Raw genomic sequence first — 111764 nt, 5'->3', positions numbered from 1 at the left:
GCCCGCGTTGACGCCGAGGGCCCAGCCCTGCAGGTGCCGCGGGAAGAGGACGGCGATGTTCGTCATGGAGGAGGCGAAGTTGCCGCCTCCCACCCCTCCGGCCGCGCCGATCAGCAGGAACACCCACAGCGGGGTGCCCGGGCGTTGGACGAACCAGAGCGCGGCGAGCGTCGGGACGAGCAGCACCGCGGTGGCGAACACGGTCCAGTTGCGGCCGCCGAAGCGGGTCACCGCGTAGCTGTAGGGGAGGCGCAGGAGCGCGCCCACCAGGGTGGGGACGATGACGAGCAGGAACTTCTCGGACGGAGTGAAGCCGAGGCCTATCTCGGGGGACATGAAGAGCACCAGGACCGACCACATGCTCCATACGGAGAAGCCGATGTGCTCGGAGAGGACCGAGAGGATCAGGTTGCGGCGGGCGGTCTTGCGGCCGGACCGCTGCCAGAACTCCTCGTCCTCGGGGTCCCAGTCCTCGATCCAGCGTCCGGTCTCGGTCCGTGCGGGCTTCATGGCTCCTCGGCTTCCTGATGGGGGACTTCTCTCCACTGATTGAACCGTACAGTTCAGTTCAGTTGAATTCAATGGTGAATGCGGAGCAGAAGCAGGAGCAGAGCCAGGAGCAGAGCCAGGAGCAGAGCCAGGGGCCGGGTCCGGGAGCGGTTTCAGTTCCGCCGAGCCAGCGCCCGGTCGACCAGGGGACCCGCGCCTCCGGTGTAGGTACCGGGATCACACAGCCGCGCGCGTTCGTCCGCGGTCCAGCGGCCGTCCAGTACGGGCTCCTCGGCGAGCAGTTCGTGCAGGGGCCGGCCGCTCTCCTCGGCCGCGGCGGAGACCCGGGTCAGCAGCTGCTTCGCCGCCGCCTTGCCCAGCAGCGGAGCCAGTACGGCCGCGATCCGCTCGGACACCACCTGACTGCCGGTGAGCAGCAGGTTGGCCCGCATCCGCTCCGGCCTGGCGGTGAGGCCCTCGGCGAGCTCGGCGGCCGTCGCGGCCGCGCCGCCGACCAGCCGCAGGCATTCGCGCAGCAGCTGCCACTCGGCGTGCCATGCGCCGCCCGATCGCTCGTCCTCCGACACCAGGCACTGCACCAGCGCGCCGGAGAGGGCGGGGACTTGGAGGGACGCGCTGCGCATCAGCGTGCTCAGGACGGGATTGCGCTTGTGGGGCATGGCCGAGGAGCTGCCGCGGCCGGCCACGGCGGGCTCGGCGACCTCGGCGATCTCGGTCCGGGCCAGGGTCTGCACGTCCACGGCGATCTTGCCGAGGGCGCCCGAGGCGAAGGCGAGCGCGGCGGCGAGATCGGCGATCGGGGTGCGCAGGGAGTGCCAGGGCAGTACGGGCCGGGCGAGGCCGGTCTGCGCGGCGTAGGCATCGACCAGCCGGTCCAGGTACGCGCCGGGCTCGGGCCAGCGGCCCGCGCCGTCGATCCGGGCGTACTCCAGGTATCCGGCGAGCGTTCCGGCGGCTCCGCCGAGCGACACCGGCAGCCCGCCCTTCTGGACCCGGGCCAGCCGTTCGTCGGCGTCCAGGACCAGGGCCCGCCAGCCGGCCGCCTTCAGCCCGAAGGTGGTGGGTACGGCCTGCAGGGCCAGGGTGCGCCCGGCCATCGCGGTGTCCCGGTGCTCCCCGGCGAGTCCGCCCAGGGCGGCGGCGGTACGGGCCAGGTCGGCCCGGATCAGGGCCAGGGTCCGGGAGGCCACCAGCATGGCGCCGGTGTCGAAGATGTCCTGGCTGGTGGAGCCCCGGTGGACGTACTCGGCGGCTTCGGCGTCCCCGGCGGCGACCACCCGGGTCAGCGCCTGCACCATGCCGACCACGGGGTTGGCGGTCTCCCGGGCGGCGAGGGCGAGGGCCCGCAGGTCGAGGTTCTCGGCCCGGGCGGCCGCGGTGATGGTGTCGGCGGCGGACTGGGGGAGGGTGCCGAGCTCCGCCTGGGCGCGGGCCAGGGCGGCCTCCGCGTCGAGCATGGCCTGCAGCCAGGCCAGATCGCAGACGGCTTCCTCGGCCGGGGTTCCGGCGCGTACCGGCGACAGCAGCCCCGCGTCGGTGAGCGCGTCCTGCCGGCCGGGCGCGGCGGCCGGGGTGGCCGGGGCGGCCGGGGTGGCCGGGGTGGCAGGGGTCTCCTGGGCTTCCGGGGTGCTCATACCAGGACTCCGGTCAGGTCGGTCTCGGCCGGCAGCGGTGCGACGCCGGCCGGAACCGAGGCGGAGGCCGTCAGGGCGAGCACGGAGCGGGCGATCGCGTCGGAGTCGCCGAGGGTGACCGAGTCGACGCCCGGCCGGATGCCGGCCGCCGTCACCCAGTGCACGGACTCGGTGGGCACCCCGTACGCGAACCGGCGGGGGTGGGCACGGCCGCGCGCGTCGAGCAGCCGGTAGGGACGCTCGGTGACGGCCAGGCCGCCGGACTCGTAGCCGGAGCCGTCGCCGCCGGAGATCCGGTACGTGGTGCACTGCTCGGTGTCGAGCAGGTGGCGCAGCAGCGGGTCGTCGGTGCGCCGCAGGTCGGGCTCGGGCAGCCGGGCCTCGATGAGGACGGTGGAGCGGACCGCGGGGCCGGGCACCAGCCGGGACTGGAGGATGAAGGTCGCCCGGTCGCCGGCGGCGGTGTCGACGCGGATCTCCGTGCCGGGACCGGTCAGTTCGAGCACTCCGGCGTCGATGAGGGCGATCATCTCCTCGATGCGGGAGGCCGGCGGGCCGATGGAGAGGAAGGCGTTGAGCGGGGTGTACCAGCCCTCCAGGTCGTCGCGGTGCGAGTCGGCGGTCAGGCCGCCGTGGTCGACGGCGAGGCGGATCTCGTTGCGCAGGTCCCGCATGGTGTCCAGGGCCGCCTTGAGCGGGCCGCTGAGGTTGCCGGCTTTGGCCTCCTTGACGTCCTGCGCCAGGTACTCGACGAGCCAGGTCTTGAAGTCCTCGCGGCTGGTGAACTCCCGGTCGCCGTAGGGGCGGGAGAGCCGGTCCCAGCTCCAGCGCTCCGCCGCCTCGATGCCGTAGGCGTCCAGCAGCGCTTCGCGGTCCTGCTCCTGCTCCAGCGACAGGAACCGCGCGGTGAACCCTTCGCTTTCGCCGCCGCGGCCCTTGTTCTTCAGCAGGGCGCCGTAGTAGACGCTCTCCGTCTCCCGGGAGATGAGCGGCCACAGGTCCTCGGAGAAGCTGATGCCGTCCCCGTCCGCGGAGCGGCGGCGCATGTCGGCGATCACCTCGGGGGTGAGCAGGCGCGGCAGGTAGCGGCCGTAGGCGCCCTTCTCGTTCTCACCGCGGGCGTGGTACGGGATGCCGCGCCGGGAGAAGGCGTACAGCTTGGGCTCGTCGCCCGAGGGCAGATAGGCCAGCCGGCCGTCCTCGCCGCGGACGTAGCTGCCGCCGCGGCCGGCGGTGAAGAGCGCCATGTGGTCGAAGAAGTTCAGGCCCAGACCGCGCAGCAGCACCTTCTCGCCGGGCTTGACCACGTGCAGGTTCAGGTCCGCGGGGTTGGCGGGCGTCACGTAGGTGAGGTGGTGGATCCGGGCGAGGCTCGCGGTCTTCGCCTCGCGGGGGGTGAGCCGGGCCGGTACGTGGCCCTGCGCCATCACGATGGCGTCCAGGTCGTTGAGGCGGACGCCGTTCTCCAGCCGTACGCCCTGCGGGCCGCCCGGTACGCCGTGCGTGTCGGCCATGGCCACGGCGCGGGAGGCGTGCACCTCGACGGTGACGTGGGCGGGGGCGCCCGACACGACGCGCTCGAAGGTGGCGCGCAGGTAGCTGCCGTAGAAGGCGCGGGTGGGGTAGGTGTTCGGGCCCAGCCGGCCGGCCTCGGCGACGGTGGACTCGGGGAGGCCCGCGGCGGCGGCGCCGCCCCCGGCGACGCTCCGCGCCCACTCGAAGAGGGTCGGGCCCGGCTCGATCGGACCCTCCGTCCGCACGCTGTCGTCGGTGTAGATGGTGATCTGGGAGGCCACCGTGTTCATCAGCAGGAGCTGGGACTGGTCCGGGCGCCACACCTGTCCGGCGCCGGGCGCCGACGGGTCGACGACGTGGACGGTGACCGCGGCGTGCGAGGGGTTGGCGCGCTCGTTGGCGCACAGCCGCTCCAGTACGGAGAGTCCGCGCGGGCCGGCTCCGATGATCGCGACCTGGCTCTGTCCCTTGGTGCTCATCGGTGGTCTCCGTTCTGGGGGGCGGCCTGCGCGGTCGTCCGGAAGGCGGTGCCGGCGGCGGGGGTGTCGGTGGTGCGGGCGCCGTGCATCCAGGCCACGTGGTCGTGGAGCTGGTCGGCGGAGTACGAGGAGAGCTGGGCGTTCCTGGCCGAGGCGGCCGGTCCCTGGGTGTGCCAGAGCTTGATGCTCTCCCGGGCGAGGAGCTGGATCTTCCCGGTGCGCTCACGCCGCTCGGAGTTGAACTTCTCGAAGCGCAGCGGGAGTTCGGAGGTGTCGCAGTCGAGCAGGTCGCCCAGGATCACGGCGTCCTCGAGGCCCTGGCAGGCGCCCTGCGCCACGTAGTGGAGCATCGGGTGGGCGGCGTCGCCGAGCAGGACGACCCGTCCGTCGGTCCAGTTCTCGACCGGGTCCCGGTCCACGAGGACCCAGGACTTCCACCCCTCGCCGAGGGCGAGCAGCCGCTGCGCGTCCTCGCCCAGCGAGGCGAACTCGCGGCGGACGTCGCCCTTGGAGGCGGGCACTCCGGCCACCGTCTCGGTGGCCTTGTTGTCGCTGCTCGCCGCGAGGTTGAGGTACTTGCCGCCGGCGATCGGGTAGTGCACGAAGTGGCAGCCGGGCCCGGTCCACCAGGTCACGGAGGTGAGGTGGCGCAGGTCCTCGGGGATCTGCTCCATCGGGATGATCGCCCGGTAGACGGTGATCCCGGTGTTGCGGGGCGCGCCGTCCCCGACGAGCTGGCCGCGGATCGCGGAGTGGATGCCGTCGGCGCCGATGACGGCGTCGCCGGTGACGTGCTCACCGTTCTCCAGGACGACCGAGGCGCCGTTCGCGTCCTGGTCGTACCCGGCGGCCGGCGCGCCGCTGCGCAGCTGGATGGCCTCCGAGGCCCGGCAGGCCTCCAGCAGCTTGGTGTGCAGTTCGGCGCGGTGGACGACCGCGTACGGGTTCCCGAAGCGCTCCCGGTAGGTGTCGGTCAGGTCCATGCTCACGACGTGTTCGCCGGTGACGCCGTCCATGAAGCGCAGCTCGTCCATGAGGACGGCGGTGGAGCGGACGGTCTCGCCGAGGTCGAGCCGGTCCAGGGCGTGGATCCCGTTGGGGGCGAGCTGGATGCCCGCTCCGATCTCGGCGAACTCGGGGGCGCGTTCCAGTACGAGTGCGGTGTGTCCCTGCCGGGTGACGGCGAGGGCCGTGGCCAGCCCGCCGATGCCGCCACCGACGATGATCAGCTTCGACATCAGACCTGCTCCTGGAGGGATCGGGCGGCGGGGGCGCCGGAGGTGAGCAGCCGGGCGAGTTCCAGGCGCTTGATCTTGGTGGTGGCCGTCTGCGGCAGGTCGGACTGGCGCCACTGGACGGGCTCGCCCATCGGCGGGAGTCCCGCGACGGCCAGCTGCCAGGCCGTCGTGTCCAGCGGCTTGTCGTCCTTGGTGCATACGACGGGCACGGCGCGGCCGTTCTCGTCGGGGATGATGATGACCTCGGCGAGCTCGTCCAGCCGGGTGAAGAGGGTGTCCTCGGCGGCGAGGGTCGAGCCGAAGCCCTCGATCAGGTCGACCTCGCGGTCGAGCAGGTGCACGCAGCCCCACTTGGTGCGGTAGCCGACGTCGCCCATGCGCCACCAGCCGTCGTTGACCTGCTTGTCGTAGCGCTCCTGCTCGCCGAGGTAGGTGACGATCCGGCCGTCGCTCTTGACCTCGATGAAGCCGGGGTTGGTCTCCGACGGGGGCAGGCCGTTGCGGCTGACGACACGGACGTCGGTCATGCCCGGGAAGGGCATCCCCACGCAGCGGCCGTCCGCGTCGAGTCCCCGGCGCTTGGAGAAGGAGCGCGCCACGGCGGGGCCGATCTCGCTCTGCCCGTACAGCTGGCCGAAGACCGGGGCCTTGCGGCGGGTGGCGGCCAGGAGCCGCTGAACGGTCCGCGGGTGGATGGCGTCGAAGGTGCTGCTGAAGAGCTTCACGTTCGCCAGGGGGCCGCGCGGGTCGTCGGCGAGCTCCTCCCACTCCATGAAGGAGTTGGGGTGTGCCTCCAGGATGCCGGGGCGGAGCTGGGAGAAGAGGTCGGCGGCCCGCTTGGGGTCGCCGTCGGCGAGTACGACGATGGGGAAGCCGCGGAAGAGGGAGATGGCCAGCGCGGTGATGAGCCGCGAGTGGACGAAGGAGACGTGCATCGCGATGGTCTCGCGGCCCCGGATGAGCGGCTTGGTGATCATCGCCTGCGGCAGGTAGCGCGCCTGCAGGGTGTGACCGGTGTGGACGGCCAGCTTCGGGGTGCCCGTGGTGCCCGAGGTGTGGGTGATCAGCGTCGGGTAGTCCGGCGGCATGGTCACGGAGGGGACGCGCTCGACCCCGGCGAGGGAGGCCAGTTCGGTCGCCTGCTGGTAGCTGCCGGAGGTGAGCAGGACCTGCTCGGCCTCCTCGAACACCGAGTCGGGCAGTTCGGTCTCCAGCTTGTTCTGGTCGGTGAGGAGGTACGGCTGCTCGGTGCGGCGCACGAGTTCGGCGACGGTCTCGCCGTCGAGCTTCGGCGACAGCAGCACCGGTACGGCGCCGATGCGGGCCACGGCGCAGGCCAGCAGGGTGATGTCGAAGCCGTCGGACTTGTAGACGACCACGCGCCGGCCGGGGCGGACCTTCGCGGCCCAGAGCCGGGACGCGAAGTCGTCGATCAGGTCGGCGACTTCGGCCACGGTCGCCCGGCGCCCCAGTGCCGGCGCGATGTCCAGGTCGTGGTCCAGGATCACCACGTTCGTCGGGTGCTTCTTGGCGGCCCGCTCGAAGAGCGTCCCGAGCCGGATGCCTTTGTTGCCTATGCGCTGCAGAATCATCGTCTCGCCGTTCTCAAGTCACTTACAGACAAGGTCAGTTGATGGTCTCGGGGTGATCTCCGGCCGATGCCCGGCCGAGTCCCTGCCGCTTCCCGGCCGCTCTCGGGCCGCTTCGGGCCGCTTCCCGGCCGGGCTCCGGCCGCTCTCGGGCCGCTCGTCGCTCGCCGCTCGTCGCCCGATGGGCTCAGGCGGTCTTCTCGATCACGGGCTTGACGCGCTCGAGGGTCTCGGCGAGGTCGCCGGCCACCTTCTCGCCCCACTCGGCGAAGAACTTCTGCTTGGCGTCGGCGTCCATCTCGGCGGTGATGCCGACGATCCCCTCCGTGGCGGTGCCCATCCGGAAGTGGTGCGTCAGGAGGCTGCCCGCGCCCTCGGCCTCGATGGAGAAGCCCCAGAGGCTGTCCTGCTTCACGCCGGAGCTGTTGTGCATGGCCCACTGGAAGGTGCGGCCGGCTTCGGCCTCGACGACCTCGGCGTACGTGGTCCACTTGCCGCGGACCACCGGGGCCCAGGAGACGACGTCCTCGCTGCGCTGGTTCTCGCCTCGGAAGACCGAGCCGACCGCGCCGGGGGCGCCGGAGGCCCATTCGCCACCGAGGCATTCGGGGCTCCACTCGCCGCTGCGGGCCAGGTCGCTGACGACCGCGTACACCTCGGCCGGGGTGGCCCGGACGTGGATCTGGGCTCGCGACCCGAAGAGGGGCGTCTGGGTCTCGCTCATGGAAGTGGCCTCCTGGAAAGTCCGGTCGAATGCTGTGGCTGCTTCGACTGCCGCGGTCGGCGCCCGGTCCGGCGCCTTCCGATGAATGAACCATACAGTTCAGTTCAGTTGAACGCAACGGTTCAGTTCACTTGGACCTAGACTGGGATCCCACCGCCGAGGAGTAGGGGATCGACATGAAGGCGCGCACCACGGCAGAGCAGCCCGCCGTCCCCACCGGGGCCCGCGCCGCGCGCAAGCGCCAGGCCATCCTGGACGCGGCGCGCACGGTGTTCCTGCGCGACGGCTTCGGGGCCGGCATAGACCTGCTGGCCGCGGAGGCGGGGGTCTCCAAGGTGACCGTCTACAACCACTTCGGCAGCAAGGAGAACCTGTTCAACGCCGTGATCGGGCAGACGCTCGACGAGGCGCTGGAGGTGGCCCAGTCGGTGATCCAGGCCAAGCTCGCCGAGTCCGACGACATCCGCACGGACCTGGTGGAGGCGTGCCGCACCTGGGTCGCGGGCCTGACCGCCCCCGACGTACTGGCGCTGCGCAACGTGATCGCGGGGGAGCGCCACCGGTTCCCCGAGCTGGGGAGCACCTGGCAGGAGGAGGGTCCGGGCCGCCAGCACGCCACTTTGGCCACGGCCCTCGGCCGCCTCAACGACCGCGGACTGCTCCGGATCCCGGACATGGAGCTGGCGGTCCTGCAGCTCTCGGGCCTGGTGCTGTCCCCGCACCTGGTCTACGGCGTATACGGCACCGCCCTGGACGAGGGCCTCGCGGAGCGTCTCGTGCAGGGCGGTGTGGAGATGTTCCTGAACCAGTACGGGACCGACCGGTAGGACCGGCCGCCCGGCGCCGGTCGGTCCTCGTGGCGCCGGTCAGGCCTCGTAGCGGCCGAGGCGGTCGTTCGCGTAGTCGTCGAAGGCCCGGTCGATCTCCTGCGGGGTGTTCATGACGAACGGGCCGCTGCGGACCACGGGTTCGCCGATCGGTTCGCCGGACAGGAAGAGCAGGTCGGTGCCGACCGGTCCGCCCTCGACCCGGACGCTGTCCGCGTCGTGCGCGAGGACGGCCAGGTCCCCGTCGGCGAGTTCGCGCGAGGCGACCTTCCCGCTGCCGGACAGGACGTACACGGCGGCGTTGCGGCCCGCCGGCGCGGGGAGCGCGGCGCTGCTGCCCGGGGCCACCGACGCGTGGACGACGGTGACCGGTACCGGGGTCCGGAAGGGTCCGGTCGCGCCGAACGCCGTGCCCGCGATGACCTTGAACCACGAGCCGTCGAGCCTGCGGACCACCGGGATCTTCTCGGCGCCGTGGTTACGGGTGCGGGGGCGGAGTCCTCTGAGGCCGGCGGGCAGGTTGATCCAGATCTGCAGGTGGTGCTGGAGGCCGCCGGCGGAGCGGAAGGGCGCGGTCGGCCGCGCCGTGTCCAGTACGCCCGCGCCGGCCGTGAGCCACCGCACGCCACCGGCACGCACGACGCCGCGGCCGCCGGTCGAGTCCGCGTACTCGATGTCTCCGTCCAGGACGTAGGTGATGCTCTCGAAGCCGCGGTGCGGGTGCTCGGGGTCGCCGCCCCTGGGCTCGCCCGGTCCGAGGGCCACCGGGCCGACCTGGTCGACCGTCAGGAAGGGGTCCAGCTGCGGGATGCGCGGTGTGGGGATGGCGCGGCGAACCGGAAAGCCCTCGCCCTCCAGGGCGCGGACCGGCTGGAGCACGTCGACCACCGAACGGCTCGCGGTGTCGGTGTTGGCGTCGGTGTCGGTGTCGGTTGCGGAACCGGGCGTGGTCATGGTGCCTTCTCTCTTGGTGGTCGGACGTCGCTGGGCCGTCCCTCCCGAGTTTCCTGAACTATACAGTTCAGTTCAGTTCTCTCGCAAGGTCCTCCGGTCCCGCATCCCGGACAGCTGACAGATCCGCAGGCGCGTGGTTGAAGCCCACCCGCGCGTGCGGCCAGACTCCCGCTCATCCCCCCGACCTCTGCGCACGGGCCTGCCGGGCACGGCGTTCACCGCACATGTCACCTTCACGGAAGAGAAGTTCATGCCCGATCTCAAGATTCTGGCCATTTCCGGCAGCCTGCGTGCCGCCTCGCTCAACAGCGCCCTGGTGCGCGCCGCGCAGAAGTTCGCCCCCAGTGGCCTGTCCATCGAGATCTACGAGGGCCTGCGCGACATCCCTCCGTACGATACGGACCTCGACAACGACACCCCGCCGGCCCCGGCGACCGACCTGCGCCGCCGCATCACCGAGGCGGACGGCCTGTTCATCGCCACCCCCGAGTACAACTACGGCGTCCCCGGCGTCCTGAAGAACGCGCTGGACTGGGCGAGCCGCCCGACGGCCACCTCGCCGGTCTCCTCGCTGGCCGCCAAGCCGATCGCGATCGCGGGCGCCGCGCCGACCAACTTCGGCACGGTCCGCGCCCAGCTCGCGCTGCGCCAGTCGTTCCTGTGGACGGACTCCAAGGTCGTCGGCAAGCCGGAGCTCCAGATCTTCAGGGCCCACGAGCGCTTCGACGCGTCCGGCAACCTCACCGACGAGACCACCATCGACCTGCTCCGCCAGCTGCTCGACGCGCTCGCCGCGAAGATCCGCGAGACGCGGGTCTCCGCGTCCGTCTGATCCGCTGATCCCCTGATCCCCTGATCCCCCGATCTCCCCCCACCCCCGAAGGGCCGCTCGTTCCCCCGCGCGGCCCTTCGGTCTTTTCGTGTCCGGCCCTCTCCCCGGTGGGAGTTGACGAAGCCTCCTCCGGGCCCTGCGCGCAGGGCGGGGCCGCTTGGGAGGATCGGGTCATGCGTGCAGCCTTCATCGAAGAACTCGGTCCCGCCGAGAACATCCGCTACGGCGAGATCGCCCCTCCCGCCCCGGGCCCGACGGATGTTCTGGTCGAGGTCGAAGCGGTATCCGTCAACCCGGTCGACACCTTCGTGCGGTCGGGCCTCTTCCGCACCCCGGTCGAGTTCCCGTTCGTCATCGGCCGCGACCTCGTCGGGACGGTCGTATCGGCCGGTCCCGGAGCCCCGGGCTTCGCAGTCGGCGACCGGGTCTGGTCCAACAGCCTCGGCCACGGCGGCCGCCAGGGCGCCGCCGCCGAACGGGCCGCGGTTCCGGCCGACCGCCTCTACCACCTGCCCGCCGGCGTGGACCCGGCGGAAGCGGTCGCGCTGGTGCACCCCGCCGGTACCGCCTACCTCGCCTTGTTCACGCACGGCCGGGTCCGGGCCGGCGAGACCGTACTGATCGCCGGAGCCGCCGGGAACGTGGGCAGCGCCCTCATCGTCATGGCCGTCGAGGCGGGCGCCCGGGTCATCGCCACCGCCTCCGCACGCGACGCCGAACACTGCCGCCTCCTCGGCGCGACGGCGGTCCTCGACTACCGGGACCCCGAACTGGCGCACCGCATCCGCGAGATCAGCCCTCGGGGGGTCGACGTCCATGTGGACACCTCCGGCACGAACGACCTGACCGGCGCCGTCGACGTACTCGCCCACCGGGGCCGCATCGTGCTCCTCGCCGGCGCCCGCTCCCAGCCGGTCCTGCCCGCCGGAGCGCTCTACATGAAGGACGGCTCGGTCGTCGGCTTCGTCATCTCCCACGCCACCACGGCGGAACTCGCCGAAGCCGCCGGGTCGATCAACCGGCTGCTGGCGAGCGGCCGGCTGCGCGCCCGCTCCGTCGAGCGGGCCTCCCTGGCGGAGGGGGCCCGCACCCACCGGCGCATCGAGGACGGAGAACTGCACGGCAGCCGAGTGGTGCTCCTGCCGTAGGCGCCGTGTGCCCCGCAGGCCCCGCAGGCCCCGCAGGCTCCGTAGCCCCGCAGGCGCCGTGGGCGGGCCGTCCGGGGACCTGACGGACTGCCGCCCGGCCCCCGGCGGCACACGGGGGCCGCTGCCAGACTGCGCGGCATGGACGACTCGCATCAGGGGCCACCCGGCACGCCCGGCGCGCCTGGCAGGCCCGGCACGCGGGTGCCCTTCGCGACCCTCGCCGCGGTGCAGCTCCTGCTCAACGCGTCGGTCTCGGTCGCCTTCGCCTCCGGACCGGCCATGCAGCGCGAACTCGTCCTGAGCCGTGGCGACCTCATCCTCGTCAGCGCCTTCTACGGTCTGGCCTTCAGCGGGCTGCTGCTGCTCGGCGGAAGGCTCACCGACCGGATCGGACGGCGCCGCCTGTTCACCCTGGGCACCGCCCTGTTCGGCGCGGCGTCCCTCGCCGCGGCGCTGGCCCCCGCCCCCTGGGTGCTGCTCGCCGCCCGCTTCGTACAGGGCTGCGGGGCCGCGCTCGCCGCGCCCCCCGCCATGGCGCTGCTGCGCGGAGTCTTCCCCGAGGGCAGGGCCCGGGCCGCGGCGCTGGCCGTCTGGGGCCTGCTGTCCAGCCTGGGCGCCGCCCTCGGCATCATCCTCAGCGGGGCGCTCGTGACCTGGCTGTCGTGGCGGTGGACCTTCGGACTGTTCGCGGCGGCGGCCGTGGCCGTGCTCGCGCTCACCCCCCGGGTGCTGCCGGCCGGTCCCGCGCCCGTACGGGTGCCCGTGGACTTCCTCGGCGCCGTACTCGCCACCCTCGGCCTCTCCACGTTCGGCTACGGCCTCGTCATGGTCGGGCCGCGGGGCTGGGCCTCGGCGCAGGTCCTCGCGCCCCTGGCCCTGGGCGCCGTACTCCTCACCGCCTTCGTGATCGCCCAGCAGCGCGTCCGTGCCCCCCTGCTGCCGCTGTCCTTCCTCGCCTCGCGGTACCGCGTGACCGCGCTTCTCTGCGCGCTGCTCGGCCCGGCCATCGGCGCGAGCACCGCCTTCCTGCTGGCCCTCTACTTCCAGCAGGTACGCGGATACTCGGCGCTGCAGAACGCGCTGGCCTTCGTCCCGTACAGCGCGACGCTCCTCGGCGTCGCCTTCTTCGCGGGCCGGGTCGTCGCCCGCCACGGCGTCCGGACGGTGGCGGTGGCGGGACTGGCCGTCATCGCCTCCGGCCTCTTCCTCATCGGGAGCGCGGGACTGCGCACGGGGTCGACGCCGACGGTGCTGCTGGGTCTGGTCGTCCTGTCGGGGGGCATCGGCACCGTCATGTCCGCCGCGGTCGTGGGGACCGTCGCCGGGGTCCCGGAGGAGCGGTCCGCGCTCGCCGGAGCCGTCGTGAACACGGCCATCCTGGCCGGGCCCACCGTCAGCCTCGCCCTGCTCACCTCCGCGGCCGACGCCCGTACCGCCTCGCTGCTGGCCCTCGGTGATCCGGCGGCCGTGACGGGCGGCTACGCCTTCGGCTTCGAGCTGGCCGGCGCGGTCTTCCTGCCGGCCATCGGCCTGGCCCTGTACGGACTCCGGGCCGCTCCCGGCCGGCCCGGGACGCGCCGGCCCGCCGCCCCGGCCGCCGGGGGCGAACACCGGGTGAACCGGGCTTCGGCCCGGTAGCCTCCCGGCCCAGGGAGGGGGGTGGGGCAGCGTGTCCATCGCGGAGTTGCAGGTGTGCGCCGTCGAGGCCGCCGATGTCACGGGCGGCGTGTGCGTGGTGCGGTGCATCGGCGGGGTGGCGCGGTCCGGGCAGGTGTTCGCGGCCGGCGGGCTGCGGACCAGGCTGCGGGGGATCGAGCGGTACGGGCGCACGGTCGGGTCCTTCGACGCGGGGCACGTGGCGAGGGTGCACCTCACCGGGCCCGTGGTCGCGCTGCTCGCCCGCGGGCAGGTGCTGACGTACGTACCGCCGGACGGGCACGCGCTGGCCGAGCTGGAGGACTGGCTGGCCACCGGTCCGCCGCTGCTGGAGGAGCCGCATCCGGAGCACCTGCGGTGGCAGGCCACGTTCTCGATGCAGGACGAGCGGCTGCCCGAAGAGGTCCGGCTGCGCTGGGCCCGGGTCGCGCTCACCGCGCTCGACCGGCTGGGCCGCCCGGAGGAACAGCCGTACGTACGACGCTACTTGCTCCAGCGCTTCGGCCCCGGCGGGGACGGGGACCCGGACCGTGACCCCGTCGCCCTGTGCCGGGACGTGCTGGCCCGCTTCGAGCTGACCCCGGACCAGGCGGCGGCGCAGGCCCGGGTCTGGCGGGACCTGCCGCGCCCCGACATCGTCCGGCTGCGCCGCATCAAGAACCTGATCCCCTGCACGGAGCCGGCCCGGCCGTACCTCGCGGAGACCGACCCCCTGGCGGCGGCGGTCGACGCCTGGACGGCCGTGCGGCCGGGGCTCCCGTAGGAAGGGGTCAGTGGGCCGCGTTGCCGAGCACCTTGGCCGGGGTGAGGCGTACGACGACCCGTACGTTCTCGGCCGGGGCGTTCGCGTACTCCGCGCCCGCGCCCGGACCCTGGTACTCCTCCGCGATGCGGACGGCGACGGCCCGGCCGGTGTCCTCGGTGACGGTGGCGGTGCCGCGGATCTCGGCGTAGAGGAACGGGTTGGCCAGGTCGAAGACGGTGAGGCCGATCCGGGCGTCCCGGACGATGTTGCGCTCCTTGCGGCGGCCGCGTTCGGTGGAGATCAGGATCTCGTCCCCGTCGCGCGTCACCCACACCACCGAACTCTGCGGGCTGCCATCGGGGTTGAGGGTGGTGAGCACCGCCGGGTGGGGGGCGTCGAGGAGCTCGCGCACGGTGTCGTTCAGCACAGGAGTCATGAACGGAACGGTAGTTGGGCCGGGCATGGGCCCGTGGCCGGTTTCCCGCGGACCGGGCCGATCTCCCTGCGGCCCCCGCACGGTGCAAGACTGCGCACCTGTTCGATGGAGGCAAGAGGCCTTCGTGTGTGACGTTTGGGGGGACTGTGCGCAAGGTCAAGTGGGTGGCCATGGCCGCCGGTGTCGTGCTGCTTGGGGCGGGGTGCGCCGGTGAGGACGGTGTGAAGGTGGAAGCGGCCACGGTCGCGAAGGAGATCGACGCGGCCGCGACCGCGGCCGGGTTCACCAAGGACCTGTCGATCGACATGGTGGGGCCCGAGGTCAAGGAGTGCAAGGTCGACTGGGTGGTGAACGACCCCGGCAAGTCCGCCGATCCGAAGAAGTCGTTCGCGGACACGATCGCCGGCCTGGTCGAGGCCGGCTGGACCGAGGGCAAGAGTTCCCGCAAGGGCTACGTGGACACGAAGATCGTGACCAAGGGTGACTGGGAGGTGCGGGGGGCAGCAGACCTGGGTGAGGGGATCAAGGCCGTGGTGTTCGCCGGCACCAATACGTCCTCGGAGTGCCTGCCGCTCCTCATCGCCGACCTGGAGAACGGCAAGTAGCACTGACGGTTCGGGTCACCAGCCCCGTCTCACGCCCTTCCGGTGGGCGAGGCCTGGCCGTAGGCGCCCGCGGCCGAAGGGGGCCCGCGGCCGTAGGCGCCCGCGGCCGAAGGGGCCTCAGGCCGAAGCCGCCCCCGTCGGCGCCGCGCCCTGCCGGAGCGCTTCCAGCAGGGCGCGTACGGGCGGCCGGCCCAGGGACACCTTGCGGACCGCCGCGTAGACCGCCCGGACCGGGCGCGGATCGCGGACCGGGCGTACGACGACCCCCGGATGGCGAGCGCCCGTCACGGCCGCCGTCCCGGGTCCGGACCTGGGGCCCAGGCCCATGCGCGGCATCAGGCCGATGCCGAGGCCGGCCGCGACGAATCCCTGTGCCGTCGGGTAGTCCTCGCTCTGCACCACGAAGTCCGGGCTGAAGCCCGCCGCCGCACAGGCTTCGAGGACCGGCTCCAGGCAGGGGCCGGGCGGCTCGCTGCCGACCCACTGCTCGTCCGCGAGTTCCACGAGGGCGATCGTCTCCCGGGACGCGAGCCGGTGCCCGGCCGGGAGCACAGCGTCGTACGCGTCGTCGAGCAGGTGGACCAGCTCCACGTCCTCGCGCGGCCGCGTCCGGGGCGCGATGACCAGGGCGAGGTCCGCGCGGCCCTGCTCCACCTCCAGCAGCGGGTCCTCGGGGTCGGTCATCCGCAGGTCGATCCGCACGCCCGGGTGGGCGCGGCGCAGTCCCGCCAGGGCGGGGGCCACCAGGGCCGCGCCCGCCGTGGCGAAGTAGCGGACGGCGAGTCGTCCGGTGCGGCCGGCCCTGAGGTCGGCCAGCGCGGTCTCCGCCTCGGCGACGTTGCGGCTGATGACGGCCGCGTGCTCGGCGAGCAGCCGGCCGGCCGCCGTCGGCCGGACGCCCCGCCCGACCCGTTCGAGCAGGGGGATGCCGGCCTGCCGTTCCAGGGCCGCCACCTGCTGGCTGACCGCGGAGGGGGTGTACCCCAGGTGGGCCGCCGCGGCGGTCACCGAGCCGCTGGTGACGACCGCCCGCAGGACCTGCATCCTTCGCACATCGAGCATGTAGTACACGTTAACGGTTGGTGCGCAGTCCTTTGCTTGTCCTGTCGTATCGGGTCCCGCACCGTGGGAGGAGGAGACCGCGACCCCGCGCACCGCGGCCCGCGGCCCGATACCCGAGGAGAAGAACCGTGATCGGTGCCGTACGCGTCGGTGTGCTCGCCCTCCTGTGGGGCTCGACGTTCTTGTGGATCGACCTGGCCCTGGAGGGGCTCACCCCGGTCCAGGTCACACTGATCCGGTGCGCGCTCGGCGCCCTCGTCCTCGGGGCGGCGTGCCGCGTCGCGCGTCAACGGCTGCCCGGGGGCCGGGCGATGTGGGGCCACGTCCTCGTGGCGGCGTTCTTCTGCAACGCGCTGCCGTTCGCCCTCTTCGGCATCGGCCAGCAGAGCGTGGACTCGGGCCTCGCGGGCGTGCTGAACGCGACGACCCCGCTGTGGTCGCTCCTGATCGGGCTCGCCACCCGCGCCGAGGGCCGCCCGCACGCGATCCGGGTGGCCGGTCTGCTGGTCGGGCTCGCCGGAACCGCGCTGATCTTCGCCCCGTGGCAGCGGTCGGGGCACGTGGGCTGGGGAGCCCTCGCCATCCTGGGGGCCGCCGCGAGCTACGCCTTCGCTTTCACCTACATGGGCCGCCACCTCGTCGGCAAGGGCGTGCCCACCCTGTCGCTCGCCACCGCCCAACTCCTGGCGGCCACCGGGCTCACGACCCTGGCCCTGCCCGTCGGGGGCCTGACCGCGGTCCGGTTCCAGGCGGTGCCCCTGCTGGCCGTCGTGGTCCTCGGCGTCTTCGTCACCGGCGTCACCTTCTACCTCACCTACCGGATCATCGCCGACGAGGGCGCGACGAACGCCGCCACCGTCGGCTACCTCCTGCCGGTGGTATCGGTGGCACTGGGATCGCTCGTACTCGGTGAGGAGATCGGCCCGCGCGTGCTCGCCGGCATGGCCGTCGTCCTCCTGGGCGTGGCCCTGACCCGCCACCGGGCTACGGTCGTCACGGAAGCGAAGAGCTCCACGCCCCGCCCGGACCACCCGGACGACCGAACGACCCCGGCCAAGACCAAGGCGGCGGCCGCCGTCCGGCAGCCGGGGCAGGGGGCCTGACACACCCACGACCACTTGGGGGAAGCGGTGCCCGCTACGGCTGCTGCTACGCACGAACGAACGGACCGGCCCGCACGCATACCGGAGGTCGACGCCCTGCGCGGTTTCGCGCTCCTGGGCATCCTGCTGGTCAACGCGACGATGATGGCGAGCCCGTACGTCCTCGCCGGCGCCCTCGACCCGGATGCGACGACGCTCGACAAGGCCGTCGAGGGGGGCGTGCAGACCCTGCTGGTCGGCAAGTTCTACCTGATGTTCTCGTTCCTCTTCGGCTACAGCTTCACCCTCCAGCAGGACTCCGCCGCACGCGACGGCGCGAGCCCCGTCCCCCGGATGCTGCGCCGCTCGCTCGGCCTGCTCGTCCTGGGCCTCCTGCACGCCGTACTGCTGTACAGCGGCGACATCCTCATGACCTACGCCCTGTTCGGCCTGGTCCTGATCGCCGCACGGAACTGCTCGCCCGGGACGGCCCTGCGCGCGGCCTGGATCGTCTACGGCTGCGCGAGCACCCTCCTGCTCCTCCTGGGCCTGGGATCCCTCTTCCTGTCGGACACCGAGGCGGCCGAACTGAACTCCCTCCCCGAGGAGTCCGCCGCACTGATCGCCGGCTACCGCGGTGATCCGGCGTCCGTCGTACGGGCCAACCTCGGCCAGCTGCCCGACTGGCTCCCCGCCCTGCTGCTGATGGGCGGCTTCATCCTGGCCGCCTTCCTGACCGGCCTGTACTGCGGCAAGCGCCGCCTCCTCGCCGACACGGGACGGTACGCGGCCCGGATGCGCCGCATCTGCGTGCTCGGCGTCGCCGTGGGCCTGCCCGGCAGCCTCTTCATGGCCCTGGCCGCCGGCGGCGCATTCGGTTCCCGGTGGAGCCTCCTCGGTTCGGTCGTGGGCACGGTCACGGCTCCCGCGCTCACCGCCGCGTACGTCTGCGGGATGCTCCTCTTCATGAAGACGGCCCGGGGCGGGCGCACGGCACGGCTCCTCGCCCCCGCCGGCCGGATGGCCCTGACGAACTACCTGAGCCAGTCCCTCGCCATGGCCCTCGTCTTCACCGCCTACGGCCTCGCCCTCTACGACCGCGTCGGCACGGCCGCTGTCGTACTCGGCGCGCTCGTCCTGTACGGGGCCCAACTGGCCCTCAGCAAGCACCTGATGACCCGGCACCGGTACGGCCCGGTGGAGTGGCTGCTGCGCGTGGTCACCCTCGCCCGCCTCCCGCGACGCTGAGGACCGTCCCGCCTTCAGCGCCGCAGATCGAGCAGCATCACGTCACGGAGGTACGCGTTCCCGCCCGCGCCCGCGTTCCCGCCCGCGCCCGCGCCTGCCCCCGCGCCTGCGCCCGCGGCCTCGCCCGGGGGCCGGGCCTCGCCGATCTTGCGGTACCCCCACGCCCGGTAGGCGGCCGAGGCCGCCGCGGCCTCTTGGTGGACCTTCAGCAGCACCCGCTCGGCCGGGATGCCTTCGAGCAGTGCCGCGTGCAGCCGCCGCGCGACACCCTGTCCGCGCCACGGCCCGCGCACGGCGAGTTCGATGAGCCCGAAGGTGCGGCGGCCGTCCTCCCGCCGCATGGCGGCGGACACGGGCTCGGTGAGTTCGTCCCACCACACGGCGTCGGGCGCGAGCATCCAGCCGTAGGCCATGCCGGCCGGCTCGCCATGCGGGGTACGGGCCAGGGCCGCGCGGAAGGCGGGCCTGCGCGTCTGGTCGGGGAAGCGGCGGAAGGCCGCGGAGATCTCCTCGTCGGTCTCGTGGTACGGAGCCTCCGCGAACGCCTCGGCGTAGACCAGCCGGAACTCGTCTCCGGCCTTCACCGCGGCCGTGCCGTCCATGAGCTCTGTCGCGATGGTCCCTTGCCGCGTCATGTGGTCCCCCTTCGAACGGTTGGCTCTGAGTATGGGTACTCATGTATGCGCGTACGAGGCGGGGGAGGGTGGCAGGAACCCATGCAGACGGGCTCCGCGCACCAGGTGTCGCATCCGTAGCGAATCCAGCCCGGCTGCACGGTGTGTTGACGTACGTCATGACCGCCTCAGAAGGGGAACGCCTTGCGCACCACAGGACCAAGCCCGTCCCGCCGCACCGCACTCGGTCTCGGCGCCGGCGCGGCACTCTCCGCCGCCCTGCCCCTCGGTGGAACGGCACATGCCTTACCCGCCGGGGGCGCCATCACCGCTCGGCTGAGGGAGCTCGAGCAGCAGCACTCCGCCCGCCTGGGCGTGTTCGCCCGCAACATGGCCACGGGCAGGATGGTGGCGTACCGCGCAGACGAACGCTTCCCGATGTGCTCACTGTTCAAGACCGTCGCGGCCGCGGCCGTGCTGCGCGACCTCGACCACGACGGCGAGTTCCTGGCCAAGCGCATCCGGTACAGCGCGGAGTACGTAGAGAAGTCGGGCTACTCCCCCCGCACTGACACGGCCGAGAACCTCGAAAACGGCATGACCGTAGCCCAATTGTGCGACGCGGCCATCTGCTACAGCGACAACACCGCGGGAAACCTGCTGCTCCGCGAGCTGGGGGGACCGACCGCCATCACCCAATTCTGCCGCTCGATCGGGGACGGCAGCACCCGACTCGATCGATGGGAGCCCGAACTCAACTCGGCAGAACCCTGGCGCGTGACCGACACCACCACTCCCCGCGCCATCGGCCGGACCTACGCGCGCCTCACGCTCGGTGACGCGCTTACACCCCAGGACCGGGAACGGCTCACCGGCTGGATGCTTGCCAACACGACCAGCGGCGACAGATTCCGCGCCGGCCTCCCCGCCGGCTGGATCCTCGCCGACAAGACCGGCGGCGGGAAGTACGGGGGCAACAACGACGCGGGCATCACCTGGCCGCCGGATGGCCCACCGATCGTGATGGCCGTCCTGACGACCAAGCACGAGGAAGACGCACCGGCCGATCACCCGCTGGTGGCCAAGACCGCCGCATTGCTGGCGGCGGAACTGGTCTGAGGTCGGTTCGCGCGTGCTGGTCGCAGCCACTTGTCGAGCGCTGCGGCCGGCACGCGGGCCCATCCATTCGGGCCGGCCTAACGGGGGCCGTTCCGGGGGAGCTCGGCCCACACGGTCTTGCCGACGAGCCGGTCGGAGGCGCCCCAGCGCTGTGCGAGCGCGTCCACGATGTGCAGCCCACGCCCGAACTGGTCGTCATCGGCCGCCGCTCGCGGTTCGGGGCGGCGCTCTCCTTTCGGATCGGTGACCTCGATGCGGAGCGCTGCTCCGGTGAGGCGGACCTCGACCCGGAAGTACCGGTCCCGGACGGAGCCGTGCAGCAGCGCGTTCGTGGCCAGCTCGCTGGTCAGCAGCGCCGCGTCCGCCGCGAGCTCGGGCCGCCCCCACGCCACGGCGAGCCACGCGGTGTGCCGGCGGGCGGTGGGTACGGAGTCCTGGCGGGGCGGGTAGTTCCGTACGTCGTGACGCGTGAGTCCGTTCATGGCCGTGCACCTCCGGTACGGGCGGTGGCATGCCGGTGCCGTCTCGTGGACAGCCCGGTGCGCTTCCGCCAACTGACTCTGTGCGGTGAGTAGTTCGTTACTGACCGTAGGGCGGGTCATGCCAGGGGTGCAAGCTAAAACGGGGAAATCTATCCCCAAGGAGTAGTTGTGCGGTTCGGGCCGGGCGGGGAAGACTGCCCCAGGTACGAGGAGGTGGATCAAGTGCCCATGGACAACCGGGTATCCACGGTGCTGGCGCGTCGTTTGGGTGGGGAACTGCTGCGCTTGCGTGATGCTGCCGGCCTGACCCAGCCGCAGGCGGCGCAGGTGCTGAGTGCCACGGCGGCCAAGGTCGCCAAGATGGAGCGGGGCTGGGTTCCGTTCCGGGACCCGGACATCGTCGCCCTGTGCAAGCTCTACGGAGTGACGGACGAGGCCATAGTTCGCAGCCTGCTGTCACTGGCCAAGCTGGACCGTGAGCGGCGCAAGGCCAAGGGCTGGTGGCAGCACATGCCCATCGTGGGCGGCCTGGGCGAGTACATCGCCATGGAGGAGATCGCCACGCGTATCCGCACCTGGCATCCTGCCCTGGTCCCCGGGCTGCTTCAGACCCCCGAATACGTACGGGCGTTGGGGGTTACGTCCAACTGGTCGCACCCTGACGAGATCGAGGCCCTGGTGACCTCACGGATCAAGCGGCAGGCGCGGTTGCGGGGCGAATCGCCACTGGAGTTCCACGCGGTGCTGTGGGAAGCCGCTCTGCGCCACCAGGTCGGCAGCATCGAAGTGATGCGCGCTCAGCTCGACCATCTGGTGCAGATGGCGAAGCTGCCCCATGTCCACGTGCAGGTGCTGCCCTTCCGGGCAGGGAGACACCACGGCGTCGACGGCTCATTCAACATCGTTTCGTTCGCGGATCCAGGGGCGCTGGACGTCGGCTACGCCGAGACCATCGGCTCTACCCTGTGGGCAGAAGGGGCGGAGGCCAACGAGGCGTACGGCCGGGCGTTCGCGCGGGTGTCACAGCTGAGTCTTGCGCCGCACGACTCCACGAGCCTGATCGATGCCATCAGCAAAGGTATGTAAGCCGTGAACGAGTACGAGTTCGTGAAGTCCAGTTACAGCAGCGACCAAGCCAACACGGAGTGCGTGGAGGTGGCCACCAACATCGTCGGCACAGTCGCCGTCCGGGACAGCAAGCAGGGGGACGGGCCGGTCATCCGGGTCGGTGCAACCGCGTGGGCTGACTTCGCGGCGGCGCAGGCGGGGTGACCATCCGGGCCGGGCGGCTGACCCTGCTGCCCCTGGAGGTCTCGCACGCCGAGGAGATGGCCGTCGTACTGGGCGACCCGGAGCTGCACGCCTTCATCGGCGGCGAGCCGCTTACCGAGACGGCCCTGCGTGCGCGCTACGCGCGACTGGTCGCCGGTTCGCCGGACCCCGCCGTCACCTGGTGCAACTGGGTGGTCCGGCTCGACGCCGAGGACCGCCTGACCGGCACGGTCCAGGCGACCGTGTCCGGGGAGGGTGCCGAGATCGCCTGGGTCGTGGGTACGGCCTGGCAGCGCCGCGGCATCGCCGTCGAGGCGACCCGGGCGATGGTCGAGTGGCTCGGGACGCAGGCCGGCGTGCGCACCGTCATCGCGCACGTCCACCCCGACCACACCGCGTCCGCGGCCGTCGCCGCGCGGGTCGGGCTCGCCGCCACGGACCGGGTTCAGGACGGCGAGATCCGGTGGGAGGGACCCGCCTGACGGGGCATCGCCCGAGGGTGACGGCGTAGACGCAGGTCAAGGGCGTACGTAGGCCGGTTGCGCGGCGTGTCCGCGTGGGCGGTGCGGGGGCTCGGGTTGCGGGGGCTGACGGGGTGTCGGTGAGTGGGCTGGGACACGTCCCATGTCGCGTCCCACGTCACGTCACGCCCCGGCACGTCCCATGTCGGGGCTCCTCGACAGGAGAGATACGTTGCACCGCATCACGCGTTACACCGTCCCCGCCGCCCTCTGCCTGACCCTCCTGACCGCGTCCCCCGGTCTGGCGTCGGCGGCGGCGGAGTCGTCCGCGAAGCCGCAGGCCGCCGCCGCGTTCGTGGCGGCCGCGCCGGCCGGGAAGGCCGTCCCCGGTACGGAGGCCCTGCTCGCGCAGGTGCAGTCGCTGGGTGGGGTCGGCGGGCTGCTCAAGCCCATCACCGATCTGCTGGCGGCCGTCCTGAAGTCCCCCGACGGCAAGATCCCGGAGGCGGACCTGGCCGCCTTCAAGGAGAAGATCGCCGCCGCGATCGAGGACCTGAAGAAGAGCCTGCCCGCCGCCCCGGCCCTACCGGTACCGCTCCCGCCGGTGGACGCCCCGAACCTCCCGGTGGACCCGCCGAAGCTCCCGGTCGAGGCCCCGAAGCTCCCGGTGGACCCGCCGAAGCTCCCGGTCGAGGCCCCGAAGCTCCCGGTGGACCCGCCGAAGCTCCCGGTCGAGGCCCCGAAGCTCCCGGTGGCGGCCCCCGCCGTCCCCGTGGAGGCTCCGAAGCTGCCCGTGGCGCTCCCCGTCTCCGCCCACAAGGCCAAGCCCGCCGCCGGCCCGCTCGACCTGGCCACCGGTGCCATCGACAAGCTCAAGGGCTCCGTCGACGGCCTCACCAAGGCCGCCGGCCCCTGCGGCTGCTCCACCGACGCCAAGGCCAAGGCCACGGACGTGGTGACCGACCTGGTCGCAGCCCTCGTCGCCCTGCTCACAGGACTCGGCCTCCCGGGCCTGCCCCCGCTCCCGGTCCCGGCCCCGCCGCTCCCGGTCCCGCTGCCCGTCCAGTAGCGACCGCCGCACCCCCGGCCCCGGCGCTGCCCGCCCCAGAGCGGCAGCGCCCCGCCGGGCGCTGACGCAGCCGCTTGATGCCGTAGCTCAGGGGTACGACCCTGCGATGTGGCCACCCGGTCAGCAGGTGCGCAGTGCCTGAAGCAGTTGCCCCAGTGCGGCTTTGGTGTGGTCCAGGTCTTCGGGGTCGGAGGAGGATGCCAGCCAGAGGGCCGCCTCGTTCATCGCCCCCGACAGTAGGTGGACCAGCGGTGCGACCGGCTGCGAGGCGATGATCCCTGCGTCGATGAGGAAGGACAACGCGTCGGCGAGGTGGCGGGCCGAGGCGGCCTCGTCCATCGCCCGCCATTGACTCCATCCCAGCACGGCAGGCCCGTCGACAAGCATGACCCGTTGGATATCCGGATCGGTGGTCGCGGCGAGAAACTCCTGGCATCCGGCGGTCAGTTGAGCCCAGGGATCGTCGTGGGCGTCGGCGGCCGCGGCCACACGCCGGCCCACTTCCTGCTGCAACTCCTCCAGGACGGCGCGGAAGAGGTCCGCCTTGCCTGTGAAGTGGTGATAGAGCGCACCCTTGGTCACCCCGGCCGCCTGGACGATCTCCGCCAGGCCCACAGCGCCGTAGCCGCTGCCTGAGAACAGACGCCTGCCCTCTCGCAGCAGCGCCTGCCTGGTCTGCTCCCGCTGCTGCGCCCGGATGCCGTGCTGCTGCATCGCACTCCTCATTGACATACCGATGGTATGCGAATAACGTCACTCGCATACTGATGGTATGTGAAAGGGGTTCAGGTATGAAGCTGACCGGCTTCTATCCCGTGATCGGCACCGCGAAGCTGCGGGAGTCCCGCGACTTCTACACCCGGCTGCTGGAATTCGAGACGACGTTCGAGGCCGACTGGTACGTCAGCCTGCGCCGGCCGGGAGATCCCGCGTACGAGCTCGCTCTCCTCGACCACACCCACCCGACGATTCCGAAGGGCCACCGGGTCCCCGCACAGGGCCTGCTGCTCAACTTCGAAGTGGAGGACGTGGACGCGGAATGGGAACGGCTCGTCACCATCGAAGGGCTGCACCCCGTCCTTGAACTGCGCAGCGAGGACTTCGGGCAAAGGCACTTCATCGTGGCTGATCCCAACGGTGTCCTGATCGACGTCATCACGCCCATCGCCCCCACCGCGGAATACTCCGAGCAGTACGTCACCGGCTGACCGCTGCGCCTCCGCCCTGGCACTCGCGGGCGAGTGGCGGCCGCGTCCCCGGCCCGGCGCTCCCCGAGCAGCGGAACGCCTCCGCCCGCGGGGCCCGTTCGCCGAGCGGCCAGCGCCCCCGCGTGCCGCCGCGCGACCGTACGGACCCCCTTGACGCGCCCTCCGCACAGGTGGACGCTCCCGGGGCTCGGATCCGTAGGTGCGTTGGGGGGCCGGAATGCCGGAGCAGTCGGAGGGGCATGTCCAGACGGCGGGGGAGCTGCGGGCCGTGCTCGCGGTGCGCGGGGCGCGGTGGTCCGTGAGCGAGCACCTCGCCGACGGGGATCCCGTACCGAGGGCAGCCCTGGGACTGGGTGCGGCCACCGCGGTGGCTGCCGGGCTCACCCCCGCCGGGGCGGCGCCGCCGGTGGATCTGCGCGGCCTCGTAGGCCACGACAGCGGCAATCCGCACCTCAACCGGCGCAGGGCGGCGCACGGGCTGCTCCCGGGGACGGGCACGGGGGCGGTGACGGGTATGGGGATGGGGATGGACACGGTCACGCGGACGGGCACGGGCACGGGCACCGGCATCGCCACCGCCACCGCGGCCCCCGCCCGGCCGTCCGCCCTGGACTGGCGCAGCCGGTGGGGCTGGCCCTGGCTGACCAAGGTGAAGGACCAGAACCCGTGCAGCTCCTGCTGGGCGTTCGGGGCGGCCGGCCTGGTGGAGTCGATGGCCCGCATCGAGCACCACGTATGGGCCGAGCGCTCCGAGGGGGACGTGCACGACGGGCTGAAGGCGACCTGCGGACAGACGGGCAGCCCCGAGGACGCCCTCGACTGGATCCGGACCAACGGCGGACTCGCGGACCCGGGCTGCTGGCCGTACTCGCCGCCGCCGCCCGGTACCCCCGTCGACCGCCGGGAGGCCTGGCGGTCGGAGTACACCCCGAGCTGGGACCGCTCCGGGCGGACCGTCCGCATCACCGGGCACGTCCGCCTCGGCGACGTGGAGCAGCAGAAGGTGTGGCTGGACACGGTGGGCCCGCTGACCGCCTGCTTCGACGTGTACGAGGACTTCTTCGGCCTGGGCTCCGGCGTCTACCACCGCACCAGCGACCGCCTGGCGGGCGGTCACTGCGTCCTGATCACCGGCTACGACGACGCGGCCGGCTGCTGGCTGTTCAAGAACTCCTGGGGGACCGGCTACCACGTGGGCGGCCACGGCCGGATCGCGTACGGCGAGGTGCGGATCGACGACTGGGCGAAGTGCGGGCTGCAGGGCACCAACATCGACCCGTGGAGCAAGCGCCGCCTGCACACCGGCAACGTCTACGAGAGCGGCAACGGCCGTGCCCACCGCAACTTCGAGTTGGCGGCGCTCAGCGGGGACGGCGCGGACGGCGCGGGCGGCGGGCGCTCGCTGCGGCACTGGTGGCGCGCGGGCGACGCCCCCTTCGCGTGGACCCGCGCCCAGGACTTCGCCTCCGACGCCTCGGGCCAGCCCGCCTTCACGGGGACCACGTACAACCGGAACATGGAGTCGCTGCACGTCACCACCGGCGGCCGGCTGCGGCACTGGTACTACGAGCACTTCGGCGGCGCCTGGCGCGACGGCGGCGCCTTCGGCCCCGGCGACGCGGCGGTCGGGTCGACCCCGGCCTTCATCCAGAGCGACTACGGTGCGCCCGGCAACTTCGAGGTGGTCGTCCGCACCGCCGACGGCCGCCTCAACCACTGGTGGCGGATCAACGGCGCGCCCTGGACCTGGAACGACGGCGGCCGCTTCGGCTCCGGCATCGCCCACTTCGGCCCGGCCCTGGTCCAGACCCGCGCCCGCCACCTCGACCTGGTCGCCACCCGCGCCGACGGCCGGATGCAGCTGTGGTGGCGCGACGATCCGAACGGGTTCGTCTGGCGCCCCGGCGAGGTCTTCGGCTCCGGCATCACCTCAGCGCCCTGCCTGATCGAGGCGCAGCACGGGGCGGCCGACGAGGACACCGCCGGGAACTACGAGCTGTGCGTGACGGGCGGGGGCGGCCGCGTCGAGCACTGGTGGCGCGGCAACGCGGGCGGCGCCGCCTGGCAGCGCTCCGCCGTCTTCGGCCACGACGTGCTGGCGGTCACCGGGATGCTCCAGGGCAGCTTCGGGTTCAACCTGGAGGTGATCGTCCTGCGCACGGACCGCCGGCTCCAGCACTACTGGCGCGACGGCGACGGCTGGCAGGAGGGGCCGGTGATCGGCCCGGCGTAGGCCGTCTCCACAGGAGAGGAGTCCGCGTGGAGGTGCGTGAGGTGGTGCTCGCGCCCGGTGGGGCGTACGAGCTGCGGCTCACCGGTCGCGGTGCGCGCGGCTACGTCTGGACCTGGCGGGTGACCGGCGACGCGGACGCCGTCTCGGTGGCGGAGGGTCCGTCGGGGCCGCCGGTCCCCGCCGCCGCGGCGCCGCTGCCCGGGGCCGCGGTGGAGCGGCTGTACGTCGTGCGGGGGCTGGTGGCGGGCCGGGCCAGGATCCGCTTCGCGCAGGTTCGGCCGCCGTATCCGGACGAGGCCGCGTACGACGAGTTCGTGCTGGACGTCACGGTGCGCTGAGGCGCACGTCGCGCCCGGCCACGGGTCCACATCGTGACCCGCCGCGGGTCCACATCGTGACCTGCGGCCGGTCCACGTCATGACCCGCGGCCGGTCCGCATCGTGACCCCGCCACGCCCCGCTACCGGTCCGCATAATGGACACCCCCCGACTTGCACCCCTGTTGTATCTATGCTGTGCGCATGCCGCCCGCCCGTACCGCCGGTACCACCGTGACCGCTGCCGAACGCGTCTACCAACACGTCAAGCAGGCCGTGCTCGACCGCCGCTACGAGGGCGGCGTGCTGCTGACCGAAGGCGAGCTCGCGGTCGCCGTCGGGGTCTCGCGCACACCGGTGCGCGAGGCGCTGCTGCGGCTGGAGACCGAGGGGCTGCTGAAGCTGTACCCGAAGAAGGGCGCCCTCGTCCTCGCCGTCTCCGCCCAGGAGATCGCCGACGTGATCGAAACCCGGCTGCTGGTCGAGGAGTTCACCGTCCGGCGGGCCGTGCCCGCCCCGGCCGGACTGCTGGAACGGCTCGCGGAACTGGTCGAGGAGCAGCGCCGGCTCGGCGACGCGGGCGAGCTCGGGGCGATGATGGCCGCCGACCGCGCCTTCCACGCGGAGATCGTGCGCAGCGCCGGCAACCAGATCCTCTGCCGCCTGTACGACCAACTGCGCGACCGCCAGCTCCGGATGGGCGTGGCCCTGCTGCACGCGCACCCCGAGCGGGTGGAGCGGACGCTGGCCGAGCACCGGGAGATCCTCGACGCCCTGCGCGCGGGTGACGCCGACACGGCCGCCGCGGCGGTACGGGCCCACGTGAGCCGGGTCGGGGAACTGGTGCGGGGGTCCGGCCGATGAGCTCCGCGTCCGCCGCCCCGGCCGGCAACGCCCCCGCGGCCTCCCACGCCGTCTTCAAGGACCCGCCGGGCGGCCGCAAGGCGGTGCTCGTCTGGTCGATCGGCGTCGCCGTCTATTTCGTGGCGGTCATCTTCCGCACCAGCCTCGGCGTCGCCGGACTGGAGGCCGCCGACCGCTTCCACGTGAACGCCTCGGCGCTGTCCACGTTCTCCCTGCTCCAGCTCCTGGTCTACGCGGGCATGCAGATACCCGTCGGCCTGATGGTGGACAGGCTCGGCACCAAGAAGGTGCTCACCCTCGGCGCCGTGCTCTTCACCGCCGGCCAGATCGGCTTCGCGCTCTCCCCCTCCTACGGGATGGCCCTGGCGGCCCGCGCCCTGCTGGGTTGCGGGGACGCCATGACCTTCATCTCCGTCCTGCGGCTCGGCACCCGCTGGTTCCCGGCCCGCCGGGGCCCGCTGATGGCGCAGCTGGCCGGCCTGGTCGGGATGGCCGGCAACCTGATCTCCACGCTGGTGCTGGCCCCCGTGCTGCACGGCGTCGGCTGGGTGCCCGCGTTCGCGGGCAGCGCGGTGGCGGGGCTGGTCGTCCTGGTCCCGCTCGTACTGTTCCTGCGCGACCACCCGGAGGGGCACGAGCCCGCGCCGCGGGCGGCCGCCGGTGCGGGAAGCTCGGGTGCGGGAAGCTCCGGCGCGGGGGGCTTCGTACGGCGCCAGATCGCCGACTCCTGGAAGGAGCCCGGCACCAGGCTCGGCCTGTGGGTGCACTTCACGACGCAGTTCCCGGCGATGGTGTTCCTGCTGCTGTGGGGCATGCCCTTCCTCGTCGAGGCCCAGGGTCTCTCGCGCACCACCGCGGGCGGACTGCTGACGCTGGTGGTCGCCTCGAACATGGCGCTCGGGCTGGTCTACGGCCAGGTCGTCGGCCGCCGGCAGTCCTCCCGGATCCCGCTGGCCCTGGGCACGGTCGGCCTGACCGCCCTCCTGTGGGGTGCGGTCCTGGTCTACCCCGGGGACCACGCGCCGATGTGGCTGCTGATCGCGCTCTGCCTGGTGCTGGGCACGTGCGGGCCGGCCTCGATGATCGGCTTCGACTTCGCCCGCCCCGCCAACCCGGCGGACCGTCAGGGCACCGCCTCCGGAATCACCAACATGGGCGGTTTCATCGCCTCGATGACGACCCTGCTGGTGGTGGGCCTGCTGCTCGACGCCACCGGGGACAACTACCGCATCGCGTTCTCCTCGGTCTTCGTCCTGGAACTCCTGGGCATCGCCCAGATCCTGCGCCTGCGCGGCCGCGCCCTGGCCCGCGAACGCGAGCGGGCGGCTCCGGCCGCAGCGGCCGTACTTTCCTCACCGGCGCCGCCTCCGCCGGCCCCGGTGCCGGTGGCCACCGCCGTGGCCACCGCCGTGGCCGGCACCCCCGTCGGCACCCCTGCCGACCCTGGGCCGGCCCGGTGAGGTCCGGTGCCGGCCCGGCATCCGCGTAGGCCCCCGTACGGCGGGGGACGGGACCGGCGGGACAGACCCCCGTCCTTTCCCACCCGTCCGTCCGTCCGCTCCGCGAAGTCGGGTTCCGGCCAACGCGTGCCGAGCCTACGAGGGCCCCGCGCGGCCGCGTGTGCCCTGGGCGCAGGGACTGTTGACAATGCGCGCAGCGGGTTTTGCGGCCGGTGGGGCGGATTGCACCGCCGCGCGGCGGAACGCGCGGGGACCGGCTCCGTACGTTGCGCGGAACAGGCGGCTGAACACCGAGGCGTTGGTGAATCCCCAGCGCAGGGCCACGGTGTGGACGGGGACGGCGAGCCGTCCGGGGTCGGAGAGGTCCTCGCGGCAGCGCTCCAGCCGGCGCCGGCGGATCGCGGCCGCCACGCTCTCCCCGCGCTCCCGGAAGAGGAGCTGGAGCCTGCGCAGCGAGAGGCCGTGCCGGGCGGCGACCACGGAAGGGCTCAGCTCGGGATCGCCGAGGTTGTGCCCGATGAAGGTGTCGATCCGGGTCAGCAGCGCCCGGGTGCGGCTCTCCTCGGACAGCTCGCCCGCGCCCTGGCCCTCGCCGTCGCCCGCGCCCCCGATGCCGGGTCGCCCGGCGAGGCAGGCGCCGGCCAGATCGAGCGCGATGGAGCGCAGCTGCTCCAGCTCGGCCGGCGCGCACTCCTCCCCGTGCACGGCCAGGGAGTGCAGGTACCGCGCGAGGATCGCCCCCACGCCCCGGTCGGCGGGGATCCGCGCCGGGTCCCCCGGGAGGGACCCGGCCTCAGGGGACCCGGGCTCAGAGGCCCCGGGCTCAGAGGCCCCGGGCTCAGAGGCCCCGGGCTCAAAGGACCCGGACTCAAAGGACCCGGACTCAGAGGCCCCGGACTCAGAGGCCCCGGGCTCAAAGGCCCCGGCCTCAGGGGACCCCGACTCGGGGGACGACATCACCGGCCGCACCATGGCCACACCAAGGGTTCCCGAACCGGCCCCGGACCTACGGGGTCACGGAGAAGTGGGTCAGGATCGCCTCGGCCAGCGCCGGGTCGCCCTCCACCTTCACCCGGTCGGCGACGGTGTGCGCCCGCACCCGGCCGCCCGCGAGGCGTACGTACGTCTCCCAGTCCAGGGTCAGCGTCACCGCGGGCCCCAGCGAGGGGGCCTTGTCGATGGTGCCGCGGCCGTCCGCGTCGACCCGTACGGTCCGCATGAACTCCAGCGCCCCGTGCACGTCGATGACGACGGCCGAGTTCGCGGGCGCGCCCGCCTTCTTCGCGACCACCTTCGGCAGCCCGGACAGCAGGACGTCCCTGGCCACGTAGGCACCCGGCGAGTCCCAGTTCCCCGGTACCCCCAGGGCCGCCCGCAGGTCCTGCTCGTGCATCCACACGTCGAAGGCGCGCAGCCGCAGCGAGTGCTCCAGGGTGGCCGGCTCGCCCAGCGGGCCGCGGATCATCGTGTCCGGATCCCGCTTCTCGTTCCGCAGCTGCCGGGAGCGGCGGATGATCGTGTACTCCAGCTCGGAGGTCATCTCGGGCGCGGTGTGGTGGCGCCGCACGTCGACCTGCACCTCCATGTACCGGGAGAACTCGTCGACCACGTGCCGCAGGTCCCGCGGCAGGGTGTGGATCGGCCGCGGGTCGCCCAGCTGCTCGCACTCGATGCCGATGACGTGGGACACGACATCGCGCACGGACCAGTTCGGGCAGGGCGTCGCCCGGCTCCACTCGCCTTCCGTCAACGGAAGGACCAGCTCGGATATCGCCTCGATGGAGTGGGTCCACGCGTCGGCATAGGGCTGAAGGCTGGGATGCGGATGGACGGTCAACGGGACCCCTCGCGTGCTGTTCGTTGGCCTGTTGGCGCGTTCGCGCGTTGGCGGCGTTCTGGAAGCTTGTGCAATGGCTTCAAAACTACGCTGCCGGTGAGCACCCCGGCAGTGCTTTCGTGTGACGATCGTAGGCCCGAGTTGACGGCTTGAAAGCCAGGACGGTGGTACTGTGCGCGCTTCCCTGATCCAAATCGCGGTGAATGAGGGGGAGTCGGTGGTTTCCCGCCGCTCCCGGGTCGCCGACCTCGTACGCGAACAGTCCGGTTCGGACCTCGTCGTCCTGCCCGAACTGTGGACCGTGGGCGCCTTCGCCTACGAACAGTTCGAGACAGAGGCCGAGCCGCTGGACGGTCCGACCTACGGGGCCATGGCCGCGGCCGCCCGCGACGCCGGGGTCTGGCTGCACGCCGGCTCCTTCGTGGAGCGCGCGGGTGACGGTTCGCTCTACAACACCGCGCTCGTCCTCTCTCCCACGGGCGAGCTCGCCGCCACGTACCGCAAGATCCACCGCTTCGGCTTCGACCAGGGCGAGGCCGTCCTGATGTCCGCCGGCGAGTCCCTGACCACGGTCGCCCTGCCGGAGCAGACCCTGGGCCTCGCCACCTGCTACGACCTCCGCTTCCCGGAACTGTTCCGCGGCCTGGTCGACGCCGGGGCGACGACACTGGTCGTCTCGGCGGGCTGGCCGGCCCGCCGCCGGGGCCACTGGACCCTGCTGAACCGGGCGCGCGCCGTCGAGGACCAGTCGTACGTCCTCGCCTGCGGCACGGCCGGGACCAACGGGGGCGTGGAGCAGGCCGGCCACAGCCTGGCCGTGGACCCGTGGGGCGAGGTCCTCGCGGAGGCGGGCCCGGGGGAGGAGGTCCTGACGGTGGACCTCGACCCGAAGAAGGTCGCCGAGACCCGCGAGCAGTTCCCGGCCCTGAAGGACCGCCGCCTGGGCCGCTGAGCCCGCAGGGGGCCCGGCGGCGGCTGCGACCGCTGCTGCGACCGACCGGTGCTGCGACCGACCGTGCTAATCGTCGTCGCCCGGGCCCTCCCGCTCCTTCTCCGCCATCCGGATCACGCACACCGCGACGGCGATCAGCAGCGAGGCGTCGGCGTCCTCGCGGACCACGTCGACGGCGTACGTATCGCGGACCCGGTACCACTGGCGGGAGATCAGCGCGAGCAGCTCCCCCTCGTACTCGACCTTGAACTCCCGGTCCAGGATCCGCCCGCTGACATCGAGCTCGGTGCCCTCGCTGAGCGTGACCCGGTAGTGGTTGCGCAGCAGCGAGAACCGCTTCTTCCGGATCACCGCGAGCCGCCGCTCGTCGCGCTCCAGCGTCATCGCGTCGCGCAGGGCGAAGAGCTTTTCCCGCAGCGTGATGAGGATCCGCCCGTCGGGGTCCTTCAGCTCCAGGGTGTCCCGGAACCGCAGGGCCTTCCCGTCGACGAGGAAGGCGTGCCGCCCGTCCTCGTCCTCGATCCAGTAGTCGTCCCCGATGGCCAGCATCTTGTCCCGTACCAGGTATTTCACGCCCTCATCGCTGCCCGCGATAGGTTCCGGTCATGCCCCTCCTCTACGTGACCGACCTGGCCTACCCGGCGCGCGGCCGCCGCTACGGCGACGAGGACGTCTTCCTCACCGCACGCCTGCGCGAGCACTTCCCCCTGGCCCTGTGCCACCCGCTGGACGCGGAGGCCCTCCTCCCGGCCTTCGACACCGTGGTCGTCCGCAACAGCGGCCCGGTCCTCCACCACCAGCGGGCCTACGACTCCTTCCGCGCGGCCGCCCTCGCCGCCGGCACCCGGGTCTACAACCCGCTGACGGGCCGGGGCGACATGGCGGGCAAGCAGTACCTGGTGGACCTGACCGCCTCGGGCCACCCGGTCATCCCCACGATCGACGACCCGGCGGACCTGTCGGTGCTGCCGTCCGTGCCCTCGTACGCGGTGAAGCCGAAGCAGGGCGCGGACTCGATAGGCCTGACCTTCACCCCGCACCCGGACTGCGCCCCGGGGGAGTTCCTGATCCAGCCGCGCATCGACTTCGCGTACGAGGTCTCCTTCTACTTCGTGGACGACGCCTTCCAGTACGCCCTCTACGCCCCCGACCCGGCCCGCCGCTGGGAACTGATCCCCTACGACCCCACCCCGGCGGACCTGGCCTTCGCCCGCACCTTCATCGCGTGGAACACCCTCACGCACGGCATCCAGCGCGTGGACGCCTGCCGCGCCCCCTCGGGCGACCTCCTCCTGGTGGAGCTGGAGGACCTCAACCCGTACCTCTCCCTGGACCTCCTCCCGCCCGAGGTCCAGGACACCTTCGTCACCGCCCTGGTCGACTCCCTCCACAGCTTTGGAGCGTGATCCGAAGGGCGTGCCCTAGACCCGCGCGGTCCTGACACCGCGCTGCCGCGCGACGTAGCGGAGCAGGGCCCAGATCGCCGTGGCGTTGACGAGGGCGCTGAACAGGATCGCGCCGTAGAAGCCGAACTGGGACGCCATGTCGAACTTGCCGTCGAAGGACGTGTCCGTTGCCACCCAGTCCGCGGGGCGCGAGGCGGACTCCGGTACGAACTCCGTCGGCACCGGCTCGGGAGGCGGCGTAGAGCCTTCGTAGACGGGCCCGTCGACCGGGGGCGTCTCGTCCAGGGCCGCTGCCGCGGGTCCGAAGGACATCAGCAGCACGATGCTGACCGGCGCGGTGGCCAGGATCGGCCAGACTCCGAAGAACCCGACGTCCCCGGTCCGGCTGCCGACCGCGAGGTAGGCCAGCATCGCGACCACCACCGCCAGGTACGCACCGGGCACCCACATCTCAGCCTTCGACCAGCGCCGCACCATGACGTTCCCCGTTCCCGTTCCCGTTCCGCTTCGTTCGCTCTGTTGCCAGTCTCGAAGCTGCCGGCTTCCGCCACCTGAGTACGCCTACTCATCCTGCTCGGCCCTGCGTACCTGGTCAGAGCCGTGCATGGTCATCACGTCGGGGACACCGCGCGACGTATCGCCTCATGTCCGGCACACGGCGGCGGAGGCTTCCGGGACTAGAGCCCGGCCGTGTCGAGCACGATCCCGAACGGCTCCGGGATGCGGACCGGGGCCCCGAAGGGATGGGGGCCGTCGACCTCGGTGTAGCCGAGCCGGCCGGGCCCGGAGAACAGGGTGACGGTCTTGTCCATCCGGTCCACCAGCAGGTACAGCGGGGCCCCGTACTCGGCGTAGAGCTTGCGCTTGACGACGCGGTCGGTTTCCGCGTTGGACTCGGAGGTGATCTCTACGACGAGCAGCGTCTGATCGGGGAGAAGGGCCCCGCCGCCTCTCGCCAGATCTTTCGGCGCCACCGCGAGGTCGGGTACGTACCAGTTCGCCGATCCTGGGAGATCGAGGTTGCCGGAACCCGTGACGCAGCCCAGTTCCCTCACCCGCGGCTTGAGCTGATCGCGGATCTCCTCGGCCGCGTTCTCGTGGTCCCAGCTCGGTGTCACGTGCGTGAGGATCCCTTCGACGATCTCGGAGCGGTCCCCGCTCCAGTGCTGGATGGCGTACTTCAGCGCGTGCTCGGGGTCGATGCCCTCGCTGTAGTCGTGCGCGGTGGTCATGCGGGACGCCTCCTTCGCTGCCTGCCCGCCCAGCGTCCCACGGGCTCCCGCCCGGCGTCGTCACCCCGAGGAGTGCACGGGGGCGGGGTGGCCGAGTTTCTTGATGTCGACGTGGACGAGCTCGCCGGCTTCTCGCGTTCGTAGCGTCGTATGACACGGCCGGTGGCCGTTCAAGACGCTTCAGCCGAGACCTCCATCCCCCGTCCACAACCTCCCGCGGCAAATCCACCTGGACCTGCGCGGTCCTGACACCGCGCTGCCGCGCCACGTAGCGGAGCAGGGCCCAGATCGCCGTGGCGTTGACGAGGGCACTGAACAGGGGCCGGCGAGATAACGCTTGGGTCACGGTCGCGGCTCGCGTGCAGCAGCCGGGCAGCGGGCTCCGTCAGGTAGGCCGGGGGAGCCAAAGGGGCTTCGGGGGGAGGGGCGCGGATGATCAAGAGGCACGGGCCGGGTGGCCATGAGAACCGCTGACGTTCCGGCCTTCACGGCCTTCGTGCAGGCACGGTCCTCGGCACTGTTCAGGACCGCCCTGCTGATCACCGGTGAGCGGCACGTGGCCGACGACCTGGTGCAGTCCACGCTGGAGCAGGTGTGCCGCCACTGGCGCAAGGTCCGCTCCGCCGACGCGCCGGAGGCCTACGCGCGCCGGATCCTGGTGAACCTCGCGAACGACCGCTGGCGCAAGCTGCGCGGCCGCGCGGAAGTCCCCCTGGACGACGGCATCGGGGGCGTCGGAGGCATCGGGGGCGTCGGAGGCGGGCCCGCCGTCGACCCGTACAAAGGGCTGGTGGCCCGCGACGAGTTGATGCGCGGACTGCAGTCCCTGCCGGTCGGCATGCGCACCGTACTGGTGCTGCGCTACTTCGAGGACCTCGACGACGCGGAGATCGGCCGCTTGATGAACATCTCGGCCGGCTCGGTCCGGTCCCAGGTGGCCCGGGGCCTGTCGAAGCTCCGGTCGACCGTCGGTACACAGGCACTGCGAGCGGGTTCGGAAGGGGCGGCATGAAGGACTTCGACCTGGAGGAGGAGCTGGCCGCGGCCATGCTCGACCGCGCGGCCCAGGAACCGCCGCGCAGCTACGACGTGGACGGCGTGATCGGGCGGGTACGCCACCGCAGGCGCCGCCTGCAGACGGGTGCGGCGGCCGCCGCGGTGATCGTGGCCCTGGGCGCCGGCTTCGCTGTCCAGGAGGGCCGGGACCACACCCCGACACCCGCACCGGCCGCGACCGCCCCAGGTCCCGACATGCCGCCCGCCCCCTCCCCTCCCGTCCCCTCCCCACCCGCCAAACTGCCCCCGATCGACCCGGCCCGGACGACGAACACCCTGTTCCTCTCCGCCCTGCGCTACCAGAACCCGGCCACCCGCTCCCAGGTGGACCAGGCCGAGGTGGCGGCCCTGTTCGCCAACGAGCCCACGTACCACCGCATTTGGGGCACCGACTCGCTCGGCGTGACCTGCGGCGAGGCGGTCGACGGCGTCCTGCTGCCGGGTCAGGCCCTGCTGTACCGGGGGACCGAACCGCTCGACCGAAGCCCTTCCCTCACCTTCGACGGGACCACGGGGAAGGTGGTCGACCTGACCTGCACGGCGAACTCCGGAGGCGGCAAGGGCGGCGACCCGACGGTCTCCGGCTTCTACGGAGGACTGGTGGCGGCCGCCAAGTCCGGTAGCTCCACGGCACCGGCGACGCTCGCGAAGCGGTTCGTGACCGCGCACCTGCGCTCCACCCAGGGCCCCGCCGCCGCGACCTGCTCGCCCGCCACGCCCCCCTTCTGGCTCGCCGACAATCCCTCGTCCGGAACCCTCACCCACGGATGGACCATGAACCTCGGCGGCGCCTCCGCCTTCCCGATCGAGATCGACGAGACCGAGAAGATCACCCGCTCCTGCGGCGGCTGACCCGCACCGCCGACCGCCGCTGACCCGCCCGCGCAGGCAGGAGCATGCGCCGCGGGGCGATGTCCGCGTGCCCGGACATCCGAAAGCGAGTGCCCGTATGAAGCACCCGAAGGTCTCAGGCTCAACGGTGACGAACACGTTGCCGGATCGTCCGGGCGAGGCGACCCGAGATGAGCCAGGGCCCCCGTCGTACGTGCGTGATCCGACGTTCATGCGCGGATGGCAAGCTTGAAGCATGAACGATGCTGCCCCGGCGCCCACCCCCGCGCCCGCGCCCCGCCGTGCCCGTGTCCGCGCCCCCGAGCTGATCGGCACAGGGGGGTGGATCAACACCGGTGGCAAGGATCTCAAGCTCGCCGACTTTCGAGGTCGCACGTTGATCTTGGACTTTTGGACCTTCTGCTGTGTGAACTGCCTCCACGTGCTCGACGAGTTGCGCGAGCTGGAGGAGAAGCACCGCGACACCGTCGTGATCGTCGGCGTGCACTCGCCGAAGTTCGTGCACGAGGCCGAGCACTCCGCCGTCGTCGACGCCGTCGAGCGGTACGGGGTGCACCACCCCGTGCTCGACGATCCCGAGCTCGCGACCTGGAAGCAGTACGCCGTCCGCGCCTGGCCCACGCTCGTGGTGATCGACCCCGAGGGGTACGTCGTCGCGCAGCACGCCGGCGAGGGGCACGCGCACGCCATCGCGAAGCTCGTGGAGGAGCTGGAGGCCGAGCACGAGGCCAAGGGGACGCTGCGGCGCGGGGACGGTCCGTACGTCGCGCCCGAGCCGGTGGCGGGGGACCTGCGGTTCCCCGGGAAGGCGCTCGTGCTGCCGTCCGGGAACCTGCTCGTCTCCGACACGACCCGGCACCAGCTGGTGGAGCTGGCTCCCGACGCGGAGAGCGTCGTACGGCGCATCGGCGGCGGGGAGCGCGGCTTCGGGCCGGATGCCTTCAGCGAACCGCAAGGGCTCGCCCTCCTCCCCGGCGGGTCGGTGGTCGTCGCCGACACCGTCAATCACGCGCTGCGCCGCTTCGACCCCGAGACCGGGGCCGTGGAGACCGTCGCCGGGACCGGGCGGCAGTGGTGGCAGGGCTCCCCGACCTCCGGGCCGGCCCTCGAAGTCGACCTGTCCTCGCCGTGGGACGTGGCCTGGTGGCAGGGCAAGGTGTGGATCGCCATGGCGGGCGTGCACCAGCTGTGGACCTGGGACCCCGAGAGCGACACCGTGGCCGTCGCCGCGGGGACGACCAACGAGGGGCTGCACGACGGTCCGGCCGCCGAAGCCTGGTTCGCGCAGCCGTCCGGGCTCGCGGCCACGGAGGACCGGCTGTGGATCGCCGACTCCGAGACCAGCTCACTGAGGTACGTCGAGGCGGGCGAGGGCGGCTACGCCATCCGCACGGCCGTCGGGTCCGGCCTCTTCGACTTCGGCCACCGCGACGGCGACGCAGCCCAGGCGCTGCTCCAGCACCCGCTCGGCGTCACCGCACTGCCCGACGGCTCGGTCGCGGTGTGCGACACGTACAACCACGCCCTGCGCCGCTACGACCCCGCCACCGGCCAGGTCACCACCCTCGCCACCGACCTGCGCGAGCCCAGCGACGCCGTGCTGGCCGGGGACGACATCGTGGTCGTGGAGTCCGCCCGGCACCGCCTGACCCGCCTGCGCCTTCCGGAGGAGGCCGTACGGGTCGACGCGGTCGCCCACCGCACCCAGCGGGCCGCCACCGAGGTGGCCCCCGGCACGCTCCGCCTCGACATCGTCTTCCAGGCACCGTCGGGCCAGAAGCTCGACACCCGCTACGGCCCCTCCACCCGCCTGCTGGTCTCCGCGACCCCGCCCGAACTCCTGACGGCGGGCTCCGGACCCGGCACGGACCTCTTCCGGGACCTCGCCCTGAACCCGGCCCTGACCGAGGGCGTCCTCCACGTCTCCGCGATGGCCGCCTCCTGCGACGACGACCCCGACAACGAATACCCGGCCTGCCACGTCCACCAGCAGGACTGGGGCGTCCCGCTCCACATCACCGCCGACGGTACGACCCGCCTGCCGCTGGTACTGGCGGGGATGGACGCCTGAGCCCGGAAGTGACCGTGCCCGCCGGGGAGATCCCCGGCGGGCACGGTCAGGCTCATGGTCACGCCCGAACGATGACGAGGGCTCAGTTCTCCAGGAACGCCAGCATCACGTTGGCCAGGAGGTACGGGTCGTCCGCGCCGCAGAGTTCGCGGGCGCTGTGCATCGAAAGGATGGCCACGCCGATGTCGACCGTCTGGATGCCGTGGCGGGCCGCGGTGATGGGGCCGATCGTCGTGCCGCACGGCATCGAGTTGTTGGAGACGAAGGTCTGCCACGGGACGCCGGCGCGTTCGCAGGCGCTCACGAAGACCGCGCGGCCGCTGCCGTCGGTGGCGTAGCGCTGGTTGACGTTGACCTTCAGGATCGGGCCGCCGTTGGCGCGCGGGTGGTGGGTGGGGTCGTGCCGCTCCGCGTAGTTGGGGTGCACGGCGTGGCCGGTGTCCGAGGAGAGGCAGATGGCGCCGGCGAAGGCCCGCGCGCGGTCCTCGTAGGAGCCGCCGCGCGAGAAGACTGAACGTTCCAGCACGTTGCCCAGCAGGGGCCCGTCCGCGCCGGTGTCCGACTGCGAGCCGTTCTCCTCGTGGTCGAAGGCGGCCAGGACGGGGATGTGCGTGAGGGTGTCGGCCGTGGAGGCGGCGACGAGGGCGGCGACGGCCGCGTGGACCGACAGGAGGTTGTCCATGCGGGGGCCCGCGAGGAGCTCGCGGTCGCGGCCCAGGTAGGCCGGGGGCTCGATCGAATGGACCATCAGGTCCCAGCCGGCGACGGAGCCGCGGTCCAGCTCCTCCTCGTCCTCCAGGAAGGCGATCAGGTCGCCCTCGTGGACGTCGCCGAGGCCCCAGATCGGCTGCATGTGCCGCTGCTTGTCCAGCTTGAGCCCGTCGGAGTTCACCGACCGGTCCAGGTGCACGGCGAGTTGGGGTACGCGCATCAGCGCACGGTCGATGTTGACGAGCCGTTCGGTGCCGTCGAGCAGGGTGAGGCGTCCGGCCAGGCCCAGGTCGCGGTCGAGCCAGGTGTTGAGCAGGGTGCCGCCGTAGATCTCCACGGCGATCTGCCGCCAGCCCTGGGCGCCGGTGTCGGGCAGCGGCTTGACCCGGAGGTTGGGGGAGTCGGTGTGCGCGCCGATGATCCGGAACGGGGTGTGCGCGGCCGCGCCTTCGGGCACGTACCAGGCGATGATCGCGCCCCCGCGGAGTACGAACTTGCCTCCCGTGCTCGCGTCCCACGCGTCGGTCTCGGCCAACTGCCTGAATCCGGCCTTCTCCAGCCGCTCGGCCGCGTTGGCCACGGCGTGGTACTGCGACGGACTCGCCGCCAGGAAGGTCATCAGGTCGTCGGTGTGGCCGCGGTCGAAGCGGGCGGCGGCGGGAGAGCTCATGTGGGTCACCTTAACGACGGTCGTGTTCGTCATGGCCGGACTGCGGCGGATGGCCGGAGGAAGGAGCCGCGGGGGTGTTGCCCGGACCCCGGAGCTGGGTCAGCCCGGCGGACGGTCGAAGCGGCGCTGCAACTGTCTGCGCTCGCCCCGGCGGATGCGCGGGAGCATCTCCGGGGTCTGCGCGGAGCGCTGCGCGCGTCTCTTGCGTCCGGCGCAGAAGATACAGGCCTCACCGGGAGGGGCGTCGGGATCGATGGGTGCGCCGGGGTGCTCGGAGCATCCGGAGGCGTTGCGCGGGCGCGACAGCTCGCGCGCCACGATGAAGGCGCGGTGCAGGTCGTCGGCCATCGCGACGAAGTCCTCGGGGGGCGAGGACAGGCTCAGGTGGAAGCGCCGCTCCTCGACCGTGCGCAGCCGGGTCTGGAGCGCCTGGAGCGTGTACGGGGGCTCGGGTACGGGATAGCCGAGCCGCCGCTGCTCCCCGGCGGGCGGGGTGGCGGCGGCCGCGGCCCGGGCGCCCTGGGCGCGCAGTCCGAGGCGGCGCCGGTCGTTGCAGATCAGGCAGCGCCCCCAGCCCTCGGGCGCCTCGGGGTCCAGCGCGCCGTTGGGGTGCTCCGGGCAGCCGGTGTAGCTCTTGGCGGGGGCGAGCCCGGCGGCGGTCTGGAAGGCGGTGTAGAGGGCGTCGGCCACCGATTCGTACTCGGTGGGGTGGGCGCCCTCGTAGAGCTCCTTCAGGTGGTCCCCGAGGCTGCCCACGGCGGACTGCAGCTCCTTGAGGGCATAGGGGCGCCCGGTCGGGACCGAGTACCCCCTGCTGCCGCGCTGCTGCTCCTGTCGACTCATACCCACGAGCGTCCCACGAACCACGGACATCCCGGGAACCCCGCAGCCCACAGGCGGTACGGGGCCCCTGACGGGGTCGTACGGGAGGGCCGGCTCCGCGCGCACGCCGACGGCCGGGCCCCCGTGCGGAGGACCCGGCCGTCTGCGCGTACGTACACCGCGTACAGCTGTGGGATGGAGGGCTACGGGCCTAGAAGGCGGCCTCGTCGAGCTCCATCAGGGTGTTGTCGACGGCCTCGGCGAGCGCGCGGGCCACCGCGACGCCCGGGAGGACCTCGCCGGCGAAGAACTTCGCCGCCGCGATCTTGCCGGTGTAGAACGGCACGTCCTTGGCGGAGGCGGTCGGCAGCTTCCCGGCGGCCACGGCCGCGCCCTTGAGGAGCAGGTAACCGACGACCACGTCACCGGAGGCCATCAGCAGCCGGGTGGTGTTCTGGCCGACCTTGTAGATGTTCTTGACGTCCTCGCCGGTGGCGGTGAGGTCGACGACCATCTGGCCGACGATGGCCTCCAGGTCAACGGCCGCCTTGGCGAGCGCGTCGCGGGCCGGGGCCAGCTCCTCGCCGCCGTCGCCCTCGGCCAGGAACTTCTTGATCGTCTCGGTGAGGACGTTCAGCGCGGCGCCCTGGTCGCGGACGATCTTCCGGAAGAAGAAGTCCTGGCCCTGGATCGCCGTGGTGCCCTCGTAGAGGGTGTCGATCTTGGCGTCGCGGATGTACTGCTCGATCGGGTATTCCTGCAGGTAGCCCGAGCCGCCGAAGGTCTGGAGCGACTGCGCGAGCTGCTCGTAGGACTTCTCGGAGCCGTAGCCCTTCACGATCGGCAGCAGCAGGTCGTTGAGGCCCACCAGGGACGCGGTGTCCTCGCCGGCGGCCTGCTTGACCTGGATCTCGTCCTGGACGGAGGCGGTGTACAGGACCAGGGCGCGCATGCCCTCGGCGTACGCCTTCTGCGTCATGAGCGAGCGGCGCACGTCGGGGTGGTGCGTGATGGTGACCTTGGGGGCCGTCTTGTCCATGAAGTTGGCCAGGTCGGGACCCTGCACGCGCTCCTTGGCGTACTCCAGGGCGTTCAGGTAGCCCGTCGACAGGGTGGCGATGGCCTTCGTGCCGACCATCATCCGGGCGAATTCGATGATCATGAACATCTGGCGGATGCCGTCGTGCTTGTCACCGATCAGCCAGCCCTTGGCGGGGTGCTGGTCGCCGAAGGTCATCTCGCACGTGTTGGAGGCCTTGAGGCCCATCTTGTGCTCGACGTTCGTCGCGTAGACGCCGTTGCGCTCGCCCAGCTCGCCGGTCTCCCAGTCGAAGTGGAACTTCGGGACGAGGAAAAGGGACAGGCCCTTGGTGCCCGCGCCGTGGCCCTCGGGGCGCGCGAGGACGTAGTGGAGGATGTTCTCCTCCATGTCGTGCTCGCCCGAGGTGATGAAGCGCTTGACGCCCTCGATGTGCCAGGAGCCGTCGTCCTGCTGGACCGCCTTCGTGCGGCCCGCGCCGACGTCCGAGCCGGCGTCCGGCTCGGTGAGGACCATGGTGGAGCCCCAGCGCTTCTCGACCGCGAGCGCGGCGATCTTCTTCTGGACCTCGTTGCCCTCTTCGAAGAGGACGCCGGCGAACGCCGGGCCGGAGGAGTACATCCACACGGCCGGGTTCGCACCCAGGATCGTCTCGGCGAAGGCCCAGATCAGGGAGCGGGGCGAGGTGGTGCCGCCGATCTCCTCGGGCAGGCCCAGGCGCCAGTACTCGGAGTCCATGAAGGCCTTGTAGCTCTTCTTGAAGGACGCCGGGACGGGCGCGGTGTTCGTCGCCGGGTCGAAGACCGGAGGGTTGCGGTCGGCGTCCTCGAAGGAGGCGGCCAGCTCGTTCTCGGAGAGCTTGGCGATCTCGCTGAGGATCGTCTTGGCGGTCTCGGTGTCCATCTCACCGAACGGGCCGGTGCCGTACACGTTGTCGCGGCCGAGCACCTCGAAGAGGTTGAACTCGATGTCGCGGAGATTCGACTTGTAGTGCCCCATGGCGACGGCTCCGTTAAGGCTCGGTGAGAGTGGTTCCTCGTGCATACCAATCGGTAACGTAATGATGCTACCCACCGGTAATAAGAGCAACCCTTCCGTGGCGACTGTGACCAGGGTCAAGTTCGAGCTCGCACCAGACGGTCTTGCTCCCGGGCCCCTGGATGACACTCCATTGCAGCGCTAGCGCATCGAGCAGGGCTAGGCCCCGGCCGGATTCCGCGTCGTCGGCGGCCTGCCGCAGTACGGGCCATGCGTGCGGGTGGGCGTCGGTGAGCTCGCCCCGCGTACGGGCTGCCCTTCCGATGACCCGCAGCGTGACGGGCGTGCCGTTGCCCAGGTGGGTGAGGGCGTTGGTCAGCAGCTCGCTGACACAGAGCTCCAGCTCGTGGCTCCCCAGGTGCTCCCGCACCGCGTGGCGGGCCAGGGGGACGGCACCGGGGGTCGCGATCAGCCGGAGCGTGAGGTCGCTGCTCATGGCGTGCCCGCCAGGGCTTCCGCGAGGCGCTGGGCCGTGGCCGGGTTGCAGTTGCCGAGGGCGATGAGGGGGGCGGAGTCGTATCGCCCGGCGTAGGAGAGGAGGTGGAGGTCGAGGGAGGGGAGGACGATGCCGTGTCCGGCGAGGGCGGCGCGGAGGTTGTCCAGAGCCTGGGTCGCCTCGTGGTCGTGGGGGTGGTCGCTCATGGCGGGATTCCTTCGCAGCGGGGAGTGACGAACTGCTCACAGGCTGGCGCGGTCCGGCGTAGCTTGGGAAGCGTTTCGAGTCCACAGCGCGATGTGTGGAAAGCAGGGGTCGTGGCCGCACGTAAGGACATTGACGGGTCGGCGAGCGTGCCGGCCTTTTATGGCAAGGAGCTGCGCTGGAAGCGGGAGGCGGCGGGGTGCACGCTCCAGCAGGTGGTTGAGGGCTCGTTCTACGGCGTCAGCTACCTGAGCGAGATCGAGCGGGGGCAGCGGCGCATGCCGGAGGACCTGGCACGGCACGTGGACCAGTTCCTGAAGACCGACGGCTTCTTCTCGCGGAGTTGCGAGGACGTCCGCAAGTCCCGCCTGGACGGGCATGCCGAGTACTTCGCGCCGGTCGCCGAAGCCGAGAAACGGGCGCGGTCCATCGAGGACTGGGCCAATGCGATCCTCCCCGGACTGCTGCACACAGGGCCCTACACCCGCGCGATCGCGAACACCACGCACCCGCTGGACCTGCCGGAGGCGGTGGACACGAAGGTGCGGGACCGGCTGCGCCGAGGTCGGCTCTTCGAGGATCCCCAGCGGCCGGAGTATTGGGTGATCCTGCACGAGTCTTTGCTGCGCAGCCCGTTGCTTCCGCCCCGGGAGATGGCGGAACAGCTGGACCACGTGGCGGCACTGGCCCGGCGTCGCCGGGTCGTTCCACAGATCCTTCCGTGGAACGCGCCCGTGAGCCCGTTCATGGCACAGTCGATCAAGCTCATGGAGTTCGACGACGAGCCGCCGATCATGTACACCGAAGGCCCGTACTCCGGGCAAGTCATCGATGATCCGGCCATCGTGAAGCGATATCGGAAGGCATACGATCGGCTCAGGGCCGCCGCACTGCCGTCCGAGGCGTCCCTCGACCTGATCGAATCGACAGCCGAGGACCTCCGAAATGGCACACATCGGGACCGACTTGAGTAACGCCGTCTGGAGGACGAGTACCTATTCCAACGCCGACGGGGGTGACTGTGTCGAGGTCGCGGACGGCGTGGTCGGGCTGGTCTCCGTCCGGGACTCCAAAGTCCAGGGCGGGCCCGTCCTCATGATCGGGGCCACCGCCTGGGCGGGCTTCGTTACGGGGCTGAAGTCCCACTGACCGGAACTCGTCGTCCCGGCGGGCCACCGCCTCGGTAGGCTTCGGGCCATGTACGGCTATGACCAGAACGTGAGCGCGGGGCAGCAGGGCGGCTACGCCCAGCCCCAGCAGGGCTACGCGCAGCAGCAGCAGCCGCCGCTGTACCCCGAGCCCTCGCCGCCCTCCCTCGCGGACGCGGTACGCGCCTTCACGACCGGGTCGCTGTCCGCCGAGGACTTCCAGCAGATCTTCGCCTCCTCGAAGGTCTACTGCCCGCGCGGCGACACCCCGGGCTTCCTCGCGCTGCACAACACCCAGCAGCCGGTCATCCCGATGTTCACCACGCTCAAGGAGCTCCGCCGCTACGCCGGCAAGGAGTCCAAGTACTTCGTGATCACCGGCGCCGAGGTGATCGACCTGCTGCCCACCGGCTACGGCTTCGTCCTCGACATGGAGGGCGACCACCGGATGGTCTTCGACGCGAAGGCGGTCGAGCAGATGGTCGACTTCGCCATGCGCCGCATGTACGGCTAAGCAGGCGGCACACAGGGCCCGGGGGGCGACATGCTGCGCGTGCACTTCGAGGCCGAGGACCTGCTCAACGTCACCTTCGCGAGCGAGCCCCTGCCCTTGGTGGAGCTGGCCCTCGCGCTCGTCGCGGCGCAGCGCACGGACCAGCAGGCGGTTTTCGGCCGTTGGCGCGGCCTCGCCGCGCGGGAGCTGCCCGGGCGGGTGCGGCCGCTCTTCGATCTCCTGCGCCCCGACGGCGACAACCCCCACTTCGTGGAGCCGTACGCGCGCAGCCTGGAGGAGGGCATCGGCGTCATCCGGGACCGGGTCCCCTTCCTCACGCCGGAGGGGCTGGCCCGCGCGGCCACCCGCGCGCCCGGGTCCCCGTCCTGGCTGCGGGCCCTGTGGGGGCAGGACCGGGAGGCCTGGGAGCAGCTCGACTCCGCGATCCGGTCCGCGTACGAGGTGCTCATCGCCCCGCAGTGGCCCCGGATCCGGCAGTCCTTCCAGGCGGACGTGGCCTGGCGGACCCGGCTGCTGGCCGCCCACGGGATCAAGGCCTGCCTGGCGAGCACGCACCCGGCGGCCGACTGGTCGGGCCTGGTCTTCGAGGTGGGCCGGCCGCCGGACTACGAGGTCCGGCTCGGCGGGCGCGGGCTGGTCCTGATGCCCTCGCCGTTCTGGACGGGGCGTCCACTGCTGGACGACACCCCGGACGGGACGTACGTACTCCTCTACCCGGCGCTGACCCCCCTGCCGCTGGTGTCCCCGGACCGGGCGGACGGCGCGCTGGACGCGCTGCTGGGGCGGACCCGGGCGGCGGTGCTCCAGCTGCTGATCCAGCAGCGGACCACCTCCGAGCTGGCCCGGGACCTCGACATCAGCCTCCCGTCGGTCTCGGAGCACACCCGCACCCTGCGCGCGGCGGGCCTGATCACCACGGCCCGCGACGGCAAGGCGGTCCTGCACTCGGCGACGGCGCTGGGCGTGGACCTCCTGCACAGCGGCGGCTGAGCGCAGGTTTCGGCGGTACCCGAAAGGATCGCGGCGGCGGCTGCGACTCCCGAATATCAGTGCTGCGGGGAGGCCGCAGGGCCCCGCTCCTACCGACCAAGGGAGACGGCAATGTCACGTACGTCGTTACGGATGAAGTTCGCGACGATGGCGGCCGCGGGGGTGATGGCGCTGGGTACGGGGGTCCTGGCGGCGTCGCCGGCATCCGCGTCGGACCAGACCTTCTACGGCTGCTATTCCGGCAACGCGTGCATCTGGGGGGCGGGCGCCGCCCTCGGCACCGGCCCGACCCACCAGTACCGGAACGCCGGGACCTACAACCTGAGCGGCCAGGAGAACTACCACTACGTGGCGAACAACCAGACCAAGGGCTGGAAGTTCAAGCTGTGCACCGGATACAACGGCTCGGGGACCTGCTACACGATGTACCAGGACGATCTGTGGTGGACGAACCTCACGCCGATCAACTCGGTCATCGTCACTCCGTAACCGCGCGGGTCGGGTCCTTCCGGGACCGGCCGAAGGCAATCGCGGCGGCGGCCGTGAATCCGAACGAGGAGGCAGCAGTGACCCGTACGACTTCCACCACCCGCAAGGCGCTCCGCGCGAAGGCGGGCGCGGTGCTGGCCACGGTGGCCCTGGCGGTGGGCGTGGGCGTCCTCGCCGCGGCCCCGGCCCAGGCGGCCACGGCCCACCTGTGCCGCTACCCCGCTCCGTCCTGCAGCGGCTGAGCGACCGGCGCACATTGAGCAACGGACCCCGGGGGAATTCCCCCGGGGTCTTCTCTGTTCTGTCGGGTGGCAGAAAGTTCGGGTTTCAACTAAACTCGACGCCAGAAGGAGGTTCCGACCATGCCTGCAGTGACTGTGGAGAACCCGTTGACGCTCCCGCGCGTCGGGGAGCCGGCCCAGGAGACGACCGCCCGCAAGGTGCTGGCCGTCACGACCGCCCCGGGTGGCTTCGAGGGCGAGGGATTCCCGGTGCGCCGTGCGTTCGCCGGGATCAATTACCAGTACCTCGACCCGTTCATCATGATGGACCAGATGGGCGAGGTGGAGTACGCCCCGGGCGAGCCCAAGGGCACCCCCTGGCACCCTCACCGCGGCTTCGAGACCGTCACCTACCTGATCGACGGAACCTTCGTCCACCAGGACAGCAACGGCGGCGGCGGCGTCATCAACGGCGGCGACACCCAGTGGATGACGGCCGGCAGCGGCCTGCTCCACATCGAGGCTCCGCCGGAGTCGCTCGTGGTGTCCGGCGGGCTCTTCCACGGCCTCCAGCTGTGGGTGAACCTCCCCGCCTCCGACAAGATGATGCCCCCGCGCTACCAGGACATCGGCGGCGGCCAGGTCCAGCTGCTCTCCACCCCGGACGGCGGCGCCCTGCTCCGCGTCATCGCCGGCGAGCTGGACGGCCACCAGGGACCCGGCATCACCCACACCCCGATCACGATGATCCACGCGACGGTCGCACCCGGCGCGCAGATCACTCTCCCGTGGCGCGAGGACTTCAACGCCCTGGCGTACGTCATGGCCGGGCGCGGCACGGTCGGCGAGGACCGGCGGCCGGTGCACACCGGGCAGACCGTGGTCTTCGGCGAGGGCGGCTCACTGACCCTGCGCGCGGACGAGGGCCAGGACGCCAACGCCCCCGCGCTGGAGATCGTCCTGCTCGGCGGACAGCCGATCCGGGAGCCGATGGCGCACTACGGGCCGTTCGTGATGAACAGCAAGCACGAGCTGCAGCAGGCGTTCGACGACTTCCAGGCGGGCCGGCTGGGCCGCATCCCCACCACGGAGCGGACCGGCCTCGGCCACCGCGGTACGGGCGCGGCCGACACCGAGTCGTAGGCCGCGGGCCCGAACCCCGTACGGCGAAGCCCCTGGCCATTGGCCGGGGGCTTCGCCGTGTCGCGTCAGCGGGTCAGGGAGGCGGCCAGTTGCAGCCGGGACTCCAGCTGCTCCTTGGCCAGTGCCAGGGTTTCCCCGTGCTTCTCGGTCTGCTGCCGCTGGTAGGCCGTCGTCACCGCGTAGTACACGCCGATGAGGTTGACCTCCTGCTTGCACCGCACGTCCGCCCTGGCGGCGGTGACCGCGGCGGGGCTGGAGAGGGCGTCGCCGCTGAAACCCAGCTCCTTGGTCGCCTGCAGGGGGGACGTGACCTTGTACCCGGCCTTCGCCATGCACTGAGACCAGCGTTCGTTGACCGCGCGGACACGGGAGTCCTCACGTGTCTTCGACTCGGCCTCGCCCTTGAGGTTGAAGACGAAGAGGATGTCCACCTCGTTCGCCTTGCGCGCGTAGAGCTTGAGGAAGGACTCCCGGACGCAGCCGCCCACGGGAACGGCCTTCCCGTTGAGCTTCACGCTGCTGCCGCCGGACTTCTCGGCCTCGTCCTGGTTCTGGGGCATGGTGCCCGGCTTGATCTCGTTCTCGCCGGACAGGGCCAGGTTCTCCGCGGCGGTCGGCTCGTGCTGCGGGTTCGTCCTCACCGGGGCGTCGGTCATCCCGGGAGTCCGGTACCCGAACTGCGCTGCGGTGTCCGGGTCGGACAGGCCGAACACGCGGGCGTTCGACTTGCTCGCGGAGGGAACCTGCTGCTCGACGGCCTGGTGGGCGAAGCCGAACCGCTGCATGCACTGGGTGATGAGGATGCCCTGTGCCCGATTGAGCGTGTTGGTCTGCTCGGGGGTGGCCTCGTAGGCATCCAGCGGGAAGGTGACGCCAACGGTCTTGAGCATGGCGGGAGTTGCGGTCACACGCGGCTCGGCGTTCCCGGCGGAGCCGCCCCCGCCCGTGACGGAGCAGCCCGCAAGGGCGAGGACGAGGGGGAGGGCGACGCCGGCCGTGGCCACGTGGCGGCGGATCGGTCCCGCCGCCTGATTTATATTCAAGTACCGTCCCGTTGAATTGAATTGATCATCAAGATCACCGCAAAGCAGGCGAAGTGGATCACGGCCGGAACTCGGCTGTCTACTCCCGGTGGGGCGGTGGACGTACCCGCGCCTACGACCTATTCTTTGGGCGCTCGGCCCGGAACGGCGCCGGCAGACTCATGCCCGGGTCCGCCTCTGGTGGAGTCGCCGGGCGAGGCCGGAGCGACGTCCGTGACAGCTCGTCCCGCTCATGCTCACGCTCGTGCTCATCGGAGTCTCCATGCTCGTTCGCCCGGCCGTGCCCGGATTCGCGGCGGTGGCGCTGCTCGCCTCCGTCCTGGTCTCCGGCTGCTCGGGAGGCTCCGCCGAGCCGAAGGACAGGAAGTCACCGCCACCGGCCGCCGCGGAGCTGGCGTACTACCGCTGCCTCGAAAGCAACGGTGTCCTTCTGGAGAAGCGCGACGACGACCAGCTCCGCGTGGACAAGGACAAGTTCGACGAGGCCGTGAACGCCGCGGCCTCGGAGAAGTGCGCACCTCTGCTTCCCGGCAAGGAGTCGGTCCCGCCGCCCACCGCCGAGCAACTGGCGAAGGTGAAGAAATTCAGTGCCTGCATCCGCGGCAAGGGCTTCCCCGACTACCCGGACCCGAATCCGGCCACAGGTCAGGTCGAGCTGACCCAGGACCAGCATTCGAAGTTCGGGACGATGACGTTCAAGGTCACCGCGGAGAACTGCTCCTCGGATGCGAGCGGTGGCATTGCCGGCGGCTGATCCCGGCGGCTGATCCGCGTAAACCCGCGATGCGAAGAGGACTCGGATGGCGCAGGACATGGGCACGACGGTCGACGTGGCTCAGCTGAGCCTCCCGGAGTCGGACATACCCGAAACGGGGGATACGGCCGAGGCTGCCGAGACGGCGCGCGGTCTGTCCGGCCGGCGCCGGTGGGTGGCCGCCGTGGCCGTGGGGGCCGTGATCGCCACGCTCGGCGGGCTGGGGGCGGCGCTGCTCGTGAAATCACCCGCGCAGGTCGCCGCGGACGCCGCCGCGCCCCGGGCCGACGTGCTGACCGCGACGGTGGAGCACCGGGTGCTCACCTCGTCCGTCATCACCCGTGGCCAGGTCGTCGCGGGTCAGACGGTCGAGGTGATCCCCCAGGTGACCGCCGGGGTAGGGGCCGCGCGTCCCGTCATCACCAAGCTGCGGGTGCGGCCCGGAGACACGGTGAAGGCCGGGCAGGTCCTGATGGAAGTCTCCGGGCGGCCCGTGTTCGTCCTGGAGGGCAGCCTGCCCGTCTACCGAGACCTGAGTCCGGGCGCCACGGGCGACGACATCGCGCAGTTGCAGAGGGCGCTGAAGGCGCTGGGTCACTCCTCGGCGCCCGACGCCGCGGGCAGGTTCGGCGCCGGTACGAAGGCCGCGCTCAACTTCTTCTACAAGGCCGTGGGTTACAGCCCCGTATCCGCGAACGGCACCGAGGGCGACCCGGTCGCGGAGGCCCGGAGCCAGGTCACGGCCGCCCAGCGGGCACTGGAGGACGCCCGGAGCGCGCAGGCGCAGGCGTCCAAGCCGGGTGCCAAGCCGGGTGCCAAGCCCAGTGTCAGGCCGGGCGAGGAGGCGGCGGCCACCGGTGGCGGCGACGGCGGGAAGGCCGTGCGCAGGGCGCAGGAGGACCTGGCCGAGGCGAAGAAGAAGCTCACCGCCGCCGAAGCGGCCGCCGGGCCGAAGCTGCCCGCGGCCGAGGTGGTGTTCCTGCAGAGCTTCCCGGCCCGGGTGGACTCGGTGGTCGCGAAGGTGGGCGCCGAGGCGACCGGTACCGCCATGACGCTCTCCGCCGGCAAGCTGGTGGTGCAGGCGTACGTCCCCGAGTACCAGAAGGACCTCATACAGCCGGGGCGCGCGGCCGAGATCTACTCCGAGGTGACCGGCCTGTCCGCGAAGGGCGAGGTCACGCTCGTCTCCGACAAGCGCTCCGAGGCCGGCTCCGCGTCCGGACAGGCGAAGCCCGGCGCGGACGCGCCCGCCCCCGGTGGCCAGGGAGCGACCGGGTGGCTCGTGGAGATCACCCCCGGTGCGCCCCTGAAGGCGGAACTGACCGGCCAGGACGTACGCGTCACCGTCACCGCGGCGTCCACGGACGGCAAGTCCCTCGTCGTGCCGATCACCGCGATCAGCTCCGGGGCCGACGGCCGGACCACCGTGACCGTGCTCGACGAGAGCGGGGAGCGGCGCCGGGTGGAGATACGGACGGGCACGGCCGGGGACGGTTTCGTGGCCGTCGTACCCGTGGCGGACGGCTCGCTGGCGGGCGGCGACCGGGTGGTCACCGGGGTCGCGCGCGAGAAGGCTTCCCGCGAGAAGGCTTCCCCGTGACGGTGAGCGCGAGCGTTGCCGAGCCGGTCATCGAGTTCCGCGGGATCGGGCTGACCTATCCCGGGCCGCCTCCCGTGGCGGCCCTCAGGGCCTGCGATCTGACCGTCGGGCGGGGCGAGTTCGTCGCCGTCGTCGGCCCCTCGGGTTCGGGGAAGTCCACGTTCCTCAACATCGTCGGCCTGCTGGACGCGCCCACCGGCGGAACGTACCTCCTGGACGGCATCGACACCGGCACCCTCCGGGACGCCGACCGCACCGCGCTGCGCGGGCTGCGCATCGGCTTCGTGTTCCAGTCCTTCCATCTGCTGCCCCAGCGCAGCGCGTTGGAGAACGTCACGCTCGCCCTGGTCTACGACGGCACCCCGCGCCGGGAGCGGCGTGCCCGGGCCCTGCACGCGCTGGAGCAGGTGGGCCTCGGCCACCGGGTCGACTCGCTGCCCACGCGGCTGTCCGGCGGGGAGCGGCAGCGGGTGGCCATCGCACGCGCGCTGGTGACCCGGCCCTCCCTGCTGCTGTGCGACGAACCGACCGGCAACCTCGACACGGCGAACGCCGATGCGGTGCTCGCCCTGTTGGAGCGGTTGCACGGGGACGGCATGACGGTCCTGGTGATCACCCACGATCCGCTCGTCGCCGCCCGCGCCAAGCGCACGGTGACGATCCGGGACGGGGTGCTGAGCGTCTCGGACCCGGTGGCGTCCGACCTGGTGGCGTCCGACCCGGTGGCGTCCGAGGTGGCGCCGTCCGACGCGGCGCCGTCCGAGGTGGCCACGTGAGGCGCGCGTGGCGCGCGCGGCGCGGGAGCGGCATCCGGCCCTCCGTGTTCGGCTGGCGCGACGTGCTCTCCGAGTCCCTCGCCGGAATGCTCCAGCGGCCCGGCCGCTCGGCGCTGACCGCCCTCGGTACGGTGCTCGGCGTGGGCACGTTCGTGGCGATCCTCGGGCTGACCGCCACCACCTCCTCCCAGATCGACACCCGGTTCAACGCCCTCAGCGCGACCGAGGTGAACGTGGAAGACATCGCCCACGAGCAGAACGAGTTCGCGGGCCCCGCCTTCCCGAAGGACGCCGACGCGCGGATCGAGCGCCTCAACGGGGTCGAGCACGCAGGGGTGTTCTGGCCGGTGAGGCTGACGGCGGAGGAGGCCGTACGGTCCTCCGCGGTGGTCGGGGACCGCCTCGCCCAGGGCAGTACCGACGTCGTGGCCGCCTCACCCGGGGTGCTCGCCGCGGCGGGTGCGCGCCTGGCCGAGGGAAGGCTCTACGACGCCTACGCCTCGGAGCGCGAGGCGCCGGTGGCCGTCATCGGCACGGGGGTCGCCGACCGGCTCGGCATCACCACGCTGGAGACCAACCCGGCGATCTTCATCGGCGGCCGGCCGTTCACCGTCGTCGGCATCATCGCCGACACGGACCGCAAGGCCGACCTCCTGCTGTCGGTCGTCGTACCCCACACCACCGCGGAGCGGATCTGGGGCGCGCCCGACTCCGGCGGGGCGAAGATGCTGATCACGACCAGGATCGGCGCGGCCGCGCAGATCGCGCACGAGGCCCCCACGGCGCTGCGCCCCGACCATCCCGAGTACTTCAAGGCCGTTCCGCCGCCGGACCCCAAGATGCTGCGGGGCCAGGTCGGCGACGACCTGAACCGGCTGTTCCTGCTGCTGGCCTCCATCTGCCTGGTGATCGGCGCCGTCGGCATCGCCAACACCACCCTGGTCGCCGTACTGGAGCGCACGGGGGAGATCGGCCTGCGCCGGGCCCTGGGCGCACGCGGACGCCACATCACCGTGCAGTTCCTCGCGGAGTCCGGTGCGCTCGGCGCGCTGGGCGGCCTCGTGGGGACCTCGCTGGGCGTCCTGACCGTGGTGACGGTCGCCGTGTTCCGCGACTGGACCCCGGTGGTCCACCCGGCCACGGCGGCGGCGGCGCCGGCCATCGGACTGCTGACGGGCCTCGTCGCGGGCCTCTACCCCGCATGGCGCGCCGCCCGCATCCAGCCGGCGGAGGCCCTGCGCCGCTGAGGGCCGCGCCAGGCCCTTGCGGGCCGTACGCCCGTCGCCGATCGTCGGCTCCATGGGGTTGCTGACGACCTGTCTGGTCTCGCTGGTGGCGGTGAACATCGCGCTCGGGCTGCTCCGGCTGTGGCGGCGGTCGGTGGAGGCCCGGATGATCCGCCAGGTGGGGGCCCTGCCGGGACTCGACGCCTACCACGCGGAACTGCTCGGCGCTGCGGAGCCGTTGTGCGCGAGGGACTTCCAGCCCGACAGGCTGACGCGCAACTCCTACCGGGCGGCCGCCGTGGCCCTGCGTCTGATGCGTGAGGACGGTCTGCTCCGTGACGGCGACGGTGTCGGTGTCGGTGTCGGTGTCGGCCCGGAGGTGGCGGAGGTGGTGGAGGGTGCGGCCGAGCCGGCCCACCCCGTCACCGCGGCGGCGTTCCGCGCGCTGCGCCGGTACTCGTCGGACGAGGGCGGGTCGCGCCTATACGTCGACGGCGGCGATCCGGCATTCCAGGCCGCCGTCCGAGCCCACCTGGACGCACTCTTCGCCCTCGCCCCGGCGACCCGCCTGCACATGAGCCCCTTCGGTCATGAAGCGGCCCTGTGGTCCTACGGCATCGGCGCGGCGGCCCCCGCCGTCCACACCTTCTTCCTCCTGCGCGCCATCGCCCCCGGGGACCCCGACACGGCCGGGGGCTCCTTCGTACTGGCCTCCCTCGTCTTCCTGGCGGCCCTGATCGTGCTCACGGCCCAGGCCGGCAACACCTGGCACCCCCTCGCGGACCTGGAAGTCCCCGCCGCCTTCAGGCCGCCGGTGCCGCCCCCCGCAGCAGATTGATCAGCCGCGAGCTGCTGTCGGCGCCGAAGCCCGCGGCGACTCCGCGCCGGTACAGGTCGGCGTGCGCGCTCAGGATCCCGGTGTCCACCCCGGAGTCGGCCGCGGTGTGCAGGATGTGCTCCACGCTCGCCGCGCACATCGCGAGGCGCTCGTACGTGCCCTCGTGCGCGTCCGCGTCGATCAGCGGGGCGCCGCCCTCGTAGAAGCCGCGCAGGCTGTCGGCCGTGGCGCCGGCGTACGGCACGAGGTCCGCGGCCGTCAGGCCGTTGGCCCGCGCCACGGCGAGCGCCTGGTACCAGCCGGTGTACGCGGTCCAGAACATGATCATGTTGAGCTGGTAGTAGAGCTGCGCGTGACCGGCGTCGGCGCCCCGGTAGTCGGTGGCGGCCAGCACGTCGAGCGCCGCGCGGTGGGCCGCGTAGACCTCACCGGGGCCGCTGACGAACATCGACGAGCCCTCCCGGCCGATGCCGGTGGGCGGCACGTTGACCCCGCCCGTGAGGTACGAGGCCCCGCGCTCCCGCGCCCAGCGGGCGGCCGCCCGGGCCTTGTCGGGTACGTCGGACGACAGGTTGGCCAGGACCCGGCCGTGGAGGTCGGCGTCGGCGAGGGCCGTGTACGCGGCGTCCACGTCGATGAGGCTGAGCACGGTCAGCCCGCTCGCCGCGACCGCCTCGGCGGCGCTGCCGGCCCGGCGCGCACCGCGTGCCACGAGCTCGGTGTCCTTGCCGGGGCTGCGGTTCCAGACGGTGACCTCGTACCCGGCGTCCAGGTAGGCGCCGGCCATGGCCAGGCCCATGGGGCCGAGTCCGATGACGGTGACCTGGTTCGGGGCCTGGTTCGGGACCTGGTTCATGGCAGAGCTCTCCTCGGGTCGATGCCTGCGGCGGTTCTCTGGAACGAACGCTCTATTGAGCCGCTCGGAACGAACCTAGCACGCACTAGAACGAACGCTCTATCTAGATCCCGGGGTATCGTTCCGTCCATGGCAGCAGCAGAGGTGAAGGCGAAGGCGACGGCGAAGGCGACGGCGAAGGCGACGGCGGACGGACTCGGGACGCGGGAGCGGCTGGTCCGCACGGCCTCGCGACTCCTCCAGCACGGCGGGTACGAGAACACGCCGATCAAGCAGCTGGTCCGCGAGGCGGAGGCCACCCTCGGCTCGCTCTACCACTTCTTCCCCGGAGGCAAGCAGGAGCTCGCGGTCGCCGCGATCCACTTCGGCGACGAGGAGTTCGCCGAGGTCCTGCGCTTCGGGCTGTCCGCCCACGCGGACCCGGCGCGCGCCATCGAAGCCGTCGCCGAGCTGCTCGCCGAGGCGCTCGAAGCGTCCGACTGGCGCGACGGCTGCCCGGTGACGCCCACGGCGCTGGAATCGATCGGCCGCCTGCCCGAGCTCCAGGCGGCCTGCGCGCGGGCCTTCGCGAACTGGCAGCGGCTGGTCGCCGCGAAGCTCCTGGCCTGCGGCCACCCGGAGGCGGAGGCGCGCGAGCTGGCGGTCACTGTGATCAACACCCTGGAGGGCGCCGAGATGACCTCCCAGGTCACCCGGGACCGTGCCCCCCTCCTCCTGGCCGGCCGGCACCTCGCGCGCCTGGTCTCCTCGTACGCCTAAGGAGAGCGCGGCCTGGTTCCGGCGGCCCAGGCCGTAACAGGCCCCGGCGTGGTGCGCGCCCGGCCCGCGCGCCCGGCCCGTCCGCCCGCCCGCCCGGCCCGCCCGCCCGGCCCGCCCGCCCGTACGGAGCCGGCGGCCGACCGGGGCCACGTACGCGAGGTCCCGCGGCGCGGCAACGAGCGCGCGAACGCGGTCGAGGATGCTGCTGGTCGCGATCACCATCGCGTTCTTCGTCTCCGTGGTGATCGTGGTGGGCCTCCTCCTGCCCGGCGGCCTGTTCTCCCTCGGCATGCTGGTGTTCGACCGCCGGGCCCTGGAGACCGAGCCGGGCGGGGCGGGGCGGACTCCTCCACCGGCTGATCGGAGATCAGGCCTCCGGCGCGTAGCGGGACTTCAGCTCCGAGACCACGCCGAAGAAGGCCGCGGTCAGCGGTACGGCCAGCAGCATTCCGAGGATGCCGGCGACGCTGGCGCCGGCCGTGATCGAGAGCATCACCACCGCCGGGTGCATCTGTACGGTGCGGCTCTGCACCATGGGCTGGAGGATGTACCCCTCGATCATCTGGACCGCCAGCACCACGCCCAGCGCCCACAGCCCGATCACCCAGCCGCGGTCCGCGAGGGCGACGAGGACGGCCACGGCGCCGGACAGGAAGGCGCCGAGGTAGGGGATGTAGGCCGTCACGAACACCAGGGCGGCCAGCCCCACGGCCCCGGGGACCTGGAGGATCAGCAGGCCCGCGCCGATCAGTACGGCGTCGACCAGGGCCACGAAGGTGGTCCCGCGCATGAAGCCCTCGACGGCCTCGTACGCGCGCCTGCCCATCGCCTCCATCAGGTCGCCCGAGCGGTGGGGGACCATCGAGCGCAGGGTGCTCACGGCGCGGTCGGAGTCGCGGAGGAAGAAGAAGATCAGCACCATGGCCAGCAGGGCCGTCGCGAGCATCGTCGCGACCACGCTGAGCCCGGTGACCACGCCCGAGGCGGCCGTGCCGCCGAACTTGGTGAGCAGGCCCTTGGAGTTCTTCGCCACGTCCTCCAGGGAGGTGCCGAGCGCCCCGAAGTGCTTCGCGAGGTCCGTGCCGGCCTTCCGCAGGGAATCGATGATCTGGTCGCCGGTCTCGATGAGCGCGAGGACGACGATGTAGCCGGCCCCGCCGACCACGGCGGCCACGGTCAGGCAGGTGAGGGCCGCGGCGAGCGAGCGGTTGACCTTCATGTGGACGAGGCGCCGGTGCATCGGCCCGAGCAGGGCCGTGCCGAGCACGGCGAGCAGCACGGGCGTGACCACCGTCCGGAAGACGGCGCACAGCCACACGACGAGCGCGAGGACGGCGGTGGCGAGGAGGACGACGACGCACCAGGCGGCGAGTCGGCGTACGGGCTCGGGCAGCAGGGGAGTTGTCGGAGTTGTCGGCACGGCTCATACAAACACGGACAAAAACCGCCCCCGGCCGCGCCCCGCCGGGGGTGCGACCGGGGGCGCGGGTGCTACGGGTTGACGATGACCTCGTCGACGCGGCTCTCGGCGAAGAAGTGGGTCGCGGCGGTCTCTTCGTAGCGGGCCGTCCAGGAGCCGGTCACGTCGGCGGTGTAGGTCTGGGTGAACGTGCCGTCGGCGGTGGTCGTGGCGCCGTGCTCGCGCTTGCGCCACGTGGTGCTTCCGGCGGGGAGGAAGTAGATGGCGACCTTCTGCCCGGCGAAGGGCTTCCACGTCGGGTCGGCGTGGGTGAGCTTGCCGGTGACCGTGATCGTCCGGTTGTGCCGGACCGGCTCGGGCGAGACGTTGAAGTCGGGGATGGCCGTCATCGTCCGGGCGGTCTTCACGGCGGGGGTGACCGAGCCGTGGATGCCTGCCGTGCCGGCGTGCCGCAGGCGGACGTACCCGGCACCCGGGTAGGGCAGCGTCGTCTCGATGAGCGCCACGGTGTTGGCGCCGGGCTTGGTGGTGACGTTCATGCTCTTGCGGGTGGTCCAGCCGGTCTTGCCGTCCGCCGAGTGCTGCACCTCCACCTTCAGGGAGGTGGTCCCGGCCGGGATCTGGGCGCGCTCGAAGCGGGCGTTCACGCTCACGGTCTTGTTCTGGTCCACCGAGGCCTTGAAGTCGGAGAACCGGGACCCGCCGGTGGTGTTCACCGTGACCTGGGGGCCGCTTCCGTACAGCCAGGGGGAGCTTTCGACGACCTTCCACGGGGCGTCGTCGACGAACAGCGGGGAGGAGGCGAAGCGTCCCGAGGCGTCCGTGACGGCGCTCGTCGGGCCGGTCGAGATCTTCATGCCCGCGGGTGCCGGCTTGTACGTGCCGTCCGGAGTCCTCCAGGTGACGGCGCCGCTGATCTTGCCCCGGGTTCCGTAGGCACCGGTCTGCGTCGTGGAGTCCAGGGTGATGCGGGCCCTCATCGTGTCCACACCGGGTTCCGCGGCCGCCACCGCCTTGACGCCGTTCAGCTCGGCCGCGAGGTCCACGTGCACGTGGTACCACCCGTAGTCGATGTGGTCCTCGTGAATGGGCTCGGAACCGGTCAGCGTGACCTTGGACTCGAAGTGCCCCTGCGCGTCCGCGACGACGGGCGTGGCGACGGTGCCGATCACGCGGGTGACCGTGGCGCCCGCGAACGGCTTCAGCGAGCCGTCGCGCGGGTCGCGGAGCTTGAGGTCGCCGGACACCACCGTGTCCCGCTTCGCCAGCGACACCTGGTTCGAGCTCTTCACGTTCTCGAACACCGGCCGCAGCCGGTAGTTCAGGACCGCCTTGTCCTCGTGGAGGACGGTCTCGCCCTCGGTGCCGTCGTACTCCACGTCGATGGCGTACTCCGCGAGGTCGGCGAGCTTCAGCGGGCCGGTCACGAACGAGCGCGACAGGACGGGGGATTCCGGATCCTCGCAGCCGTCCGCGCAGTTGTCCCTCGGGGTGAGGTCCGTGACGGTCGCGACCCGGGTGGTCGTGCCCTTCTTGCGGACGTGCACCTTGAGGTCCGCCGGCGGCGTCATGGTGTTGAAGAAGACGTCGGCGCCCCCGCTCGACACGTTGACGACGACCTTCGGATAGGGGTCGGCCGCCTGAGCGGCGGTGGGTACGGCCAGCACCGCCCCCGCGGCCGTCATCGTGCAGAGCACGGCAAGAATGCGCTTCTTCATGTGTCCCCCCGGGGAATCCGTTCATCGGCCGGTCACCGGACCGGCCGATGAAAGGACTTCCCGGTCCACCGGATGGTTGTACGGGGGTTTGACGACAGGCCCTGGCTAGGGCCCGTCGGGCTTCGACTGTTCCAGCAGCACGAACCACGTGGACTTGCCCTCGCCGCGCGGGTCGACGCCCCAGTCGTCCGCCAGCATCTCCAGCAGCAGGACGCCCCGCCCGCTCGACGCCATCTCGCCCGGGTGCCGTTTGTGCGGCAGCTCGTCGGAGGCGTCCGCCACCTCCACCCGCAGCCGGCGCGAGCCGAGCTCGCCCGCCGCCTCGGCGATCAGCAGCGCGTCCCCGTCCGTGTGGACCAGTACGTTCGTCAGCATCTCGGAGACCATCAGCACCGCCGAGTCGACCTGCTCCGGGTCCGCCCAGTCGTGCAGCAGCTCCCGGATCTGCTGGCGGACCCCCGCGACCCGCTCCGGCTCGGCCTGCGCGACGGTCGTCATGGTGCGCCGGGCCGGCCGCGACGGGTGCAGCAGCGGGGTCTCGCAGCCGCAGCCCGCGCCCTCGCGGCAGAGCAGGACGACGGCGATGTCGTCCTCCCGCCGGTCGGCCAGCGGGCCGGTGGTGTGGTGCGAGGACGGGCCGTGCACCGCCTGGACCAGCAGGTCGGCCAGCCGTTCCAGGTGGCGGGGCTCCGGGTCCGCGTCCTGCGCGGCGTAGGGGGTCTGCGACTCCAGGATGGCCCGCAGCCGGGCCCAGCCCGTGTCGAGGTCGTGCCCGCCCGTCTCGATGAGCCCGTCGGTGCAGAGCATCATCGTCTCGCCGGGTTCCAGGGTGAACCGCGTCGTCGGGTAGTCGGTGTCCGGCACGATGCCGAGCGGCAGCCCGCCCGCCGTGGGCCGCATCAGGACGGTGCCGTCGGCCATCCGCACCGCCGGGTCGGGGTGCCCGGCGCGGGCCACCTCCAGCAGTCCGGTCGCCGGATCGCACTCCACGTACAGGCAGGTCGCGAAGCGCGGGCTCTGGAAGTCGGAGTCCCCGGCGCCGCCGCCCGAGCCCGGGCGGCCCGGGTCCGGCCCGGTGTCCTCCTGCTCCGAGCACAGGCCCGCCAGGAACCGGGAGGCGCGCGAGAGCACCGCGTCGGGCCGGTGCCCCTCGGAGGCGTACGCGCGCACCGCGATCCGGAGCTGGCCCATCAGGCCGGCCGCGCGGACGTCGTGGCCCTGGACATCGCCGATGACCAGCGCGAACCGTCCCGAGGGCAGCGGGATCATGTCGTACCAGTCGCCGCCGACCTGGAGCCCGCCGCCGGTCGGCACGTAGCGCGCGGCGAGGGTCATCCCGGGGATCTCGGGGCCGAGCTGCGGCATCATCGACCGCTGGAGGCCCGTGGTGAGCTCCCGCTCGGATTCGGCCACCCCGGCGCGCTGGAGTGCCTGTGCGAGCATCCGGGCCACCGTCGTCAGGACGGAGCGCTCGTCGGGGGAGAAGGACACCGGGTGCTTGAAGGCGGCCATCCAGGCGCCCATGGTGCGTCCCGCGACGATCAGCGGCAGGAAGGCCCAGGAGATCCTGCCGAAGTGCTGGGCGAGCGGCCAGGTGGCCGGAAAGCGCCGCTTGTAGTCCTCGGGGCTGGGGAGGTAGATCGCCCGGCCGGTGCGGACGACCTCCGCGGCCGGGTAGTCGGTCAGCAGCGGCATGTCCGCGAAGGGGCCCTCGTCCCCGGGATCGTGCCCGTGGTGCCCGATGATCGACAGCCGGTCGCCGGACACGCCGAAGACCGCCAGCCCGTCGGGGATGAACCCGGGCATGGACAGCGAGGCCGCCACCCGCAGCACCTCGGCGGTGGAACGGGCCTCGGCCAGCGCCCGCCCGGCGTCCAGCAGGAACGCCTCGCGCGAGCGGCGCCAGTCGCCGGTGATGGGGGTGTGCACGGCCGTGGTGCCGGGCTGGGCCTCGGCTATTTCCTGGATCGTGCCGATCAGCTCGTAGTCGAGGCGGCCGTCCGCGCCCCGGTTCTCCAGCGGCTTCGAGCGGCTGCGTACGGTGCGCAGCACGCGCCCGTCCTCGTCCATGATCCGCAGCCGGGCCTCGGCGAGGGTGCCCTCGGCGACCGCGAGGTTCACGATGCCGTTGATCTCGTTCCAGTCCACCGGATGGAAGCGCGAACGCACGGCGACCTCGGGCAGCGCGACGGGTTCGGCGGGCAGCCCGAGCAGCCGGGCGGCCTCGCTGTCGAGGGTGACCGTCCCGGAGGCGTTGTCCCATCGCCACAAACCGGTCGCGATGGCGGCCAGGACGTCCTCTGTGCGCACTCGGTCATCTTTACAGGTCATCCGCCTGACGTGCCTGTTCACCACCCCGGTCACCGCCCCGGTAACGACCCCGATCACGACCCCGATCACGACCCCGATCACGACCCCGGCGGGCGGCCCCGCACGGGCTCGCGCCCCGGACGGTAACCTTGGGACGGTTGAATCCACCCTGGTATCACGTAGAACTGGATGACTGATGCATCGGTACAGGTCCCACACGTGCGGCGAGCTTCGTGCCTCCGACGTCGCCTCCGACGTCCGGCTGAGCGGCTGGCTGCACAATCGTCGAGACCTGGGCGGCATCCTCTTCATCGATCTGCGTGACCACTACGGCATCACGCAGCTCGTCGCCCGTCCCGGCACGGCCGCGAACGAGGCGCTCAGCAGCGTCACCAAGGAGACCGTCGTCCGCATCGACGGCAAGGTCGTCTCCCGCGGCGCGGACAACGTCAACCCCGAGCTCGCCACCGGCGACATCGAGGTCGAGGTCACCGCGGTCGAGGTGCTCGGCGCCGCCGCCCCGCTGCCCTTCACCATCAACACCGATGACGGGGTGAACGAGGAGCGCCGTCTGGAGTACCGCTTCCTCGACCTGCGCCGCGAGCGCATGCACCGCAACATCATGCTGCGCTCGGCCGTCATCGCCTCCATCCGCTCCAAGATGGTGGCCCTCGGCTTCAACGAGATGGCGACCCCGATCCTCACCGCGACCTCCCCCGAGGGCGCCCGTGACTTCGTCGTCCCGTCCCGCCTGAACCCGGGCAAGTTCTACGCGCTCCCGCAGGCGCCGCAGCAGTTCAAGCAGCTGCTGATGATCTCCGGCTTCGACCGGTACTTCCAGATCGCGCCCTGCTTCCGCGACGAGGACGCCCGCGCCGACCGCTCGCCGGGCGAGTTCTACCAGCTCGACGTCGAGATGTCCTTCGTCGAGCAGGAGGACGTCTTCCAGCCGATCGAGCGGCTCATGACGGAGATCTTCACCGAGTTCGGCAAGGGCCGCGCGGTCACCTCGCCGTTCCCGCGGATCCCGTTCCGCGAGTCGATGATGAAGTACGGCAACGACAAGCCCGACCTGCGTTCCAAGCTGGAGCTCGTCGACATCACCGACGTGTTCGAGGGCTCGGAGTTCAAGGCGTTCGCCGGCAAGCACGTGCGCGCCCTGGCCGTCCCGGACACCGCCGCCCAGCCGCGCAAGTTCTTCGACGGCCTCGGCGAGTACGCGATCTCGCTGGGCGCCAAGGGCCTGGCCTGGGTCCGCGTGGGCGAGGACGGCGCGCTGACCGGCCCGATCGCCAAGTTCCTCACGGAGGAGAACGTCAAGGTCCTCACCGAGCGCCTCGGTCTGGCCGCCGGTCACGCCGTGTTCTTCGGCGCGGGCGAGTTCGACGAGGTCTCCAAGATCATGGCGGGCGTCCGCGTCGAGGCCTCCAAGCGGGCCGGGCAGTTCGAGGAGAACGTCTTCCGCTTCTGCTGGATCGTCGACTTCCCGATGTTCGAGGCGGACGAGGAGACCGGCAAGATCGACTTCTCCCACAACCCGTTCTCCATGCCGCAGGGCGGCATGAAGGACCTGGAGGAGAAGGACCCGCTCGACATCCTGGCGTGGCAGTACGACATCGTCTGCAACGGCATCGAGCTGTCCTCCGGCGCCATCCGCAACCACGAGCCCGAGGTCATGCTGAAGGCCTTCGAGATCGCCGGTTACGAGGCCGAGACCGTCGAGCGCGAGTTCGCGGGCATGCTGCGCGCCTTCCGCCTCGGCGCCCCGCCGCACGGTGGCATCGCCCCGGGCGTGGACCGCATCGTCATGCTGCTCGCCGACGAGCCGAACATCCGCGAGACCATCGCCTTCCCGCTCAACGGCAACGCGCAGGACCTGATGATGGGCGCGCCCACCATCCTGGAGGAGTCCCGCCTGCGCGAGCTGAACATCGCGCTGCGCAAGCCGGTGGAGACCAAGACGAGCGAGCCGGTCGACAAGGCCGTCAAGCCCCACCAGTAAGCCGTCACATGAAGAAGGGCCCGGCATCCGTACGGATGCCGGGCCCTTCTCCTGTTGCTACTAGAACTTCTCCAGGAGGCCCTTCAGGAGGGCTGCCGAGGTCAGTTCGGCCGGGGCGGGGCCGGCGTGGAAGAAGCCGGCGTTGTCGGCGTCCAGCTTGCGCAGGAAGTCGAAGGCCTTGGCGTCGTGCTCGCCGAACGCGACGAACTGCCAGTGGATGCCGGGGGCGGTGGTGGCGGCGTCGGCGATCGCCTGGCGGGCGGGGCGGACGTTGTCGGGCGCGCCGTCCGTCTGGAACACGACCAGGGCCGGGCCCTCGCCGCCGTCCTTCTGGTAGCGCTCGAGGACGGCCTCCACGGCCACGTGGTAGCTCGTGCGGCCCATGCGGCCGAGCTCCGTGTGGCGGGTCTCGACCCAGGCCCCGTCGTACGCGTCGAGGGCCAGGTCGGCCGCGCCGTCCAGCTCGGTGGAGAAGAACACCGTACGGACGGTGGCCTCTTCGTCGAGGTGCGCGGCGAGGGCGAGGGCGTGGTCGGCGAGGTGCTGGACGCTGCCGTCCTTGTAGAACGGGCGCATCGAGCCCGACCGGTCGAGCACCAGGAACACGGTGGCGCGGGCGCCGGCCTTGCCCTTGGTGCGCAGGGCCTGCCCGGCGGCCTTGTACGCGGCCACCAGCGGGGGCGCCTGCCGCTTGAGGGCGGCGAGGCCGTGCGCGGGGCCGCCTGCGGCGGCATCGGCGGGGAGGAGGTCGGCCTCGGCCTGGGTGGGCTCCGCTTCGGCCGCGGCCGCGATGGGCTCCGCCTCGGCGAGAGCCTCGGGCTCGGCCGGGGCCGGCTGCGCCTCGGCGGTCTCCGCGTCCTGCGCCTGCGGCGCGGCGGCATCAGCCGCCACGGGCTCGGCCTCGGCGGCTGCCTGCGGCTCCGCCTTGGTCTCGGCATCCGCTTCCGGGGCCGCTACGTCGGCCTGCGGCTCGGTGTCCGCCTCGGCGGCGGGCTCGTCCTCGGGCGCCGCGGTCAGGGCCGGCTCGGCCTCTGCCTCGGCGGCGACCGGCTCGACCTCGGGGGCGGTTGCGTCGGCCTCGGCTTCGGCTTCGGCCGCCGGAGCGTCGAGCGGCTCGGCTTCCGCCTCCGCCACCTCGGCTACGGCTTCGGCCTCGGCCGCGAGGGGCTCCGGCTCGGTGGCGGCGGGCTCCGGCGTTGCCTCGGCGGCCGGTTCGACCCCGGCTGCGGTCACAGCCTCGGCTTCGGCTACTGCCTCGGCCTCGGCCTCGGTCACAGCCTCGGCCCCGGTCACAGCCTCAGCTGCGGCCTCGGTCACAGCCTCGGCCTCGGTCACAGCCTCAGCTGCGGCCTCGGTCACGGCCTCGGCTTCGGTCACAGCCTCAGCTGCGGCCTCGGTCACGGCCTCGGCTTCGGTCACAGCCTCGGCAGCGACCTCAGCTTCGGCTACAGCCTCGGCCTCGGCTGCGGTGGCCGGGGCCGCCTCGGCGGCCGGTTCCGCTTCGGCGGTGACGGGCTCCGCTTCGGGGGTGGCCGGGGGCGTCGTGGTGGGCGGTGCCGCCGGGGTCGCCGACGGGCCCCCGGTGGGGGAGCGGCGGGCCTCCGGGACCGTGGGGTCCGGGTTGGGGGCCGGGGCCGGGGCGGTGAGGACGGTGCCCGGTTCGCGGTCCCTGGGGGTGGACTGCGGGGGAACCGTGGGGTTGTCGAAGGAGGCGGCGACCAGTTCGGCCGCGGCGTCCAGGGGGGTGCGTTCGGTCTGGCTCGGGAGGGCCGCCGAAGGGGTGCCGGTCGTCTCCGGAACCGATTCAGAGGTCCGTCCGAACACCTTGCGCAACAAGCTCCGAATACCCATGGGCCAGGCCTTTCGCATGAGTGCGTGCGTCATTTGTCCGTGAGGCGCGGTAGATCCCTGCCCAGAGTGGACACGTAAGGTTATCGGCCCCTTGGCTGGAACTTCGGGAGGGGCACCTTTCGTGGCGCCCATGGCGCAAACACACCCGTTCCGCCCCCGAACTGCCGCCCCGACGTGCCGGATTCACCGGGCGTTCACCCAGCGGCCGCCGCTTCGGCGCAACCCGCCCATAGCGTCACCGACGGATTGTTCCGACACGTTGTCGGGGACCGTGCATCAACGGAGGACACTCGTGCGCAAGCTCCTGCCGCTCATCGGCTCATCTCACGGGGGCGGCCGTTCCGCTCTCACCTGCCGCTACCGCTGCGGCGACGCCTGCTTCCACGAGGTGCCGAACACCAGCGACAACGAGTACGCCGGCGACGTCATAGCCCGCGCCTACTCCCGCCGCGCGATGCTCCGCTCCGCCGCCGTCGTGACGGTCGCCTCGGCCGCCGGTACCGCCATCACGCTGAGCGGCAACGGCTCCTCCGCCTCCGCGGACCCCACGGTCGAGGCGCAGCGCGCCGGCGCCGCCGGGGTCAACGCCGCGGGCGCCCGCGGTCTGCGCTTCACGCCGGTCGCGCCCAACACCGCCGACCAGGTCACGGTCCCCGAGGGCCACGAGCAGAACGTGGTCATCCGCTGGGGCGACCCGATCGTCAAGGGTGCGCCGGGCTTCAACCCGGACAAGCAGACCGCCGCCGCCCAGGCCGGTCAGTTCGGCTACAACAACGACTTCCTGAGCCTGCTCCCGCTCGGCGGCGACTATGAGCGCCAGCAGCTGCTCGTGGCCAACCACGAGTACACGGACGAGCAGCTCATGTTCAAGGCGTACGACGCGGCCAACCCGACCCGCGAGCAGGTCGAGATCGCCTGGGCCGCGCACGGCCTGTCCGTGGTCGCGGTCCAGGAGGACCACCGCAGCGGCAAGCTGACGGCCATCAGCCGCCACCGCCTCAACCGCCGTCTGACCGCCACCAGCGAGTTCAAGCTGACCGGTCCGGCCGCCGGCACCGACCTGGTGAAGACCTCGGTCGACGCCACCGGCACCAAGGTCCTCGGCACCCTCAACAACTGCGCCGGTGGCACCACCCCGTGGGGCACCACCCTCCACGGCGAGGAGAACTTCAACCAGTACTTCGGCAACGCCGGACTGGTCACCGAGCCCACCCAGGCCGCCCGCCTGAAGCGCTACGGCGTGACCGCCGGAGCCACCGAGCGCAAGTGGGAGCGGTTCGACAAGCGCTTCGACGTCGCGCAGGAGCCCAACGAGTCCCACCGCCACGGCTGGGTCGTCGAGCTTGATCCGTACGACGTGAATTCCGTCCCGCGCAAGCGCACCGCGCTCGGCCGCTTCAAGCACGAGGCCGCGCAGCCCCGTCTGACCGAGGACGGCCGCCCGGTCGTCTACATGGGCGACGACGAGCGCTTCGACTACTTCTACAAGTTCGTCTCGTCGAAGCAGATGAAGAAGGGCGACTCGCGCGCGGCGAAGGAGCACAACCTCACGCTGCTCGACGAGGGCACCCTCTACGTCGCCAAGCTCACCGGTGACACCCCGGTCACCGAGTTCGACGGCACCGGCAAGCTCCCCTCCGACGGCGAGTTCGACGGTTCCGGCGTCTGGATCAAGATCCTCACCTCTTCCCCCACGGGGAACGTCTCGCACGTCGAGGGCATGACCGCCGAAGAGGTGTCCGTCTTCACGCGCCTCGCCGGTGACAAGGTCGGCGCGACCAAGATGGACCGTCCCGAGGACGTGGAGCCGTCCCCGCGCACCGGCCGCGTCTACATCGCGCTGACGAACAACACGGACCGCGGCAAGCCGGGCAAGGAAGGCGCCACCGAGGCCAACCCGCGCAACCTGAACAAGCACGGCCAGATCCTGGAGCTCGCCGAGAACTTCGACGACGCGGCCGGCGACGGCTTCGCCTGGCGCCTCTTCCTGGTCGCGGGCGACCCGAACGACCCGGCGACCTACTTCGCGGGCTTCCCGAAGGACAAGGTCAGCCCGATCTCCTGCCCGGACAACGTGGCGTTCGACCCGCACGGCAACCTGTGGATCTCCACGGACGGCAACCAGCTCGGTTCGCACGACGGCCTGTTCGGCGTCGCGACCGCCGGTGACCGCCGCGGTGAGCTGAAGCAGTTCCTGACCGTTCCGCGCGGCGCCGAGACCTGTGGCCCGATCATCCAGGACAAGCGCGTCCTGGTGGCCGTGCAGCACCCGGGCGAGATCGACGGCGCGACCGTCGAGAAGCCGCAGTCGGTGTGGCCCGACGGTCCGGGCAAGATCGTCCGCCCGTCGGTCGTCTCGGTCTGGCGCAAGGACGGCAAGAACATCGGAGTCTGACTGCTGACGTCTGACGTCTGACGTCTGACTGCTGACGGCTGGCATCTGGGCCGAGGTGAGTTGATCTGTGCGGGGCGGTGGTTGTTTCACGTGAAACAACCACCGCCCCGCTCAACTTCCCTCCGGCAGCCGCCCGACGGGGAGCAGGAGCGTGGTCACCGCGCCCCCGTCAGGGGCGTTGGAGAAGCGCAGCTCGATCTCCAGCACCTCCGCCTGCCCGGCCGCGATGGTCAGGCCGAGCCCGTGGCCCCGCCCGCGTCCGGGATCCCCGGTGCGGAACCGCCGCGGGCCCTGCTCGATCAGCTCGGCCGGATAGCCGGGCCCGTGGTCGCGTACGGTCACCAGCGGGCCGGTGACGGTCACTTCGATCGGCGGCCGCCCGTGCTTGTGGGCGTTGACCAGCAGGTTGGCCAGGATCCGGTCGAGGCGGCGCCGGTCGGTCAGCACCACCGCGTCCCGCTCGATCCGAACCACGACGGGCAGTCGGGTGCTCGCCGCGGCCCGCTCCACCGCGCGGCCGAGCTCCACCCGGGCCAGGTCGGCCCGTTCGACGCCGGAGTCCAGCCGGGAGATCTCCAGCAGGTCCTCGGTGAGCAGGTGCAGGGCCCCCAGCCGGTCGTTGATCATCTCCTTGGGCCGGCCCTCGGGCAGCAGCGCGGCGGCGGCCAGGGATCCGGTGAGCGGGGTGCGCAGCTCGTGCGCGACGTCCGCCGTGAACCGCTTCTCCGCCTCCAGCCGGGCCTGCAGCGAGGCCGCCATCGAGTCGAGGGCCTGGGCCACGTCCCGCACCTCGTCGCGGGAGCGGGTGCGGGACCCCTCCCCGTCGGCCGGGAAGCCGACGCGCGCGTCGAGGTCACCGGCGCTGATCCGGCGGGCCACCGCGGCGGTGGTGGCGAGCCGGCGGCTGATGCGGCCCGCGAGGAAGATGCCGGCGAGGGCGACCACCCCGGCGGCGAGGACGGCGGAGACCAGGATGGCGGCGTCGATCTCCCGCAGCCGGGTGCGGGTGCTGTCGTAGGGGACCCAGACCGCGAGGGGCTTGCCGTCGGCGGGTCCGGCCGCCCACATGACCGGTTTTCCGTCCTGGGTGCCGGTCATGGAGCCGGTCAGTCCGCGGGCGACCAGGTCGCGCAGCGGGGCCGGGAGGCCGGGCGGGTCGAGGGCGCTGTTCCCGTCGCCGTGCGCGGTGCCGTACTCGTACTGGCTCAGGGCCCAGTCCAGCTCGCGGTCCACGTCCTTGCGGACTTCGCCGACGAGCTGGCGGGCGACCACGTTGTGCACGAGCATGCCGAGCGCGGCCGCGACGGCGCAGCACACCGCGGTGGTGGTCATGGCGATCTTCCAGCGCAGGCTGCTCGTGCGGTGCATCGGTGTTCCGGCCTCCTCAGCCCGTGCCCGTGCCCGTGCCGGATCCGGAGCCGGATCCGGAGCCCGCGGCCGGGCAGGGGGAGGTGTCGCCCTGGCCCGGGCACTCGTCGAGGGTGAGCTGGGAGAGGTTCATGATTCCGGCCTCCGGGTCCCACACGTAGTCGGAGATGGAGACCTTCTTCGGGTTCGAGGTCGGCTCGCGGATCGCCAGGTGCTCGGCGGCGACCTCCACGCCCTCCAAGACCCCGCGCCGGGACAGGATGCGGGCGATCGTCCCGTCGTCCCGGACGGTGTAGACGCGCAGTTCGCTGACCCGGCCGTCGATGTCCAGGGCGGTGATCAGCTCCGGAATGCCGTTGCCCGTGACATCGGCCAGGACCGCGGGCCGGACGGGGCAGTCGGGGCCGCCGTCCACAGCCTGTGTACAGAGCGCGAGGCGCTGGATCGCCCGGGGGTCGACGAGCCGGCCGGTGCCGGCGTCCGCGGTGGTGGTGGCGGTGATGTCGGCCCGTACGACGTCCACGGCGTTCACGCCCTTCATGGACAGACCGGGGACCTTGGCGAGACCCGGGACGGCGGTGGCCGCGCCGGACTGCCGGCCGGGGGCCGGGGGGTCCGGGCGGATGTCCTTCCACAAGGTGCGGGGGGCGTGGGCGGTGCCGAGGTCGCCGTCGTCCTGGAGGCCCTCCACGTCCGCGCAGCCCGCGGTCGCCGCCAGGGCGGCCGCGGCGGCCGTGAGGAGGATCGCCTGGCTGCGCCGGCGGAGGCTCATGTCCCGATGCTCCCTCGTGGGGCCGGGACGGGCTCGAGGGCGGGGCCATTGGGGGGACGGCAGGGCGCCGCTGCCAGGGGCTCCGCCCCCGGACCCCCGCGCCTCAAGTGCCGGCGGGGCTGGATGTGGGCTGGGCCCGGTGGGTGGGTGCGGCGCCGCTGCCGGGGGGCCGGCCCCCCCGGACCTCCGCGCCTTAAGTGCCGGCGGGGCTGGATGTGGGCTGGGCCCGGTGGGTGGGTGCGGCGCCGCTGCCGGGGGGCCGGCCCCCCCCGGGACCTCCGCGCCTCAAGCGTCGGCGGGGCTGGATGTGGGCTGGGCCCGGTGGGTGGGTGCGGCGCCGCTGCCGGGGGGCCGGCCCCCCCCGGACCTCCGCGCCTCAAGCGTCGGCGGGGCTGGAGTTGGGCTGGGCTGGATGTGGGCCTGGCTAGTCGCGGGTGGGGTTGGCGATGGCTCTGGCTGCCGCGAGTTCTTGGCGGACCGGGGAGAGGACGGAGGATTCGTCGATCTCGGGAGGGGCGCTCGGGCGGAGCAGGGTGGGGGTGTCGACCCGGCGGACGCCGTGGGCCAGGGCCCGGAGGTCCTCGGCGATCGCCTCGACCTCCTGGGGGACCGGGCGCTGCGCGCCGTGGTTGACCCGGACCCGCGCGGCCGTCGTCGCGTCGACGATCCGCTCGACGGCGACCACCAGCGGCCACCAGGCGGCGGCCCGTTCCCCGGTCGGCGGGGGCTCGGTCAGCGCCCGCTGGAACTCGCTGCGTACGCCCGACAAGTCCCGGTAGATGCGGCGGCGGGCCTGGAGCCGGGCGGTGCGGGCCGCCCGCAGGCCGGCCTCGGTGCCGGGGTCGGTACCCGGGCCGGAGCCGAAGGCGCGCTCCACGTACCGGGCCGCGTCGTCCACCGTGTCGGCGAGCCGGTCGCCGATCCGGGTGTGCCAGCTCTCGGGCCAGAGCAGGTACCCGGCGATCAGGGTGATGGCGCAGCCGATCAGGCTGTCGAGCAGCCGGGGCCGGACCAGGTCGAAGCCCTGGTGGTTGAGCAGGTCGGAGAGGAGCAGGATGACGGGGGTGATCGCCGCGGTCTGGAAGGCGTAGCCCTTGACCGAGAAGACGGGGATGAGGGCCGCCAGGACCACCATCACCGGCACGTCCCACCACCCCCTCGGCACCTCCGAGAGCACGGCGGCCGCGACGACGAGCCCGCCGGCGGTGCCCAGCGCGCGCAGCACGGCGCGGGAGAACACCGAGCCGAAGTCGGGCTTGAGGACGAAGGTGACGGTCAGCGCGACCCAGTAGGAGCGCTCGATCTCCACCACCGAGACGAGGGACTGCGCCAGCCCGATGCACAGCGCGAGCCGCAGCCCGTAGCGCCAGGAGGCCTCGGAGAACATCATGTCGCGCACCACCCGGCGGGCCCGGACCCGCAGCGCGGCGGGCCGGCCGAGCCGGTCGTCGACGTTGTGCATGTCGGGCTCGGCCAGCGGAACGATGGTCGCGGCGTGCCGCAGGGCCGCGTCGATGGCCCGCTCGGACTGGCCGTCGGGCGGGGGCAGGTCCAGTACCGGGGTGTCCGTACGGCCCTGCTCGACGGCCGCCGCCAGGTCCCGTACGGCCGCCGGGATCGCGGGGGAGAGGGGTCTGCGGCGCAGGTGCGCGGCGGGCGCGGCCTCGACGAGCGGGATCAGCACGTTCAGCTGGGCCAGCATCCGTACGAGCGAGGGGCTGTGGCCGTGCACCCGGGCCCGGCGGCCCAGCACCAGGTCGTAGGCGTGGTTGAGGGCCTGGGTGACCTGCTGGCGGCGTTCCTCGTAGGCGGGTCCCGGTCCGCCCGCGGCTTCCAGGGTGTCGGCGAGAGCCCGGTAGGCGGCGGCGACGGCGGCCCGCTCCGGCTGCCGGCCGCGCAGCGGCCAGCCCAGCAGGGTCAGCAGGAGCACGAACAGTCCGCCGGCGCTGAGCAGCAGGGGGGCCGTCCACCAGGGACTGGGCATCGGGAGACCGGCGCCGACCACGGCGTTCAGCAGGAGCAGCAGTCCCGAGACGGAGGCCACCGTGCCGATGGAGGAGATCATCCCGGAGACCAGGCCGAGCAGGGTGAGGACGCCGACCGCGACCCAGCCGTGTCCGAAGACCAGGGTGCCCAGCGCGACGCCCACGGCCCCGAAGAGCTGGGGCACGGCGATGTTCAGGATCCGCATCCGGTAGGCGTCCGCGGTGTCGCCGATGACCCCGGACAGGGCGCCCATCGAGACGAGCGCGCCGTACTCGGGCTCGTCGACGGCGAAGCCGACGGCCAGCGGCAGGGCCATGGCGACGGCCGCGCGCAGCGCGGCGGCCCAGGGGATCGGCGCGGAACTCGGCCGCAGCCCCTTCAGCAGCCAGGCGGGCGGGGCCAGCGGGCCGAACCGTCCGGCTGCCGCCGGCGCGGCCCGGCCCGTCCTGCCGGGCCCTCCTGTCCGTCCCGCCCGTCCGGCCCGTCCGGGCGGTATGTCTTCGGTGCGTTCGGTGCTCATTCCCGCTTCCGTGCCGCCGCTCGTGAATCGGTTCTTCTGTGCTGTTCTCAGGATTCTTCTACGGATTTGCGTGCCAATCCGCCGGTTCCGAGCTTATGGGGTGCGGCGCGTGCGGCCTGCCAGCCAGGCGGCCAGCGCGGCGGCGAGCCCGACGGCCAGCACCACCCAGGCCGTGGTCCGCAGGAACGCGGTGAGCGCGTCGTACACCGCTTCGGCGGCCTGCCGGTCGATGTCGGCCGGCAGGTCGTTCAGGGTGAGGCGGCGGCACACGACCACGGCCACCCACAGCAGGACGGCTCCGACGGCCAGCCCCACCCCGGTGGCCAGGACGGCCCGGCGGCGCCGGACGGCGACGGCGATGGCGACCGCAGCCAGCACCACGGTGAGCACGGGGAGCCAGACTCCGGCGATCTGCAGCATGCGGAAGCCCTTCCGGAGCGCGCCGAGGTTGTCGTACTCCATGACCTTCACCGAGACGTGGGTCTCGGGGATGCGGTCGGCGAGCGGCACCCCGTTCTCGACGAGTTCGCCCTTCACGCTGGCGATCACGGGTGCGAGGTCGATGGTCACGGCGTTGCCGTCACCGGTGGTGAGTGCCTGGAAGAAGGCGGCGTGGGCGGCGCGGTTCGCGGCGTCCCAGGCGGTCCGGTAGGCCGGGGTGCCGACGAAGGAGCGCAGGGCCTCGCCGAGCAGGGCGTCGACCCCGCCCTGGAAGGGGCCGGCGTCGATCTGCCCGGAGAGGGCCCGGCCGGCCTGGGTGACGACGAGGTTCCCCACGGCGGGGTCCGAGGCGAGCGGGGACATGGCCGCGGTGTAGCGGTCGGCGCTGCCGAGTTCGTGGTCGGCCCAGTACGCGACGGCGCTCGCGGGCACCAGCAGGGCCACGAGCGCGATGAGTACCGCCGAGAGGAAGGTCCGCACGTCACCAGGGAAAGGGGGCCGGACGCGCGGCGCGAGCCGGGTTGCTGCGGCCGGGTGGTGCGGGCCGGACGCGCCCGCTCGACTCCATCTCGCTCATGGACGTGGTCTTCGCCGTCGAAGGGCCCGGACACCGGCCCCGGGGCGTAGGCCGCCTCTTTCGGATCGTGCCGGGGACTGCTCCGGTTGCCGGTCCCGGGTTGCGGGTGTGCCCTGGAGGATGGGAGAGAGGAGCCCGTCATGGCACATGCGGCACCCACCGCCCCCCGGGGGCACCGGCAGCCGGCGTCCGGTACGGCGGCCCACACGAGCAGGTCGGCCCTCGTGCGACCGCTGCTCATGGGACTGGTCTACGGCGTCTACGCCGCCTTCATGAAGCGTCAGATGGGGCCCGTCGACGCGGGCAACGTCTTCTTCGGGATCCTGTGCGGCGCGATCTTCGCCGCCTGCCTGGTGGCCCTCGCCCGGATCGGCCCGCGGCTGGCACAGGAACCGCACGCGGCGGCGTACGGGATCTTCGCCGGCGTCTCCTTCGGCTACCTGTACAGCCTGGCCGACGAGTCGATCCTGAAGAGTTCGGGCCTGGGCCTGCTCGTCGGCGCGGGCGTCGGCGCGGCGGCCTTCTACCGCTACCACACGCGCAACGCCCCGTAGGCCGCCCGGCGCTGTCCGCGTACGCCGGAGCCCCGGCCACCCGCCGTGTGCGGGGGCCGGGGCTCGGTACTTTCGGCGGGGCGGATCCGGACGAAAGGCTGAGGTGGTCCGGCGGGTGGGTGACGGAGACTGATGGAGGCGCCGGTTCCCGTGCTCCGTGGTCGAACCTCACCTGACCACTCTCCGTTGCCGAGGGTGCGGGAACCGGCGCCTCCCCATGTCCTGATGTCCTGATGTCCTGACGGCCCCGCGCGGTGTCCCGCGCGGGGTCCTACGCGGCCGTGTCGTCCCCGGCCGGGGCTTCGGCATTGGTCTGGGCGGTCTTCGCGGACTCGGGTTCCGGCTGGCGTACGGGCGGGGCCGGCGGGGAGAAGCGGGCGGCCTCGGCGCGGAGCATGGCGTTCAGGGCGAGGTACGGGTCGAAGGTCATGGCGGAACCTCACGGTGTTTCGGGGGTGTGGGGGGACGCGCGCCAGGGGCACCGGTGTGCCGGGCGCGCGGTGCTGCTGCTCGGCCTCTCGGACCGGTCAGCAGCGCAGGACCACACTCCGTGCCGCCCGCAGGGACGCCGTCGGTGCGTCGGCCCCCGTCGGGTGCGGGGCCGGCTCCCAGGGTCCGGTCCGGGGAGGTTTCACGTGAAACACCGGCCGCTGCAGTCCCCGTACGCCGGGGACGCCGCGCGCCGGAACGCGTACGGCCACCCGTACTTCGGGATCGCCGGCCGGATCGGAGGGTGCCTCCGTGGGCTCGGCCGGGGCGCTGGGGGCGGAGCGGGGGCCTTCGGCCGTCGCGGTGGACGGGCCGGCTCCGCCGACGCCGAACAGGCACAGCAGCAGGGCGCAGAGCACCGACAGGGCCGTCAGCAGGGCCCTGTCCGGTGCCGTTCGCGCACGCCGCGTACCGCTCATGCGGAGGGTGTGCCCCGACACGCGGGCGCACTCTCCCCCGGGACCGCAGCGTCCCCCGACCGGGGGACGAAGACACCCCCCACGGCTGTCAGGTGGCCGCAGGGGGTGTCCGTCCTTCGGGGGCCGCCGCCGGTCAGGGCAGGGTGCGGCGGTGGCCGGTGAGCCGCGCCAGCACGGACGTTTCGCCGCTGATCAACCGGAGTTGGGCCCGCCCGGCAGGCCCGCCCCGCCCGGCGGTCCCGGGGGAGACCCGGGTCACGGTGAACACGGCCGTACGCCGGTCGGCGCGCGCGACCTCGATGGTCTGCCCGCGCCGCAGTTCGCCGAGCCGGGGCAGGTCTCCGGAGATCACGGCCGTACCGGCCGCGCCCGGGGGCGGGCCCGTGGAGTCCCATACGGCACTGTCCGGCACGGGAGGTTTGGCGTCGGCGGCGCCGGGCTGGACCTCCGGCGCGTACGGTCCGCCGGACGGCGCACCGCCCGTCAGCGGTAGGTCCGTTCCGAGGGCCGGGATGGCCAGGCGCAGCGGCGGCGAGGCCGGCAGGGCCGTCACCCCCGACCGTCCGGTCCGCCGGGAGCCCTTGCCGGTGACGTGTCCGCCGGAGTGCTCGAGCTGCCGGGCCAGCCGGCGCGGCCCGGACAGCCCCAGGACCCGCGAGGGCAGGGCGTCGCCCGCGGTCGGGGCTGCCGGACGGCCGCCTTCGGTGGTGCGCAACACCCCTAGGCCGGCGCACAGCAGAGTCACCGTCAGTACGCCGACCACCCATTGGGCGCGGGGCATGGGAATCCCTCCTGGTCCGGCTCGGGCGGCCGGTTCCGAGAGCAGTGGACCCTTCCCCTGCCCCCGGTGGGGCCCGTAACACGGCGAACTGACGGCGACTCATCGCTCCGTCACCCCTATTCCCGCACGTCCTCGCAGCTGGCGGCCGGTGGGCCGGGCCCGGATCCGGCACGGGGGGTGTGCGGCCGAACGGGTGAGAACGTCAAGGGCGGACCTTGGGCGTGTCGGATCGGCGGCACGTTCTGCCACATGCGAAAACCTGTCAAGCGGGACGATATGACGGGGCGTCGGCCGGAGTTGCGGGGTGGGGACGGGCGGCTTGTCCTTGGATCATGAATGATCCGTACGCATATGCCCTCGCCATGGGGCCCCCTCACGTCCCGAGTCCTCCCGTCCGGTCCGCCCCGCAGGCCCCTGCCCATGCCCCTGCCCATGCCCATGCCCTGGCCGGCGCGGCTGCGCTCACACCCGCTCCGGTGTCCGGGCGGGCCGCCGGACGGGAGGCAGGACGGGCGCAGCGGCCCGGGTGAGGTACCCGGCGCCGAGCGGCGGGCCGTCCAGCTCGGTCGTGGCGACCGCGGGCTGGAGCCCCGACAGCCGCCGCAGCAGGCCGGGGGCCAGCTCCGGGCCGACCGCCCGGGTCAGCGCCGAGGCCTCGGTGGGGTGTGCGTGCACCCAGCCGATGTGGCGCAGCCCCGACCAGCCCGGCTCCTCGGCGGCCTCCGCCAGGGCCCGGGCCGCCGGGGCCAGGGGCAGCAGCCTGACCCCGGCGGGATCCCCCGGCTCCGGCGTTCCCGACTCCGGTGTTCCCGGCGGATCCGGCCGGACGGACTCGGCGACCGCGAGCCGGGTGAAGGCCGGCCGGGGCAGCTCCGCGTGGTCGGCCAGGTCGCTGACGGTCGGGGCCAGGCAGTGCACCCCGGCCGGGAACCCGTCCCGTACGGCCGCGGCGGCGACCGTACGCCCGGCCGGACCCGCGTCCCCGACCGTGACCAGGTGGAATGCCGTACGCCTCTCCCCTCCGGAGACGAGGGGCAGCAGCGCGGCCGCGGTGGCGGCGGGCTGCTCCACGCACCAGACGGCGTCGAAGCGGCCGACGGCTGCGGGGTCGGTCGGCGCAGACGACGCCAGGACCTCGGCGCCCCGGCGGGCGTCGAGCCGGGCCGCGAGGAGGTCCACGTACTCGGGATACAGCCCGATCAGCGCGAGCTGACGGGCCAGCAGGAGCCTGCTCTGCCGGACCTCGCCGCCGGTGAGCAGGGTCAGGTGGTGGCCGCGGCCGAGCAGCTCGGCGGCGAGCCGGATGCCGGTGGGGCTGGCGGCCCCGGCGAGGGCGATGTGCACGGCGGACTCGTTTCGAAGGAGGTGGGGCGCGTGCGGCTACGCGGTGGCGATGTTGTGGGCGGCGCCGGCGGGCCGGGCGGATCGGGCGGTCCCGGCGGCCCGGGCGGCGGCCGGGACGGGCGGCAGCGGTGCGGTCACCGTGACCTCGCCCGGGATCCCCACCCGCGCGAGGAAGGCACCGCGTTCAGGCCCGGCGCCGATGACGGAGAAGCAGACCGAGTCGCCCGCGCCGACCAGGCCGTTCACCACGTCGGTGTAGAAGAGCACCGGGGTCGCGGAGGTGACGAGATTGCCGAGCTCGCGGGCGTGCGCGGGGGCCTTCCCGGTGTCCAGGCCGGCGAGTTGGTGGTAGTTCTCGACCAGGGCCGGACCGGCCTGGTGCGTGTAGACCCGCCGGACCTCGTCCACGAAACCGGGGCGGTGGGCGTCCATGGTCTCCTGGTTCATCATCATGCCGCGCGAGTAATAGCGGGCCAGTTCCGGTCCGTTGAGTCCGAATGCGGAGAGCTCGGCGGACCCGGGAAAGCCCGGCGGGTGGGCAGCGCCGCCTCCGGGGTAATGGATGAGCGGATCGCTGAATCCGGGCTCGCCCCCGAAATCGAGGGAATCGCGCGAATAGAAACCGAGGCCCGCCTCGAAGGTGTCGTCCCGCTCGAATACCAGGGCGGTCGCGGCATCGGAGAACAGCGCCCCGGAACACCACAGGGTGTGCGCGAAAGGATGATCCCCGTCGGCGCCGCTGTACTGGGAAATGATGCCGTTCTCGTCGATCCCGATGGGGCTCGCGGCGTTGTACGAGATCACCAGCGCGCGGCGGGCCCCCGTCCGGGCCAGGTGCGCGGCGACGCGGGAGAGCCCGCCGCAGCCGGCGCCGAGCTGGAAGGGGGGCACGCTGTCCGGGATGCGCAGCCGGCGCAGCAGGTTGAAGGCGTCCTGGTCGAGCATGATCTCGTACGGGGTGCACGTGGCGACGAAGACGGCGTCGATGTCCCCGGGCTCGGCGAGGGCGGACCGCAGGGCGGAGCGGGCGACGTCGACGACGGTGTCGAGCGAGGCGAAGCGCTCCCGGTCCCAGCTCTTGGAACTGACCCCGAGTATGCGCTCGATATCGGCGCCGCTGATTTCCTTCCCGGGCCGCTTGCGGTGCGGGATGTGCGCGAGCCGGGCCCAGTCGTCGACGGAGATCACTTCGCCGATCTGGGCGCCGACACCGGAAATCCTATAGGGGAACGGGTACGCGTACGCGGCGGAGGCTGGGGGATTGGCCGTTTCCGAGGCAGACATGCTTCTCCGGTCCGTGGAATCCGATGGGGACGGCTCCAGCGAACACCAGCGGGAGGGCGGGGAGAAGGGAATGCGGGGGGTGCGGTGGTGAAAGCGTTGAATACCGGGCGCTGCCCGTTCCACCCGCTCCACCCGTTCGGCCCGTTGAGCACGTCCCGCCGGGGGCGGTCGGTGTGAGCGGGCGGCGGGTGGCCAATGCCCGGCTGGGCGACCTGCTGGCCGAGGCCGGGTGGAGCGGGGCGGAGCTGGCGCGGGCCGTCAACGCGCTCGGGACCCTGCACGGGCTGACCCTGCGCTACGACCGGACCGCCGTCGCGCACTGGCTCTCCGGCACCCGGCCGCGCCGGCCCGTGCCCGAGCTGATGGCGGCGGCGCTGACCGAGCGGTGCGGGCGGCTGGTCACGGTGGCGGAGGCGGGCCTCGGCGCGGGCTCGGCGGGGCCCGGCGTACCGACCGGCCCGGCGGCGGCGCCCGAGGAGGGAGGGCTGCTCCGGCTCGCGCTGCGGGCCAGGGCGGACGCGGATCCGCACGGCAGGGCCCGGCTGCTGCGCAGCCCGTACCAGCCGGTGCCGGTGCCCGCGGCGGTGTGGGACCCGGATCCGGCGGAGGGAGAGGGCCCCGGCTCAGACCCCGGCTCAGACCCCGGCCCAGGCCCCGGCCCAGGCCCCGGCCCCGGTGACGCGCGCACGGGTGCGGTCGCGCGTACGGGAACCGGCATGTCGGAGCTCGCCGCTCGGCGGCATCTCGCGGCGCACGCAGAGCAGTTGCGGGCCCTCGCGGGAAGCTTCTCGGGCCTCTACCTCACCCATGGCGGCGTCCACACCCGTACGGCCCTGGCGGCCTGGCTGGCCCAGGACGCCGGCGCCTTCGCGGCCCGCCACACGGAGGGCCCGGGGCCCGCCGTACGGGTCCGGGGCGCGGCCGGCCGGGCGGAGGCCGGACCGCGGTGCGGGGTGGCGGAGGTCTGCCGGGGGTACGCCCAACTCGCCCACTTGCTCGCGGAGATGACGGCGGACTCCGGGTACCACGGGCTCGCGCAGGAGTATCACGGCATCGCCCTCGGGCTGGCACGGCAGGCAGGGGACCGGCGGATGTACGCCATCACCCTGCGCGCGATGAGCGCGCACGCCGGCCGGCTCGGGCAGCCCGCGCACGCGGTACGGCTCGCCCGGACGGCGGTGGAGACCGCGCCCGCGGACGGGGAGCCCGGCACGATGGCGTTCCTGCTGGTCCAGCGTGCGGCCGCGCACGCCCACGCCGGGCACCGGGCGGCCGCCGCCGCGGACCTGGCCGCCGCCGACCGGTCGCACGGGCGGCACGCGGCCGACCCGCCCGAGGGGCCCTTCGACTCGTACGCCCGGGCCGACCTCGACTTCGCCCGGGCCCGCACCCACCTCGCCCTCGGCGAGTTCCCGGCCGCGGCCGAGGCGCTGGAGCGGTCCCTGCACGGCCGGGCGGCCGGCCAGCACCGGGCCACCGCGCTCACCCATGCCGCGCTCGCCGAGACGCTGCTGCGCCTCGGGCACCTGACCCGGGCGTGCGAGCACTGGCGGGCGTTCCTCACGGCCGCCCCGGCCGTGCAGTCGCGTGCGGTACGCGAGGCACTGGGCCGGCTGCTGCGCGACCTGACCCCGTACCGGCGCACGAGGGAGGCGGTCCCGACCGTCGCGATGGCCCGGGCGCTGGCGGAACGGCTGCCGTGAGCGCGACGGGACACGCGGCTGCGGCAGGGCCGCGGCAGGGCCGTGCCGGCGCCAGCGTCAGCGGCAGCCCGCTCAGCCCGTGGCAGCGGCCGCCCGGCGGTAGCGGAGCTCGGGGACCGGAGAGCCGTCCGCGTACTCGGTGAGGGTGCCGCCGTCGGGGCCGAAGCCGGCCCGCTCGTAGAACCGGCGCGCCCGGTCGTTGCCTTCGACCACCCAGAGCCGTACCGCCGGGTAGGGCGCCCGGCGCAGCATCAGGTCGTTGGGGATGTCGCTCCGGATCACCTGCTGTCCCTGCCGTCGGGCGGGCAGGGAGCGGCCGAAAGGGGGAGGTGGGACGGGGGTCCCGCCGGTCATTCTTCAAGGTGGAGTACCCCGCCTACCGGGCTGATCGCACCCACCCCGGACCCACCCACCCGGACCCACCCGGCCCGCACCCCGCGAAGGAGCACCATGTCGAACACCGCCCCCTCCCTGAAGTCCCTCGCCCGGCGGGTCTGGCAGGGCCTGAACCGCCCCGAGGCGGCCGTCCTGCTGGAGTCGGACAACCTCCTGGTGAAGACCCCCGGGCCCGGCGCGGTCTGGCCCCGCGGCAGCCGGCAGGCCGTCGGCTGGTACGTGGTGGGCCCGGCCGGCGACGTGGTGGACATCGAGCTCGTCACGACGGAGGGCGCGCAGTCCCGGACGAAGGCCGTCCTCGCGACCGGCGTCGCGACCCACCGCACCGGCATCACGGTGACGGTCCCCGCGGTCGCCCCGGGCCGTTACCTCGTCCTGATCACCTCCACCACGGGCCTGCTCGACGCCTACAGCCAGCCGGTCACCGTCACCGCTTGAGGTCCCGCAGGGCCGTGTTCAGTTCCAGGACGTTGACGCGCGGCTCGCCCATGAAGCCGAGGGTGCGGCCCTCGGTGTGGGCCTTCACCAGCTTCGCGACCTCCCCGACCGGGAGTCCGTTGCGCTGGGCGACGCGGGCCGTCTGGAGCTCCGCGTAGGCTGGGGAGATGTCGGGGTCCAGGCCGGAGCCGGAGGAGGTCACCGCGTCGGCCGGGATCCCGTCGAGGCGCGGGGCGTAGCCCGGGACGGTGTTGTCGAGCAGGACCTTGGTCTTGGCCTCCTGCACCGCCTTCAGCAGTTCTGGGCTGTCCGCCGCCTTGTTGGTGGCGCCGGAGACCAGCAGCTCGTACTGGTTGTTGACGGTGTTCTTCGCGAGTCCCGCCGCCGGGCGGCCCTGGAACCAGCGCAGGTCGTCCCCGTACGACTGGCCGATCAGGGAGGAGCCGACGACCTTGCCGCTCGCGTCCTTGATCTCGGAGCCGTTGGCCTTGTGGCCGAAGGCGGCCTGCGCGATGCCGGTGACGGCGAGCGGGTACAGGACCCCGCACAGCACGGTGAGGACGAGCAGGGCGCGGAGCCCGGCGCCGAGCAGGCGGGCGGTGTTGCCTACGGAGTTGTTCATGAGGTCACTACGTTCCTAAGTCGGCGGAGCCCTGGATCAGCGCAGGCCGGGGATGAGGGAGACGACCATGTCGATGAGCTTGATGCCGATGAACGGGGCGACGAGGCCGCCGAGTCCGTAGAGGGTGAGGTTGCGCCGGAGCATCTTGTCGGCGCTGGTGGGCCGGTACTGGACGCCCTTCAGGGCGAGCGGGACCAGGGCGATGATGACGAGCGCGTTGAAGATGACCGCGGAGAGGATCGCGGAGTCGGGGGAGTGCAGGCCCATGATGTTGAGCTTGTCCAGGCCCGGATAGACCGCCGCGAACATCGCGGGGATGATCGCGAAGTACTTGGCGACGTCGTTGGCGATGGAGAAGGTGGTCAGCGCACCGCGGGTGATCAGCAACTGCTTGCCGATCTCCACGATCTCGATGAGCTTGGTGGGGTTGGAGTCCAGGTCCACCATGTTCCCGGCCTCCTTGGCGGCCGAGGTTCCGGTGTTCATCGCCACGCCCACGTCGGCCTGAGCCAGCGCCGGGGCGTCGTTCGTACCGTCGCCCGTCATGGCGACGAGTTTGCCGCCGGCCTGTTCCCGCTTGATGAGGGCCATCTTGTCCTCGGGGGTGGCCTCGGCGAGGAAGTCGTCGACGCCCGCCTCCTCGGCGATGGCCTTGGCGGTCAGCGGGTTGTCGCCGGTGATCATGATGGTTCTGATGCCCATGCGCCGCAGCTCGTCGAAGCGTTCGCGCATGCCCTCCTTGACCACGTCCTTCAGGTGGATGACACCGAGGATCCGGGCGCCCTTGCCGTCCTCCAGGGCGACGAGCAGCGGGGTGCCGCCGGCGCCGGAGATCTCGTCGACCTTGGCCCGGGCGTCCGGGGCGACCGTACCGCCCTGTTCGCCGACCCAGCCGATGATCGAACCGGCCGCGCCCTTACGCACCTTGCGGCCGTCCACGTCCACGCCCGACATGCGGGTCTGCGCGGTGAAGGGGATCCATTCGGCGCCCACCAGCTCGCCCTGGTGGCGTTCGCGCAGTCCGTACCTCTCCTTCGCGAGGACCACGATCGAGCGGCCCTCGGGGGTTTCGTCGGCGAGCGAGGAGAGCTGGGCGGCGTCGGCCAGTTCGGCGGCGATGGCGCCCGCGACGGGGACGAACTCGGAGGCCTGGCGGTTGCCGAGGGTGATGGTGCCGGTCTTGTCGAGGAGCAGGGTCGAGACGTCGCCCGCCGCTTCCACCGCGCGCCCCGACATGGCCAGGACGTTGCGCTGCACCAGGCGGTCCATGCCGGCGATGCCGATGGCGGAGAGCAGGGCGCCGATGGTGGTCGGGATGAGGCAGACCAGCAGTGCGGTCAGCACGATCATCGACTGCTTGGCACCCGCGTACATCGCGAACGGCTGGAGGGTGACGACGGCGAGCAGGAAGACGATCGTCAGCGAGGCGAGCAGGATGTTGAGCGCGATCTCGTTGGGGGTCTTCTGCCGGGCCGCGCCCTCGACCAGGTTGATCATGCGGTCGATGAAGGTCTCGCCGGGCTTCGTCGTGATCTTGATGACGATGCGGTCGGAGAGGACCTTGGTGCCGCCGGTGACCGCGCTGCGGTCGCCGCCCGACTCGCGGATGACGGGGGCCGATTCACCCGTGATGGCGGACTCGTCCACGGACGCGACGCCTTCGACGACGTCGCCGTCGCCGGGGATGATGTCACCGGCCTCGCACACGACCAGGTCGCCGATACGGAGCTCCGTGCCGGGCACCTGCTCCTCGACGGCGCCGTTCAGGCGTCGGGCGACGGTGTCGGTCTTGGCCTTGCGCAGGGTGTCGGCCTGGGCCTTGCCGCGGCCCTCCGCGACGGCTTCGGCGAGGTTGGCGAAGATGGTGGTCAGCCACAGCCAGACGGTGATCGCCCAGCCGAAGAGGTTGCCCGGGTCGGAGATCGCCAGCGCGGTGGTCAGTACGGAACCGATCAGCACCACGAACATGACCGGGGACTTGACCATGACCCGGGGATCGAGCTTGCGCACCGCGTCCGGGAAGGACTTCAGCAGCTGCTTCGGGTCGAAGATGCCGCCGCCGATCTTGGCCTTCTCGGGCTTGTGACCGCTGGGCAGGTCCCCGTGCGGGGCTCGGGTGGGGGTGGCGGTGCTCATGAGGCGAGCCCTTCGGCGAGCGGGCCCAGCGCCAGGGCCGGGAAGTAGGTGAGGCCCGTGACGATGACGATCGTGCCGACGAGCAGGAAGGTGAACAGCGGCTTCTCGGTGCGCAGGGTGCCCGCGGTGGCGGGGACCGGCTGCTGTTCGGCGAGCGAGCCGGCCAGGGCCAGGACGAACACCATCGGCAGGAAGCGGCCGAGCAGCATCGCCAGACCGGTGGTCGTGTTGAACCACTGGGTGTTGGCGTTCAGGCCCGCGAAGGCGGAGCCGTTGTTGTTGCCGGCCGAGGTGTAGGCGTAGAGGATCTCGGAGAAGCCGTGCGCGCCGCCGTTGGACATCGAGGTGACGGGGGTCGGCAGGGCCATCCCCAGCGCCGTGAAGCCGAGCACGAGGGTGGGGGTGATCAGGATGTAGCAGGCGGCGAACTTGATCTGGCGGGTGCCGATCTTCTTGCCGAGGTACTCGGGGGTGCGGCCGACCATCAGGCCGGCGATGAACACCGCGATGATCGCCATGATCAGCATGCCGTAGAGGCCGGAGCCGACGCCGCCGGGCGCGATCTCGCCGAGCTGCATGCCCAGCAGCTGGATGCCGCCGCCCAGTCCCGTGTACGAGGAGTGGAAGGAGTTGACCGCGCCGGTCGAGGTCAGCGTCGTGGCGACCGAGAAGATCGCCGATGCGCCGATCCCGAAGCGGGCCTCCTTGCCCTCCATCGCACCGCCCGCGGCCTGGAGCGCCGGGCCGTGGTGGCCGAATTCCGTCCACAGCATCAGGGCGGTGAAACCGAGCCAGATGGTGACCATCGTGGCGAGGATCGCGTAACCCTGGCGGACCGAGCCGATCATCTGTCCGAAGGTGCGGGTCAGGGAGAAGGGGATGAGCAGGATCAGGAAGATCTCGAAGAGGTTCGAGAAGGGGGTCGGGTTCTCGAAGGGATGGGCGGAGTTGGCGTTGAAGTAGCCGCCGCCGTTCGTCCCGAGTTCCTTGATGGCCTCCTGCGAGGCGACCGCCCCGCCGTTCCACTGCTGCTTGACGCCCAAGAACTGCCCGACCTCGTGGATGCCGGAGAAGTTCTGGATGACCCCGCAGGCCACCAGTACGACCGCGGCGATCAGCGACAGCGGGAGCAGGACGCGGACGGTGCCGCGCACCAGGTCGGACCAGAAGTTGCCCAGCTCCCCGGTGCGGGAGCGCGCGAAGCCCCGTACGAGGGCCACTGCGACGGCCATCCCCACGGCGGCGGAGAGGAAGTTCTGGACGGCCAGGCCGCCGGTCTGGACGAGCGGGCCCATGGCCTGCTCGCCGGCGTACGACTGCCAGTTCGTGTTGGACACGAAGGAGGCGGCCGTGTTGAAGGCCTGGTCCGGCTTGATGGAGACGAAGCCGAGCGAGCCGGGCAGGTGGCCCTGCAGGCGCTGGAGCAGGTAGAGGAAGAGGACGCTCACCGCCGAGAAGGCGAGGACCGAGCGCAGGTAGGCCGGCCAGCGCATCTCGGCGTTCGGGTTGGCGCCGACCGCCTTGTAGATCCACTTCTCGGGGGCGTAGTGCTTTTTCGAGGAGTAGACGCGGGCCATGTAATCGCCCAGGGGACGGTGGGCGAGGGCCAGGGCCGCGAAGAGCGCGAGCAGCTGGAGCACCCCGGCGAGGACGGGACTCATCGGCGCTAGAACCTCTCCGGGAAGACGAGGGCGACGACGAGGTACCCCAGCAGGGCTACGGCGACCAGCAGGCCGACGACGTTTTCGGCGTTCACAGCTTGGCCACTCCCTTGGCGACGAGGACCACCAGCGCGAAGACCGCGATCGTGGTGACGACGAAGGCCAGATCGGCCATCGTGAGCTCCCGGAGGGTTCGAGGGCGGGCGTTTTTCGGACACCCCTGAGTGGAACGCCTTTTCGGCTCCTCACAGGCTTCCTTGACGGGGCCCATACGCCCGTTGGCACGGCCTTGACGGGTCCCTAACGCGGGCGGACGTGCCGTTCACCCAGAGTGAGTTGATGTGCATGGGTATGCCCGGTGCATGGCGATATTGGGCCGAGATCTAGGGCGTAAAATTCCGCATACTGGAAATCTGTTTCCGACATGCGGTATCCCGCGTTATGCTCCGGCCGTCCGCATGCGGAAAGCGGCAAGCGAAAGCGAATCCCTGCCAGGAGGAATGCCATGCCCGAGAGTCGTGTCGCCCTGATCACCGGTTCCTCCTCCGGCATCGGCGCGGGCATCGCCCGCAGGCTGGCCGCGGCCGGCATCCGCGTGGTCCTGAACTCGGCGCGCAGCGAGAGCGCGGGCAAGGCGCTCGCCGCCGAACTCCCCGACGCGGTGTACGTACGGGGCGACGTCGCGGACGCCGACGACGCGCGGCGGATCGTCCGGACGGCGATCGACACGTACGGACGGCTCGACGTCCTGGTCAACAACGCGGGCGTCACCCGGTTCATCCCCCTGGGCGACCTGGACGCGGCCGACGCCGACGCCTGGCGCGAGATCTTCGAGGTCAACGTCATCGGCACCTGGCAGCTGATCACCGCTGCCACGCCCCACCTGCGGGAATCCGGGGCGGGCTCGATCATCAACATCTCCTCGGTCTCCGCGACCCGCGCGCTCGGCAGCTCGATCCCGTACGCCGTCAGCAAGGCCGCGGTCAACCACATGACCCGGCTGCTGGCCTCCCAGCTCGGACCCGCCGTCCGGGTGAACGCGATCGCACCCGGCCTGATCGACACCCCCTGGTACGAAGGCGAGGACCAGGTCTGGGAGAGCTCGCGGGAGTGGATCACCGAGAACACCCCGCTACGCCGCGTGGGCACCCCGGAGGACGTGGCCGAGGCAGCGCTCTACCTGGTCGACGCCGCCTACACGACCGGCGACGTGCTCACCGTCGACGGCGGCCGGCACGTCGTCTGACCCGGCTCGGACGCGGCGCCGGCGCGGCTCCGACGCCACCCCGGTCGCCCCGGCCCCCATCCCCACCGGATTCCACATCGTGGACAACTACCCTCGGAATATGAACGCAGAAGCCGACGCACGCGACGCCGCCGCACTCGCCCTCTCCGCAAAGGCCACGGTGAAGGCCGACGACCGCAGTCACGTCTTCCACTCCTGGTCGGCCCAAGAGCTCATCGACCCGCCGGCGGTGGCCGGCGCCGAGGGCTCCTACTTCTGGGACTACGACGGCAACCGCTTCCTCGACTTCTCCAGCGCCCTCGTCTACACGAACATCGGCTACCAGCACCCGAAGGTGGCCGCGGCCATCGCCGAGCAGGCCGGCAAGCTCTGCACCGTCGCGCCCGGCTTCGCCGTCGACGTGCGCTCCGAGGCCGCCCGGCTGATCGCCGAGCGCACTCCGGGCGACCTCGACAAGATCTTCTTCACCAACGCGGGCGCCGAGGCCGTGGAGAACGCCGTCCGCATGGCCCGGGTGCACACCGGCCGCGCCAAGGTGCTCTCGGCGTACCGCTCGTACCACGGCGCCACCTCCACCGCGATCAACCTCACCGGGGACGCGCGCCGCTTCGGCAACGACACCGCCACCGCCGGCGTCGTGCACTTCTGGGGCCCGTTCGCCTACCGCTCGCCCTTCTACGCGGCCACCCCCGCCGAGGAGTGCGAGCGCGCGCTGCGCCACCTCGAGGACACGATCGTCTTCGAGGGCCCGCAGTCCATCGCCGCGATCATCCTGGAGACCGTCGGCGGCGCCCCCGGCGTGCTCGTGCACCCCGACGGCTACCTCGCCGGGGTCCGGGAGCTCTGCGACCGCTTCGGCATCGTCTTCATCCTCGACGAGATCATGGTCGGCTTCGGCCGCACCGGTAAGTGGTTCGCCTCCGAGCACTGGGACGTCGTCCCCGACCTCATCTGCTTCGCCAAGGGCGTCACCAGCGGCTACGTCCCTCTCGGCGGGGTCGCCATCTCGGCCGCCATCGCCGAGACCTTCGCCCGCCGGCCCTACCCGGGCGGGCTGACGTACTCCGGGCACGTGCTGGCCTGCGCCGCCGCCGTCGCGACGATCAACGTCATGGAGGAGGAGGGCGTCGTCGAGCAGTCCGCCCGCACGGGCGCGGAGCTGCTCGGGCCGGGCCTCGCCGCCATCGCGGAGCTCCACCCGTCCGTCGGGGAGGTGCGCGGGCTGGGCACGTTCTGGGCCCTGGAGCTCGTACGGAACAAGGAGACGCGCGAGCCGCTGGTCCCGTACAACGCCGCCGGCGCGGACAACGCGCCGATGGCCGAGTTCGGGGCGGCCCTGAAGAAGGCCGGGCTGTGGCCGCTGCTCGCCGGGAACCGCATCCACCTCGCGCCGCCCTGCAACGTGTCCGCCGAGGACGTCGAGAAGGGGCTGCGGATCATCGACGAGGCCCTGACGGTGGCTGACGCGCACACGGTCTGACCTGCGCAGATCGTACGGTTGCCCAAGCCGTGGGTGCCTGTTCTCGGAGGATTCGCTCCCTTACGAACGGCAGGGAGGCGTGCTGGAATCAACAGGCACCTACGGACCGGGATGCACGTCAGTCCCGGGGCGGTCCACGTCTTTCTGAGATCTGTGATTTCTGAGATGCATGACCGAACGGCGGGGGGCGGGCTGCGCGTCCGCCGGACGCCGGGCGTACGGGATCCAGACAACCGGACTCCGTGTTCCCGAGTACCCGAAGGAAGACAGCGCATGAGCAAGCACATCCTCGCCCAGAACCAGTACGGCAAGGCCGAGAACCGCATCGTCAAGGTCACCCGCAAGGGCAGCGACGGTTCCTGGCACGAGATCCGCGACCTCAACGTCTCCGTCGCGCTGCGCGGCGAGTTCCGTGACGTCCACCTCACCGGTGACAACGCCAACTGCCTCCCCACGGACACCACGAAGAACACGGTGTACGCGTTCTCCAAGGAGCACGGCGTCGCCTCCCCCGAGGCCTTCGGCATCCTGCTCGCCAAGCACTTCGTCTCCTCCCAGGCCCCGATCCGCGAGGCGCAGATCCGCGTCGAGGAGTACGCCTGGGAGCGGATCCCGGTCCCGACGCGCAAGGAGCAGCACTCCTTCGCCCTCAAGGGCACCGAGGTGCGCACCGCGCAGATCACGTACAGCGAGACCACCGGTCTCCAGGTGATCTCGGGTCTGAAGGACCTGACCGTGATGAACTCGACCAACTCCGAGTTCCACGGCTTCATCAAGGACAAGTACACGACGCTGCAGGAGGCGTACGACCGCATCCTGGCGACCAAGGTCACCGCGCGCTGGGCGCACTCGGCGCTCGCCGCCGACGACGCCGAGTACGACTGGGACCAGTCGTACAAGAAGGTCCGCAAGAACATGCTGGAAGCCTTCGCGGAGACCTACTCGTACTCCCTGCAGCAGACCCTGAACCAGATGGCCGAGCGCGTGCTCGACAACTGCCCCAAGGTCAACGAGGTGCGCCTCAACCTCCCCAACAAGCACCACTTCCTCGTCGACCTGGAGCCCTTCGGCCTCAAGAACGACAACGAGGTCTACTTCGCGGCCGACCGCATGTACGGCCTCATCGAGGGCACCGTGCACCGCGACGGCGTCCAGCCGGTGATCGCGACGAGCGACTGGATCGTGGCCTGACGCCCGCTCCATCCAGGGAAGTTCGGCCCGGACCGCGTCGCGGGTCCGGGCCGTTCCGCGTTCGCGGCCCGACGCCGCCGGGCTCGCCCCCGCCGGGCCCGACCCCGCCCGGCTCGCCCCGATCCGGCCCCGCGCCATGAAGCTCAAGTCTTGCTCTGAGATGGCAGGGCGGGGGTTGGGCGCCGCGCCGTCAGGTGAAACTGCTGACAGACGAGGCGGGCCGAAACGGGGGTGTACCCGGTATGCGGTGGGTGTTCCGGCAGTTCGCAAGGGGCTCGGACGAGATACGGGATCTGGATGTGTACGAGATCGCGTTCCTGGCGGGTGGGGCGCGGCGGGTGGCGGACAGCGCGATGGTCGAGCTGAACAGGCGCGGCCTGCTCGTGGTGCACGCCGCGCAGGTGCGTACGGTGGACGGGGAGTTGCCCGGGCATCCGGTCGAGCGTCGTGTGCTCGCGTTCTGCGGGCGCACCAGGAGCGTCGACGCCGTCCGCGCCGACCTGCACCGCTCCCTGGAGAGCTACGAGATCGGCCGTCGGCTGGCCGCTTGGGGCCTGGTGAAGGGCGCGGACCGCCGGGTGACCCGGAGCGGCAGACGGCACCTGGAGGCGGCCGGGCGCGACGCGAGCATCCCGGAGTACGTCCTGCGCGGGGCCGCCGGCGTCCTGGACGCTACGGTCCGGCGCCCGGTCGGCCGCGCGCAGGCGGAGGCGGCGGTGAGTGAGGCGGTGCATCAGCCCCTGTCCGGCGGGTCCTCCGGCCCGCCCACGAGCAGGTTCCAGCGCCCGGACCGCCCCGTCAGCGCCGTCACCGACCCCGGTCGTACGTCGAGCCGCCAGAAGGCCGCCGCGGGCAGCTCCAGGGCCCACACCACGGCCGCCCGCACGACGCCCTGTCCGACCACCGCCCGGTGCGTCCCCGGCGCCAGGGCGCCCAGGTGCGCGCCGACCCGTGCGATCAGCGCCTCCACCGACTCCCCGCCGCCGGCGGGCGCGTACGCGGTGTCGGTCATCCACCGCCGCAGCCCCCCGGGGTCCTCCCCGGCGACCTCGTCCAGGGTCCGCCCGGCCCAGTCGCCGTGATCCTGCCCGCGCAGCCCGTTGTGCCCCGGGCACGGTTCCCCGTACGGGAAGCGGTGCAGGCGTCCCGCCTCGTCCAGAGGGGGGCTCACGAGCCGGACGCGTACGGTGGTGGGGTGCACCGTCCGATTGTTCCGGGGTTTCGCACCGCGTTCAACCATCGGCCACCTACCGGGCGCGGACATGACAATCAACCCGGCGAGCGTCTTCCCCTCAGGGTGAAACCCTCATGTAAGGAAGAACATTGACCCTCCGTTCGGCCGCCCGCGCCTCCGCACTCGTGCTGTGCACCGCACTCGCCGCGTCCGTCGCGCTCCCGGCACAAGCCTCCTCGATCAGCGGCATCCGCCCCAAGGCCGAGACCGCGCCGCTGTACGACGACGCGGCGGGCGGTGACGCCAACGCGGACGACCCGTCGATCTGGCGCAACGCCGCCGATCCGGGCCGCAGCCTGGTGATCGCGACCGCCAAGCAGGGCGGTCTGCGGGTCTACGACCTGGAGGCCCGGCAGGTCCAGTCGCTGCCCGCCCCGGCCGGACCGGGCGCCGACGACGCTCCCGGCCGCTTCAACAACGTCGACCTGGTCAACGGTCTGCGGCTGGGCGGCGGGCGCGCCGACGTCGCGGTGGTCAGCGACCGTGGCAACGACCGCCTGCGGATCTACCGGATCGACCGGAACCGGCCCGGCGGCCCGCTCACCGACGTCACCGACCCGGCGGCGCGACCGGTCTTCTCCGCCGACCAGGCCGAGATCAACGAGCAGCAGACCGCGTACGGCCTGGCCACCTGGACGGACCGGAAGACCGGCCGGTCCTACGCGGCGGTGAGCCAGCGCAACCGCACCCGGATCGCCCTGCTGGAACTGGTCGCCACCCCCGCCGGCACGGTCGACTACCGCCAGGTGCGCACGCTCGACCTGCCGTCCTCCTTCCGCCTGCCGAACGGCGCCTCCTGGACGCCCTGCGGTGAGCCGGGCGAGCTGCCGCAGATCGAGGGCATGGTCGTCGACCCCGCGGACGGCACCCTGTACGCGGGGCAGGAGGACGTCGGCATCTGGCGCATCGACGCGGGCCTCACCGGCACGCCGAAGCTGATCGACAAGGTGCGCGAGTACGGCGTCCCCGGCACCTACGACGAGGAGACCGAGGAGTGCGCGCCCGGCGCCGATCCCGGCTACGGCGGCAAGCGCCTGACGGCGGACGTCGAGGGCCTGACCCTGGTCACCGAAGCGGACGGTGACGGCTACCTGCTCGCCTCCAGCCAGGGCGACGACACCTTCGTCGCCTACGACCGCGAACGCGAGGACCACAACGAGTTCGAGGGCGCCTTCCGGATCACCGCGGCCTCCGCCATCCTCGACGGCTCCGAGGTCTGCGACGGCGCCGCCGCCCTCAACGCCCCCCTCGGCACGCGCTACCCCCGCGGTCTGCTCGTCGTCCAGGACGGCCGGGAAACCCCCGGCGACGGCGACCGCGAGGCGACCGGCTTCAAGTTCGTCGACCTGGGCGAGGTGGTCGACGCCATCGGCTGATGCCACCAGGGTGTCGACGGGCGGGGCGGCGGGGCGGCGGGGCGGCGGGTGAGGTCGGGCGGGGCGGCGGGGCGGCGGGTGGGGCGGAGCCCTCCGGAGACGCCCTGTAAGGGGACCATAAAGAGCGGTACGGTGGCGGACGACAAGACGACGGTATGACGGAAGTCCGGTTGAGAATCCGGCACGGTCGCGCCACTGTGAATCCTCCCGGAGGGGGAGGAAAGTCAGACCCGCCACCGTCGTCGCAAGCACCACTGACCGGGACGCGTGTTCCCTCTGGAGGTTCCTGCCATGGCCGACTCCGCCGTGCCCACGACTGCCGCCCCGCCGGCCGTCGCACCCATCTCCCTCAACGCTCTGGCCCCTTGGGCGCTGTTCGCCGGCGTCCTGATGCTGGTCCTGCTCTACCTCGTCGGCGCCGAGCAGGGCGCCACCGCGATCTTCGAAGGCGACACCATCCACGAGTGGATGCACGACGGTCGCCACCTCCTCGGCTTCCCCTGCCACTGATCCGCCGATCGCAAGGGACCGATAACTCCATGAACACCATTTCCCCCCGCGCGCTCCTCGTCCGGGGCATGCTCGCCGGCCTGCTGGCGGGCGTCGTCGCGTTCCTCGTCGCCTACTTCCTCGGTGAATCCCGGGTCGACGCGGCGATCGCCCTCGAGGAAGCCGGAGCCCATGACCACGGCGGCGCCGAGGCCGCCCCGGTCAGCCGGGCCCTGCAGGCCACGGCCGGGCTGGGCACCGGCACCCTGCTCTACGGGATCGCGCTCGGCGGCATCGCCGCGCTCGTCTACTGCTACGCCCTGGGCCGGATCGGCCGCTTCGGCCCCCGGGCCACGGCGCTGCTGGTCTCCGGCGGCCTGTTCGTCACCGTCTCCCTGGTGCCGTTCTTCAAGTACCCCGCCAATCCGCCGGCCGTGGGAGACCCCGAGACCACGGTCCAGCGGACCACCCTCTACGTCCTGATGCTCGCGCTCGGCCTGCTGCTCGCGGCGGCCGCGCTGATCCTGGGCCGGCGCCTCGCGCCGCGCCTGGGCAACTGGAACGCCTCGGTCGCCGCCTCGCTCGCCTTCGTGGCTGCCGTCGGCATCGCCTACGCGCTGCTTCCGGGCGTCAACGAGGTGCCGGGAGGCTTCCCGGCGGCGCTCGTCTGGCAGTTCCGGCTCGCCTCGCTCGCCATTCAGGCCGCGATGTGGAGCACTTTCGGCCTGGCTTTCGGATTTCTTGCCGAACGGGCCCTTGCCTCCGCCCCCACACCCAAGGAGGCTGTACAGCCTGCGAGTTGACGTCTTGCGTGCGAGTGACTGAAAGGCTGGTGACGGCGCGGTGACGACGGCGACCCGAGAGTTCGGGGACCACCGAAGACCCAAGGGCCGCCGTGAGGGGCCGCGACGCCCGCACCTGCCCCGGCTGCCGACCCGGCAGCAGTGGCGGGGCGTGCGGGAGTGGCGGGGCTGGACGGGCGCCGCCCCGTTCTGGCTCAATGCGGTGCTCCTGCTGCTGACCCCGTTCACCAGCGTCACCCTGCTCGCGCAGGTCGGCATCATCGCGGGCCTCACCGCCATCGGCGGCCTGGCCCGCCACCTCTGGTCGGGCGACTACGGCCATGCGGCCATCCACTCCGCCGCCGTGCTCATGGGCGCGGCGGCGGTGACGGTCGTCGTGGTCTGACGACGCGGGGCGCGGCGGGACGCGGCGAGGCGTGGTGAGACGGGGCGGGGTGAGACGGGGCGGGCGGTTCGGGGGGCTAGCCCCCGGACGACTGTCCCGGCTGCCGGATGTAGCGGCGGCGGACGCTCAACCATGCTGGTTTCATGACCAGTTACCGCAGCAGGACCGTACTCGCCGCCCTGGCCGCCACGGCCGTGGCGGCCACGCTGACCGGCGCCGGCACCGCCGGCGCCGCGGCCGCCGCCACCACCCGCGACGCCGCCCGCCCCGCCCTGGACTGGGCGCAGTGCACGCACAAGGGCCACCTCGACGGCCAGCAGTGCGCGAAGCTGTCCGTCCCCCTCGATTACGCCGACCCGGCCGGTCCGCGGGTCGAGCTCGCCGTCTCCCGGCTGCCCAGCACCCGTCCCGCCGCCCGGCGCGGGACGCTGGTCGTGGTGCCCGGCGGCCCGGGCGGCTCGGGCGTACAGCGGCTCTCGCAGAAGGGGGCCGCCCTGGCGGGGCAGTTGGCCGGGGCCTACGACATCGTCGCGCTGGACCCGCGCGGCGTCGGCGGCAGCGTCACCGCCGCGTGCGGACTGGACGCGGCCGACCGGCGGCTGACGACCCTGCGCTCCTGGCCTGCCGCCGACGGGGGGATCGCGGAGAACGCCGACCGCTCCCGCCGGGTGGCCGAGGCCTGCGCCGCGAACGGCGGCGCGGAGCTGCGCGGTTTCACCACCGCCAACCAGGCGCGCGACATGGACCGCTTCCGGGAGGCCCTCGGCGAGCGCAAGCTCTCGGTCTGGGCCGTCTCGTACGGGACCTACGTGACGGCGGTGTACGCGCAGAAGTTCCCGCAGCGCACCGACCGCCTGGTGCTGGACAGCAGCGGTGACCCCGATCCGAAGCGGGTCGCGCGGGGCTGGCTCGCGAACATGGCGCAGGGCGCGGAGGACCGCTTCCCCGACTTCGCGGCCTGGGCGGCGGACCCGGCGCGGGCGGCGGAGGGGCTTCGGCTCGCCGAACACCCGGACGGCGTAAGGCCGTTGTTCCTGGCGCTGGCCGAGGAGCTGGACCGTTCCCCGAAGCCCTCGAACGTCCCCGGCCTGCCGCTGACCGGCACGATGCTGCGCCAGGCCCTGCAGACCGCCCTCTACGGCGACGCCCAGTTCCCCGCCTTCGCCCGCCTGGTCCGTGCGGCCCAGGATCCCGGGGCGGTCCCGGAGCTGCCCCAGGAGCTCGCCGGGGTACTGCCCGACTCGGACGCGGCGCTGATGGTGGGCGTCATCTGCAACGACGTGGCCTGGCCGAAGGACGTCTCCGGCTACGCGCGGGCGGTGGCCGCGGACCGGGCCGCGCACCCCCTGACGGCCGGGATGCCGGCGAACGTCACCCCGTGCGCGTTCTGGAAGGACGCCCCCGCCGAACGCCCCACCCGGATCACCGACCGGGGGCCGTCGAACATCCTGATGGTGCAGAACCTCCGCGACCCGGCGACCCCGTACGCCGCCTCGCTGAAGATGCGCGAAGCCCTCGGTTCGCGCGCCCGGCTGCTCACCGTCGACCACGGCGGCCACGGGGTGTACCTGGGCAACGGCAACGCCTGCTCCGACCGCACCGTCACCGCGTACCTCACGACGGGGGAGCGTCCGCTCCGGGACTCGGCGTGCCCGTCCTGAAGATCCGGTCCAGGTGGTGGCGCAGCACCGCGACGGCCGACTCGGGTCCGCGCTGGCCGACGAGGATGCTGGTGCCCATGGTCGCCGCCATGGCCAGCAGGCCGATCGCCTCGATGCGCGCGTCGACGCCGGGGTCGGCCAGGCCGGATTCCTGCGCCTGGCCGATGAGCCCGGCCACCGCGTTCTCGGCGGCGTCGGGGTTGTCGATGAAGGGCTGGGCGGCGAGGGCCTCGTCGGTCACGGACAGGATCGAGTACGAGCTGTAGAGCAGGTGGAAGGTGCGGCTCTCCTCGTCGGTCGGCAGGGAGGCCAGCAGCAGCGCCTCGACCGTGGCGCGCGGGCCGGGAGCGGGGCCGGCGGCGGCGAGGCGGGCGCCGACCCGGGCGGTGAAGCGGTCGGTCAGGTGCTGGAGCCCGTAGAAGAGCAGCTTCTCCTTGGTCTGGAAGTAGTACTGGACCAGGCGCAGGGAGACTCCGGCCTCGGCGGCCACGTCGCGCATGCCGACCGCGTGCAGCCCGCGCCGTCCGGCGACGCGGATGAGCGCCTCGGCGATCCGGGTGCGGCGTTCCTCGTGGTCCACGCGTTTCGGCATGTTCTGGTGTCTCCGCCCGTCGGTGCTCGGCTCGTCGGTGGTCGTCCGTGATGAGCCTGCGGCTCGTTTTCATGGTACCGCCGTATCAACATCATGGTACGGTCGTATCACGAAGAACGGATCCCCGGTCCTCCAGGAGGTGCCCCCGTGCCCGACAACAAGCCCCGTGTACGCCGCGACATCGGCCACTACGTGAGCGACGAACTGCGCGACCGCTACTTCGCCGCCTGCGACGCGCTCTACGCGAAGGGGGCGCCCGCCCGCTCCGAGACGGACGTGGAGACGAGCTTCGGGACCACGCACGTCTACCGGTACGGCCCCACGAACCCGTCGGCGGAGTCCCGTACGCCGATCGTCCTGATCCACGGCTCGGGCGGCTGCTCGGCCCAGTGGTACCCCAACACCGCCGCCCTCAGCGCCGACCGGCCCGTCTACGCCCTCGACACCCCCGGCGACCCGGGCCGCAGCATCCAGCGCGAGGTGATGTGGCAGCCCGAGCGCGCGGCCCAGTGGATGGACGAGGCCCTCGACGCGCTCGGCCTGGACCGCGTCCACCTGGTCGGCTCCTCCTACGGCGGCTGGCTGGTCATCAACCAGGTGCACCTGCGCCCCGGCCGGCTCGCCTCGGTCACCGCCCTGGATCCGGGCGGCCTGGAGAAGGTGGGGCTGCGCTTCTTCGTCTGGATCTTCGCCAGCCTCTTCGCGACCTACGCCCCCAAGGCGCTGCGCCCCGCCCTGGCCAAGTGGCTGGAGCAGCCGGTCCTGATCGACCCCGAACTGCGCACGATGATCCAGAGGAGCGTCCGCGCCTTCCGGATCCGCCGGCCCGCCCCGCTGCCGCTCTCGGACGCCGAACTGGGCACGATCCGCACGCCGTTCTACCTGATCATGGGCAAGCGGAGCCTGCTCGTGCACCCGAAGCGCCAGCTGGAGCGGGTGCCGCGGCTGATCCGCGGAGCCCGCGCCGAGATCGTCTCCGCGACCGGGCACGGACCGCAGATCGACCACCCCGAGCTGGTCAACGCCCGGATGCTCAGCTTCTTCGAGGACGTCGACTCCCTCGACCCGGCCGCGCACGAGGCCGCGTAGCAGCGGTCCGGAGGCGCTCACTGCCTGTTTCCGATCCCTGTCCGCGCAGGTCAGCCAGCCTAAGTAGAAGTGCCCGGCGAGATCGATCCGTTCGAAGAGCAGTCACGGTGACGGTTGCGCGAACGGAACTTCTGGGGCACGGGCCCGACTGACCCCAAGTGCATCTTGGTGGGTTCAACCGAGGGGCTGTGTTGACGGTCGCGGACGCAAATTCTCGGCAAACCGCTTGATATAGCGGCAACCAGTCCATCAGCAATAAATCTGATGCGGGCCTCTGACTACCTTCAGGCCAGGCGGTGTCCGAGTGGTGCCGCTGGATGTGCCAGCGGACGGCCGGGATATCCTCCCCCCAGTTTCGCCTGTGGGGGGCCACCGAGCAGTCGCATCCGTATGGATGCGGGGTGCTCTGGCGTCTCCGCGGCCTGTCACCGGAGATCCGATTGCACGTTCACCTCTCTGCCCGCCTGGTGCTCCCCGCCCTAGCCCTCGGGCTGCTGGCAAGCACCGTCATCGCACCCGCGTCAGCCGGAGCCGCTGTCCCGGCATCCGCAGCGCCCATCACCGAACTCGTCCTGGATGTGCCGAAGGGCACGGGCGGAACAGGACCCGGATACCGCAAGACCGGCATCGCGCTGCACAGAGGTGTGCTGCGTGTGGCCGAGGACAACGACCCGGGCAGCGCCGTCGACCGCACCAGCATCTGGCAGATCCGGTCCGCCGAAGGCAGCCTGAGCGCGTCCGCCCGGGTCGGGGGCGCCGGTACGGATGCTCACTGCGTCACGACTGCCGTGGACTGCACTCCGTTGTGGGGCAATGCCGCCTTCGGTGGTGACGTGGTGCACGAGCGCGTGCCGGAGACCGGCGTCGACCGTCTCCGCGCGCTCGCCAGCAAGCAGGTGCTGACGTTCGACTCCACCAAGGGTGGTTCGGTGGTCGACGTCGCCGAGGGGACCGTCGTCTTCAACTCCGGCGGCTCCAAGCCCGTCCAGTACATAGCGAAGTTCGGTGAGGGGACGCTGGCCAAGCGTTCCGTGCGGGCAGCCGCCGTCATCAACGGCGGGGTGTGGAGCGCCACCGCGACGCCCGGCCGCCTGGAGTTCTGGATACACGGGCAGGAGGTGAACACCCAGTACGACATCGACGCCCCCTGCGTTCCCACCGCACTCCAGGCCCGTGACCGATGGCTGTACTGGAGCTGCGGCGGCGACGGTCCCGCCGGTGTGTTCAACCGGGACTCCCAAGTCTCCAAGCCCGCACCGAAGGGCGATGTCCTTCTGGGTGACGGCTTCACCGTCCACCATGACCACACCGCGAAGACCCTCGTGCTGACGGATGCCGTCACGGGCACCAGCCGTGTACTGGCCACCGGTGTACCGGTCGGCGGACCGGCGCTCGACCGGCGCGTCCGCTGGGACCTGGACGAGACCACTGGCCTGGTGGCCTGGATCGACGCGAGCGAGGAGATCCATGTCCGGTCCTCCGACGTGGCCTATCCACCGGCCAAGTGGGTGGCGGGGGGAGCCTCCACCAGTTTCAACAGCGAATCTTCCGGCACCTGGGACATGCTCTTGAGCCGTCCGGTCACGGCGTGGTCCCTGAAGTTCACCGACATGTTCGGCAAGACCCTCCACACGATCTCCGGGGGCGCCACGCCCGGGCGGATCAAGGTGACTTGGGACGGCAAAACGTCCTCCGGCCGCTATCTCGTCAACGGCCCCCACAGGTGGACCCTGACCGCCGTCGCGCACGGAGAATCCGGCACGACTACCATCCGCACGCTGGACTCGTGGTTCTCCCTGGGTGTCGCGGCGCCGCGCGACTACGGATCCCAGGGATACGCCGACGGTACCGGTGATCTCTTCGCTCTGAGGTCCGAGGCCGACGGCACCCAAACCTTGTCGACCCGGTACGGCAACCATCACACGGGGACGTTCGAGAAGGGCACAGGGGCAAAGGGCTGGCCGACGGGGGCGACGTTCATCCCGATCCATGACATGAACGGCGACGAATGCAACGACATGCTCGTCCGCTCCGCCGACGGGAAGCTGCGCCGCTACACCCCCTCCTGCGAGCGGTATGGGGCCGTCGCTCCGGAGGACCCCAGCACGCTCATCAGTTCAGGCTGGGGCATCTACGACACGCTCGTCTCGTCCGGTGACCTCACCGGTGACGGCCGCGCCGACCTGCTCACCCGCGAGACCAGCTCGGGCAAGCTGTACCTGCACGCCCAGACCAGCAGCGGACTCTTCGCCCCGCGCAAGCAGGTTCCCGGTGACTTCACCGGCTACAAGCGGATCGTCGGCGCCGGCGACCTCGACAACGACGGAAACGCCGACGTCGTTCTGCACGACAAGTCCAACCGCCTCTGGCGTATGAACGGCTCGGGGTCCGGCGCATTCGCCATACCCGTCAAGCTCGCCGACAACTGGGGCAGCGCGTACAACGCCCTGGTCGGCGTGGGCGACCTGACCGCCGATCGCCGCCCCGACCTCATCGCCCGTGACACCGCAGGCAACCTGTGGCGCATCGAGGGCACCGACTCGGGCACCTTCAAAGCACCCGCCAAAATGGGCACGGGGTGGCAGACCTACACCAGCATCCTCTGATCCTCGCCCGTCCAAGACCCGCCACAACGGCTGTTCTGCGTTAGCGGTCGAGGACTAGCCAAGACCAAGCACGAGCATCTGCCCAGGTTCCGGGATCTCGGCCTCGAAGCCACAGACTGCAACGGCTTCGAGGCCGCGGGACCATGGAATCAACGGGTACGCACACGGTTTGGACCGCCTTCTTCCCAAGGGCAGCAAAGAGCCTCGGAGCAAGGATGAGAAACAGGTAGTCAGCCCGTCCGGATGCGGAGCCGGTACTCCGTCGGCGTGATGCCGAGCGTGCGGCGGAAGGCCCGTACCAGGGTGTCGGTGCTGCCGAACCCGCAGGTGGAGGCGATCCGGTCGAGCGTGGCATCGGTGGCCTCGAGCCGGCCCCGGGCCAGCTCCACGCGGGCCGACTCGATGTAGGCGGCCGGGGTCATGCCCAGCTCGGACTTGAAGATCCGGGCCAACTGCCGTTCGCTGACGTGCGCGTACGCGGCGAGGTCGGCCAGGCCGATCCGGCCGCCGAGGCGCCGCCTGACGAAGTGCCGCAGGTCCTCGCCGCGCCGGGTCGCGGACACGGGTTCCAGCGGGACGCTGAACTGGCTCTGCCCGCCGGGCCGTTTGAGGTACATCACGAGCTGCCGGGCCACCCGCAGGGCGACGACCTCGCCGAAGTCCTCGGCCACCAGGGCGAGCGAGAGGTCCAGGCAGGCGCTGATCCCGGCGCCGGTCCACACCCCGCCCTCCCGGATGAAGACCGGGTCGGCGTCCACCTCGACCTCCGGGTACTCGGCCGCGAGCTGCTCCGCGGTGGACCAGTGGGTGGTGGCCCGCTTGCCGTCGAGCAGCCCGGCCGCGGCGAGCAGGTGCGCCCCCACGCAGACGGAGGCGACCCGGCGCGTGCGCGCGGCGAGCGTCCGCACCCAGTCGACGACCTCCGGGTCGGTGAGGGCGCGGACGCGGCGCTCGGCGTCCAGCTCGACGGCGCCGGGCACCAGGAGCGTGTCGATGCTCCGAGCGGCGGCCTCGGAGAAGGTCAGGTCCGGCAGGACGCGCACCCCGGCCGCGGTGGTGACGGGGTCGAGGGTCCGCGCGGCCAGGACGACCCGGTAGCCGGCCGCGTCCTCCGTCTCCCGCGGGACCAGGGAGAACACCTCCGGGGGTCCGGTGACGTCGAGCAGGTCGACGCCCTCGAAGAGGACGATCACGATCAGGGGCGTGAGGGTGTCGAGGTCCAGCCGGTGTCCATGGGTCTCATAGGTCTCATAGGGCTCCATGACGTCTCCGTGGGGGCTTCTCGGCGGATGCTCACGTGCAGATGTGTGCAACGCTAACATGATACGTAAGCATCGTTCACGAATCTCCCTGACACCTGGCATGTGGCCGCCGCATCCCCAGGTCGGGGGTGTTAGCGCTGCTACCATCGAGCCATGCCAACGGCCCGAGACCGCATCCTGGAAGCCACCGCGGAACTGCTCGCCACCAAGGAGGCGCCGGCGATCTCCACCCGGGCCATCTGCGACCGGGCCAAGGTCGGCATGCCCGAGATCTATCGCCAGTTCGGCGACAAGGAGGGGCTGCTCACCGCGGTGGCCGACCTCGGCTTCGAGCGCTTCCTCGCCAACAAGCGGCGCAATCCGCGGACCGGCGATCCGGTGGCGGACCTGCGCACCGCCTGGGACAGCCACGTCGCCTTCGCGCTCGGCAACCCCCACCTCTACCGGCTGATGTTCACCCCGGCGGGCGCGGCCAAGCCGCAGGCGATCGCGGAGGCGCAGGCCCTGCTCCTGACGGCCGTGGAGCGCTGCCGCGCGGCGGGCCGGCTGCGGACGACCCCGGCACTGGCCGGCCAGTCGATCCTCTCGGCGAACGTGGGCGTCTGCCTGATGGCCCTGTCCTTCCCCGAGCTGTACGGAGGCCTGGACATCTCGCAGTCGGTACGTGACGCGGTGATCGGGAAGGTCACCGGCGACGAGCGGGAGGACACGAGGATCGGCGCGGCCACCGTCCTCGCCCAGGCGCTGGTCGACACCCTCACGGGAGCGACCGCGCCGTGACACCTCTGCCGTGAGACCCCTGCCGTGACGGCCCTGCCGTGAGACCCCTGCCGTGACACCTCTGCCGTGAGACCCCTGCCGTGACGGTCCCGCCGTGACATCGTGGCCCCATGGCCATCGAAATCCGCCCGGCCTCGGTCTTCGAGGATGTCCGTGCGCTGCTCGGCCCGAAGTCGCCCGAGGCCAACGTCTGCTGGTGCCTGAGCTACCGGATCCCGTCCAAGCTCAACAACGAGCTCCGCGGGCCGGCCCGGGGTGCGTACGTGGCCGAACTGTGCCGGGCCGGGACCCCTCTGGGCGTGCTCGCCTACGACGGTGACGAGCCCGTCGGCTGGGCCGCCGTCGCGCCGCGCTCGGACACCTCCTTCGCGCGCAGCCGCACGATCCCGTACGTCGACGACCTGCCGGTCTGGTCCCTGTGGTGCGTCCGCGTACGCCCCGGGCACCGGAAGCGGGGGGTCTCGCACGCCCTCATCGCCGGTGCGGTCGAGTTCGCCCGGTCCCACGGGGCGCCGGCGATCGAGGCGTACCCGCTCGACAGCGGTGGGGCCAGGGTCGACCTGACGATGGCGTACGCCGGGATCCGGAAGAACTTCGAACGTGCCGGGTTCACCCATGCGGCCGACACCACCTCGGTCCTGGCCGGTCATCCCCGGGTCCTGATGCGGCTCGACCTGCGCTGAAGCGTCCGGCGCCGCACCGGTAAACCACCTTTCCCGGCAAACCATCCCAAAGTGCACCAAGCCGACTCTGATGTTCAGATGGGGCGATGTCCGGCGCCGCCCGCTGAATGGAGCGACAGATGGCCAACCTCCCCTCCGAGGCCCTCCCCTCCGAGACCCTGCCATTTGGGGATGTGACCAACTTCGAGAACGCCGACCGCGGATTCATCGGCGCCCTCGTGCCCGCCGTGGTCAAGGGCGCCGAAGGCCGGACCGTATGGGACAACGACGCTTACGGCTTCCTGAAGGCCGACTGCCCCGGCACCGCGAACCCCAGCCTGTGGCGGCAGGCGCAGCTCGCCTCCAAACAGGGCCTCTACGAGGTCGCCGACGGCATCTACCAGGTGCGGGGCCTCAAACCTCTCGAACATGACCCTCGTCGAGGGCGACCGCGGGGTCGTCGTCATCGACCCGCTCATCTCCGCCGAGACCGCCGCCGCCGCACTGGCGCTGTACCGGGAGCACCGCGGGAACCGTCCGGTCACCGGCATGATCTACACGCACTCGCACGGCGACCACTTCGGCGGCGCCCGGGGCGTGCTCCCGCGCGGCACCGAGGAGGGCGTACCGATCCTGGCCCCCGAGGGCTTCCTGGAGCACGCGGTCAGCGAGAACGTGTACGCCGGCAACGCCATGACCCGCCGCGCCGTCTTCATGTACGGGGACCGCCTGCCCAAGGCTCCCGACGGCCAGATCGGCGCCGGCCTGGGCATGACCACCTCCACCGGCACCATCACCCTCATCCCGCCCACCGTGGACATCACCGCCACCGGGCAGGAGGAGACGGTCGACGGCGTACGGATCGTCTTCCAGCTCACCCCCGGCACCGAGGCGCCGGCCGAGATGAACTTCCTCTTCCCGGACAGGCGGGCGCTGTGCCTGGCGGAGAACGCCACGCACAACATGCACAACATCCTGACCCTGCGGGGCGCCGTCGTCCGCGACTCCCGCATCTGGTCGCGCTACCTCGACGAGGCGATCGACTACTTCGGCGACGGCTACGACGTGGCCTTCGCCTCGCACCACTGGCCGACCTGGGGCCGGGAGAACGTCGTCGCGTTCCTCGCCGCCCAGCGCGACCTGTACGCGTACATGCACGACCAGACCCTGCGCCTACTCAACGACGGCCTCACGGGCCCGGAGATCGCCGAGGAGCTGCGACTGCCGCCCGCGCTGGAGAACTCCTGGCACGCACGCGGCTATTACGGCTCCCTCTCCCACAACGTCAAGGCGATCTACCAGCGGTACCTCGGCTGGTTCAACGGCAACGTCGCGACCCTCTGGGAGCACCCGCCGGTCGAACTCGCCCGGCGCTACGTGGACTCGATGGGCGGCCCCGAGCAGACCCTCGACAAGGCCCGCGCCTACGCCGACTCCGGCGACCTCCGCTTCGCGGCCACCCTCCTCAACCACCTGGTCTTCGCCGAGCCCGGCCGTACGGAGGCCAAGGAGGCCCTCGCCGGCGTCTACGACAAGCTCGGCCAGGGCGCGGAGAACGGCCCCTGGCGAAACTTCTACCTGACCTCCGCGATGGAACTGCGCCAGGGCGAGAACGCCGCCCTGCTCGACACCGCCAACCCCGAGATGGCGATGGCGCTGACCACCGAGATGCTGCTGGACTCGATCGCCGTCCGGATCGACGGCCCCCGGGCCTGGGACGAGGACCTCACCATCGACCTCGTCCTCACCGACGAGAACGCCCGCCACCGCCTCACCCTCCACAACGGCGCCCTCACCCACCGCACGGTCACCGACCCCCGCACCCCGGCCGGCCTGACCCTCACCCTCACCAAGCCGCAGCTCCTGGCCGTCCTCGCGGGGCAGGCCCCGGACTCCATCTCCACGGTGGGATCCCCGGCGCTCCTGAGCCGCCTGTTCTCCTACGTGACGAAGCCCGACCCGGCGTTCCCGATCGTCACGCCGTGAGGCCGTAGGCGGCCGCGGCCCGCGAGCGGTGCTGCGCGAAGACGACGAGGCGCAGCACCGCGAACCGCGCGATACCGGCGAGCGCGGAGGCGGACAGGTACACGACCTGTTCGCGCACGGCGCTGGGCGAGGCCTCGAGCTGCCGCAGGAGGAGCATCGCCGCGCAGGTCACCGCGTAGGCGGCGGCGGCGGATCCGGCCGACTGGGCGTGCTGGCGCCAGGTGGCCCGCCCGCCGGCGCCGAAGGTGAAGCGGGCGTGCAGCTCGGTGGCCAGGAGCGTGGAGACCGCGGTGATCAGGGCGTTGGCCAGGATCCAGGGAATCCAGGAGGCGAGGCCCGCGACGGCGAAGCTGGAGGCCACTCCGACTCCTCCGCCGCAGACGACGAAGCGGGAGAAGGCGGTGAAGGCGCTGGACGCCGTCTGCTTCCGGCTCTGCACTGTCTTCATGATCCAACCCCTCCGGTGCCGCGGACTGCCGAATGCGCCGCAGTGGTGCCATCGTGGCACACGCATGGCACCACGTCTAGGCGTTAGTGGTGCCACACCCCTCCGGGGTGGCGCCATCGGGGCGGTCAGGCGAGGGCGGCGACGGTCAGGGCCAGTGCGGAACCGGCGAAGACCACGGCGTGGCGGACGTTCTGCAGGATCCGGGTCCAGGAGGGGAACGCCCCTTCGGCGGCCCGGAGGAAGGCGGGGACGTCCACGCGCAGCAGTTCGGGGTCGCCCTTGCGGCGAAACGCGGCCCGTACGGACTTCACCGCGCCGAGCTGGCTCTGCAGGATCAGGATGTTCGCGAGGAGCGCGAGTGTGGAGAAGATCCAGGTCAGGGTGGTGCCGAGCGGGTTGCCGGCCAGATTGAGGGCGGCGGCGGCGAGGCTCGCGGCGGCGAAGGAGCCCGGGGCCCACCACTCGTGCCCGCTGGCGTCGAACCGGAGCTTGTTCTCCTCCAGCACCTCCGGGCGGATGCCCTGGCGCCGCAGCTCGGTGACGGCGGCGGCCTTGGCCGCGGCGCCGAAGCGGTGGCGCAGGAGCGGGATCGAGGCGAAGGCGGCGGCGACGAGGATCTGGGCGACGGCGGCGAGCGTGTTCGTGTCCATGGGCTGCTCCCTCTCGACGGTGGACTTTTACAGCGTTCAAGTCCGTTGCCGAGAACTGTAGGACCAGACTTGAACACCGTGCAAGTGCCTTCTTGAACTTTGTGCAAGAGGGTGGGCGGTGACCTATCGTGAAGCCATGCCACGCGACACGCTCACCCGCGAACAGATCGTCCGCACCGCCGTCGAACTGCTCGACACCGAAGGCCTCGAAGGCCTCAACATGCGCGCCCTGGGCAAGCGGCTGAACTCGGCCGCCACGGCCGTCTACTGGCACGTCAAGAACAAGGACGACCTGCTCACGCTCGCCGGTGACCAGGTGTGGGACGAGATCCGGCTGCCCGACCTCGACGCGGTCGACTGGCGCGCGGCCGCCACCGCCATGGCCGGCGACCTGTACGGGATGTTCACCCGCCACCCCTGGCTGGTGCAGGCCTTCGCCACGCACCTCTTCCACGGCACGGGCAAGGCCCGCCACGACGACCACAATCTCGCCGTCTACGAGAAGGCCGGCTTCACCGGCACCCAGGCGGACCGGGCCGCCGGCGCCGTCTTCACGTACGTCCTCGGCAACGCGGCGCCGTCCGCCGCCACCACCTCGCTCAGCCGCCGGATCGAACGCGAGGGCGGCGACGCCGAGGAGGTCTTCGGCGCCGTCATGCGGCAGGCGACCGAGGCCGCCTCGGGGTTCCCCCGCCTGCGGGCCCGGATCGAGCCGCTCTCCGGCCCCGGCTACGCGTCCGCCCCGGACGACACCTTCGACTTCGGCCTCCAGGCGCTGCTGGACGGCCTGGCGGCCCGCGTCCCCGGCGGCGTCACCGCCGCCATGTGACCCACGTCACTCGCGCTTCCTGTCAGGAATCGGGCCGCCGCTCCGCTCAAGTCGGCGAGAACCAAGCGAACCGAACCGACAGGAGCACCACATGAAGCACCGCGTTGTCGTCCTCGGTGCCGGCTATGCCGGGGCCTACGTGGCGGGGAACCTGGCCCGCAGGCTGTCCCCGGCGGACACCGAGATCACCGTGGTCAACGCCGAGCCGGACTTCGTCGAGCGGCTTCGGCTGCACCAGCTCGCGGCGGGACAGGAGATCGCGACCCGGACGCTCACCGACGTCTTCGCGGGGACGGGGATACGGCTGCGCCTGGCCCGCGTCACCGCCGTAGACCCGGAGCGCCGGGTCGTCACGGTGACGGGCACCGCCAACGGCGCTCCGGCTGACGAAGCCGAAGCCGAAGCCGACGCCGAAGCCGAAGCCGACGCCGACCACGGCACTGGCACCGCCAACGGGGAACTCGGCTACGACACCTTGCTCTACGCCCTCGGCAGCCACGGAGACGACCGGGGCGTCCCCGGCGTGACCGAGCACGCCTTCGACGTCGCCGCCCGGCCCTCGGCCCTGCGCCTGCGCGAGCGCCTGAACGCCCTGGGCGGAGCCGGAGAGGTCCTGGTCGTCGGTGACGGGCTGACCGGCATCGAGACCGCCACCGAGATCGCCGAATCCCGGCCCGGCCTGTCGGTGACACTGGTCGCCCGCGGCGAACTGGGCGCCCGGCTCTCGCCCGGAGCCCGCGGTCACCTGCGCCGGGCCTGCGACCGGCTGGGCATCACCGTCCTGGAACACACCCGCGTCGAAGCCGTCGAAGCGACCCGGGTCCTGTGCGCCGACGGCGCCGCCCTGCCGTCCGACGCGACCGTGTGGACGGCCGGGTTCGCGGTCGCGCCCATCGCCGCCGCCGCCGGGCTGGCGGTCACCGCGGACGGCCGGATCCTCGTCGACGCCACCATGCGCTCGCTCTCCCATCCCGAGGTCTACGCCGCGGGTGACAGCGTCCACACCATCGGCGCGAACGGCCTGCCCCTGCCCATGTCCTGCGCTTCGGCCGGCTTCACCGCCATGCAGGCGATGAAGGCCATCATGGGAAGCCTGACCGGCACCGGGGCAGGGCATGTCAAGCTGGCCTACCCGGGCAACCACATCAGCCTCGGCCGGCAGGACGCCATCCTGCAACTGGTCGACGGCGCGGCCCGGGCGAAGCCCGCGTACACGGGAGGCCGGAAGGCCGCGCGCATCAAAGCGGGCATCCTCAGGATGTCGCTGTGGACCACCTCCCACCCGACCTTCTGCCTCCCCAAGCGCCGGCGCCGCCTGACCGCGGTGCCGCACCGGTCCGTGGTCGCCGCCTAGGGTGACCGCCGTGGACAGCGCTGCTCCTGACACCGATCGCTTCGACACCGATCGCTTCGAGGCCTCCCGCAACCGGCTGGCCTCGCTGGCCTACCGCCTGCTGGGCTCCGCCGCCGACGCCCAGGACGTCGTGCAGGAGGCGTACCTGCATTGGCGGGCCGCGGACCGGGAGCGGATCCGGGTGCCGGAGGCCTGGCTGACCAAGGTCGTCACCCACCTGTGCCTCGACCTGCTCCGCTCGGCGCGGGCCCGCCGCGAACGCACCGCCGGCGCCTGGTTCCCCGAACCGCTCCTCGACGGCGACCCGATGCTCGGCCCGGCCGAGACCTACGAGCAGCGCGAGTCGGTCTCCCTGGCCGTGCTGACCGTCATGGAACGCCTGTCACCCGTCGAGCGGGCCGTCTACATCCTGCGCGAGGCCTTCTCCTACGCCCACGCCGAGATCGCCGGGATCCTCGACATCACCGAGTCCGCGAGCCAGCAGCACCTCCACCGCGCCCGGACCCGCGTCACGGCCACCCGCCGGGGCGGCGCCCGCGAAGTCGACGCCGCTTCGGCGCGCAGGATCGTAGAGGAGTTCCTGACGGCCGCCACCTCCGGCCGCACCGAACGGCTGGTGACGCTGCTCACCGATGACGTGGTCGCGCTCTCCGACGGCGCCGGCCTGGCCGCGAAGCTGCTGCGGTACGAGACCCCGCGGCGCGTCGCCTCCTTCCTGCGGGGCGGCTTCACGTCCACGCCCGCGAAGCAGCGGCTCGCCGGCGGCGCGTCGGCCATCCACTACGCGGTCGTCAACGACGCCCCCGCCCTCCTCTTCGTCCGCGGCGACCAGCTCCTGGGCGCCGCGACCTTCGAGGTCACCGAGGACAAGATCGCAGCCGTACGCGGCATCGCCGCCCCGGCCCGCCTCGCCCGCCTCGCCGTGGCCTGGCGGCAGCAGGCCCCGGAGGCGCCGCTCATCGCCGCGTGGTGACGCGGGCCGGTCGCATCACCGCCGGCCCGCCACCGGTCACCGGTCACCGGTCACCGGTCACCGGTCACCGGTCACCGGTCACCTCAGGATCAGCCAGCCGACCTGCCCCGCGAAGACCGAGTGGGCGAGGCCGCAGGTGACCCACCCCCAGGCATTGCGCATCCCGTGGCTCCGCACGGTCCCCCAGCCCGCCACCAGGAGCACCGCGGCCAGCGCGCAGCAGATCCAGGACATGACGAGCCAGGGCGTGGTGTGGCCGGTGAACTGCCGGACGAGGGACACCGGGATGAGCACCAGCACGGGCATCATCCACTCGGCTTCGCCGGCGCGGGCGTCGCTCTTGGGCGCGGACGTGGTGTCGGTCATCCCGGATGCTCCGTCTTCGTCTTCGTTCTCGTATGGTGCTGCCATTCACGTGCATCCCCCCGAGCCGCCGCAAGGGGATAAACCCCAGGTGAGTGGCCCGACCGGGCGTGAACTGCGTCAACGCGGCCCCGACGTCCACGCCTTCGCCCAGTGTGGCGAGCCGCTCGGCGCCGTACATGGCCCCGGCGCCGTCCGTGTGGTCGCCTCCGTGGAGGTACACCACCACTGGGCGGGGCCGCCCAGAGGCGGCCCCGGTGGGAGGCGCTGCGTAGGGGATACCCCGGAAGGTCCGTACGGTGTCCGTGACCAGTCCGGTCCCCGCGGTGTACGTCGTAGCCTGAGCCGTGACCAGCGTCTTCATCGACGTCTCCTGACCACCGACCGAGAGGGCGGGGACCACCGTGGAGTGGGTGCTCGGCGCCGCCGGAATCACCGCCGGGCTACTGATCGCGACGGTGACGGCGCCGGTCGGGGTGTCGGGCGCCGTGTTCCTGCTGCCGGTGCAGCTCAGCGTGTTCGGCGTTCCCAACCCCGCAGTCACCCCGACGAACCTCCTCTACAACGTGGTCGCGGGGCCCGGAGCCCTGCTCCGCTACCACCGCGACGGCGCCCTGGGAGGACCGCTCGTGCGGCGCATGGTGCTGGGCACCCTGCCCGGCGTGGTCGCCGGCGCGGTGATCCGCGTGTTCGCCGTACCGGGGCCGGCCGCCTTCCGCCTGCTGCTGGCCGCCCTGATGCTGCCGCTCGGCCTCTGGCTCTGCGCGCGCACCCTGCGCCCCGTACCGGCGGACGACAGGCCGCCGCCCTCGCCGCGCACCGTGACGGGCCTCGCCCTGGCCGTGGGGGTGGTCGGCGGGATCTACGGCATCGGCGGCGGCTCCGTCCTCGGCCCGCTCCTCGTCGGCAGGGGCATGCCGGTCGCCCGGGTCGCGCCCGCGGCCCTCGCCTCGACGTTCGCGACCTCCCTGGTCGGCGCCGCCACGTACGCGCTGCTGTCGCTGACCGGGCGGGCCGACATCGCGCCCCACTGGTACCTGGGGCTGGCCTGCGGCCTGGGCGGACTCGTCGGCGGCTACCTCGGCGCCCGCCTCCAGCCCCGTCTCCCGGAGAAGGGGCTGCGCCTCCTGCTCGGCGCGCTGGCCGTCGCGCTCGGGTCGGTGTACGCGGTCGACGCACTCGTCTGACCCCGGCCTCGCCGCCGTCGCCGCCGTCGCCGCCGTCGCCGCCGTCGCCGCCGTCGCCGCCGTCGCGGCCGTCGCCGCCGTCGCGGCCGTCGCCGCCGTCGCGGCCGTCGCCGCCGTCGCGGCCGTCGCGGCCGCCGCGGCCGTCGCCGCCGTCGCCGCCGTCGCGGCCGTTGCGGCATCCCCGGTCCCGCGGCCCTCGCCGAGGCCGACGCGAAGGTGACGGACCCGGCCACCGCCATCCGCACCGCGCCGACCGCCGTTAGGGTCGGCGGCATGGCTGTCGCCCGTTCCATCGCCCTGTTCGCCGTCGCCGCGCTCTTCGAGATCGGCGGCGCCTGGCTGGTCTGGCAGGGCATCCGCGAGCACAAGGGCTGGATCTGGATCGGCGCCGGCGTCATCGCGCTCGGCCTGTACGGGGTGGTGGCCACCTTCCAGTCCGACGAGGACTTCGGCCGCATCCTCGCCGCCTACGGTGGGATCTTCGTCGCCGGTTCCATCGCCTGGGGCATGGTCGCCGACGGCTACCGCCCCGACCGCTACGACATCGCCGGCGCTCTGGTCTGCCTCGCCGGCATGGCCGTGATCATGTACGCGCCCCGCACCCACTGACGACGCGATCACCCACCGGGGCCCGGCTCCCGCTCGCACCGCAGCGCCTGGTAGCGGAACTTCATGGCGTTGCCTCCCCCTCGACCGGGCCGGAACCGACCGGGCCGGAACCGACCGGGCCGGAAGCCCGCGGACCGGAAGCCCGCGGACCGGTCGCGGGCCCGGCCGGGCGGCTGCCCAGGACGAGCTCGCCGACGGTGCCTTCCAGCAGCGGGTCCCGGCCGGTGGCGGCGGCGAACGCGCTGGTGTCGCCGCCACCGAGCCCGCACACGGCCAGGCCCATCGCGGTGGCCACCAGGTAGACGGTCTGGTAGAGCACGCCGACGTGCTTGAGGATCAGCGGGTAGGCGATCGTCTCGTACTTCCACATGACGCGGCCGAAGCGGGCGGCCACCAGCAGCACGACCTGCGGGTCGTCCTTCATCAGCGAATCGTCGCGGGCCTCCTTGACCAGGATCGCGGTGGCCGGTCCCGGCGCGCTGACGAACTCCAGCTCGTGCCGGTCGGGCGCGTACCGGTACAGCCCCGGCTCCAGCCCCTCGCAGCGCGAGACCAGCGGGTAGACCTCCAGCTCGTGCACGGCTCCGCCGCTGGGCAGCGGGCGGTCCGCGAGCTCCTGGCCGTCGCCTCCGGTGAACGTGCGGCGGATGCGGACGGTCCGGTAGAGCAGCTCGGCGAGCTGGTCCAGGGTCAGCGGGTTCTCGTGGTCGTGCGCGCGGGTGGAGGTGCGCCGCTCGATGGCCTCGGTGAGGGTCAGGTCCCGGGCGGTGATCGCTTCGAGGTCGGGTACGGGCAGTGCCACGCGCGGCCCGTCGGCGGCGGGGGCCGCGACCGGCTCGGGGCCGAAGCGGTCCGCGTGCCGGTAGGTGCCGCCGTAGCCGGGCGCGGAGGACGGGACGCGGGTGAGTGCGTGGAAGGCGAGGCCGACCGGGTCCCACTGGAGGCTGCCGCGCTCCTCGGCCTGCGGGTCGGCGTCGGGGCCGCCGGGGGCCAGTGCGCCGGCGGTGGCGAGCAGCCGCACCAGGGGGGCGGGGACCTCCTCGGTCCAGGTGGTCAGCAGCGGGAGCAGCGCGGTGGCGCCGGCGCCCAGCTCCACGGCCAGCGGACTGCCGGGGGCGCGCAGCGCGAGGGTGCCCTCGGCGGGTGTCAGCAGGGCGTGCCGGCTCAGCCGTACGGGACCGCGCGGGGCGGGTCTGAGGGTGGTGGAGCCGCTGCCGACCGGCACCAGGCGGGCGACGGGAGCGCCGTCCGGGCCGG

General features: G+C 72.2%; 108 protein-coding genes, 2 pseudogenes and 1 riboswitch (2 of these 111 cut by a window edge). Of the genes and pseudogenes, 60 read left to right on the top strand and 50 right to left on the bottom strand.

The window, feature by feature from the left end:
• From ACIQV3_RS28835 to ACIQV3_RS28810, 6 genes are all read right to left on the bottom strand, one after another.
• Positions 1-510, bottom strand: partial view of an MFS transporter gene (locus ACIQV3_RS28835; RefSeq protein WP_403716875.1) — the 5' portion only. Its footprint begins 870 nt before the window's first position; 510 of the gene's 1380 nt are visible here — the first part of the coding sequence; its start codon is at positions 508-510; its stop codon lies off the left edge, out of view.
• 152 nt (positions 511-662) lie between these two features.
• Positions 663-2144 (bottom strand): 3-carboxy-cis,cis-muconate cycloisomerase, encoded by a 1482-nt coding sequence (gene pcaB, locus ACIQV3_RS28830; RefSeq protein ID WP_403716872.1) that lies wholly within the window; start codon positions 2142-2144, stop codon positions 663-665.
• Positions 2141-4138 (bottom strand): FAD/NAD(P)-binding protein, encoded by a 1998-nt coding sequence (locus ACIQV3_RS28825; protein WP_403716869.1) that lies wholly within the window; start codon positions 4136-4138, stop codon positions 2141-2143. The genes pcaB and ACIQV3_RS28825 overlap by 4 nt, the downstream gene beginning before the upstream one ends.
• On the bottom strand, positions 4135-5376 hold the full coding sequence (locus tag ACIQV3_RS28820; protein ID WP_403716867.1) for an FAD-dependent monooxygenase: 1242 nt from the start codon (positions 5374-5376) through the stop codon (positions 4135-4137). The genes ACIQV3_RS28825 and ACIQV3_RS28820 overlap by 4 nt, the downstream gene beginning before the upstream one ends.
• Positions 5376-6968: a class I adenylate-forming enzyme family protein gene (locus tag ACIQV3_RS28815; RefSeq protein ID WP_403716865.1), complete on the bottom strand. Its 1593-nt coding sequence runs from the start codon at positions 6966-6968 to the stop codon at positions 5376-5378. Before ACIQV3_RS28815 ends, ACIQV3_RS28820 begins: the two co-directional genes overlap by 1 nt.
• A gap of 184 nt (positions 6969-7152) precedes the next feature.
• On the bottom strand, positions 7153-7689 hold the full coding sequence (locus ACIQV3_RS28810; protein ID WP_403716863.1) for an SRPBCC family protein: 537 nt from the start codon (positions 7687-7689) through the stop codon (positions 7153-7155).
• A 176-nt stretch (positions 7690-7865) separates the two neighbouring features.
• On the opposite strand from ACIQV3_RS28810, the gene ACIQV3_RS28805 reads away from it, so the two are divergent.
• The gene (locus ACIQV3_RS28805) at positions 7866-8516 is read left to right on the top strand and encodes a TetR/AcrR family transcriptional regulator (RefSeq protein ID WP_403716861.1); all 651 of its coding nucleotides are present in this window, start codon (positions 7866-7868) and stop codon (positions 8514-8516) included.
• A 39-nt stretch (positions 8517-8555) separates the two neighbouring features.
• On the opposite strand, the gene ACIQV3_RS28800 is transcribed toward ACIQV3_RS28805, so the two are convergent.
• A complete protein-coding gene (locus ACIQV3_RS28800; protein ID WP_403716859.1) occupies positions 8556-9470 on the bottom strand; it encodes a pirin family protein in 915 nt (304 codons plus the stop codon).
• A gap of 250 nt (positions 9471-9720) precedes the next feature.
• Here ACIQV3_RS28800 and ACIQV3_RS28795 point away from each other — a divergent pair, with 250 nt between their 5' ends.
• The 4 genes from ACIQV3_RS28795 to ACIQV3_RS28780 all read left to right on the top strand — a co-directional run bounded on the left by ACIQV3_RS28795 (position 9721) and on the right by ACIQV3_RS28780 (position 13869).
• Positions 9721-10302 carry an NADPH-dependent FMN reductase gene (locus ACIQV3_RS28795; RefSeq protein ID WP_403716856.1) on the top strand — a complete coding sequence of 194 codons (582 nt, stop codon included), beginning with the start codon at positions 9721-9723 and terminating at the stop codon, positions 10300-10302.
• A gap of 173 nt (positions 10303-10475) precedes the next feature.
• Positions 10476-11450: an NADPH:quinone reductase gene (locus ACIQV3_RS28790; RefSeq protein WP_403716854.1), complete on the top strand. Its 975-nt coding sequence runs from the start codon at positions 10476-10478 to the stop codon at positions 11448-11450.
• Between the two features lie 138 nt (positions 11451-11588).
• Positions 11589-13088, top strand: coding sequence for an MFS transporter (locus tag ACIQV3_RS28785; RefSeq protein ID WP_403716852.1), 1500 nt, complete (start codon positions 11589-11591; stop codon positions 13086-13088).
• Between the two features lie 31 nt (positions 13089-13119).
• Positions 13120-13869, top strand: coding sequence for a hypothetical protein (locus tag ACIQV3_RS28780; protein ID WP_403716850.1), 750 nt, complete (start codon positions 13120-13122; stop codon positions 13867-13869).
• Positions 13870-13876: 7 nt separating this feature from the next.
• On the opposite strand, the gene ACIQV3_RS28775 is transcribed toward ACIQV3_RS28780, so the two are convergent.
• Entirely contained in the window at positions 13877-14287 is a 411-nt protein-coding gene (locus tag ACIQV3_RS28775) for a PPOX class F420-dependent oxidoreductase (protein WP_403716847.1), read from the bottom strand.
• A gap of 146 nt (positions 14288-14433) precedes the next feature.
• Between ACIQV3_RS28775 and ACIQV3_RS28770 the strand changes: the two genes are divergently transcribed.
• Positions 14434-14892, top strand: a complete 459-nt coding sequence (locus ACIQV3_RS28770; protein WP_403716845.1) for a hypothetical protein — start codon at positions 14434-14436, stop codon at positions 14890-14892.
• A 117-nt stretch (positions 14893-15009) separates the two neighbouring features.
• Here ACIQV3_RS28770 and ACIQV3_RS28765 read toward each other — a convergent pair whose 3' ends face one another.
• Complete coding sequence (locus ACIQV3_RS28765) at positions 15010-15954, bottom strand: LysR family transcriptional regulator (protein ID WP_403716843.1); 945 nt, start codon at positions 15952-15954, stop codon at positions 15010-15012.
• A 128-nt stretch (positions 15955-16082) separates the two neighbouring features.
• Here ACIQV3_RS28765 and ACIQV3_RS28760 point away from each other — a divergent pair, with 128 nt between their 5' ends.
• Both ACIQV3_RS28760 and ACIQV3_RS28755 read left to right on the top strand, forming a co-directional pair.
• Positions 16083-17057 (top strand): DMT family transporter, encoded by a 975-nt coding sequence (locus tag ACIQV3_RS28760; protein ID WP_403716841.1) that lies wholly within the window; start codon positions 16083-16085, stop codon positions 17055-17057.
• A 27-nt stretch (positions 17058-17084) separates the two neighbouring features.
• Positions 17085-18284, top strand: a complete 1200-nt coding sequence (locus tag ACIQV3_RS28755) for a DUF418 domain-containing protein (protein WP_403716839.1) — start codon at positions 17085-17087, stop codon at positions 18282-18284.
• A 14-nt stretch (positions 18285-18298) separates the two neighbouring features.
• Here ACIQV3_RS28755 and ACIQV3_RS28750 read toward each other — a convergent pair whose 3' ends face one another.
• A complete protein-coding gene (locus tag ACIQV3_RS28750; protein WP_403716837.1) occupies positions 18299-18919 on the bottom strand; it encodes a GNAT family N-acetyltransferase in 621 nt (206 codons plus the stop codon).
• 183 nt (positions 18920-19102) lie between these two features.
• On the opposite strand from ACIQV3_RS28750, the gene bla reads away from it, so the two are divergent.
• The gene (bla, locus tag ACIQV3_RS28745) at positions 19103-20017 is read left to right on the top strand and encodes a class A beta-lactamase (RefSeq protein WP_403716834.1); all 915 of its coding nucleotides are present in this window, start codon (positions 19103-19105) and stop codon (positions 20015-20017) included.
• A gap of 77 nt (positions 20018-20094) precedes the next feature.
• On the opposite strand, the gene ACIQV3_RS28740 is transcribed toward bla, so the two are convergent.
• Positions 20095-20499: an ATP-binding protein gene (locus tag ACIQV3_RS28740; protein ID WP_403716832.1), complete on the bottom strand. Its 405-nt coding sequence runs from the start codon at positions 20497-20499 to the stop codon at positions 20095-20097.
• 228 nt (positions 20500-20727) lie between these two features.
• On the opposite strand from ACIQV3_RS28740, the gene ACIQV3_RS28735 reads away from it, so the two are divergent.
• The 4 genes from ACIQV3_RS28735 (at position 20728) to ACIQV3_RS28720 (ending at position 23301) form a co-directional block, all read left to right on the top strand.
• Positions 20728-21585 (top strand): helix-turn-helix domain-containing protein, encoded by an 858-nt coding sequence (locus ACIQV3_RS28735; protein WP_403716917.1) that lies wholly within the window; start codon positions 20728-20730, stop codon positions 21583-21585.
• Between the two features lie 3 nt (positions 21586-21588).
• The gene (locus ACIQV3_RS28730) at positions 21589-21771 is read left to right on the top strand and encodes a DUF397 domain-containing protein (RefSeq protein ID WP_403716830.1); all 183 of its coding nucleotides are present in this window, start codon (positions 21589-21591) and stop codon (positions 21769-21771) included.
• Positions 21768-22253, top strand: a complete 486-nt coding sequence (locus ACIQV3_RS28725; protein WP_403716826.1) for a GNAT family N-acetyltransferase — start codon at positions 21768-21770, stop codon at positions 22251-22253. The genes ACIQV3_RS28730 and ACIQV3_RS28725 overlap by 4 nt, the downstream gene beginning before the upstream one ends.
• Positions 22254-22464: 211 nt before the next feature.
• Positions 22465-23301: a hypothetical protein gene (locus ACIQV3_RS28720; protein ID WP_403716824.1), complete on the top strand. Its 837-nt coding sequence runs from the start codon at positions 22465-22467 to the stop codon at positions 23299-23301.
• A 120-nt stretch (positions 23302-23421) separates the two neighbouring features.
• On the opposite strand, the gene ACIQV3_RS28715 is transcribed toward ACIQV3_RS28720, so the two are convergent.
• On the bottom strand, positions 23422-24015 hold the full coding sequence (locus tag ACIQV3_RS28715; RefSeq protein WP_403716822.1) for a TetR/AcrR family transcriptional regulator: 594 nt from the start codon (positions 24013-24015) through the stop codon (positions 23422-23424).
• Between the two features lie 77 nt (positions 24016-24092).
• On the opposite strand from ACIQV3_RS28715, the gene ACIQV3_RS28710 reads away from it, so the two are divergent.
• The 5 genes from ACIQV3_RS28710 (at position 24093) to ACIQV3_RS28690 (ending at position 29382) form a co-directional block, all read left to right on the top strand.
• Complete coding sequence (locus ACIQV3_RS28710; RefSeq protein ID WP_403716820.1) at positions 24093-24509, top strand: VOC family protein; 417 nt, start codon at positions 24093-24095, stop codon at positions 24507-24509.
• A gap of 217 nt (positions 24510-24726) precedes the next feature.
• Positions 24727-26742 carry a C1 family peptidase gene (locus tag ACIQV3_RS28705; RefSeq protein ID WP_403716818.1) on the top strand — a complete coding sequence of 672 codons (2016 nt, stop codon included), beginning with the start codon at positions 24727-24729 and terminating at the stop codon, positions 26740-26742.
• Positions 26743-26768: 26 nt separating this feature from the next.
• Positions 26769-27080 carry a protease inhibitor I42 family protein gene (locus ACIQV3_RS28700; RefSeq protein ID WP_403716817.1) on the top strand — a complete coding sequence of 104 codons (312 nt, stop codon included), beginning with the start codon at positions 26769-26771 and terminating at the stop codon, positions 27078-27080.
• Positions 27081-27262: 182 nt separating this feature from the next.
• A complete protein-coding gene (locus ACIQV3_RS28695; RefSeq protein ID WP_403716815.1) occupies positions 27263-27922 on the top strand; it encodes a GntR family transcriptional regulator in 660 nt (219 codons plus the stop codon).
• Positions 27919-29382, top strand: coding sequence for a nitrate/nitrite transporter (locus ACIQV3_RS28690; RefSeq protein WP_403716813.1), 1464 nt, complete (start codon positions 27919-27921; stop codon positions 29380-29382). Before ACIQV3_RS28695 ends, ACIQV3_RS28690 begins: the two co-directional genes overlap by 4 nt.
• Before the next feature lie 135 nt (positions 29383-29517).
• On the opposite strand, the gene ACIQV3_RS28685 is transcribed toward ACIQV3_RS28690, so the two are convergent.
• On the bottom strand, positions 29518-30126 hold the full coding sequence (locus ACIQV3_RS28685; RefSeq protein ID WP_403716811.1) for a helix-turn-helix domain-containing protein: 609 nt from the start codon (positions 30124-30126) through the stop codon (positions 29518-29520).
• 262 nt (positions 30127-30388) lie between these two features.
• Complete coding sequence (locus ACIQV3_RS28680; RefSeq protein WP_403716809.1) at positions 30389-31219, bottom strand: maleylpyruvate isomerase family mycothiol-dependent enzyme; 831 nt, start codon at positions 31217-31219, stop codon at positions 30389-30391.
• 172 nt (positions 31220-31391) lie between these two features.
• Between ACIQV3_RS28680 and ACIQV3_RS28675 the strand changes: the two genes are divergently transcribed.
• Positions 31392-32171 (top strand): carbon-nitrogen family hydrolase, encoded by a 780-nt coding sequence (locus ACIQV3_RS28675; protein ID WP_403716807.1) that lies wholly within the window; start codon positions 31392-31394, stop codon positions 32169-32171.
• A 66-nt stretch (positions 32172-32237) separates the two neighbouring features.
• Here the strand turns inward: ACIQV3_RS28675 and ACIQV3_RS28670 are convergent, their stop codons facing one another.
• On the bottom strand, positions 32238-32744 hold the full coding sequence (locus ACIQV3_RS28670; RefSeq protein WP_403716805.1) for an LURP-one-related/scramblase family protein: 507 nt from the start codon (positions 32742-32744) through the stop codon (positions 32238-32240).
• Positions 32745-32776: 32 nt separating this feature from the next.
• On the opposite strand from ACIQV3_RS28670, the gene ACIQV3_RS28665 reads away from it, so the two are divergent.
• On the top strand, positions 32777-33577 hold the full coding sequence (locus ACIQV3_RS28665; protein WP_403716803.1) for a hypothetical protein: 801 nt from the start codon (positions 32777-32779) through the stop codon (positions 33575-33577).
• Positions 33578-33592: 15 nt separating this feature from the next.
• Here the strand turns inward: ACIQV3_RS28665 and ACIQV3_RS28660 are convergent, their stop codons facing one another.
• Both ACIQV3_RS28660 and ACIQV3_RS28655 read right to left on the bottom strand, forming a co-directional pair.
• Positions 33593-34054 (bottom strand): SCO4225 family membrane protein, encoded by a 462-nt coding sequence (locus ACIQV3_RS28660; RefSeq protein WP_403716800.1) that lies wholly within the window; start codon positions 34052-34054, stop codon positions 33593-33595.
• A 200-nt stretch (positions 34055-34254) separates the two neighbouring features.
• Positions 34255-34809, bottom strand: a complete 555-nt coding sequence (locus ACIQV3_RS28655) for a Uma2 family endonuclease (RefSeq protein ID WP_403716798.1) — start codon at positions 34807-34809, stop codon at positions 34255-34257.
• Positions 34810-35269: 460 nt separating this feature from the next.
• Between ACIQV3_RS28655 and ACIQV3_RS28650 the strand changes: the two genes are divergently transcribed.
• The 3 genes from ACIQV3_RS28650 (at position 35270) to ACIQV3_RS28640 (ending at position 38788) form a co-directional block, all read left to right on the top strand.
• Positions 35270-35821: a SigE family RNA polymerase sigma factor gene (locus ACIQV3_RS28650; RefSeq protein WP_403716796.1), complete on the top strand. Its 552-nt coding sequence runs from the start codon at positions 35270-35272 to the stop codon at positions 35819-35821.
• The gene (locus ACIQV3_RS28645) at positions 35818-36717 is read left to right on the top strand and encodes a hypothetical protein (RefSeq protein WP_403716794.1); all 900 of its coding nucleotides are present in this window, start codon (positions 35818-35820) and stop codon (positions 36715-36717) included. Before ACIQV3_RS28650 ends, ACIQV3_RS28645 begins: the two co-directional genes overlap by 4 nt.
• 235 nt (positions 36718-36952) lie before the next feature.
• A complete protein-coding gene (locus ACIQV3_RS28640; RefSeq protein WP_403716792.1) occupies positions 36953-38788 on the top strand; it encodes an NHL domain-containing thioredoxin family protein in 1836 nt (611 codons plus the stop codon).
• Positions 38789-38870: 82 nt separating this feature from the next.
• Here the strand turns inward: ACIQV3_RS28640 and ACIQV3_RS28635 are convergent, their stop codons facing one another.
• The 5 genes from ACIQV3_RS28635 to ACIQV3_RS28615 form a co-directional block, all read right to left on the bottom strand.
• A complete protein-coding gene (locus tag ACIQV3_RS28635; RefSeq protein ID WP_327305572.1) occupies positions 38871-40169 on the bottom strand; it encodes a M18 family aminopeptidase in 1299 nt (432 codons plus the stop codon).
• Positions 40170-40268: 99 nt separating this feature from the next.
• Positions 40269-41012: a hypothetical protein gene (locus ACIQV3_RS28630; RefSeq protein WP_403716789.1), complete on the bottom strand. Its 744-nt coding sequence runs from the start codon at positions 41010-41012 to the stop codon at positions 40269-40271.
• A 190-nt stretch (positions 41013-41202) separates the two neighbouring features.
• Positions 41203-43029 carry an acyl-CoA dehydrogenase gene (locus ACIQV3_RS28625; protein ID WP_403716915.1) on the bottom strand — a complete coding sequence of 609 codons (1827 nt, stop codon included), beginning with the start codon at positions 43027-43029 and terminating at the stop codon, positions 41203-41205.
• A 67-nt stretch (positions 43030-43096) separates the two neighbouring features.
• Positions 43097-43504, bottom strand: coding sequence for an ATP-binding protein (locus ACIQV3_RS28620; RefSeq protein ID WP_403716786.1), 408 nt, complete (start codon positions 43502-43504; stop codon positions 43097-43099).
• A complete protein-coding gene (locus tag ACIQV3_RS28615) occupies positions 43501-43710 on the bottom strand; it encodes a hypothetical protein (protein WP_403716784.1) in 210 nt (69 codons plus the stop codon). The genes ACIQV3_RS28620 and ACIQV3_RS28615 overlap by 4 nt, the downstream gene beginning before the upstream one ends.
• A 111-nt stretch (positions 43711-43821) precedes the next feature.
• Between ACIQV3_RS28615 and ACIQV3_RS28610 the strand changes: the two genes are divergently transcribed.
• From ACIQV3_RS28610 to ACIQV3_RS28580, 7 genes are all read left to right on the top strand, one after another.
• On the top strand, positions 43822-44682 hold the full coding sequence (locus tag ACIQV3_RS28610) for a helix-turn-helix domain-containing protein (protein ID WP_403716782.1): 861 nt from the start codon (positions 43822-43824) through the stop codon (positions 44680-44682).
• Positions 44654-44857, top strand: coding sequence for a DUF397 domain-containing protein (locus ACIQV3_RS28605; protein WP_403716780.1), 204 nt, complete (start codon positions 44654-44656; stop codon positions 44855-44857). Before ACIQV3_RS28610 ends, ACIQV3_RS28605 begins: the two co-directional genes overlap by 29 nt.
• A gap of 48 nt (positions 44858-44905) precedes the next feature.
• Positions 44906-45370 (top strand): SseB family protein, encoded by a 465-nt coding sequence (locus tag ACIQV3_RS28600; protein WP_327305567.1) that lies wholly within the window; start codon positions 44906-44908, stop codon positions 45368-45370.
• A gap of 30 nt (positions 45371-45400) precedes the next feature.
• Positions 45401-46360, top strand: coding sequence for a helix-turn-helix domain-containing protein (locus tag ACIQV3_RS28595; protein WP_403716777.1), 960 nt, complete (start codon positions 45401-45403; stop codon positions 46358-46360).
• Between the two features lie 111 nt (positions 46361-46471).
• The gene (locus ACIQV3_RS28590; RefSeq protein WP_403716776.1) at positions 46472-46849 is read left to right on the top strand and encodes a hypothetical protein; all 378 of its coding nucleotides are present in this window, start codon (positions 46472-46474) and stop codon (positions 46847-46849) included.
• Positions 46850-46926: 77 nt separating this feature from the next.
• Entirely contained in the window at positions 46927-47091 is a 165-nt protein-coding gene (locus ACIQV3_RS28585; RefSeq protein ID WP_403716774.1) for a hypothetical protein, read from the top strand.
• 120 nt (positions 47092-47211) lie between these two features.
• Positions 47212-48213, top strand: a complete 1002-nt coding sequence (locus ACIQV3_RS28580; RefSeq protein ID WP_403716771.1) for a pirin family protein — start codon at positions 47212-47214, stop codon at positions 48211-48213.
• 65 nt (positions 48214-48278) lie between these two features.
• Here the strand turns inward: ACIQV3_RS28580 and ACIQV3_RS28575 are convergent, their stop codons facing one another.
• The gene (locus ACIQV3_RS28575) at positions 48279-49217 is read right to left on the bottom strand and encodes a hypothetical protein (protein ID WP_403716768.1); all 939 of its coding nucleotides are present in this window, start codon (positions 49215-49217) and stop codon (positions 48279-48281) included.
• Between the two features lie 271 nt (positions 49218-49488).
• Between ACIQV3_RS28575 and ACIQV3_RS28570 the strand changes: the two genes are divergently transcribed.
• The 5 genes from ACIQV3_RS28570 to ACIQV3_RS28550 all read left to right on the top strand — a co-directional run bounded on the left by ACIQV3_RS28570 (position 49489) and on the right by ACIQV3_RS28550 (position 54450).
• Positions 49489-50010, top strand: coding sequence for a hypothetical protein (locus ACIQV3_RS28570; protein WP_403716766.1), 522 nt, complete (start codon positions 49489-49491; stop codon positions 50008-50010).
• Positions 50011-50056: 46 nt separating this feature from the next.
• Positions 50057-51610, top strand: coding sequence for a peptidoglycan-binding protein (locus ACIQV3_RS28565; protein WP_403716764.1), 1554 nt, complete (start codon positions 50057-50059; stop codon positions 51608-51610).
• Between the two features lie 2 nt (positions 51611-51612).
• Positions 51613-52386 (top strand): ABC transporter ATP-binding protein, encoded by a 774-nt coding sequence (locus ACIQV3_RS28560; RefSeq protein ID WP_403716762.1) that lies wholly within the window; start codon positions 51613-51615, stop codon positions 52384-52386.
• A gap of 86 nt (positions 52387-52472) precedes the next feature.
• Entirely contained in the window at positions 52473-53633 is a 1161-nt protein-coding gene (locus tag ACIQV3_RS28555; protein WP_403716914.1) for an ABC transporter permease, read from the top strand.
• 52 nt (positions 53634-53685) lie between these two features.
• Positions 53686-54450, top strand: a complete 765-nt coding sequence (locus ACIQV3_RS28550; protein WP_403716760.1) for a hypothetical protein — start codon at positions 53686-53688, stop codon at positions 54448-54450.
• Here the strand turns inward: ACIQV3_RS28550 and ACIQV3_RS28545 are convergent.
• On the bottom strand, positions 54416-55306 hold the full coding sequence (locus tag ACIQV3_RS28545; RefSeq protein ID WP_403716758.1) for an NAD(P)-dependent oxidoreductase: 891 nt from the start codon (positions 55304-55306) through the stop codon (positions 54416-54418). The genes ACIQV3_RS28550 and ACIQV3_RS28545 overlap by 35 nt on opposite strands.
• Before the next feature lie 129 nt (positions 55307-55435).
• On the opposite strand from ACIQV3_RS28545, the gene ACIQV3_RS28540 reads away from it, so the two are divergent.
• Positions 55436-56065, top strand: a complete 630-nt coding sequence (locus ACIQV3_RS28540) for a TetR/AcrR family transcriptional regulator (RefSeq protein WP_403716754.1) — start codon at positions 55436-55438, stop codon at positions 56063-56065.
• A 367-nt stretch (positions 56066-56432) separates the two neighbouring features.
• Here the strand turns inward: ACIQV3_RS28540 and ACIQV3_RS28535 are convergent, their stop codons facing one another.
• The 3 genes from ACIQV3_RS28535 to ACIQV3_RS28525 all read right to left on the bottom strand — a co-directional run bounded on the left by ACIQV3_RS28535 (position 56433) and on the right by ACIQV3_RS28525 (position 61513).
• Complete coding sequence (locus tag ACIQV3_RS28535; protein ID WP_403716751.1) at positions 56433-57485, bottom strand: AI-2E family transporter; 1053 nt, start codon at positions 57483-57485, stop codon at positions 56433-56435.
• 71 nt (positions 57486-57556) lie between these two features.
• The gene (locus ACIQV3_RS28530) at positions 57557-59203 is read right to left on the bottom strand and encodes a hypothetical protein (protein WP_403716749.1); all 1647 of its coding nucleotides are present in this window, start codon (positions 59201-59203) and stop codon (positions 57557-57559) included.
• Positions 59204-59308: 105 nt separating this feature from the next.
• Positions 59309-61513: a SpoIIE family protein phosphatase gene (locus ACIQV3_RS28525; RefSeq protein ID WP_403716747.1), complete on the bottom strand. Its 2205-nt coding sequence runs from the start codon at positions 61511-61513 to the stop codon at positions 59309-59311.
• Between the two features lie 196 nt (positions 61514-61709).
• On the opposite strand from ACIQV3_RS28525, the gene aspS reads away from it, so the two are divergent.
• Entirely contained in the window at positions 61710-63515 is a 1806-nt protein-coding gene (aspS, locus tag ACIQV3_RS28520) for an aspartate--tRNA ligase (RefSeq protein WP_403716744.1), read from the top strand.
• Between the two features lie 60 nt (positions 63516-63575).
• Here the strand turns inward: aspS and ACIQV3_RS28515 are convergent, their stop codons facing one another.
• Positions 63576-65366 carry a VWA domain-containing protein gene (locus tag ACIQV3_RS28515; RefSeq protein ID WP_403716742.1) on the bottom strand — a complete coding sequence of 597 codons (1791 nt, stop codon included), beginning with the start codon at positions 65364-65366 and terminating at the stop codon, positions 63576-63578.
• Between the two features lie 292 nt (positions 65367-65658).
• Between ACIQV3_RS28515 and ACIQV3_RS28510 the strand changes: the two genes are divergently transcribed.
• Positions 65659-67761 (top strand): PhoX family protein, encoded by a 2103-nt coding sequence (locus ACIQV3_RS28510; RefSeq protein ID WP_403716740.1) that lies wholly within the window; start codon positions 65659-65661, stop codon positions 67759-67761.
• Positions 67762-67872: 111 nt separating this feature from the next.
• On the opposite strand, the gene ACIQV3_RS28505 is transcribed toward ACIQV3_RS28510, so the two are convergent.
• The 4 genes from ACIQV3_RS28505 to ACIQV3_RS28490 all read right to left on the bottom strand — a co-directional run bounded on the left by ACIQV3_RS28505 (position 67873) and on the right by ACIQV3_RS28490 (position 73328).
• Positions 67873-69129 (bottom strand): sensor histidine kinase, encoded by a 1257-nt coding sequence (locus tag ACIQV3_RS28505; protein ID WP_403716737.1) that lies wholly within the window; start codon positions 69127-69129, stop codon positions 67873-67875.
• A 16-nt stretch (positions 69130-69145) separates the two neighbouring features.
• Positions 69146-69901 carry a hypothetical protein gene (locus ACIQV3_RS28500; RefSeq protein WP_403716734.1) on the bottom strand — a complete coding sequence of 252 codons (756 nt, stop codon included), beginning with the start codon at positions 69899-69901 and terminating at the stop codon, positions 69146-69148.
• A gap of 424 nt (positions 69902-70325) precedes the next feature.
• Positions 70326-72407 (bottom strand): FUSC family protein, encoded by a 2082-nt coding sequence (locus tag ACIQV3_RS28495; protein WP_403716732.1) that lies wholly within the window; start codon positions 72405-72407, stop codon positions 70326-70328.
• Positions 72408-72500: 93 nt separating this feature from the next.
• Positions 72501-73328, bottom strand: coding sequence for a hypothetical protein (locus ACIQV3_RS28490; RefSeq protein ID WP_403716730.1), 828 nt, complete (start codon positions 73326-73328; stop codon positions 72501-72503).
• A 237-nt stretch (positions 73329-73565) separates the two neighbouring features.
• Here ACIQV3_RS28490 and ACIQV3_RS28485 point away from each other — a divergent pair, with 237 nt between their 5' ends.
• Positions 73566-73979: a hypothetical protein gene (locus ACIQV3_RS28485; protein WP_403716728.1), complete on the top strand. Its 414-nt coding sequence runs from the start codon at positions 73566-73568 to the stop codon at positions 73977-73979.
• Between the two features lie 271 nt (positions 73980-74250).
• Here the strand turns inward: ACIQV3_RS28485 and ACIQV3_RS28480 are convergent, their stop codons facing one another.
• The 5 genes from ACIQV3_RS28480 to ACIQV3_RS28460 all read right to left on the bottom strand — a co-directional run bounded on the left by ACIQV3_RS28480 (position 74251) and on the right by ACIQV3_RS28460 (position 78296).
• On the bottom strand, positions 74251-74409 hold the full coding sequence (locus ACIQV3_RS28480) for a hypothetical protein (RefSeq protein WP_403716726.1): 159 nt from the start codon (positions 74407-74409) through the stop codon (positions 74251-74253).
• Positions 74410-74506: 97 nt separating this feature from the next.
• Positions 74507-74887, bottom strand: a complete 381-nt coding sequence (locus ACIQV3_RS28475) for a hypothetical protein (protein ID WP_403716724.1) — start codon at positions 74885-74887, stop codon at positions 74507-74509.
• Between the two features lie 133 nt (positions 74888-75020).
• The gene (locus tag ACIQV3_RS28470; RefSeq protein WP_403716722.1) at positions 75021-75668 is read right to left on the bottom strand and encodes a hypothetical protein; all 648 of its coding nucleotides are present in this window, start codon (positions 75666-75668) and stop codon (positions 75021-75023) included.
• 462 nt (positions 75669-76130) lie between these two features.
• Positions 76131-77012, bottom strand: coding sequence for a hypothetical protein (locus ACIQV3_RS28465; protein ID WP_403716720.1), 882 nt, complete (start codon positions 77010-77012; stop codon positions 76131-76133).
• Between the two features lie 36 nt (positions 77013-77048).
• Positions 77049-78296 carry a 3-oxoacyl-[acyl-carrier-protein] synthase III C-terminal domain-containing protein gene (locus tag ACIQV3_RS28460; protein WP_403716717.1) on the bottom strand — a complete coding sequence of 416 codons (1248 nt, stop codon included), beginning with the start codon at positions 78294-78296 and terminating at the stop codon, positions 77049-77051.
• Between the two features lie 173 nt (positions 78297-78469).
• Between ACIQV3_RS28460 and ACIQV3_RS28455 the strand changes: the two genes are divergently transcribed.
• A complete protein-coding gene (locus ACIQV3_RS28455) occupies positions 78470-79999 on the top strand; it encodes a hypothetical protein (RefSeq protein ID WP_403716714.1) in 1530 nt (509 codons plus the stop codon).
• 72 nt (positions 80000-80071) lie between these two features.
• Here the strand turns inward: ACIQV3_RS28455 and ACIQV3_RS28450 are convergent, their stop codons facing one another.
• Entirely contained in the window at positions 80072-80281 is a 210-nt protein-coding gene (locus tag ACIQV3_RS28450) for a hypothetical protein (protein ID WP_403716712.1), read from the bottom strand.
• Between the two features lie 168 nt (positions 80282-80449).
• Between ACIQV3_RS28450 and ACIQV3_RS28445 the strand changes: the two genes are divergently transcribed.
• Positions 80450-80833, top strand: a complete 384-nt coding sequence (locus ACIQV3_RS28445; protein WP_403716710.1) for a Ser-Thr-rich GPI-anchored membrane family protein — start codon at positions 80450-80452, stop codon at positions 80831-80833.
• Here ACIQV3_RS28445 and kdpC read toward each other — a convergent pair.
• Genes kdpC through ACIQV3_RS28420 form a run of 5 tightly spaced genes read right to left on the bottom strand, consistent with a single transcriptional unit; the run spans position 80823 to position 85523 of the window.
• Positions 80823-81455, bottom strand: coding sequence for a potassium-transporting ATPase subunit KdpC (gene kdpC, locus ACIQV3_RS28440; RefSeq protein WP_403716708.1), 633 nt, complete (start codon positions 81453-81455; stop codon positions 80823-80825). The genes ACIQV3_RS28445 and kdpC overlap by 11 nt on opposite strands.
• A 36-nt stretch (positions 81456-81491) precedes the next feature.
• Complete coding sequence (gene kdpB, locus ACIQV3_RS28435; RefSeq protein WP_403716705.1) at positions 81492-83591, bottom strand: potassium-transporting ATPase subunit KdpB; 2100 nt, start codon at positions 83589-83591, stop codon at positions 81492-81494.
• Positions 83588-85252: a potassium-transporting ATPase subunit KdpA gene (kdpA, locus tag ACIQV3_RS28430; RefSeq protein ID WP_403716703.1), complete on the bottom strand. Its 1665-nt coding sequence runs from the start codon at positions 85250-85252 to the stop codon at positions 83588-83590. The genes kdpB and kdpA overlap by 4 nt, the downstream gene beginning before the upstream one ends.
• Positions 85253-85257: 5 nt before the next feature.
• On the bottom strand, positions 85258-85347 hold the full coding sequence (gene kdpF, locus ACIQV3_RS28425; protein WP_215024204.1) for a K(+)-transporting ATPase subunit F: 90 nt from the start codon (positions 85345-85347) through the stop codon (positions 85258-85260).
• On the bottom strand, positions 85344-85523 hold the full coding sequence (locus ACIQV3_RS28420; RefSeq protein WP_403716701.1) for a hypothetical protein: 180 nt from the start codon (positions 85521-85523) through the stop codon (positions 85344-85346). Before ACIQV3_RS28420 ends, kdpF begins: the two co-directional genes overlap by 4 nt.
• A gap of 234 nt (positions 85524-85757) precedes the next feature.
• Between ACIQV3_RS28420 and ACIQV3_RS28415 the strand changes: the two genes are divergently transcribed.
• From ACIQV3_RS28415 to ACIQV3_RS28400, 4 genes and pseudogenes are all read left to right on the top strand, one after another.
• A complete protein-coding gene (locus tag ACIQV3_RS28415) occupies positions 85758-86498 on the top strand; it encodes an SDR family NAD(P)-dependent oxidoreductase (RefSeq protein ID WP_403716699.1) in 741 nt (246 codons plus the stop codon).
• A gap of 100 nt (positions 86499-86598) precedes the next feature.
• Complete coding sequence (locus tag ACIQV3_RS28410) at positions 86599-87978, top strand: aspartate aminotransferase family protein (RefSeq protein WP_403716697.1); 1380 nt, start codon at positions 86599-86601, stop codon at positions 87976-87978.
• A 273-nt stretch (positions 87979-88251) separates the two neighbouring features.
• The gene (pucL, locus tag ACIQV3_RS28405) at positions 88252-89169 is read left to right on the top strand and encodes a factor-independent urate hydroxylase (protein ID WP_243330865.1); all 918 of its coding nucleotides are present in this window, start codon (positions 88252-88254) and stop codon (positions 89167-89169) included.
• 242 nt (positions 89170-89411) lie between these two features.
• Positions 89412-89735, top strand: a pseudogene (locus ACIQV3_RS28400) (TIGR04222 domain-containing membrane protein); the annotation flags it as partial.
• Between the two features lie 167 nt (positions 89736-89902).
• Here ACIQV3_RS28400 and ACIQV3_RS28395 read toward each other — a convergent pair.
• On the bottom strand, positions 89903-90409 hold the full coding sequence (locus tag ACIQV3_RS28395) for a histidine phosphatase family protein (protein WP_403716912.1): 507 nt from the start codon (positions 90407-90409) through the stop codon (positions 89903-89905).
• A gap of 83 nt (positions 90410-90492) precedes the next feature.
• Between ACIQV3_RS28395 and ACIQV3_RS28390 the strand changes: the two genes are divergently transcribed.
• The 5 genes from ACIQV3_RS28390 to ACIQV3_RS28370 all read left to right on the top strand — a co-directional run bounded on the left by ACIQV3_RS28390 (position 90493) and on the right by ACIQV3_RS28370 (position 95117).
• A complete protein-coding gene (locus ACIQV3_RS28390; protein ID WP_403716694.1) occupies positions 90493-91779 on the top strand; it encodes a phytase in 1287 nt (428 codons plus the stop codon).
• A gap of 116 nt (positions 91780-91895) precedes the next feature.
• Positions 91896-92032, top strand: a riboswitch (cobalamin riboswitch).
• A gap of 38 nt (positions 92033-92070) precedes the next feature.
• Positions 92071-92289 carry a CbtB-domain containing protein gene (locus tag ACIQV3_RS28385; protein ID WP_403716692.1) on the top strand — a complete coding sequence of 73 codons (219 nt, stop codon included), beginning with the start codon at positions 92071-92073 and terminating at the stop codon, positions 92287-92289.
• A gap of 29 nt (positions 92290-92318) precedes the next feature.
• Complete coding sequence (locus ACIQV3_RS28380) at positions 92319-93071, top strand: CbtA family protein (RefSeq protein WP_403716690.1); 753 nt, start codon at positions 92319-92321, stop codon at positions 93069-93071.
• A gap of 40 nt (positions 93072-93111) precedes the next feature.
• Complete coding sequence (locus ACIQV3_RS28375) at positions 93112-93456, top strand: hypothetical protein (protein WP_403716687.1); 345 nt, start codon at positions 93112-93114, stop codon at positions 93454-93456.
• A 143-nt stretch (positions 93457-93599) separates the two neighbouring features.
• Positions 93600-95117: an alpha/beta hydrolase gene (locus ACIQV3_RS28370; protein ID WP_403716685.1), complete on the top strand. Its 1518-nt coding sequence runs from the start codon at positions 93600-93602 to the stop codon at positions 95115-95117.
• Here ACIQV3_RS28370 and ACIQV3_RS28365 read toward each other — a convergent pair.
• Entirely contained in the window at positions 95071-95709 is a 639-nt protein-coding gene (locus tag ACIQV3_RS28365; RefSeq protein WP_403716683.1) for a TetR/AcrR family transcriptional regulator, read from the bottom strand. The genes ACIQV3_RS28370 and ACIQV3_RS28365 overlap by 47 nt on opposite strands.
• A gap of 147 nt (positions 95710-95856) precedes the next feature.
• On the opposite strand from ACIQV3_RS28365, the gene ACIQV3_RS28360 reads away from it, so the two are divergent.
• Complete coding sequence (locus ACIQV3_RS28360) at positions 95857-96798, top strand: alpha/beta fold hydrolase (RefSeq protein ID WP_403716681.1); 942 nt, start codon at positions 95857-95859, stop codon at positions 96796-96798.
• 653 nt (positions 96799-97451) lie between these two features.
• Positions 97452-99404 carry an FG-GAP-like repeat-containing protein gene (locus tag ACIQV3_RS28355; protein WP_403716678.1) on the top strand — a complete coding sequence of 651 codons (1953 nt, stop codon included), beginning with the start codon at positions 97452-97454 and terminating at the stop codon, positions 99402-99404.
• Between the two features lie 230 nt (positions 99405-99634).
• Here the strand turns inward: ACIQV3_RS28355 and ACIQV3_RS28350 are convergent, their stop codons facing one another.
• Entirely contained in the window at positions 99635-100666 is a 1032-nt protein-coding gene (locus tag ACIQV3_RS28350) for a GlxA family transcriptional regulator (RefSeq protein WP_403716676.1), read from the bottom strand.
• Between the two features lie 153 nt (positions 100667-100819).
• Between ACIQV3_RS28350 and ACIQV3_RS28345 the strand changes: the two genes are divergently transcribed.
• The 3 genes and pseudogenes from ACIQV3_RS28345 (at position 100820) to ACIQV3_RS28335 (ending at position 104094) form a co-directional block, all read left to right on the top strand.
• Positions 100820-101446, top strand: a complete 627-nt coding sequence (locus ACIQV3_RS28345; RefSeq protein ID WP_403716674.1) for a TetR/AcrR family transcriptional regulator — start codon at positions 100820-100822, stop codon at positions 101444-101446.
• Between the two features lie 110 nt (positions 101447-101556).
• Positions 101557-102129, top strand: coding sequence for a GNAT family N-acetyltransferase (locus tag ACIQV3_RS28340; protein ID WP_403716670.1), 573 nt, complete (start codon positions 101557-101559; stop codon positions 102127-102129).
• Between the two features lie 119 nt (positions 102130-102248).
• Positions 102249-104094 (top strand): annotated as a pseudogene (locus ACIQV3_RS28335) (alkyl/aryl-sulfatase).
• Here ACIQV3_RS28335 and ACIQV3_RS28330 read toward each other — a convergent pair.
• Together ACIQV3_RS28330 and ACIQV3_RS28325 are read right to left on the bottom strand one after the other, a co-directional pair.
• Positions 104084-104542, bottom strand: coding sequence for a hypothetical protein (locus tag ACIQV3_RS28330; RefSeq protein WP_403716667.1), 459 nt, complete (start codon positions 104540-104542; stop codon positions 104084-104086). The pseudogene ACIQV3_RS28335 and the gene ACIQV3_RS28330 overlap by 11 nt on opposite strands.
• Before the next feature lie 125 nt (positions 104543-104667).
• Positions 104668-105192, bottom strand: a complete 525-nt coding sequence (locus ACIQV3_RS28325; RefSeq protein ID WP_403716665.1) for a hypothetical protein — start codon at positions 105190-105192, stop codon at positions 104668-104670.
• Positions 105193-105328: 136 nt separating this feature from the next.
• Here ACIQV3_RS28325 and ACIQV3_RS28320 point away from each other — a divergent pair, with 136 nt between their 5' ends.
• The 3 genes from ACIQV3_RS28320 (at position 105329) to ACIQV3_RS28310 (ending at position 108348) form a co-directional block, all read left to right on the top strand.
• Positions 105329-106021, top strand: coding sequence for a TetR/AcrR family transcriptional regulator (locus tag ACIQV3_RS28320; RefSeq protein ID WP_403716663.1), 693 nt, complete (start codon positions 105329-105331; stop codon positions 106019-106021).
• 91 nt (positions 106022-106112) lie between these two features.
• The gene (locus ACIQV3_RS28315) at positions 106113-107375 is read left to right on the top strand and encodes an NAD(P)/FAD-dependent oxidoreductase (protein WP_403716661.1); all 1263 of its coding nucleotides are present in this window, start codon (positions 106113-106115) and stop codon (positions 107373-107375) included.
• A 1-nt stretch (position 107376) separates the two neighbouring features.
• A complete protein-coding gene (locus ACIQV3_RS28310) occupies positions 107377-108348 on the top strand; it encodes a sigma-70 family RNA polymerase sigma factor (protein ID WP_403716658.1) in 972 nt (323 codons plus the stop codon).
• A gap of 78 nt (positions 108349-108426) precedes the next feature.
• Here ACIQV3_RS28310 and ACIQV3_RS28305 read toward each other — a convergent pair whose 3' ends face one another.
• Complete coding sequence (locus ACIQV3_RS28305) at positions 108427-108714, bottom strand: hypothetical protein (protein ID WP_403716655.1); 288 nt, start codon at positions 108712-108714, stop codon at positions 108427-108429.
• 401 nt (positions 108715-109115) lie between these two features.
• On the opposite strand from ACIQV3_RS28305, the gene ACIQV3_RS28300 reads away from it, so the two are divergent.
• The gene (locus ACIQV3_RS28300) at positions 109116-109898 is read left to right on the top strand and encodes a TSUP family transporter (protein WP_403716653.1); all 783 of its coding nucleotides are present in this window, start codon (positions 109116-109118) and stop codon (positions 109896-109898) included.
• Between the two features lie 273 nt (positions 109899-110171).
• Positions 110172-110507 carry a YnfA family protein gene (locus ACIQV3_RS28295; RefSeq protein WP_403716651.1) on the top strand — a complete coding sequence of 112 codons (336 nt, stop codon included), beginning with the start codon at positions 110172-110174 and terminating at the stop codon, positions 110505-110507.
• Between the two features lie 61 nt (positions 110508-110568).
• Here ACIQV3_RS28295 and ACIQV3_RS28290 read toward each other — a convergent pair whose 3' ends face one another.
• Positions 110569-111764, bottom strand: partial view of a SagB family peptide dehydrogenase gene (locus ACIQV3_RS28290; RefSeq protein ID WP_403716648.1) — the 3' portion only. It continues 313 nt past the right edge of the window; 1196 of the gene's 1509 nt are visible here — the last part of the coding sequence; its start codon lies beyond the right edge, outside the window; the stop codon is at positions 110569-110571.

The organism is Streptomyces sp. NPDC099050, assembly GCF_044759865.1.
Classification (GTDB): Bacteria; Actinomycetota; Actinomycetes; order Streptomycetales; family Streptomycetaceae; genus Streptomyces.
Note: the sequence above shows the minus strand (reverse complement) of the source record. Positions and strands in the feature narration are given on the sequence as shown.

Bases quoted from the DNA above. Each gene is read 5' to 3' on its own strand.
- ACIQV3_RS28345 (WP_403716674.1), top strand. From the start codon at position 100,820: ATGCCAACGGCCCGAGACCGCATCCTGGAAGCCACCGCGGAACTGCTC.
- ACIQV3_RS28580 (WP_403716771.1), top strand. From the start codon at position 47,212: ATGCCTGCAGTGACTGTGGAGAACCCGTTGACGCTCCCGCGCGTCGGG.
- ACIQV3_RS28385 (WP_403716692.1), top strand. From the start codon at position 92,071: ATGGCCGACTCCGCCGTGCCCACGACTGCCGCCCCGCCGGCCGTCGCA.
- ACIQV3_RS28545 (WP_403716758.1), bottom strand. From the start codon at position 55,306: ATGAACCAGGTCCCGAACCAGGCCCCGAACCAGGTCACCGTCATCGGA.
- pucL (WP_243330865.1), top strand. From the start codon at position 88,252: ATGAGCAAGCACATCCTCGCCCAGAACCAGTACGGCAAGGCCGAGAAC.
- ACIQV3_RS28660 (WP_403716800.1), bottom strand. From the start codon at position 34,054: ATGGTGCGGCGCTGGTCGAAGGCTGAGATGTGGGTGCCCGGTGCGTAC.
- kdpA (WP_403716703.1), bottom strand. From the start codon at position 85,252: ATGAGTCCCGTCCTCGCCGGGGTGCTCCAGCTGCTCGCGCTCTTCGCG.
- ACIQV3_RS28365 (WP_403716683.1), bottom strand. From the start codon at position 95,709: ATGCCGAAACGCGTGGACCACGAGGAACGCCGCACCCGGATCGCCGAG.
- ACIQV3_RS28820 (WP_403716867.1), bottom strand. From the start codon at position 5,376: ATGTCGAAGCTGATCATCGTCGGTGGCGGCATCGGCGGGCTGGCCACG.
- ACIQV3_RS28315 (WP_403716661.1), top strand. From the start codon at position 106,113: ATGAAGCACCGCGTTGTCGTCCTCGGTGCCGGCTATGCCGGGGCCTAC.
- ACIQV3_RS28790 (WP_403716854.1), top strand. From the start codon at position 10,476: ATGCGTGCAGCCTTCATCGAAGAACTCGGTCCCGCCGAGAACATCCGC.
- ACIQV3_RS28485 (WP_403716728.1), top strand. From the start codon at position 73,566: ATGGCACATGCGGCACCCACCGCCCCCCGGGGGCACCGGCAGCCGGCG.
- ACIQV3_RS28715 (WP_403716822.1), bottom strand. From the start codon at position 24,015: ATGCAGCAGCACGGCATCCGGGCGCAGCAGCGGGAGCAGACCAGGCAG.
- ACIQV3_RS28325 (WP_403716665.1), bottom strand. From the start codon at position 105,192: ATGGACACGAACACGCTCGCCGCCGTCGCCCAGATCCTCGTCGCCGCC.
- ACIQV3_RS28785 (WP_403716852.1), top strand. From the start codon at position 11,589: ATGGACGACTCGCATCAGGGGCCACCCGGCACGCCCGGCGCGCCTGGC.
- ACIQV3_RS28555 (WP_403716914.1), top strand. From the start codon at position 52,473: ATGCTCCAGCGGCCCGGCCGCTCGGCGCTGACCGCCCTCGGTACGGTG.
- ACIQV3_RS28420 (WP_403716701.1), bottom strand. From the start codon at position 85,523: ATGGGCCCCGTCAAGGAAGCCTGTGAGGAGCCGAAAAGGCGTTCCACT.
- ACIQV3_RS28350 (WP_403716676.1), bottom strand. From the start codon at position 100,666: ATGGAGCCCTATGAGACCTATGAGACCCATGGACACCGGCTGGACCTC.
- ACIQV3_RS28775 (WP_403716847.1), bottom strand. From the start codon at position 14,287: ATGACTCCTGTGCTGAACGACACCGTGCGCGAGCTCCTCGACGCCCCC.
- ACIQV3_RS28470 (WP_403716722.1), bottom strand. From the start codon at position 75,668: ATGCCCCGCGCCCAATGGGTGGTCGGCGTACTGACGGTGACTCTGCTG.
- ACIQV3_RS28495 (WP_403716732.1), bottom strand. From the start codon at position 72,407: ATGAGCACCGAACGCACCGAAGACATACCGCCCGGACGGGCCGGACGG.
- ACIQV3_RS28330 (WP_403716667.1), bottom strand. From the start codon at position 104,542: ATGAAGACAGTGCAGAGCCGGAAGCAGACGGCGTCCAGCGCCTTCACC.
- ACIQV3_RS28320 (WP_403716663.1), top strand. From the start codon at position 105,329: ATGCCACGCGACACGCTCACCCGCGAACAGATCGTCCGCACCGCCGTC.
- ACIQV3_RS28530 (WP_403716749.1), bottom strand. From the start codon at position 59,203: ATGAAGAAGCGCATTCTTGCCGTGCTCTGCACGATGACGGCCGCGGGG.
- ACIQV3_RS28500 (WP_403716734.1), bottom strand. From the start codon at position 69,901: ATGAGCCTCCGCCGGCGCAGCCAGGCGATCCTCCTCACGGCCGCCGCG.
- ACIQV3_RS28570 (WP_403716766.1), top strand. From the start codon at position 49,489: ATGCTCACGCTCGTGCTCATCGGAGTCTCCATGCTCGTTCGCCCGGCC.
- ACIQV3_RS28665 (WP_403716803.1), top strand. From the start codon at position 32,777: ATGCCCCTCCTCTACGTGACCGACCTGGCCTACCCGGCGCGCGGCCGC.
- ACIQV3_RS28295 (WP_403716651.1), top strand. From the start codon at position 110,172: ATGGCTGTCGCCCGTTCCATCGCCCTGTTCGCCGTCGCCGCGCTCTTC.
- ACIQV3_RS28625 (WP_403716915.1), bottom strand. From the start codon at position 43,029: ATGGGGCACTACAAGTCGAATCTCCGCGACATCGAGTTCAACCTCTTC.
- ACIQV3_RS28640 (WP_403716792.1), top strand. From the start codon at position 36,953: ATGAACGATGCTGCCCCGGCGCCCACCCCCGCGCCCGCGCCCCGCCGT.
- ACIQV3_RS28460 (WP_403716717.1), bottom strand. From the start codon at position 78,296: ATGTCTGCCTCGGAAACGGCCAATCCCCCAGCCTCCGCCGCGTACGCG.
- ACIQV3_RS28710 (WP_403716820.1), top strand. From the start codon at position 24,093: ATGAAGCTGACCGGCTTCTATCCCGTGATCGGCACCGCGAAGCTGCGG.
- ACIQV3_RS28695 (WP_403716815.1), top strand. From the start codon at position 27,263: ATGCCGCCCGCCCGTACCGCCGGTACCACCGTGACCGCTGCCGAACGC.
- ACIQV3_RS28620 (WP_403716786.1), bottom strand. From the start codon at position 43,504: ATGAGCAGCGACCTCACGCTCCGGCTGATCGCGACCCCCGGTGCCGTC.
- ACIQV3_RS28415 (WP_403716699.1), top strand. From the start codon at position 85,758: ATGCCCGAGAGTCGTGTCGCCCTGATCACCGGTTCCTCCTCCGGCATC.
- ACIQV3_RS28605 (WP_403716780.1), top strand. From the start codon at position 44,654: ATGGCACACATCGGGACCGACTTGAGTAACGCCGTCTGGAGGACGAGT.
- ACIQV3_RS28645 (WP_403716794.1), top strand. From the start codon at position 35,818: ATGAAGGACTTCGACCTGGAGGAGGAGCTGGCCGCGGCCATGCTCGAC.
- ACIQV3_RS28380 (WP_403716690.1), top strand. From the start codon at position 92,319: ATGAACACCATTTCCCCCCGCGCGCTCCTCGTCCGGGGCATGCTCGCC.
- ACIQV3_RS28655 (WP_403716798.1), bottom strand. From the start codon at position 34,809: ATGACCACCGCGCACGACTACAGCGAGGGCATCGACCCCGAGCACGCG.
- ACIQV3_RS28630 (WP_403716789.1), bottom strand. From the start codon at position 41,012: ATGAGTCGACAGGAGCAGCAGCGCGGCAGCAGGGGGTACTCGGTCCCG.
- kdpB (WP_403716705.1), bottom strand. From the start codon at position 83,591: ATGAGCACCGCCACCCCCACCCGAGCCCCGCACGGGGACCTGCCCAGC.
- ACIQV3_RS28515 (WP_403716742.1), bottom strand. From the start codon at position 65,366: ATGGGTATTCGGAGCTTGTTGCGCAAGGTGTTCGGACGGACCTCTGAA.
- pcaB (WP_403716872.1), bottom strand. From the start codon at position 2,144: ATGAGCACCCCGGAAGCCCAGGAGACCCCTGCCACCCCGGCCACCCCG.
- ACIQV3_RS28480 (WP_403716726.1), bottom strand. From the start codon at position 74,409: ATGACCTTCGACCCGTACCTCGCCCTGAACGCCATGCTCCGCGCCGAG.
- ACIQV3_RS28810 (WP_403716863.1), bottom strand. From the start codon at position 7,689: ATGAGCGAGACCCAGACGCCCCTCTTCGGGTCGCGAGCCCAGATCCAC.
- ACIQV3_RS28825 (WP_403716869.1), bottom strand. From the start codon at position 4,138: ATGAGCACCAAGGGACAGAGCCAGGTCGCGATCATCGGAGCCGGCCCG.
- ACIQV3_RS28540 (WP_403716754.1), top strand. From the start codon at position 55,436: ATGGCAGCAGCAGAGGTGAAGGCGAAGGCGACGGCGAAGGCGACGGCG.
- ACIQV3_RS28800 (WP_403716859.1), bottom strand. From the start codon at position 9,470: ATGACCACGCCCGGTTCCGCAACCGACACCGACACCGACGCCAACACC.
- aspS (WP_403716744.1), top strand. From the start codon at position 61,710: ATGCATCGGTACAGGTCCCACACGTGCGGCGAGCTTCGTGCCTCCGAC.
- ACIQV3_RS28395 (WP_403716912.1), bottom strand. From the start codon at position 90,409: ATGGTTGAACGCGGTGCGAAACCCCGGAACAATCGGACGGTGCACCCC.
- ACIQV3_RS28740 (WP_403716832.1), bottom strand. From the start codon at position 20,499: ATGAACGGACTCACGCGTCACGACGTACGGAACTACCCGCCCCGCCAG.
- ACIQV3_RS28565 (WP_403716764.1), top strand. From the start codon at position 50,057: ATGGCGCAGGACATGGGCACGACGGTCGACGTGGCTCAGCTGAGCCTC.
- ACIQV3_RS28795 (WP_403716856.1), top strand. From the start codon at position 9,721: ATGCCCGATCTCAAGATTCTGGCCATTTCCGGCAGCCTGCGTGCCGCC.
- ACIQV3_RS28410 (WP_403716697.1), top strand. From the start codon at position 86,599: ATGAACGCAGAAGCCGACGCACGCGACGCCGCCGCACTCGCCCTCTCC.
- ACIQV3_RS28615 (WP_403716784.1), bottom strand. From the start codon at position 43,710: ATGAGCGACCACCCCCACGACCACGAGGCGACCCAGGCTCTGGACAAC.
- ACIQV3_RS28815 (WP_403716865.1), bottom strand. From the start codon at position 6,968: ATGATTCTGCAGCGCATAGGCAACAAAGGCATCCGGCTCGGGACGCTC.
- ACIQV3_RS28765 (WP_403716843.1), bottom strand. From the start codon at position 15,954: ATGCTCGATGTGCGAAGGATGCAGGTCCTGCGGGCGGTCGTCACCAGC.
- ACIQV3_RS28635 (WP_327305572.1), bottom strand. From the start codon at position 40,169: ATGAGCTCTCCCGCCGCCGCCCGCTTCGACCGCGGCCACACCGACGAC.
- ACIQV3_RS28475 (WP_403716724.1), bottom strand. From the start codon at position 74,887: ATGAGCGGTACGCGGCGTGCGCGAACGGCACCGGACAGGGCCCTGCTG.
- ACIQV3_RS28590 (WP_403716776.1), top strand. From the start codon at position 46,472: ATGTCACGTACGTCGTTACGGATGAAGTTCGCGACGATGGCGGCCGCG.
- ACIQV3_RS28735 (WP_403716917.1), top strand. From the start codon at position 20,728: ATGGACAACCGGGTATCCACGGTGCTGGCGCGTCGTTTGGGTGGGGAA.
- ACIQV3_RS28305 (WP_403716655.1), bottom strand. From the start codon at position 108,714: ATGACCGACACCACGTCCGCGCCCAAGAGCGACGCCCGCGCCGGCGAA.
- ACIQV3_RS28505 (WP_403716737.1), bottom strand. From the start codon at position 69,129: ATGCACCGCACGAGCAGCCTGCGCTGGAAGATCGCCATGACCACCACC.
- ACIQV3_RS28595 (WP_403716777.1), top strand. From the start codon at position 45,401: ATGCTGCGCGTGCACTTCGAGGCCGAGGACCTGCTCAACGTCACCTTC.
- ACIQV3_RS28370 (WP_403716685.1), top strand. From the start codon at position 93,600: ATGACCAGTTACCGCAGCAGGACCGTACTCGCCGCCCTGGCCGCCACG.
- ACIQV3_RS28550 (WP_403716760.1), top strand. From the start codon at position 53,686: ATGGGGTTGCTGACGACCTGTCTGGTCTCGCTGGTGGCGGTGAACATC.
- ACIQV3_RS28600 (WP_327305567.1), top strand. From the start codon at position 44,906: ATGTACGGCTATGACCAGAACGTGAGCGCGGGGCAGCAGGGCGGCTAC.
- ACIQV3_RS28690 (WP_403716813.1), top strand. From the start codon at position 27,919: ATGAGCTCCGCGTCCGCCGCCCCGGCCGGCAACGCCCCCGCGGCCTCC.
- kdpC (WP_403716708.1), bottom strand. From the start codon at position 81,455: ATGAACAACTCCGTAGGCAACACCGCCCGCCTGCTCGGCGCCGGGCTC.
- ACIQV3_RS28445 (WP_403716710.1), top strand. From the start codon at position 80,450: ATGTCGAACACCGCCCCCTCCCTGAAGTCCCTCGCCCGGCGGGTCTGG.
- ACIQV3_RS28805 (WP_403716861.1), top strand. From the start codon at position 7,866: ATGAAGGCGCGCACCACGGCAGAGCAGCCCGCCGTCCCCACCGGGGCC.
- ACIQV3_RS28650 (WP_403716796.1), top strand. From the start codon at position 35,270: ATGAGAACCGCTGACGTTCCGGCCTTCACGGCCTTCGTGCAGGCACGG.
- ACIQV3_RS28705 (WP_403716818.1), top strand. From the start codon at position 24,727: ATGCCGGAGCAGTCGGAGGGGCATGTCCAGACGGCGGGGGAGCTGCGG.
- ACIQV3_RS28750 (WP_403716837.1), bottom strand. From the start codon at position 18,919: ATGACGCGGCAAGGGACCATCGCGACAGAGCTCATGGACGGCACGGCC.
- ACIQV3_RS28340 (WP_403716670.1), top strand. From the start codon at position 101,557: ATGGCCATCGAAATCCGCCCGGCCTCGGTCTTCGAGGATGTCCGTGCG.